At 56.9% G+C, this 112,363-nt stretch carries 119 protein-coding genes and 3 tRNA genes (1 of these 122 cut by a window edge); 34 read left to right on the top strand and 88 right to left on the bottom strand.

Annotation, left to right across the window (positions count from 1 at the left end; genetic code table 11):
* The 29 genes from HEQ61_RS06465 to HEQ61_RS06325 all read right to left on the bottom strand — a co-directional run.
* Window positions 1–231, bottom strand: the 5' end (the start) of a protein-coding gene (locus HEQ61_RS06465; RefSeq protein WP_168021281.1) for a hypothetical protein. Its footprint begins 684 nt before the window's first position; 231 of the gene's 915 nt are visible here — the first part of the coding sequence; it begins with the start codon at window positions 229–231; its stop codon lies beyond the left edge, outside the window.
* 15 nt (window positions 232–246) lie between these two features.
* Window positions 247–738: a phage baseplate assembly protein V gene (locus tag HEQ61_RS06460; RefSeq protein WP_168021280.1), complete on the bottom strand. Its 492-nt coding sequence runs from the start codon at window positions 736–738 to the stop codon at window positions 247–249.
* Window positions 739–750: 12 nt separating this feature from the next.
* Entirely contained in the window at window positions 751–1,833 is a 1,083-nt protein-coding gene (locus tag HEQ61_RS06455; protein WP_168021279.1) for a phage baseplate assembly protein, read from the bottom strand.
* A gap of 4 nt (window positions 1,834–1,837) precedes the next feature.
* Complete coding sequence (locus tag HEQ61_RS06450; protein ID WP_168021278.1) at window positions 1,838–2,995, bottom strand: DNA circularization protein; 1,158 nt, start codon at window positions 2,993–2,995, stop codon at window positions 1,838–1,840.
* A 22-nt stretch (window positions 2,996–3,017) separates the two neighbouring features.
* A complete protein-coding gene (locus HEQ61_RS06445) occupies window positions 3,018–3,422 on the bottom strand; it encodes a thermonuclease family protein (protein ID WP_168021277.1) in 405 nt (134 codons plus the stop codon).
* A gap of 86 nt (window positions 3,423–3,508) precedes the next feature.
* Window positions 3,509–5,257, bottom strand: a complete 1,749-nt coding sequence (locus tag HEQ61_RS06440) for a tape measure protein (RefSeq protein ID WP_168021276.1) — start codon at window positions 5,255–5,257, stop codon at window positions 3,509–3,511.
* Window positions 5,258–5,399: 142 nt separating this feature from the next.
* Window positions 5,400–5,696: a phage tail assembly protein gene (locus HEQ61_RS06435; RefSeq protein ID WP_209315730.1), complete on the bottom strand. Its 297-nt coding sequence runs from the start codon at window positions 5,694–5,696 to the stop codon at window positions 5,400–5,402.
* Window positions 5,693–6,043, bottom strand: coding sequence for a phage tail tube protein (locus HEQ61_RS06430; protein WP_167805341.1), 351 nt, complete (start codon window positions 6,041–6,043; stop codon window positions 5,693–5,695). Before HEQ61_RS06430 ends, HEQ61_RS06435 begins: the two co-directional genes overlap by 4 nt.
* A 32-nt stretch (window positions 6,044–6,075) precedes the next feature.
* Window positions 6,076–7,572, bottom strand: coding sequence for a phage tail sheath subtilisin-like domain-containing protein (locus HEQ61_RS06425; RefSeq protein ID WP_168021275.1), 1,497 nt, complete (start codon window positions 7,570–7,572; stop codon window positions 6,076–6,078).
* Window positions 7,569–8,180 carry a hypothetical protein gene (locus HEQ61_RS06420; protein WP_066133151.1) on the bottom strand — a complete coding sequence of 204 codons (612 nt, stop codon included), beginning with the start codon at window positions 8,178–8,180 and terminating at the stop codon, window positions 7,569–7,571. The genes HEQ61_RS06425 and HEQ61_RS06420 overlap by 4 nt, the downstream gene beginning before the upstream one ends.
* Window positions 8,180–8,635: a hypothetical protein gene (locus HEQ61_RS06415; protein WP_168021274.1), complete on the bottom strand. Its 456-nt coding sequence runs from the start codon at window positions 8,633–8,635 to the stop codon at window positions 8,180–8,182. Before HEQ61_RS06415 ends, HEQ61_RS06420 begins: the two co-directional genes overlap by 1 nt.
* Window positions 8,625–8,981, bottom strand: coding sequence for a phage head closure protein (locus tag HEQ61_RS06410; RefSeq protein ID WP_168021273.1), 357 nt, complete (start codon window positions 8,979–8,981; stop codon window positions 8,625–8,627). Before HEQ61_RS06410 ends, HEQ61_RS06415 begins: the two co-directional genes overlap by 11 nt.
* Entirely contained in the window at window positions 8,978–9,547 is a 570-nt protein-coding gene (locus HEQ61_RS06405; RefSeq protein WP_168021272.1) for a head-tail connector protein, read from the bottom strand. The genes HEQ61_RS06410 and HEQ61_RS06405 overlap by 4 nt, the downstream gene beginning before the upstream one ends.
* Window positions 9,537–9,740, bottom strand: coding sequence for a hypothetical protein (locus HEQ61_RS06400; protein WP_167798502.1), 204 nt, complete (start codon window positions 9,738–9,740; stop codon window positions 9,537–9,539). Before HEQ61_RS06400 ends, HEQ61_RS06405 begins: the two co-directional genes overlap by 11 nt.
* Window positions 9,741–9,786: 46 nt before the next feature.
* Window positions 9,787–11,055, bottom strand: coding sequence for a phage major capsid protein (locus HEQ61_RS06395; RefSeq protein ID WP_209315729.1), 1,269 nt, complete (start codon window positions 11,053–11,055; stop codon window positions 9,787–9,789).
* Window positions 11,052–11,732, bottom strand: coding sequence for an HK97 family phage prohead protease (locus HEQ61_RS06390; protein WP_168021271.1), 681 nt, complete (start codon window positions 11,730–11,732; stop codon window positions 11,052–11,054). The genes HEQ61_RS06395 and HEQ61_RS06390 overlap by 4 nt, the downstream gene beginning before the upstream one ends.
* On the bottom strand, window positions 11,719–12,951 hold the full coding sequence (locus tag HEQ61_RS06385; protein WP_209315728.1) for a phage portal protein: 1,233 nt from the start codon (window positions 12,949–12,951) through the stop codon (window positions 11,719–11,721). The genes HEQ61_RS06390 and HEQ61_RS06385 overlap by 14 nt, the downstream gene beginning before the upstream one ends.
* Window positions 12,952–12,954: 3 nt before the next feature.
* Window positions 12,955–14,694 (bottom strand): terminase large subunit, encoded by a 1,740-nt coding sequence (locus HEQ61_RS06380; RefSeq protein ID WP_209315727.1) that lies wholly within the window; start codon window positions 14,692–14,694, stop codon window positions 12,955–12,957.
* On the bottom strand, window positions 14,621–15,199 hold the full coding sequence (locus tag HEQ61_RS06375; protein WP_168021270.1) for a phage terminase small subunit P27 family: 579 nt from the start codon (window positions 15,197–15,199) through the stop codon (window positions 14,621–14,623). The genes HEQ61_RS06380 and HEQ61_RS06375 overlap by 74 nt, the downstream gene beginning before the upstream one ends.
* Window positions 15,200–15,320: 121 nt before the next feature.
* The gene (locus tag HEQ61_RS06370) at window positions 15,321–16,052 is read right to left on the bottom strand and encodes a Bro-N domain-containing protein (RefSeq protein WP_168021269.1); all 732 of its coding nucleotides are present in this window, start codon (window positions 16,050–16,052) and stop codon (window positions 15,321–15,323) included.
* Window positions 16,053–16,110: 58 nt separating this feature from the next.
* Window positions 16,111–16,476 (bottom strand): Bro-N domain-containing protein, encoded by a 366-nt coding sequence (locus tag HEQ61_RS06365; protein WP_168021268.1) that lies wholly within the window; start codon window positions 16,474–16,476, stop codon window positions 16,111–16,113.
* 15 nt (window positions 16,477–16,491) lie between these two features.
* A complete protein-coding gene (locus HEQ61_RS06360; protein WP_168021267.1) occupies window positions 16,492–16,920 on the bottom strand; it encodes a hypothetical protein in 429 nt (142 codons plus the stop codon).
* Window positions 16,921–17,139: 219 nt separating this feature from the next.
* The gene (locus tag HEQ61_RS06355) at window positions 17,140–17,583 is read right to left on the bottom strand and encodes an HNH endonuclease signature motif containing protein (RefSeq protein WP_066133192.1); all 444 of its coding nucleotides are present in this window, start codon (window positions 17,581–17,583) and stop codon (window positions 17,140–17,142) included.
* A 75-nt stretch (window positions 17,584–17,658) separates the two neighbouring features.
* Window positions 17,659–18,276, bottom strand: a complete 618-nt coding sequence (locus tag HEQ61_RS06350) for a hypothetical protein (RefSeq protein ID WP_168021266.1) — start codon at window positions 18,274–18,276, stop codon at window positions 17,659–17,661.
* Between the two features lie 260 nt (window positions 18,277–18,536).
* Window positions 18,537–20,057 carry a phage/plasmid primase, P4 family gene (locus HEQ61_RS06345; protein WP_168021265.1) on the bottom strand — a complete coding sequence of 507 codons (1,521 nt, stop codon included), beginning with the start codon at window positions 20,055–20,057 and terminating at the stop codon, window positions 18,537–18,539.
* A gap of 3 nt (window positions 20,058–20,060) precedes the next feature.
* A complete protein-coding gene (locus HEQ61_RS06340; RefSeq protein ID WP_168021264.1) occupies window positions 20,061–21,125 on the bottom strand; it encodes a CHC2 zinc finger domain-containing protein in 1,065 nt (354 codons plus the stop codon).
* Window positions 21,125–21,322 carry a hypothetical protein gene (locus tag HEQ61_RS06335; RefSeq protein WP_168021263.1) on the bottom strand — a complete coding sequence of 66 codons (198 nt, stop codon included), beginning with the start codon at window positions 21,320–21,322 and terminating at the stop codon, window positions 21,125–21,127. Before HEQ61_RS06335 ends, HEQ61_RS06340 begins: the two co-directional genes overlap by 1 nt.
* Window positions 21,319–21,762 (bottom strand): hypothetical protein, encoded by a 444-nt coding sequence (locus tag HEQ61_RS06330; protein ID WP_168021262.1) that lies wholly within the window; start codon window positions 21,760–21,762, stop codon window positions 21,319–21,321. Before HEQ61_RS06330 ends, HEQ61_RS06335 begins: the two co-directional genes overlap by 4 nt.
* A gap of 198 nt (window positions 21,763–21,960) precedes the next feature.
* Window positions 21,961–22,176, bottom strand: a complete 216-nt coding sequence (locus tag HEQ61_RS06325; protein WP_066133209.1) for a hypothetical protein — start codon at window positions 22,174–22,176, stop codon at window positions 21,961–21,963.
* Between the two features lie 84 nt (window positions 22,177–22,260).
* On the opposite strand from HEQ61_RS06325, the gene HEQ61_RS06320 reads away from it, so the two are divergent.
* Window positions 22,261–22,659: a helix-turn-helix domain-containing protein gene (locus HEQ61_RS06320; RefSeq protein WP_168021261.1), complete on the top strand. Its 399-nt coding sequence runs from the start codon at window positions 22,261–22,263 to the stop codon at window positions 22,657–22,659.
* 26 nt (window positions 22,660–22,685) lie between these two features.
* Here the strand turns inward: HEQ61_RS06320 and HEQ61_RS06315 are convergent, their stop codons facing one another.
* The 7 genes from HEQ61_RS06315 to HEQ61_RS06285 form a co-directional block, all read right to left on the bottom strand.
* A complete protein-coding gene (locus HEQ61_RS06315) occupies window positions 22,686–23,039 on the bottom strand; it encodes a DUF86 domain-containing protein (RefSeq protein ID WP_168021260.1) in 354 nt (117 codons plus the stop codon).
* Window positions 23,036–23,326, bottom strand: a complete 291-nt coding sequence (locus HEQ61_RS06310) for a nucleotidyltransferase family protein (RefSeq protein ID WP_066133214.1) — start codon at window positions 23,324–23,326, stop codon at window positions 23,036–23,038. The genes HEQ61_RS06315 and HEQ61_RS06310 overlap by 4 nt, the downstream gene beginning before the upstream one ends.
* 31 nt (window positions 23,327–23,357) lie before the next feature.
* The gene (locus tag HEQ61_RS06305) at window positions 23,358–23,963 is read right to left on the bottom strand and encodes a hypothetical protein (RefSeq protein ID WP_209315726.1); all 606 of its coding nucleotides are present in this window, start codon (window positions 23,961–23,963) and stop codon (window positions 23,358–23,360) included.
* Entirely contained in the window at window positions 23,960–24,469 is a 510-nt protein-coding gene (locus HEQ61_RS06300) for a hypothetical protein (protein ID WP_168021258.1), read from the bottom strand. Before HEQ61_RS06300 ends, HEQ61_RS06305 begins: the two co-directional genes overlap by 4 nt.
* Before the next feature lie 101 nt (window positions 24,470–24,570).
* Window positions 24,571–24,867, bottom strand: a complete 297-nt coding sequence (locus HEQ61_RS06295; RefSeq protein ID WP_168021257.1) for a hypothetical protein — start codon at window positions 24,865–24,867, stop codon at window positions 24,571–24,573.
* Between the two features lie 2 nt (window positions 24,868–24,869).
* Window positions 24,870–25,553 (bottom strand): hypothetical protein, encoded by a 684-nt coding sequence (locus HEQ61_RS06290; protein WP_168021256.1) that lies wholly within the window; start codon window positions 25,551–25,553, stop codon window positions 24,870–24,872.
* Window positions 25,550–25,735 (bottom strand): hypothetical protein, encoded by a 186-nt coding sequence (locus HEQ61_RS06285; RefSeq protein ID WP_066133222.1) that lies wholly within the window; start codon window positions 25,733–25,735, stop codon window positions 25,550–25,552. Before HEQ61_RS06285 ends, HEQ61_RS06290 begins: the two co-directional genes overlap by 4 nt.
* 233 nt (window positions 25,736–25,968) lie before the next feature.
* On the opposite strand from HEQ61_RS06285, the gene HEQ61_RS06280 reads away from it, so the two are divergent.
* Together HEQ61_RS06280 and HEQ61_RS06275 are read left to right on the top strand one after the other, a co-directional pair.
* Window positions 25,969–26,205, top strand: a complete 237-nt coding sequence (locus HEQ61_RS06280; RefSeq protein ID WP_168021255.1) for a hypothetical protein — start codon at window positions 25,969–25,971, stop codon at window positions 26,203–26,205.
* A 433-nt stretch (window positions 26,206–26,638) separates the two neighbouring features.
* On the top strand, window positions 26,639–27,517 hold the full coding sequence (locus HEQ61_RS06275; protein WP_168021254.1) for a hypothetical protein: 879 nt from the start codon (window positions 26,639–26,641) through the stop codon (window positions 27,515–27,517).
* Between the two features lie 217 nt (window positions 27,518–27,734).
* Here the strand turns inward: HEQ61_RS06275 and HEQ61_RS06270 are convergent, their stop codons facing one another.
* A complete protein-coding gene (locus HEQ61_RS06270) occupies window positions 27,735–28,289 on the bottom strand; it encodes a hypothetical protein (protein ID WP_168084763.1) in 555 nt (184 codons plus the stop codon).
* 242 nt (window positions 28,290–28,531) lie between these two features.
* Here HEQ61_RS06270 and HEQ61_RS06265 point away from each other — a divergent pair, with 242 nt between their 5' ends.
* Together HEQ61_RS06265 and HEQ61_RS06260 are read left to right on the top strand one after the other, a co-directional pair.
* Window positions 28,532–29,125, top strand: a complete 594-nt coding sequence (locus tag HEQ61_RS06265; protein WP_168020970.1) for a hypothetical protein — start codon at window positions 28,532–28,534, stop codon at window positions 29,123–29,125.
* Complete coding sequence (locus HEQ61_RS06260) at window positions 29,122–29,511, top strand: hypothetical protein (RefSeq protein WP_168020969.1); 390 nt, start codon at window positions 29,122–29,124, stop codon at window positions 29,509–29,511. The genes HEQ61_RS06265 and HEQ61_RS06260 overlap by 4 nt, the downstream gene beginning before the upstream one ends.
* On the opposite strand, the gene HEQ61_RS06255 is transcribed toward HEQ61_RS06260, so the two are convergent.
* Window positions 29,487–29,954, bottom strand: coding sequence for a hypothetical protein (locus HEQ61_RS06255; RefSeq protein ID WP_168020968.1), 468 nt, complete (start codon window positions 29,952–29,954; stop codon window positions 29,487–29,489). The genes HEQ61_RS06260 and HEQ61_RS06255 overlap by 25 nt on opposite strands.
* Window positions 29,955–30,028: 74 nt before the next feature.
* Between HEQ61_RS06255 and HEQ61_RS11590 the strand changes: the two genes are divergently transcribed.
* On the top strand, window positions 30,029–30,241 hold the full coding sequence (locus HEQ61_RS11590; RefSeq protein WP_168020967.1) for a BrnT family toxin: 213 nt from the start codon (window positions 30,029–30,031) through the stop codon (window positions 30,239–30,241).
* The gene (locus HEQ61_RS06245) at window positions 30,204–30,479 is read left to right on the top strand and encodes a BrnA antitoxin family protein (protein WP_322099209.1); all 276 of its coding nucleotides are present in this window, start codon (window positions 30,204–30,206) and stop codon (window positions 30,477–30,479) included. The genes HEQ61_RS11590 and HEQ61_RS06245 overlap by 38 nt, the downstream gene beginning before the upstream one ends.
* Window positions 30,480–30,671: 192 nt before the next feature.
* Here the strand turns inward: HEQ61_RS06245 and HEQ61_RS06240 are convergent, their stop codons facing one another.
* The 4 genes from HEQ61_RS06240 to HEQ61_RS06225 form a co-directional block, all read right to left on the bottom strand.
* The gene (locus HEQ61_RS06240; protein WP_168020965.1) at window positions 30,672–31,406 is read right to left on the bottom strand and encodes a thermonuclease family protein; all 735 of its coding nucleotides are present in this window, start codon (window positions 31,404–31,406) and stop codon (window positions 30,672–30,674) included.
* A gap of 198 nt (window positions 31,407–31,604) precedes the next feature.
* Entirely contained in the window at window positions 31,605–32,897 is a 1,293-nt protein-coding gene (locus HEQ61_RS11500) for a DUF6538 domain-containing protein (protein WP_168020964.1), read from the bottom strand.
* A 217-nt stretch (window positions 32,898–33,114) separates the two neighbouring features.
* A tRNA-Arg gene (locus HEQ61_RS06230) sits at window positions 33,115–33,191 on the bottom strand.
* A 125-nt stretch (window positions 33,192–33,316) separates the two neighbouring features.
* The gene (locus HEQ61_RS06225) at window positions 33,317–33,892 is read right to left on the bottom strand and encodes a YqgE/AlgH family protein (protein WP_066133249.1); all 576 of its coding nucleotides are present in this window, start codon (window positions 33,890–33,892) and stop codon (window positions 33,317–33,319) included.
* A gap of 166 nt (window positions 33,893–34,058) precedes the next feature.
* Here HEQ61_RS06225 and HEQ61_RS06220 point away from each other — a divergent pair, with 166 nt between their 5' ends.
* The 3 genes from HEQ61_RS06220 to HEQ61_RS06210 all read left to right on the top strand — a co-directional run bounded on the left by HEQ61_RS06220 (window position 34,059) and on the right by HEQ61_RS06210 (window position 37,688).
* Complete coding sequence (locus HEQ61_RS06220; protein WP_168020963.1) at window positions 34,059–36,044, top strand: protein-disulfide reductase DsbD family protein; 1,986 nt, start codon at window positions 34,059–34,061, stop codon at window positions 36,042–36,044.
* A 62-nt stretch (window positions 36,045–36,106) separates the two neighbouring features.
* Window positions 36,107–36,859, top strand: a complete 753-nt coding sequence (locus tag HEQ61_RS06215) for a substrate-binding periplasmic protein (RefSeq protein WP_168020962.1) — start codon at window positions 36,107–36,109, stop codon at window positions 36,857–36,859.
* Window positions 36,860–36,935: 76 nt separating this feature from the next.
* Complete coding sequence (locus HEQ61_RS06210) at window positions 36,936–37,688, top strand: substrate-binding periplasmic protein (RefSeq protein ID WP_168020961.1); 753 nt, start codon at window positions 36,936–36,938, stop codon at window positions 37,686–37,688.
* A 73-nt stretch (window positions 37,689–37,761) separates the two neighbouring features.
* Here the strand turns inward: HEQ61_RS06210 and ahcY are convergent, their stop codons facing one another.
* Both ahcY and HEQ61_RS06200 read right to left on the bottom strand, forming a co-directional pair.
* Entirely contained in the window at window positions 37,762–39,054 is a 1,293-nt protein-coding gene (ahcY, locus tag HEQ61_RS06205; RefSeq protein ID WP_168020960.1) for an adenosylhomocysteinase, read from the bottom strand.
* A gap of 150 nt (window positions 39,055–39,204) precedes the next feature.
* Window positions 39,205–41,163: an acetoacetate--CoA ligase gene (locus HEQ61_RS06200; RefSeq protein WP_322099208.1), complete on the bottom strand. Its 1,959-nt coding sequence runs from the start codon at window positions 41,161–41,163 to the stop codon at window positions 39,205–39,207.
* 176 nt (window positions 41,164–41,339) lie between these two features.
* Between HEQ61_RS06200 and HEQ61_RS06195 the strand changes: the two genes are divergently transcribed.
* Window positions 41,340–42,104: an SDR family NAD(P)-dependent oxidoreductase gene (locus tag HEQ61_RS06195; protein WP_168020958.1), complete on the top strand. Its 765-nt coding sequence runs from the start codon at window positions 41,340–41,342 to the stop codon at window positions 42,102–42,104.
* A 77-nt stretch (window positions 42,105–42,181) separates the two neighbouring features.
* A complete protein-coding gene (locus tag HEQ61_RS06190; RefSeq protein WP_168020957.1) occupies window positions 42,182–42,772 on the top strand; it encodes a malonic semialdehyde reductase in 591 nt (196 codons plus the stop codon).
* A gap of 43 nt (window positions 42,773–42,815) precedes the next feature.
* Here HEQ61_RS06190 and HEQ61_RS06185 read toward each other — a convergent pair whose 3' ends face one another.
* From HEQ61_RS06185 to HEQ61_RS06170, 4 genes are all read right to left on the bottom strand, one after another.
* Window positions 42,816–43,679, bottom strand: coding sequence for an alpha/beta fold hydrolase (locus tag HEQ61_RS06185; protein WP_168020956.1), 864 nt, complete (start codon window positions 43,677–43,679; stop codon window positions 42,816–42,818).
* Between the two features lie 157 nt (window positions 43,680–43,836).
* Window positions 43,837–48,687 carry an NAD-glutamate dehydrogenase gene (locus HEQ61_RS06180; protein WP_168020955.1) on the bottom strand — a complete coding sequence of 1,617 codons (4,851 nt, stop codon included), beginning with the start codon at window positions 48,685–48,687 and terminating at the stop codon, window positions 43,837–43,839.
* A gap of 250 nt (window positions 48,688–48,937) precedes the next feature.
* Window positions 48,938–49,372, bottom strand: a complete 435-nt coding sequence (locus HEQ61_RS06175) for an SEL1-like repeat protein (protein ID WP_168020954.1) — start codon at window positions 49,370–49,372, stop codon at window positions 48,938–48,940.
* A 13-nt stretch (window positions 49,373–49,385) separates the two neighbouring features.
* Window positions 49,386–49,550: a hypothetical protein gene (locus HEQ61_RS06170; protein WP_168020953.1), complete on the bottom strand. Its 165-nt coding sequence runs from the start codon at window positions 49,548–49,550 to the stop codon at window positions 49,386–49,388.
* 120 nt (window positions 49,551–49,670) lie between these two features.
* On the opposite strand from HEQ61_RS06170, the gene HEQ61_RS06165 reads away from it, so the two are divergent.
* From HEQ61_RS06165 to ptsP, 5 genes are all read left to right on the top strand, one after another.
* Window positions 49,671–50,105: an HPr kinase/phosphorylase gene (locus HEQ61_RS06165; RefSeq protein WP_168020952.1), complete on the top strand. Its 435-nt coding sequence runs from the start codon at window positions 49,671–49,673 to the stop codon at window positions 50,103–50,105.
* The gene (gene rapZ / locus HEQ61_RS06160; protein WP_168020951.1) at window positions 50,102–51,076 is read left to right on the top strand and encodes an RNase adapter RapZ; all 975 of its coding nucleotides are present in this window, start codon (window positions 50,102–50,104) and stop codon (window positions 51,074–51,076) included. Before HEQ61_RS06165 ends, rapZ begins: the two co-directional genes overlap by 4 nt.
* Window positions 51,073–51,474, top strand: a complete 402-nt coding sequence (locus tag HEQ61_RS06155; RefSeq protein ID WP_168020950.1) for a PTS sugar transporter subunit IIA — start codon at window positions 51,073–51,075, stop codon at window positions 51,472–51,474. The genes rapZ and HEQ61_RS06155 overlap by 4 nt, the downstream gene beginning before the upstream one ends.
* 117 nt (window positions 51,475–51,591) lie before the next feature.
* Window positions 51,592–51,855, top strand: coding sequence for an HPr family phosphocarrier protein (locus HEQ61_RS06150; protein WP_066136423.1), 264 nt, complete (start codon window positions 51,592–51,594; stop codon window positions 51,853–51,855).
* Window positions 51,845–53,608: a phosphoenolpyruvate--protein phosphotransferase gene (gene ptsP, locus HEQ61_RS06145; protein ID WP_168020949.1), complete on the top strand. Its 1,764-nt coding sequence runs from the start codon at window positions 51,845–51,847 to the stop codon at window positions 53,606–53,608. Before HEQ61_RS06150 ends, ptsP begins: the two co-directional genes overlap by 11 nt.
* Window positions 53,609–53,692: 84 nt before the next feature.
* On the opposite strand, the gene ptsN is transcribed toward ptsP, so the two are convergent.
* The 8 genes from ptsN to HEQ61_RS06105 all read right to left on the bottom strand — a co-directional run bounded on the left by ptsN (window position 53,693) and on the right by HEQ61_RS06105 (window position 60,257).
* The gene (ptsN, locus tag HEQ61_RS06140) at window positions 53,693–54,154 is read right to left on the bottom strand and encodes a PTS IIA-like nitrogen regulatory protein PtsN (RefSeq protein ID WP_168020948.1); all 462 of its coding nucleotides are present in this window, start codon (window positions 54,152–54,154) and stop codon (window positions 53,693–53,695) included.
* 287 nt (window positions 54,155–54,441) lie between these two features.
* On the bottom strand, window positions 54,442–55,968 hold the full coding sequence (gene rpoN, locus HEQ61_RS06135; RefSeq protein ID WP_168020947.1) for an RNA polymerase factor sigma-54: 1,527 nt from the start codon (window positions 55,966–55,968) through the stop codon (window positions 54,442–54,444).
* 17 nt (window positions 55,969–55,985) lie between these two features.
* Complete coding sequence (lptB, locus tag HEQ61_RS06130; RefSeq protein ID WP_322099207.1) at window positions 55,986–56,789, bottom strand: LPS export ABC transporter ATP-binding protein; 804 nt, start codon at window positions 56,787–56,789, stop codon at window positions 55,986–55,988.
* 44 nt (window positions 56,790–56,833) lie between these two features.
* On the bottom strand, window positions 56,834–57,718 hold the full coding sequence (locus HEQ61_RS06125) for an LptA/OstA family protein (protein WP_168020946.1): 885 nt from the start codon (window positions 57,716–57,718) through the stop codon (window positions 56,834–56,836).
* Between the two features lie 21 nt (window positions 57,719–57,739).
* The gene (gene lptC / locus HEQ61_RS06120; protein ID WP_168020944.1) at window positions 57,740–58,369 is read right to left on the bottom strand and encodes an LPS export ABC transporter periplasmic protein LptC; all 630 of its coding nucleotides are present in this window, start codon (window positions 58,367–58,369) and stop codon (window positions 57,740–57,742) included.
* The gene (locus HEQ61_RS06115; RefSeq protein WP_415877251.1) at window positions 58,369–59,364 is read right to left on the bottom strand and encodes a KpsF/GutQ family sugar-phosphate isomerase; all 996 of its coding nucleotides are present in this window, start codon (window positions 59,362–59,364) and stop codon (window positions 58,369–58,371) included. Before HEQ61_RS06115 ends, lptC begins: the two co-directional genes overlap by 1 nt.
* 19 nt (window positions 59,365–59,383) lie before the next feature.
* Complete coding sequence (locus HEQ61_RS06110) at window positions 59,384–60,001, bottom strand: ribonuclease D (protein WP_168020943.1); 618 nt, start codon at window positions 59,999–60,001, stop codon at window positions 59,384–59,386.
* 169 nt (window positions 60,002–60,170) lie between these two features.
* Window positions 60,171–60,257: transfer RNA gene (locus HEQ61_RS06105), tRNA-Leu, on the bottom strand.
* Between the two features lie 339 nt (window positions 60,258–60,596).
* Here HEQ61_RS06105 and HEQ61_RS06100 point away from each other — a divergent pair.
* The 3 genes from HEQ61_RS06100 to nth all read left to right on the top strand — a co-directional run bounded on the left by HEQ61_RS06100 (window position 60,597) and on the right by nth (window position 63,229).
* The gene (locus HEQ61_RS06100) at window positions 60,597–61,616 is read left to right on the top strand and encodes a complex I NDUFA9 subunit family protein (protein WP_168020942.1); all 1,020 of its coding nucleotides are present in this window, start codon (window positions 60,597–60,599) and stop codon (window positions 61,614–61,616) included.
* Between the two features lie 81 nt (window positions 61,617–61,697).
* Window positions 61,698–62,513, top strand: coding sequence for a 4-hydroxy-tetrahydrodipicolinate reductase (dapB, locus tag HEQ61_RS06095; protein WP_168020941.1), 816 nt, complete (start codon window positions 61,698–61,700; stop codon window positions 62,511–62,513).
* 38 nt (window positions 62,514–62,551) lie between these two features.
* Complete coding sequence (gene nth, locus HEQ61_RS06090) at window positions 62,552–63,229, top strand: endonuclease III (RefSeq protein ID WP_168020978.1); 678 nt, start codon at window positions 62,552–62,554, stop codon at window positions 63,227–63,229.
* Window positions 63,230–63,253: 24 nt separating this feature from the next.
* Here nth and HEQ61_RS06085 read toward each other — a convergent pair whose 3' ends face one another.
* The 10 genes from HEQ61_RS06085 to HEQ61_RS06040 form a co-directional block, all read right to left on the bottom strand.
* A complete protein-coding gene (locus tag HEQ61_RS06085) occupies window positions 63,254–64,426 on the bottom strand; it encodes a glucosaminidase domain-containing protein (RefSeq protein WP_168020940.1) in 1,173 nt (390 codons plus the stop codon).
* A gap of 506 nt (window positions 64,427–64,932) precedes the next feature.
* Window positions 64,933–65,481, bottom strand: a complete 549-nt coding sequence (locus HEQ61_RS06080) for a NifU family protein (RefSeq protein WP_168020939.1) — start codon at window positions 65,479–65,481, stop codon at window positions 64,933–64,935.
* 136 nt (window positions 65,482–65,617) lie between these two features.
* Window positions 65,618–66,103 carry a universal stress protein gene (locus HEQ61_RS06075; RefSeq protein ID WP_168020938.1) on the bottom strand — a complete coding sequence of 162 codons (486 nt, stop codon included), beginning with the start codon at window positions 66,101–66,103 and terminating at the stop codon, window positions 65,618–65,620.
* Between the two features lie 17 nt (window positions 66,104–66,120).
* Window positions 66,121–66,882, bottom strand: a complete 762-nt coding sequence (locus tag HEQ61_RS06070; protein WP_168020937.1) for a TIGR02186 family protein — start codon at window positions 66,880–66,882, stop codon at window positions 66,121–66,123.
* Complete coding sequence (locus tag HEQ61_RS06065; RefSeq protein WP_168020936.1) at window positions 66,882–67,805, bottom strand: sulfite exporter TauE/SafE family protein; 924 nt, start codon at window positions 67,803–67,805, stop codon at window positions 66,882–66,884. Before HEQ61_RS06065 ends, HEQ61_RS06070 begins: the two co-directional genes overlap by 1 nt.
* A 169-nt stretch (window positions 67,806–67,974) precedes the next feature.
* The gene (trpS, locus tag HEQ61_RS06060; RefSeq protein ID WP_168020934.1) at window positions 67,975–68,976 is read right to left on the bottom strand and encodes a tryptophan--tRNA ligase; all 1,002 of its coding nucleotides are present in this window, start codon (window positions 68,974–68,976) and stop codon (window positions 67,975–67,977) included.
* 85 nt (window positions 68,977–69,061) lie between these two features.
* On the bottom strand, window positions 69,062–70,615 hold the full coding sequence (murJ, locus tag HEQ61_RS06055) for a murein biosynthesis integral membrane protein MurJ (RefSeq protein ID WP_168020932.1): 1,554 nt from the start codon (window positions 70,613–70,615) through the stop codon (window positions 69,062–69,064).
* 185 nt (window positions 70,616–70,800) lie between these two features.
* Window positions 70,801–71,544 carry a Bax inhibitor-1/YccA family protein gene (locus HEQ61_RS06050; protein ID WP_168020930.1) on the bottom strand — a complete coding sequence of 248 codons (744 nt, stop codon included), beginning with the start codon at window positions 71,542–71,544 and terminating at the stop codon, window positions 70,801–70,803.
* A gap of 147 nt (window positions 71,545–71,691) precedes the next feature.
* The gene (locus HEQ61_RS06045) at window positions 71,692–74,250 is read right to left on the bottom strand and encodes an ABC transporter permease (protein WP_168020928.1); all 2,559 of its coding nucleotides are present in this window, start codon (window positions 74,248–74,250) and stop codon (window positions 71,692–71,694) included.
* Window positions 74,243–74,944, bottom strand: a complete 702-nt coding sequence (locus tag HEQ61_RS06040) for an ABC transporter ATP-binding protein (RefSeq protein WP_245183159.1) — start codon at window positions 74,942–74,944, stop codon at window positions 74,243–74,245. Before HEQ61_RS06040 ends, HEQ61_RS06045 begins: the two co-directional genes overlap by 8 nt.
* Here HEQ61_RS06040 and HEQ61_RS06035 point away from each other — a divergent pair.
* From HEQ61_RS06035 to truA, 5 genes are all read left to right on the top strand, one after another.
* Window positions 74,943–75,668, top strand: coding sequence for an arylesterase (locus HEQ61_RS06035; RefSeq protein WP_168020926.1), 726 nt, complete (start codon window positions 74,943–74,945; stop codon window positions 75,666–75,668). The two genes, HEQ61_RS06040 and HEQ61_RS06035, sit on opposite strands and share 2 nt — an antisense overlap.
* A 296-nt stretch (window positions 75,669–75,964) precedes the next feature.
* Window positions 75,965–76,945 (top strand): hypothetical protein, encoded by a 981-nt coding sequence (locus tag HEQ61_RS06030; protein WP_168020924.1) that lies wholly within the window; start codon window positions 75,965–75,967, stop codon window positions 76,943–76,945.
* Between the two features lie 238 nt (window positions 76,946–77,183).
* Window positions 77,184–77,738, top strand: coding sequence for a peptide deformylase (def, locus tag HEQ61_RS06025; protein ID WP_168020922.1), 555 nt, complete (start codon window positions 77,184–77,186; stop codon window positions 77,736–77,738).
* A complete protein-coding gene (fmt, locus tag HEQ61_RS06020; protein ID WP_168020920.1) occupies window positions 77,738–78,664 on the top strand; it encodes a methionyl-tRNA formyltransferase in 927 nt (308 codons plus the stop codon). Before def ends, fmt begins: the two co-directional genes overlap by 1 nt.
* Window positions 78,665–78,694: 30 nt before the next feature.
* Window positions 78,695–79,480, top strand: a complete 786-nt coding sequence (truA, locus tag HEQ61_RS06015) for a tRNA pseudouridine(38-40) synthase TruA (RefSeq protein ID WP_168020919.1) — start codon at window positions 78,695–78,697, stop codon at window positions 79,478–79,480.
* Here the strand turns inward: truA and asnB are convergent.
* The 3 genes from asnB to HEQ61_RS06000 form a co-directional block, all read right to left on the bottom strand.
* Entirely contained in the window at window positions 79,438–81,411 is a 1,974-nt protein-coding gene (gene asnB, locus HEQ61_RS06010; protein ID WP_322099212.1) for an asparagine synthase (glutamine-hydrolyzing), read from the bottom strand. The two genes, truA and asnB, sit on opposite strands and share 43 nt — an antisense overlap.
* Window positions 81,377–82,315, bottom strand: coding sequence for a glycosyltransferase family 2 protein (locus tag HEQ61_RS06005; protein WP_168020917.1), 939 nt, complete (start codon window positions 82,313–82,315; stop codon window positions 81,377–81,379). Before HEQ61_RS06005 ends, asnB begins: the two co-directional genes overlap by 35 nt.
* 104 nt (window positions 82,316–82,419) lie before the next feature.
* On the bottom strand, window positions 82,420–84,090 hold the full coding sequence (locus HEQ61_RS06000; RefSeq protein ID WP_168020915.1) for a SulP family inorganic anion transporter: 1,671 nt from the start codon (window positions 84,088–84,090) through the stop codon (window positions 82,420–82,422).
* Between the two features lie 226 nt (window positions 84,091–84,316).
* Between HEQ61_RS06000 and HEQ61_RS05995 the strand changes: the two genes are divergently transcribed.
* The 5 genes from HEQ61_RS05995 to HEQ61_RS05975 all read left to right on the top strand — a co-directional run bounded on the left by HEQ61_RS05995 (window position 84,317) and on the right by HEQ61_RS05975 (window position 89,252).
* Entirely contained in the window at window positions 84,317–84,991 is a 675-nt protein-coding gene (locus tag HEQ61_RS05995; RefSeq protein WP_245183157.1) for a glutathione S-transferase family protein, read from the top strand.
* Window positions 84,992–85,207: 216 nt separating this feature from the next.
* On the top strand, window positions 85,208–86,065 hold the full coding sequence (locus HEQ61_RS05990; protein WP_168020911.1) for a M10 family metallopeptidase C-terminal domain-containing protein: 858 nt from the start codon (window positions 85,208–85,210) through the stop codon (window positions 86,063–86,065).
* 204 nt (window positions 86,066–86,269) lie between these two features.
* Window positions 86,270–86,869, top strand: a complete 600-nt coding sequence (locus HEQ61_RS05985; protein WP_168020909.1) for a glycoside hydrolase family 108 protein — start codon at window positions 86,270–86,272, stop codon at window positions 86,867–86,869.
* The gene (locus HEQ61_RS05980) at window positions 86,869–87,321 is read left to right on the top strand and encodes a 3TM-type holin (protein ID WP_168020907.1); all 453 of its coding nucleotides are present in this window, start codon (window positions 86,869–86,871) and stop codon (window positions 87,319–87,321) included. The genes HEQ61_RS05985 and HEQ61_RS05980 overlap by 1 nt, the downstream gene beginning before the upstream one ends.
* A gap of 383 nt (window positions 87,322–87,704) precedes the next feature.
* Window positions 87,705–89,252, top strand: a complete 1,548-nt coding sequence (locus HEQ61_RS05975) for a methyltransferase regulatory domain-containing protein (RefSeq protein WP_168020905.1) — start codon at window positions 87,705–87,707, stop codon at window positions 89,250–89,252.
* A 57-nt stretch (window positions 89,253–89,309) separates the two neighbouring features.
* Here the strand turns inward: HEQ61_RS05975 and acs are convergent, their stop codons facing one another.
* The 16 genes from acs to HEQ61_RS05895 all read right to left on the bottom strand — a co-directional run bounded on the left by acs (window position 89,310) and on the right by HEQ61_RS05895 (window position 106,047).
* Complete coding sequence (gene acs / locus HEQ61_RS05970; RefSeq protein ID WP_168020903.1) at window positions 89,310–91,244, bottom strand: acetate--CoA ligase; 1,935 nt, start codon at window positions 91,242–91,244, stop codon at window positions 89,310–89,312.
* Window positions 91,245–91,428: 184 nt separating this feature from the next.
* Entirely contained in the window at window positions 91,429–93,873 is a 2,445-nt protein-coding gene (locus HEQ61_RS05965; RefSeq protein WP_168020901.1) for a DUF3772 domain-containing protein, read from the bottom strand.
* A 116-nt stretch (window positions 93,874–93,989) separates the two neighbouring features.
* Window positions 93,990–94,415, bottom strand: coding sequence for an EVE domain-containing protein (locus HEQ61_RS05960; protein ID WP_168020898.1), 426 nt, complete (start codon window positions 94,413–94,415; stop codon window positions 93,990–93,992).
* A 5-nt stretch (window positions 94,416–94,420) separates the two neighbouring features.
* Window positions 94,421–94,726, bottom strand: coding sequence for a YciI family protein (locus tag HEQ61_RS05955; RefSeq protein ID WP_168020896.1), 306 nt, complete (start codon window positions 94,724–94,726; stop codon window positions 94,421–94,423).
* A gap of 13 nt (window positions 94,727–94,739) precedes the next feature.
* Complete coding sequence (locus HEQ61_RS05950; RefSeq protein ID WP_168020895.1) at window positions 94,740–95,780, bottom strand: NAD(P)H-dependent glycerol-3-phosphate dehydrogenase; 1,041 nt, start codon at window positions 95,778–95,780, stop codon at window positions 94,740–94,742.
* A gap of 40 nt (window positions 95,781–95,820) precedes the next feature.
* The gene (locus HEQ61_RS05945; protein WP_168020894.1) at window positions 95,821–96,627 is read right to left on the bottom strand and encodes an ABC transporter permease; all 807 of its coding nucleotides are present in this window, start codon (window positions 96,625–96,627) and stop codon (window positions 95,821–95,823) included.
* Window positions 96,624–97,400 carry an ABC transporter ATP-binding protein gene (locus tag HEQ61_RS05940; RefSeq protein ID WP_168020893.1) on the bottom strand — a complete coding sequence of 259 codons (777 nt, stop codon included), beginning with the start codon at window positions 97,398–97,400 and terminating at the stop codon, window positions 96,624–96,626. Before HEQ61_RS05940 ends, HEQ61_RS05945 begins: the two co-directional genes overlap by 4 nt.
* Before the next feature lie 14 nt (window positions 97,401–97,414).
* A complete protein-coding gene (locus HEQ61_RS05935) occupies window positions 97,415–98,662 on the bottom strand; it encodes an EAL domain-containing protein (RefSeq protein WP_168020892.1) in 1,248 nt (415 codons plus the stop codon).
* Window positions 98,659–100,041 carry an EAL domain-containing protein gene (locus HEQ61_RS05930; RefSeq protein WP_168020891.1) on the bottom strand — a complete coding sequence of 461 codons (1,383 nt, stop codon included), beginning with the start codon at window positions 100,039–100,041 and terminating at the stop codon, window positions 98,659–98,661. Before HEQ61_RS05930 ends, HEQ61_RS05935 begins: the two co-directional genes overlap by 4 nt.
* A 107-nt stretch (window positions 100,042–100,148) precedes the next feature.
* Window positions 100,149–101,531, bottom strand: a complete 1,383-nt coding sequence (gene ccmI, locus HEQ61_RS05925; RefSeq protein WP_168020890.1) for a c-type cytochrome biogenesis protein CcmI — start codon at window positions 101,529–101,531, stop codon at window positions 100,149–100,151.
* A complete protein-coding gene (locus HEQ61_RS05920; protein WP_168020889.1) occupies window positions 101,528–102,022 on the bottom strand; it encodes a cytochrome c-type biogenesis protein CcmH in 495 nt (164 codons plus the stop codon). Before HEQ61_RS05920 ends, ccmI begins: the two co-directional genes overlap by 4 nt.
* The gene (locus tag HEQ61_RS05915) at window positions 102,019–102,573 is read right to left on the bottom strand and encodes a DsbE family thiol:disulfide interchange protein (RefSeq protein WP_245183156.1); all 555 of its coding nucleotides are present in this window, start codon (window positions 102,571–102,573) and stop codon (window positions 102,019–102,021) included. Before HEQ61_RS05915 ends, HEQ61_RS05920 begins: the two co-directional genes overlap by 4 nt.
* Before the next feature lie 16 nt (window positions 102,574–102,589).
* On the bottom strand, window positions 102,590–104,572 hold the full coding sequence (locus tag HEQ61_RS05910) for a heme lyase CcmF/NrfE family subunit (RefSeq protein ID WP_168020973.1): 1,983 nt from the start codon (window positions 104,570–104,572) through the stop codon (window positions 102,590–102,592).
* 66 nt (window positions 104,573–104,638) lie between these two features.
* Entirely contained in the window at window positions 104,639–105,097 is a 459-nt protein-coding gene (ccmE, locus tag HEQ61_RS05905; protein WP_168020886.1) for a cytochrome c maturation protein CcmE, read from the bottom strand.
* Window positions 105,094–105,312: a heme exporter protein CcmD gene (gene ccmD / locus HEQ61_RS05900; protein WP_209315700.1), complete on the bottom strand. Its 219-nt coding sequence runs from the start codon at window positions 105,310–105,312 to the stop codon at window positions 105,094–105,096. Before ccmD ends, ccmE begins: the two co-directional genes overlap by 4 nt.
* A 15-nt stretch (window positions 105,313–105,327) precedes the next feature.
* Window positions 105,328–106,047 (bottom strand): heme ABC transporter permease, encoded by a 720-nt coding sequence (locus HEQ61_RS05895; RefSeq protein WP_168020971.1) that lies wholly within the window; start codon window positions 106,045–106,047, stop codon window positions 105,328–105,330.
* 198 nt (window positions 106,048–106,245) lie between these two features.
* Between HEQ61_RS05895 and rfaE1 the strand changes: the two genes are divergently transcribed.
* Window positions 106,246–107,718 (top strand): D-glycero-beta-D-manno-heptose-7-phosphate kinase, encoded by a 1,473-nt coding sequence (gene rfaE1 / locus HEQ61_RS05890; RefSeq protein ID WP_168020884.1) that lies wholly within the window; start codon window positions 106,246–106,248, stop codon window positions 107,716–107,718.
* Here the strand turns inward: rfaE1 and HEQ61_RS05885 are convergent.
* Entirely contained in the window at window positions 107,693–108,373 is a 681-nt protein-coding gene (locus tag HEQ61_RS05885) for a TlpA family protein disulfide reductase (protein WP_168020882.1), read from the bottom strand. The two genes, rfaE1 and HEQ61_RS05885, sit on opposite strands and share 26 nt — an antisense overlap.
* Before the next feature lie 177 nt (window positions 108,374–108,550).
* Between HEQ61_RS05885 and HEQ61_RS05880 the strand changes: the two genes are divergently transcribed.
* Together HEQ61_RS05880 and lysA are read left to right on the top strand one after the other, a co-directional pair.
* The gene (locus HEQ61_RS05880) at window positions 108,551–108,700 is read left to right on the top strand and encodes a hypothetical protein (RefSeq protein WP_168020880.1); all 150 of its coding nucleotides are present in this window, start codon (window positions 108,551–108,553) and stop codon (window positions 108,698–108,700) included.
* Window positions 108,701–108,732: 32 nt separating this feature from the next.
* A complete protein-coding gene (gene lysA / locus HEQ61_RS05875) occupies window positions 108,733–110,004 on the top strand; it encodes a diaminopimelate decarboxylase (RefSeq protein ID WP_168020878.1) in 1,272 nt (423 codons plus the stop codon).
* Window positions 110,005–110,032: 28 nt separating this feature from the next.
* Here lysA and HEQ61_RS05870 read toward each other — a convergent pair whose 3' ends face one another.
* Together HEQ61_RS05870 and HEQ61_RS05865 are read right to left on the bottom strand one after the other, a co-directional pair.
* The gene (locus HEQ61_RS05870; protein WP_066133415.1) at window positions 110,033–110,239 is read right to left on the bottom strand and encodes a Trm112 family protein; all 207 of its coding nucleotides are present in this window, start codon (window positions 110,237–110,239) and stop codon (window positions 110,033–110,035) included.
* A 32-nt stretch (window positions 110,240–110,271) separates the two neighbouring features.
* Complete coding sequence (locus HEQ61_RS05865) at window positions 110,272–111,204, bottom strand: thioredoxin family protein (protein WP_168020876.1); 933 nt, start codon at window positions 111,202–111,204, stop codon at window positions 110,272–110,274.
* A gap of 197 nt (window positions 111,205–111,401) precedes the next feature.
* Between HEQ61_RS05865 and HEQ61_RS05860 the strand changes: the two genes are divergently transcribed.
* Window positions 111,402–111,476, top strand: a tRNA-Gly gene (locus HEQ61_RS05860).
* Window positions 111,477–112,363 lie beyond the last annotated feature (887 nt).

Below are 112,363 nucleotides of genomic sequence, written 5' to 3'. Positions count from 1 at the left end.
CACATGGCCACAGGTTGCCTTGCAGCCAGCAAAAGCAACAGGAATGCCATCGACGGTGTACCAAGCCTTTCCCTCGGCAAGAACAGGACCGTTGTGCGGAGATTCGCCGTGTCCCTCAACCGGATCTCCCTGCAGGGCGACCGCATGGTCTTCCACACGGTACCAGCCCGTTTCTGCCCCACGACATACCCCACCCGCGACATCACGTCCGTTAACGGCTATTCCCGACATGGGCTGTTGTTCCTGTCATACTTTACGGGCTGCAGCATAGGTACCTGTAAGAACCTTGTGTTCACGGCTTTCCTCCAGCAGCTGTCCCGATGCCGTGAGCGCAATGTCGCCATCGGCTTCGAGGACAATTCTTTTACCCCGGATACGGATGGTGCCATCCCGTTCAGCACGGATCTGGGCCAGTCCGTCACCGGGGCAGAAGACCGCAGCCTCCCCCGGCTGCAGGTCAGCCGGTCGACAACGACGGTCTGTGACCACGGCGGCTATGGCATGGGTCCGGTCCCCGTCCGGAAACAGGACAAGGGCCTCCGCACCCGATACCGGATGGGAGGTAAATCCTGCAGGTTCGTAGTGCTGCACCCCATCCTTGACCTCACCATCCAGTATACTGACCTGCAACACCTGAAGCCTTCCTCCGCTCACGGCTGTTACAAGCGCACGCGCAAGGATGTTTTCTATCCGCCGCGCCAGTGGGCGCAGGGCTGTTGATATTGTGCGTTCGATCATCCATGCGCTCTTTCAGAAATTCAGCAGGGTTTCTCCCGGCCTGGTCAGGGCGGAAGGTCCATCCCCGCCCTTTTGTGTGGTTTCGGGTTTCAGTTCCCACGCCCCGGTCGGAGCCACGGTCAGATGGCAGAGACAGCCTGTATCCCCCAGAGAGTAGGTGACCTCACCGATCAGCATCTCTCCGTCCAGTCCGATAACAGGATCCTGTACCATGACAACAGCGTTGGGTACCCAGAGGTTGCCGTCCGCTTGTCGCCACCCCTGCACGGTATAGCGCGTTTTCACGCTTTGTCCGGCGCGGGAAGCAGCTTCCCAGCGCGCTTCAAGCCGCGCCGAGTTCCTGTCGGCATCTCCGGATTGCTTCCGGAACAGCACGCGCCGTCGCCTGACAGCCGCGTCATGGGCCTCGGCACGCACAGACAGGGCATCATGCACCGAACTGTCATCGCCTATGCCTTGTCCTTTCACCAGGTAAAGGCTGTAACGATCTTTCCAGTTCAGCGGGGCATCTGCAGACAGAATGTTTTGACCAAGGATCAGCGGCGTGATTGCCCGCATCCGTCCTGTTCCGGTCAGAACCAGACGCCCGTTTGCATCATCCGTGGACAGGAGCGCCCGCATGCCGATCAGGCGGTCCACGCTTTCGAAAACAGTTTCTCCCTGATCAATCTGGTATGTCTCCACGATCGGGCCGGTATTGACTTCGGTACAGACGTGCACGCCATAAGGCGCGGCCAGGTCGGTCACAATGTCCTCGACCCGGCGTGCATTCCACTGTCCCGGCTCGTTGATGGCGGCGCAATCAACAAGGTCTGCCGTTGCCGACCGTCCGCTGACACCAACAGATATCTGACCGGCGTCGTAACGTATGGGGGTCGCGTCAACGTATCCTGTGAGGACAAGATCGCGCCCCAGCAGAATCTGGCAGGAGTCACCCGGGCGGATCATGTCGCGGATAGCGGCACGGTCTGGCCAGCGGAAGGTTATGTCCAGCTCGAAATCACGCGCCTGCCGGTCCAGACCCGCTGTTACAGAGACACGCTTCCATCCTCCGAATTCCCGGCCATTGACTTTCAGGAGTACACTGTCTTCCACTGACCTATCCTGTAACCAGAAGAGAAGACCCGGGAACAAAGCCGGGATGGGCAATGTTGTTCCGGGTGATGATATCGGCCTCCTGCGCAATGTCCTCGTACCGGTCATAGGCCAGAACCAGTGCGGGCACGGGACCCGGCACCGTTATGCGCTCCAGTCTTGGCAGAGGTTTCACACGCTGACCAATATCCTGCGCTGTCGCCAGACGGGCCGCACCAAGCGCGGCGAAGACATTGCCATGCCCGGTGATGTCCTCTTCCGCGCGATAGGCCCTGACCAGGGTATCCCGGGCAGCAAGGGCATCATCGCGGACAGACCACTGTGACAGTGCGGCACTGCGGCTGGCTTGTGCCAATGCGGATCTCCGGATTAGGGAAGCAACAGCAGCACGGTTTTGCCCTTCCTGTTTCCGTAACCGGGTTGTCCCCGGCTCTGCCTGCGGGGCAGGACGAAAGGCTGCAACAGCGGTCAAAGGCTGTACTCTCTTTTTGTCGCTACCAAGCGAACGGAAAATGCCCTGTATGGCTGCCACCAGTTTGCGTGGATCGCCGGTCAGGATTCCAAGCTTTGACTGAAGCAATACGAGTGGCTCCGCATTGCGCATGAAGAGCGCGTCTTCCAGGGTGGAAAGGCCATGCATCAGATCCGCCACAGCCGTGTCACCAATAAAATCGGGAAAGCCGGATATTCCGAATTTCTTCAGAAAATCGAGCCCGGCAATCCGGTCCAGGGCCTCGGCACGCTTCAAGGCCTCGGCCACCGTATCGATGCGCGCGGCAGGAAAGGCGGCCTCACCGGCTTCGACAAAGCATAATCGAACCCTGCATAGCCCACCCTCTTCCCGTGAATGACTGAAAGAGCATGTTCCGTCCACGGCAACAGAAAGGCTCCCGTACTGCGGATGAACCAGCGTACCTGTTGCACCGGACTCAACAGCCTGCAAAAGCGCATCACGGCGCGCCATGTAATCGGGGCCAACAAGAAAGGCCGTAACTGAAATCTTGCGGCTGGCCCGCCCGAGGTCTTCTACAAAGGGCGTATCGCGCTGCGGGTATTCATGAACCTGTATCCGCCGCCCCGCTTCAAGGTCATCACCATCCACAAAAAACGGCACGCCCCTGAAGGATGCCGGTTGCAGTTTCTGTCTCCATCCGGCCACCATCAGCCTTCGCTCCGCTTGTGATTTAATTCTGTCCGTCACACCACCCCTGACGCTTTCCGCCCGCATAGGCCCGCCCGTGTCCGGCCCGGATCAGGGCCACGTGAACGGGTTTCCCATCGACAAGGACAAAGGCCGCCGTGCGCCCGTACTTGTCCCTGGATGGCTTCCGCAACGTAATCGCCCCTTTTGACAGAAGCCTTTCTGTTGCAGCTTTTGCCCGGTGGGCCGCCTGCTTCTCGGCGGCGCACCGGCCCTTGAGTTCAGGCGTATCGATACCTTTGAAACGCACTGTCTTCTCGCCATCGCTGGTCTGCATGACAGCGGTATCCCCGTCAATGACACGCTTCAGTGTGGCCGGAATATCCGCCGCAGACAGCGGGAAAGGGAACAGCAGAAACGACACAAGAAAAACAACATATAGGCGCATGACAGCAATCCTTCCTGAAAGGGTTGCTGTCTTTATAGGTTTATATTTCCGTTAATGCTCTTCTTGCGTGCTTTTTTGCTGCGCTGCTAGACAATGGCTCCCCGCCGGTATCCCACATCCGGGTTGATCAACAGTCCCGACCGGTCTGTTATGCCTTCGGAGACACGCATTCCCGGAGGCGCATTGTCAAAGCTGACCCGGATTTCTCCGTTGATCTGGTTGCGGCTTGCTGCTGCATCAAGCACGGATGTGCCTGCTGACGTGTCATGATGGCTTTGCTGCATGGCCCTGAATTCTGCCGACTCTGTCAGTGCCGCCTCGATTTCGGTTCTTCCCCCGATATCAAGCAAGGATCCCATTTTCTCGAACACCCACTGGAATGGCGCAAAAATGGAGTTCAGGAGACCGGCCAGCCCCCTACCAAGAGCCGCCACACCCTCAAACATCGCAGCAAGATCATTGCTGAACACGCCGGACAGGAAGTCCCGGAATCCCGCGACAACCATTTTCATGCTGTCCCATATTCCGAGGAACCAGGAGCAGACGGCATCCCAGTTGTCGTAGAGCAGCCATGCCGCAGAAACAACGGCAACAATACCGGCCAGAACAACACCGATCGGGTTGGCCCACATCGCAACGTTCAGGGCTCCCATAGCGGTGGCAATGCCGTTGATGGCCACAGCAAAGGCCGAAGCCATTTTTACAAACGCCAGCCTGGCGACAAAGGCGGCCACCCTTGCGATGGCAACAGACAAGACGGCTGTCAACCGGACAACAGCGCCCGCAAGTTGCAACACCGAGACGATAACGTGTGCATTCATAATCAGGGCCAGCCCGATCAATGCATTTCCCCAGCCCCCCACGGCATCGACACAGCGCTGTATGCTGGATCCGAAACGTTGCATGCCCTCCCACACACGTTGCCAGTTCACGGTCATAAGAGTGTTCTTCAGGCCACGAATCGATGATGTCAGGACGTCTGATATCTGTCGCGCCACAGCCTTCAGGGACCCGTCACTCTCCCATTGGCCGAACAAGCCCAGCAGAGCCTTCAGCTCTCCCTTTGCGGCCTCGAAGAAACCGGCATCGCCAATCATTTTCTGGAAGCTGGTGAAGCTGTCCATCAGGTTCGACCACAGGCCGTCCCATGTGCTGGAAAGATTGTCCATCGCCCCCTGGAATTTAGTGTTCCAGATCCCAAGAATGGCCCTCTGTATGCTCTCTGCATTTGCTTCGGCGACCGTTACCATGTCCTCGCCGTTCCGCCTCCAGCGATACACCATCTTATTGCCGGCTTTTTCGCCCTTGATTCCCAGCTTGTCCAGTCGCTCACTTTTTCCCCGTACAGCATCGATCACAGCCTCAACAGCCTGCTCCATGCTCTTTCCCATGGCTGCGGCAGCATCACCGGCACTACGGAGAGTGCCGTCCGCAGGGTTCAGTCCTGCCGCCCGCAGCTGGACAAAGGCTTCGTTGACCTCCGCCAGCTGGTAGGGTGTCTTCCGCGTAAAATCCTCGACCCACTTCATGCTGGCCCCGGCTTTTTCCGCCGACCCCTCCACCGTTTTCAGGACGCTCCGGAATCGTTCGAATTCGGCACTGGTCTTGATGATGGATGCGGTTCCAAAAGCCCCGGCCCCGAACCCGGCCACCCCTGCAAGACCGGACATGGGACCAAGGGCCATGCTCAGGTCTCTTCCCAGATTGCCGCTTGCACGGGATACGGCCTGCATGGTTTTTACCGGCAGCTGAAGTGCCCTGTTGATGGACTTCATGGGGCCGGTCACCCGGTCAACGGCAGAAATAACCGCCTTGAGACTGAAACCCTGGGACATGATCCCTATCCTTTTGTCACGTACTTTTTCTGTTCTTTGGCAATGCGCACGGTCTGGCATTCCCACAGGTCAAGGTGGGACAGGGGTATGGGCCTGATCACACCCCACCCCCATACCCATGCCAGATCGAACAAGCGCTCGATCAATCCGGAGTTATCGGTTCCGCCCCCGTGCCCCCGAAAAAATGCATGATGACCTGGAATGCAGCCATGAAATCAGCGGGAGCAAGGCTGCGAACAGATGAAGGCGGGATGTCGGCCAGACGGGCAATGTATTTGGCAATCGCCCCGGCCTGCGGCGTGGCTCCTCCATCACCGATGCTCAAAGGATAGCCGCAGACAATGATGTCATCCGCCACAGGTTCGCGAAGCGTCAGGACACGGACCTCCTCGCCATGCGCATGAACCGGTTTGGTCAGCGTAATACTTGATGCTGTCACAGCCATTCTCCCCGTGTGCCTTCAAACTTCATCTTGACGGTGCCCTTGCCACCCTCGACGGGTGCCCGATCCGCCAGGTAGGCTCCGGACAGGCTTGCCGTCAGGCCTGACTTCAATTCAACGGTGATGGTTCCGTTGTCCATGCGCAGGATTTTTTGCATGGGGAAACTGCGTGGTACGACAAATTCGCCCTCGATGGAGGGAATGCAGTCGCTCTCGGTATAGTACCCGGCAACAACGCCTTTCTTTTCTGTTGCCTGGATATCGATGGTGACATCGTCCGACGCCAGTTCCAGCTGCACGCCGTCAACCTTGAAATAGCATGTGCCGCCAATAGGCTTGGCCATGGATTGTTCCTTTCTGTGTGTCAGTAAGCGGTTCAGGCCGCATCCGGGTACTGCAGCCGGAACTGGGCCAGGACCGCAAAGATACGGAGCTGGTTGACCAGATCCGGTGGGTACAGCACGTTGACACGGTTTGGATTTGTACTGTCCCGTTCAACAATCAAGGCCGCCTTGAACGCCTCGGCATTCTCGACTTTTCCGTCTAATTCCAGCTCCCGGTACGCCGCGATCAGCTCGGCACGCAGGATACCCGGCGTAACCATGGCTTTTCCGGTCCCGAAGCGGGTTCCGTCATTGGCCAGGGCGTGGCGTGGGTATTTCTGCGTAATGCGCTGTCTCAGGTAACGCAGGACATAGGCCAGAAGAAACAGGGTCTCCGCGTCCAGATAGGATGGATCAGGCTGCCCCCAGGCATTCTTCTGGTACGTCGTGACAGAGCGCTCAATCCTGACGGCCCCGCCTGATACCATGCTGGTTGCAATGCCTGCGTACAACAGCGACTGTTTTTCTGTCAGCGTGAAACGCTTCCCGGCTTGTGGGGGAAGAATCCCGCATAATTCCCCTGTTTGTGTGGGACGCTCGGGTTCATTGTTCAGGAAAACGGAAGAACGGGCAGCCCAGGCCGCAGCATACTCCCACGCGGGCGAGGGGAGATCCGCCTCAAATCCCGCTATGGTGCAATGCTGGTCGTTGCGCGTTCTCCCGAAAGTGGCCAGCGCCTCGGTACTGCCCCGGCGTGCCGCCCAGACATGCCCGTAGATTTGTCGTGACCATGACCAGCGACCCGTCGTGTCTCCCATCTCTGCTGCAAGGGCATCCAGTGTTGCTGCATCACTGTACGGACAGACGACATGGTCATACTCCTCATCACCCATTGCCGCCGTGGCAACCGCTATATCCGGGTTGCCCGCACCACCTGCCATGGGCACAACGGTTACGGAAAGGCCCGGCACATCACTCTCTCCACCCAGAGCGCCCCTGTAGTTGGGAATCAGGGTAATGTCGTTGCCGGTTTCCCCTTTCCACCGGCATGTCAGCGTGATTTTCCCGCCGTCTGCCGCCGCTGTCACCGGAAGGTCGGAAGACCGGGTAATGACACCCGCAAGCATCCGCGCCACAGCAGCAGCTGTATCACCCACTGCGACTGCACCCTGCACACGCTGTCCGGCAATATAAAGTGTGATGATACCTGCGGCAGAAGCTGTTCCGGTGATCCTGACCGTACCTGTTGCCGCGACAGACGCCGCCGCATCGTCCAGCGCAATGCACCAGACCTCGCCAAAGGTATCCCCGGCCCGGTACACCGCGTGCATGCGGGCCAGCATGGATCCGGCCCCGAACAGAACCCTGGCCTGGTCCGTGCGGGATACCTGCTGCGGTACACCGGCCCGTGCGGTCCCGCCGGAAACCATCTGGCCGATCAGCAGGGTGCGGTTCTGGCGCTCGAAGTAACTGGCCTGGCTGTTGTCAACCTCGGCATAAAACAGCGGTACCCGTACATTGACGGGCAATGTATTGAAGCTCACACTCATTTTTGGTTCTCCCGTGCATCCTGCGCGGATGCATCAAAGTGCAGATGTAACCATCTCTCCGGATATCCATCCGGTTTCCCCCACGGTTCTGTTTCCGGATCATTCGCCGTGGCATCCAGGCCAATCCGGACCGTTTCCAGTAATGGCCGGTCCCGATGGGTCACAGCCAGCCACGTTTCATCTTCTGTAATCTGGTAGGCTGCGCTGAACGTGAACTGCCACCACAACCGGGCGCGATCGACCGACAGCAGCTCGCCGCCTTCATAAACAATTGGCCCGTAGCCGGGCGGCTCCCAGCCCAGCAGCGCACGAAACAAATCGTCCCGCACTGATTCAACGGCCACAGCCGCTCCCTGTCCGCGACGATCCGCCGCAGGAAGAACGACAACCACAGCAAAATGCGCCTGAACCGGTTGCCGATATCCCGTGCAGGTTACGGCTGTTGCAGGCTTTTCCTCTCGTGGCAGCACGTAGGCCGCTGGAACCGGAAGACTGGCATCCTCCGCGACTCTGGCGAATTCAGCAGCCCCGGCGATACGTGCGGAACCCGAAGCCCCCGAGAACGTGTGGCATCGCTCCCGCAATGCCAGGATAATGGCGTCCAGCATCAACGAGAGCCTCCCCGACGTGGCACAATCGCTTGCACAAGAACGACAGAGAGACGCTCCTGGACCATGTTCCGGTGCCGTTGCATGACATCCGCCATATAATTGTTACGCGGCAGAAGACGCCCGCCAGGCTTTCGCTCGGCCCCATAAAGAAGGAAGGCCGGATAGTAGGCTTTCTTTCGCATCAGCTCCTCGTTGCGGAACGGGGCCACAGCCACCAGGAAACCCTGACGCCCGACCTTGGAACGGATAGAGCGGAAAAGGGCCCCTGTTTGCCGTCCGGGGTTTGTCCCGGGGGACGATGGCTTTCGTGTCCGGACGAGTTTCCGCGCATCCCTGGCCACCATGGATCCAAGCTTGCGCAGCTCACGGCGGATTGGGTTCCGGTCAAAATCAAGACGCGAAAACCCCGATAACCTGGTATTGATTTCCATGGCGCTTTGTTCACGGGCCATGACCTGCCTCCTGTACAAAAGGTCCTTCTTCCTCGACGTCCAGCACCGAGAACCGTCGCCATCCATTCAGGTCGGTTATCCGGCGGATCCGGAAGCAACGTCCGCGATGACGGATGACATGCTCTGCCGTAATCCCTTCCCGCCAGCGCATGGTGATGCGGTGGGTTATGGTTTGCCCGATCTGCTGGCTTCCCAGATAAACCGCTCCCCCGACCGGCTCCACCCTGGCCCAGATCTCGGCCTCTGTCCGATACAGCGCCAGCAGGCCGGTTTCCTGGTCGGGACAATCTTGCCAGGACAGCAGGGCGATCCTCTGGTTCAGGCCTCCAATGTCCGGGGCTTTCACGGCACCGTCCGTATACGGCAGGGATCCAGAAGGTATCGGACGGTCGGCGGAAGAATATGTCTTGAACCGCTTTCGCTCGCAGTACCACGGTTCTCGAACCAGTTTGCCACCAGCAGCAACATGGCATGCCGCAAGGCAGGATCGACATCACGCCGGTCGCTGTAGCCCGCCGTAAAGTCAACCAGAACAGCATCCGGGCGTCCGGACGCTGTTTGTGGCCAGCAGTGGCCCGGCGCGGGCATGATCATCGATGGACAGCCTTGCCCGACCTGCCAGCATTCCGGGGGAAGAACCCTCTGCCTGCCTCCGGAATCGATACAGCTCAGGGCATCCACACTCTGCAGGGGTGGGCAGGGAAGCTCGATCCGTGGAGGGAAGCTGTCGAGCAGAAGACGCCACTTCCGGGCAGACAAGGCCCGTCCGCAGTATTGTTCGACCTGCCGTCGCGCCACGGACAGCAAGGATGCGATATAATCGTCCTCGGCGGTATGATCCACACGCAGATGTATCTTGGCATCCGACAGGGATACCGGCTCTGTTTCCGGTGCCTGTATCTCAATCAGCATGACGGCTCCCCCTGCGTGTGCGGGGCTTTGCCTCGACGGGATCTGCCCCTGTGTCCACAGGCAGTTCCTCCAGGGCCCCCAGCCGGACAAGATGAAAGGCATCGGCAGCAGACATGGAACGGGACTCTCCTTCGCGGTAGAAGCGGTCACCATCCATGGCCCGCAGAACCCGGTAGTGTTTTGTTGTGCTCATCGGTTCCCCAATGAAAAAGGCCGGGCTTTCAAACCCGGCCTTCTCCTCAGTCAATGCGTCCAAAATCACCGTATATGAAGGCTTCCGGCCTATAGACAGCCAGTGCCAGCCGTTCCTCGCACAGGATGGTGACGCGGTTATGAATGAAGTCATCACCGTGTTCCGTTGCGACCTCGACACGGACGTGCCAGCGATCAAAGACCTGTGCGCCCAGGCGGAACGCCCCGGTCAGGAATTTGTCAACGCCAATTGCCTGCGTTGTAACGACCGGTAACCCCCACAATGTTGGCGTTGCGCTTCCCTGCGGGTTCCCGATGAGATAACGCCCCTGCGAGTCCTTGATGGTTTCGATCCAGGCCCAATCCACCGGGTTGAGCACATGCGCCGTTGCTGGATATTCAGCCAGCGCGGCCTGCAGCATGGCCAGGCGCATTACATCAATGCTGGTTGCTTTTTCCATGGTGATCGGGGCGCTGTAGGCTTTTGCCTGCGGGATAATGCCCAGCAGGTTCTGACCGGTCCCGTCTCCGTTTAAAAGCTGGGCCTCTTCCTTGTACGCCAGTCCGTATCGCAGGCGACCGTCGATGTAGGACGCCAGCTGTGCCGCGTCATCCAGAATTTGGCGTGACGCTTTCATATAGTGCCCGATGACCTTTGCCGTGGTGTTCACAAGGTCAAATTTGATGGAAGACTGGGGCACCGCCTCAGTCTCGGCCACCATGCCTGCCTGGTTTGTGAAACCCGTTTCGCGGACATATTCGAGGGTATTGCCATCCATCTGTCCCGGCGTGATGAGATCCCTGATCGTCATACGCCGTTCCGGTGCAGCAATGATATCAGGCAGGCGGGTGTTGGTTACAAGCCTGCCCGCAGAGCCCGCTGCATCCGTTGTTGCAGACGTTATGGTGCTCTTGAAGACCATATCAACCTTGCCGCGCTTGCTCTGCGAATCAAGGAATTCACGGATCTTGCTGTCCGCGACAAAGGTCTGTCCAAGCGAGGTATTACAGGTATTTCCACCAGGTCCGGACAGGCGGACCATCTTCTGCTCCATGCCTGCCAGTTGCTCCTGCAGGGCATTCATCTTGATCAGGGCCTCGTCAGCCTTTTCCTGGACGGAGCCGGAAAGCTTCCCGTTCGCCTGAACTTCAGACAGGGCCTTCTCTGCGATAGAGCGGGCCTCGTCCAGGGATTTGCTGAATGACGCCTTGACCTCGGCAGCCAGGGCCTCAACACTTTTTCCTGCCGAGGGATGCCCTTCATTTGCCATGTCGCGGCATATGCGGTCAGAACGCTTCCACACGCATGCGCTCATAGTACTAAATCCTTTTCATTGTGCTGTTTCAGAAGAGCCTGAAGAAACGCTGCTTCTGTTTCTGTGCTGTCTCCGGGTTCCCCCCGAAGCAGCGGAGCCGCCTTGCTGGCAATTGCCGTGGCAAGACTTTTCGCAAATCCTGCCTCCCGCAGGTATGCCTCGAATTCCCGGGTTGTCGGTGTTTTCCCTGCCGCAAGAGCGGACTTGACCCCCGTGACACGTGCCTCTGTATTCATGGGCATCGTGACCAGCGAGATTTCGTGAAGATCCACCTCTTTCAGGCGCTGGAAAGATCCCCGTGATCCCTTTTCCGGCTGCCCTCCTCCCCAGGGAATGGTGTACCCGATCGACAGGCCACCAATTGCGCCAGCCTTGAGTAATCCGTACGCCCTTCGGGCCAGGGGATCATGCTCCAGCAGGAGCTGCCCCCTGACGTGCAATCCCTTGCTGTCCTCGGCAATGTCCGTCCAGATTCCGACCGGTTCCTTCTGGTCATGTTGCCACAGCAGGGGAATGACTTTTCCCTCTGCCTTTGCCCTTGCCAGGCTATCCCTGAAGGCTCCGGCCTCGACACAGTCACCCCCTTGGTCGACGTTGCCGAAGACGGATGCATAGCCTTCGAATGTGCCAGCCTCACCCATAGTCTTGGTCATGAAGCGACAGTCACGTACCCGCATGGCGGTTCTCCGATCTTTGTGTCCCCGGGATTGCCATCCCCAGAGGAACGTTCTGCATTTGTGTTCGTGGAACATCTCCGCCGTGAACCGGCGGCAGATTTTCGAGGGCACGGGCTTCATTGACCGTCAGCACACCGGATCCCAGAAGGGCCGTGTAAAACTCGGCCCGTGCCCGGCTGTCACCGCGCAACAGTCCCTCTATGTTGAACTCGACCGTAATGCCGGAAGACCTGTCAGCTGCTGTCAGCAGCTGCTTCATGATGGCCTGCTCAATCCGCTTCAGCCTTCGTCGCAGTGTGAACTTCTGGAACCCGAGTATCTGTTGCTCAAGTCCTGATCCCCACGAGGTGGATTTCTCTGTGTGCCCCACCATGAAGGGGGGGACGCCGAAGAACCGGCAGATTTCTTCGACCGAGAAGGAACGGGACTGGAGCATCTGCGCATCTTCCGGGTTGAGCGTGACCTGATCCCAGCGCACGCCGCCCTCCAGAATCATCGGTCGCCCCGCAGCCATCGCCCCGCTGAACTTTGATGCCAGTCTTGCTTCGGCTGTTGTGTACTGCTCGTCGGTCAGAAACCGGTCAAAGGTCAATGTTCCGGATGGCCGCAGCCCATTGGCAAACGTTGCGCCTGCCGCCCGGTCAATCGCCATGGCCAGACCAAAGACATGCCGGGCTGTGGACAAGGTCGAAACCCCGCCCAGTGGCCCGCCGCCAAAACCACGGATGTGAAACATCCCGGTTTCATCAACAGTAAACGCCTGTCCATTCTCCGACCATTGATAGGCCAATCCCCCGTGCGGCTGCCGGGTTACCGTGACCAGTGCCGGATTGACAGGGGTCAGGCTGACCAGCCGTCCGTTGATGCTGTCCTTCCGGGCAAAGGCATTTCCCCACAGTTCGATGGAGAAGCACATGTACTCCCAGAAATCCACCGCTGTCTGGTCCGCATTCGGGCTGTCGTGCAGGATCCGGTAGAGGGAATGCTCCCGGGCTGCCGTTCTCTGGCCCGCAGGCCCTGTGCGGTATACCGTCAGCGGCAGAGATGCAATGGTACCGGCAAGAAGGTTGGTACAAGCCCAGACGGCGGACAGCATCAGGGAGTTGCTCCCGTTTACGACCTCCCCGGCATGGCTTGCAGGCCCTGTTGACCAGCCTGTGGGCTTTTCCGGCGACAGGCTTCGGCCAAGGAAGCCAAATGCCTTTCTCAATAGTTTCACGGCTCACCTGCCTAGCCTTGCGAAGTAGTCATCAATGCTGCCGCCCCTCTCTTCCTTTGGAAGCGTGGCGCGTCCAAGGGCCATGATCAGGGCGACAATTCCGTCAATCTTTTCAGTGGACTTGTTCTTGGCGGGCTTCATGTTGCCCGCCGGATCTTCAAGAACCACAACGTTGCTGGCCATCCAGCGCAGAACCGGATTGCCCCCGTGCGCGAGCTGCCCGGAGATGACCAGTTTCTCCAGCTCGCGCGTGGGCGTTGCCATGCTGATGAACCCCTGTCCGAACGGCACCATGGTCAGGCCGTCATCCATAAGTTCGGTCACCAGCTGCGACGAGTTGTACCGGTCATAGGCCACCTCACGCAGGTCAAACATATCGGCTGCTGCCGTGATGCCATCACGAACGGCGCGGTAATCAACCACGTTTCCCGGTGTTGCCTGGATGTGGCCCTGATCATGCCAGATGTCATAAGGCACCCGGTCCGACCGGACCCGACGTTCGATGTTTTCGGCGGGAACCCAGAACCGGGTCAGAACCTTCCACCGTTCACCGTCTGTAACCGGGGGAAAGACAAGGACAAAAGCGGTAATGTCTGTTGTGGTCGACAGGTCAAGGCCGCCGTAACATTCCCGACCGGCCAGAACGTCGGGGTCAACGGTCTCACAGGATTCATCCCATGCATCAATGTCCAGCCATGATCCGGCCCCGTCACTCCAGATGTTCAGGTGCAACCGCTTGAAGGCGTTTTGTGCAGCCGGAAGGTGACGGGCCTTTTCCACCTTGCGCTGCAGGTCGTCGATGTTTACCGATACACCCAGCCCGGGATTGGCTTTTGCCCAGACCGACGGATTGGACCAGTCGTCATCCTCGTCAATGGTAAAGATCACGGCAAAGAAGCTGTCGTCCTCGACAATGCCTTCCAGAACCTTGCAGGCGTAATCACGCAGCTCCCGGCAGACGGACAGCTTGTTCCGGCCTGCTGTTGTAATGGCGTAGATCAACGGCTGATGCCGCGCCCCGGTGGCCGTCTCCAGCACGTCCCACAGGTCTCTCGACTTGTGGGCGTGCAGTTCGTCGATGATGGCGCAGTGAATATTCAGCCCGTCCAGTGAATCGCTGTCCGCCCCCAGAGGCTCAAACTTTGATCCAAGGGCCGGAACATTCATGTTGGCGGCGAACACCCGTGTCCGGGCGCGTAGTTCAGGGCTGGCCAGAACCATGCTCCGGGCCTCGCCCCAGACAATCTTGGCCTGGTCTTTCTTGGTTGCAGCGGAATAAACCTCGGCACCGTATTCGCCGTCCGCCGTGGTCATGTAAAGACCGATCCCGGCCAGACGGGTTGATTTCCCGTTTTTGCGCGGCTCCTCGTCGTAGACTGTGCGGAACCTCCGGCTTCCGTCCTTCCGCTTCCAGCCAAAGACAGACCCGACGATGAAGGCTTGCCATTGCTGCAGGACAAAAGGCTTCTTTGCGAATTCGCCCTTGGAATGCCTCAGGTACTTCTCAAAGAACGCGTATATCCGCTCTTCGGCCTCGTAGTCGAACCACAGACCCCGCTGGTGCCCGCACTCCAGATCGCGCAGGTGCCGGGCACAGGCCAGTTTGATCCACCTGCAGGCAGGGACTGTTCCAGCGGTGACGGCGCGGGCATATGATTCGGCATGGCCTTTAGTGGACCGGAGCGGTTCCATAGCCGAAGAAGGTATCGGCTTGGGAGGTTCCTTGTGATGCTGTTTGGTCATCGGACTTTACGCTTGGTGCAATGTCAAAGCCCGGCAGCATCAACTGCACGCCGTTGTTGGCATGCGCGGTCGCTACCCGGGCACGGGACAGGGGAGCCAGGCCAAATTCCTTGGTAATGCGCAGAATGGTCTTCTCGGCTTCGGCGGCAATTTTCACTTCCGGGCGTACACGGTCCATTTCCCCGTGTTTGCTTGCCGTGGTGTAGGTTGCACCTTTCTCTGCCACGACCTGCTGCGCCCGGACATAGGTTGCTGTTGCCTGGCACAGCATCGCCAGATTGATGCTGTCGATCGGGGACAGGATACGCATGCTGACAAGATCAGCAGCCAGCCGTGTCCACTCCGCCCGCGCAAATGCATCAACCAGCCAGCCAGGTGGGGAAGGGACATCCGGTCCCGGACAACGGCTGCTGTCAGTTGTGGATGTATCCGGATGAGGATTCTTCTTCCTGACACGGCTTCCACATAACTTTTTCTCTGCAGGCGTTTTGGCTCTGCGTCCCATAACAGGCCCTCGTGTGCCGAAAAAATAATTCCTGAAATTTCGTCCAGGCGTGATCATGGAGGGGCGCATGGTCTACAGGGGAGGACCGCCCGTAATCGACCGGCCCCCCTCCCTGTCTGTCCTACACGCCGCTGACAGCGATATCGTGATACCAGACGGTTCCCATCCGGACTTTATGCAGGCCACGGGTGACAACCTCGCGCCCGAAAGCGGTCATGGTCACAGCGCTGTGTCCGTTTTTGTCGCACCATGTCTTGTAAAGCCGGTAAAAGGCCGAAGCCTGTATACGACTGCCTACAGCCTCGACCACGGTTTCACGCAAAAAGGCCGCGACCGAAGTCTCGCCCGCTGACGCCTCCACCGCGCGGACAATGTCATCGACCTGTGGCAAGGGCACTTTGTTCCAGATGTACTGCGCCGCCGGGCGACCCCACGTGGACCGACACTCGCTGACCAGGGCAATCCATGTCCGCAGATCCGAACGGTCCATGTTTGCGACCGAAACATCCGGCCTCTCCGGCTCGGCATCAATATGATAAGAGCCGGTCATGCGGATCGAGGGAAGGACTTCGCTGGTTACCCACTTCTTGAACCGCTTTGCCGCAGGCTTGCGGCTTGTCAGGATCAGCGCATACAGGCCGGACTCGTTGATGATGTTCATTTCCTGCGGACCACCGGGGGTGTCGGCAATACCGACGCTCTTCTCATCGTCATCCAGGCGAGAAATGGCATCCCGCGAATTGCTGATTTCCAGCACCAAGCATACATCGGAAGCCACGAACCACGGCACGCCGTTCTCATCAATCAGGGTACGAACATTGCAGTCCTCAAAAACGAAAGGGATCATGGTCATGCCGTTGCTTTCCGGGGTTGCATTGTTGCTATGCTTTGGTTTTGTCCTTCTTCAGATTTTAGAGGGTGACAGGGGAAAACGTATTGATCTTGCTGGCGATCCAGTTCTCGAACCGCTCAGCGCCGGGGAGCCGTGAACGCATGATCAGACGACAAACGTCCTGCTCCGGGATTATCGTGACATTAGGATTTCCCGGACTACCGTCCCGATCCGAGACGGTACTCAGATTGATCAAGGTGGCCGCCTTGCAGTGCTTGGCAATGGCATCCCGCGAATTGCGATATCCCAGAACATCGCAAACATCCTTGGCCACGAACCATGGCTCGCCGTTTTCATCGACGATGGTACGGATACGGCAGTCTTCGAAGACAAAGATGTCCGTTACGGCCCCGTTGTTTTCCGGGGGCGCATTGCTGTGATGCATTGGTTTTGTCCTTATTCAGGAATGAAAGGGTGCCACGGGATGGTGGTCAGCCCGGACTCTGTCAAAGCCGTAATACGTCCCGCCAAGTGCGGCGCTGTGGACCGATGCCGCCTGCTCCAGAACACACAACATCGAGACCACCAGCCGACAGGCCCGGCGGATCAGGGCATCGGGGTCCGCGTCGCCCGCTTCATCTTCAAGGGCGGACAGGATCCCGAATGCGGCGAGGCCCTGTGCCAGTGCGCCGTCAAGGCTGGTTGCCCGGGCGTGGCTGATGCGGTGCTCCAGATGGTCGATCAGGGCTGTTTTGTCCGGATCCAGCGGGGCCTGATGCATGGCGACGCGGGTTACCGTGGCCAGCTGGCGGGCCAGCACAACGACCGGGTCGGACCGAACAGGGAAAAATGCAGGGAGAGAGGGCGCAAACGTAGCCTGTTCGCTCATCGCGAACCTCCTTTTGATCGAGTTGAAAACCCGACCACCGCGCTGCTAAACGTGGTGGCCGGACGCACAGGATTAGCAGTACCGCCAAAAGGTAAACGGCGAACCCGAAGGTTCTCCTGCACGCCCGACCATAGGAAAACCGCGCTGTTACGGGCGCGGTTCGGACGCCTTTTGTTATGCGGGCTGCTAAACCCGGCTGTGGAATTTGCCACAACGCGGTCAGGTTTGCCCACAGCGCCATGGCTTGTCAATGGCTTTTGCCGTCGCCGTGACCGGATTTCCCAGTCCGCCGTCCTGCCGGGCTGTTTTACGGTCGTGACAGACCTTGGCCATGGCCCGCCAGTTTCTGCGGCTCCAGAACAGGCCCTGGTCACCCCGGTGAGGGATGATGTGGTCCACCACCGTTGCCGCAGCCACCCGCATGGCACCGCCGCCGCATGCCTCGCATTCACACAGTGGGTGTTCTTTCAGGAAAGCCAGACGGGCCGCACGCCAGCGGCTGCCATAGCCCCGCTTTGCCGCCGATCCGCGCAACCGGTCGTAAATCCGGCTGCTTGCACGTTGTTCCGCGTCTGCGGCTGTCTGGTGTACGTCGCAGAAGCGGCCAGACGTCAAGCGTCTGCAGCCACGCTGACAGCATGGTTTCTTGGGTGCCCAGGGCATGATGATATCCGGAAAAAGCAAAGTGCCCGAGACGTATTATCCGTCCGGGCACAGTTCAAGCCTCATGAGTTACTGTCAATAACTTTTCGCAACCGGCTTGTCAACAGGGTTTGAAAAAACAACCCCTAAATTTTTCCACGGTGAATCGGGTGCCGCTGGTCCGGAAACCTGATAATCGACAAGCAATCCGCTCATGTCGAGCCATCCCGCCAGCTCGATCAGGGCTTGATGCCAGGCGGTGTACACAGCCCGTGCCCGGCCAATGCCGTCCATGGTCCAGTCATACCAGATCGAGCCGTCACCAAGCTCCACGCCAGCCCGCACGGCGTGCCCTGTCACATGGCGGTTATGGTCGTACAGCTTTCGTGGCCGCCCTTGCCGGTTCAGCTCTGCCGCCACAACAGGCCGCGCCCCGGGGAACCATTCGGGCCGGGTGCCGGAACGGGCGTGACCAATGACCAGACGCTGCATCTCCGCAGAAAGCCCCGAGACAGCCGTGTGAACGGTTTCAGCGTCAGCATGGCATCCCTGACCGCTCCCCGTGCCGGACAGACCTCCCAGCCCGGCGCATTCCAGCCGCAGCACGCTGTCACGCGGCCACCCCGGCCCCTGATTCTGCAGACCGGTACGATCCGCACGCTCGACGGCGTAACTCCAGACCAAAAGATCCTCGATATCGATCAAACAGCTCATATGCCCCTCTTCCCGGACAGTTCGTACAGTCCGGACAGTTGGTTTTTTCCAAACTGTACGGAAAAAAATCGTTCTATATAAATATGTTACTTCTTACCTTTTCTTGATACGGATAGTACGGATAGTTACCCCAATGAAACTCTTAATGCGCGCGCGTGTGAGGGTTATCATTGGGGTGACTGTCCGTACCCTCCAACCCTCCGGCAACCCTTGAAATGAAAGAACTTTTTTTCGTACAGTTTCCGGACAGTCCGGACGGTCTAGCGATCTTCATCGCGGGGGCTGCGCGCAATGCGCTTGCGCTCTGCCTCATCCAGGGCGTCAAGCGCGTCCTGACGGAGCTGGATGCCCCGGTATGTAATAATCCCACAGCGGTCTTTTTGCAAACCACGCTCGCCCAGCATTCTGCCAAACAGGGTGTTGGTCATCGGTTCGATGGCATTGCCCCGACACCACAGGGCATAGGCATCAAATAACCTTTTGCCCTGAACGCGCCCGGACTCATGCGTTTCGGTCCATGCATTGAGAAACAGGCCAAGGGGATCGCTGTCCTCGCGGTATTCACGGGTTGCGGCAACCACCGCCTCGGGTGGGCAGAGTCCGCTGCGCCTCCACATACGCAGGCCGTCCAGCAGCCAGTTGAGAATACCGGAACGTTCCTCCCACAGTTTTTCCTCCAGCCCGGGGTCCCTTTTTTCCTTCGCAATCGACACGGTAAAGGGCACAAGGTTGATCCGCCGCCATACCCCGTGATCCTGCCCCCGGATGACAGGCTTGTGATTGCCGGACAGGAACAGCTTGAAGCTTGGCGTGAACTCGAAGAAGCCCTGATTCAGGTGCCGCACGGTCAGCGGCTCCCCGCCGGTTATGGACTTGATGGTGGACTCACTGAACTTTACGCCCTTTTCAGGCTCCGATGCCCGCACCATTCGCGCACCGGGAAGCCGGGCCAGATCCGGCGAAGCCGATTCACCCCGCTTGCGCTCGTCAAGAACCAGCGAGGAAAACGGAACGCTCATGCAGTACGAGCCAAGGATGCGGGCCATGATATTGACCAGCGTGGACTTTCCATTGGCCCCGGTACCATAGAAAAACCAGAGCACCTGCTCGTCAATCAGGCCGGTCAGTGCGTAACCGAAGGAACGCTGCAAGAAGCTGCGGACCTCGTGGTCCGGAAGAATGTCTTCCATGAAACGCAGAAAGGACGGACTGGTTGCTTCCGGCTCATAATCAACCTCGATCACCTTGGTCATCAGATGGCTGCGTCGCGGGACCGATGTTCCGGAAAGAATGGGGTCATCAAGCTCCAGCGTACCATTGGCAACATTGAGCAGCATCGGACTGGCGTCCAGGTCTGACGGACGACGGACGCGATAATGCTGGCAGATGTTGATCATCGCATTGATGCGTTGCGCGTTCCCGGATGCAGAAGCCCACTTCAGGTGGACTTCCACCTCCTCATCCGGCACTCCTTTCGCACCGATGGCATCCTGAAGGGCCTGCACCTCGTCGTAGATATGCCTGACCGTCTCGTGCGCAAGCCGGTTTGCCATTGTGTGGCCCATCTCCAGCGACCAGCGGCGACCGTCCCACCAGGCCCAGCCGATATCCTGCACATACAGCAAATCGTCTCCGAACCGCGACAAAAGCCGTTCAGCATTGCCCGCATCATTGCGCGGCAGCCAGGCCAGACGATAATTCAGCGGGTCTGTTTGATCAAAAGCCGCAGGCCGCCACGCCACAGCGTGTGTGATGGCGGCTGCCACATCGTGCCGTGCCATAGTTTATGTGCCTTTTCGATAAAAGTCGTTCATGTCCATCCCCACGGGGGGAGACGCCCGCCGGACCTGCACCCCCGAACGATGCAGACGCGCAAGCCCGCGTGTAACCCGCTGCTCCATAGCGGCTGGATTTGTGCCGTCCGCATCTTCAAGCCATGTGAAGGTCTTCAGGCCGGGCCATGGAGACCACCCCCCGTGCCCATCCGTCCGTCCGCTGAAGTTCCCCAGAGAAGCCAGGGCAATCGCGGGCAGGGAAGGAACCGCACACCAACCGGCAAGGCTGGTTTCGATGCCTTCTCCCCCCTGCATGTGCGGCATCCGCTTCGATGACAGGGGAATGATGGAGCCACTGGCCCTGCCCAGCATCTTTTTGCCCCGGACAGGTAGCCCATCCACCTCTTTCAGGCGTGAAGACCCATCCGGGCACAGCCATGTGCGATGCACGCCAACAATCCGTGCCTTTCCGTTCCTGTCAGGAACAACCAAGGGCGCAATCATGACCGGGCCAGCCCAGACCACCCTGAACCGGCCATCCGCACCACACTCCACGCATTCGTCACATGGGCGAAACCGGAGTGCGTCCGGCAGGCCGCCGATACGGTCCAGATCCAGCCCCCGTCCTTCCCGCAGATACCGCTCCACCACCGTTCCACGGGCATTGTCCGATCCAGCCCACAGGATCCGCGCCTGTTCTGCCGTGGCCGCATCCTTTGCCGCGCGATCCTCCTGATTCCGGCGCGTCAGGACCGGACGCAGGGGACGGGACGGACGCTGGCCTGAAACCGCCACTCCGGCCAGATCGGCCAGTTCGGTGACGGCTTCAACGAAAGTGCGGCCACGTGCCATGAGATAGCCAAAAACATCGCCGTTCCAGCCACACCCGAAGCAGTGCGCAAAGCCCTTGTCCTCGCAAACGGTAAAGCTCGGCGTTCTCTCGGCATGAAAGGGGCACAGGCCCTGGAACTCACGTCCGCACCGGATGAGACGGATGTCCCGCCCAACAATTTCGGAAAGCGGGATCCGCTCCCGGATCGCGCGCAGAACAGACGGATCAAAACGGGAACCCATCAGGGGTGGGCTGTACCGGGGTAGGCAATCGCCGGAAGCCCGGACGCCTCCAGAACGTCATTGGCCGTGCACACCAGTTGTCGCGGCGTGACAAGACGCCCGTCAAGGCGATACATCCCGTCAGGCACCGGCACCACACGATCACCCAGTATGCGTCTGGCCCGGTACAGGGGGTTTTCCACCAGCAACCGGTTCATGTGCGGCCCCTCTCCAGGGATGCTGCCAGTTCTTCCGCCGCTGCCGCCGCTTCACGCAGCTCGCGGATTACGCCCGGGCGCTCCTGATGGTCGATGTGCCCGTCGGCCATCGCGTGGCCAAGTGCAGCGATGCCTTCACCAAGCTCGGCCATCACGTGATTGGCGTTTGCCGTCTGCTCCAGGCGATGGACACCACCCAGACCGGCCTGCGCCAGCACGTGTTCCGCAAAAGCAACCGGCAAGACCCGAAAGTAAGAAAACAGTGCCGCAACACTGGGCACCGTTTCCCCGAGATGGTGAGCCTTGATCGTTCGCGTGTCGATCCCTGTCCACCGGGACAGCTCTTCCCTGGACATGCGACCCGGGCGGACAAACATGTTCAGCGCCGTGGGAATGCTCTGCTTTAACGCATCAGTGTTGATCGTCCAGTTTTCTGACATGGATTTGCACTCGCCTTGCAGGTGATGCTTCCCCCTGCGATGAAAAAGGGGGGATGATGGATATCGAGACATTGCTGAAACATGCGCCGCCCCTGGGAACACCGGACCGTGCTGAATGGAACAGGAGCCTGGGGGCGGATATCGACACAATGCTCAGGGCTGTGCGCATTCAGGTGCGCCTGGCCCGGAAAATGGCCCTCAGCGTGCGAGGGCGACCGCAAGGACCTCATCAAGATCGAAGCCAAGCGCCTGATGGATCCTGACCGCCATCCGTGGTGAGACACGCCCGATCTTGAGGGCGCGGGATATACTGCCTTGACCCATGGCAATCTTGCGGCTGAGCGCACTTTGCGACCCAGCCACACCAACAGCCTGTTCCATGAAATGTATGGCCCGGAGCTGTGCTTCTGTCATGCTTTCCTCCATCTATAAATAGATGAACAAGCTATCGATAATTATGTGGACCGTCAAGGACATGAAATGGGGTAGAAGAGAGTCATGACCGAATACGATCTTGATAGCATCGGCGGACGCCTGAAGAAGTTGCTGGCCGACCGGAACATGTCGATCAGCGAGCTTGCGCGCCGTGTCCGGGCCTCGCAGTCGTCCATATCCTTCCTGATTGCGGGCAAAACCCGTACCACGTCAAAGCTGGCCGAGATTGCACGGGTCCTGGACGCGGATATCGCATGGCTGGCCACAGGTCAGCCCAATCAGGACAGGGCAACATCAGGTCTTGATCGTGAACTGATGCGCTATGTGATTGCGCAATCCCTGTCAGGACTGCTGCAGGGAAATCTGACCCCGGCCCAGATAGCCGATGTCCTGATCGGTCTTCACGACAGCTGGCGCGGGAACGGGGCAGAAGCGGTAACGGCGTCGAAGACGGAGAGCTGACAGCCTGCTGAATGTAAAGAGCAAGTTCAGATTGTTGAGCGGCGCAATAGACGGAGCTGCTCGATCAGCTCTGGCAAGCACTCTTGTACGGTGTCCCATACAACGCAAAGATTAATCTCGAAGTATCCATGGGCAATTCGGTTCCGCATGCCGCGCATACTGCGCCAGGGGACTTCGGGATGCTCGGCGACAAAAGCGCCATACCCACTTATAATCTTGGCTGAGGCTTCCCCAACGATAACCATGCTCATTATGACAGCCTGCTGCGTCCTTTTATCAGCCAGGAAGTCATCTTTATCCAGACCATCCACAAAGGTGCACGCATCCTCCGCAGCTTGCTGCATATGCTCCAGATAGTCTTCCAGGCGATTCTCGCTCATAGGGCCTTGGCCTCGGACAGAACCTTGGCCCGGAATTTTTCCGGCAGATCCTCGGGCGTCAGCACCTCAACACGAATGCCCAGGAGAAGCTCAAGCTCCTCCTGGAGGCCACCGAGTTCAAACAACGTCGTGCCGGGCGGTGCGTCAACCAAAAGGTCAAGGTCACTGCCTTCCTGGTCGGTGCCATGCAGGACCGAGCCAAAAATACGGGGGTTTTTCAGGCGCGACCGATCGATGGCAGCACGCACGACCCGCCTTTTCCTCTCAAGCAGGACAGATGTCCGCATAGATCTCCCTCCTGTGCCACACGACCAAGCATTACCAACGAACAGCCCCATTGCAAGCCCCCTTGCTCTCGTCCTCTGACGAGGACCCCCATTGCGCAGCCATGGCTTCGGCGATTCCGGGATAAGTCCGGCTGCGGAGCTTCCAGCGGTCAGGTGTGGGTGGCATGTTGTGGATACGCGCGTGCCGCCCTTCAACAACGTGGGTGGGATGCAACAGCGGCAGGCCTTTCAGCCACAGACACGTAGCCTTCGTCTCCCCATGACCAAATTGCCACGGATGAATGATCTGATCGGGTTTACGCCAGATGCTGGACAGAACCGAGATCGGATTCTCTATGGCTATGCGCGGAATTTCGCTCCGGGCCAGAAGCCGAACGAAGGACACAGCGGCTTGTTGCCGCCCGTCCTGACGCTTCTCACTGAAATGCCGTGCTCCGGATACAGCCAGGTCCGTACACGGCGGATGAAATATCGCCAGATCCCACGGATAGTCCAGCACATCACGCACGTCTCCTTTGTAGTGCGGTCCGGGCGTTTCCGTCTCCAGCAGATCACAAGACATAGCCTCATGACCCGCCGCCCGGAATGCATCCCGCACGGTTCCGGAAAATTCACACCCGATGAGCACGCGCATCATTCGGCTTCCACAATCTGCTTGTTTTCATCAAGCGTGTCCCGGGTCATGGCTTCTTGAACCATACCCTGAACCAGACTTCTGAACAGAAGCAGCAGGTACACCAGATTAAGCCCACACAGCCCGAACAAACCGGCCTCCATCATGCGGGCGAGGTTCAGAACCATTACGCCTGATACCGTGGCGGGCGCCATGTGACGGCATCCTTCGAAGGTCAGCAGAAGAAGGACTGACACAATCGCTACGCCGCCCATTATGTGCAAGTAGTCTCGCAAGACATGCGTATCGCGCCTGCACTCCTCATCGTTGATGTTATTGTGCAGCCGCACCAGCAGGTGCGAAGAGCGGTACATGATGGCGCTGAAAACCGCGTAAAGACCGAGTGTGCTCATGAAGAAAACCATCATGAGCTGCGCCACCGCAGTGGTCACAGACATGCCGAGGGTCAAAGTGGCCCAGCCCGCTGCAAGCATTATGAATGCCGACAGAATCCGGTGTGGTGTACGCATTGGTTAAGTCCTTTCTGTCAGGCTGGTGATTATTTGCCTTCGATGTGCAAGCCTGTTTGAACAAGCGGCCCCGCTTTGACCAAGATGAACGGCCATGCCACTTAACGCGCGGTCCATGTTGGCGCTTTTGGTTTCGTGGGTGTCAGGCCCGCGTCAGGAAGAGCGAATTGCCGGAGGGCGGCATCGATTTCAGCATCCTTTCTGGCAGCATCCCGTTCGGCAAGAAGCCGCGCAGCCAGATGGCGAACGTGGTCCTGATTCAGCAGCCCCGGGTAATCACAGACAATGCGGGCCAGTACACGCAAGGCAGCGGTAATCCGCTCTTCGGTCAGGGGGCCCGGACGGGTGTGCGCCCTGGCCCCCTGCATGGGAATCCTGATGTCCTTTGTCAGCGGCATCGTCAGCTTGCCATTGCCTGGTGCCGTACAGCCCGGCTGTGCAGACTCTCCAGACACTCCAGGAACAGGTCCGGAGCACGGTGTTCGGGTTCAGGCTGGATGCGGAACTCCGCCGCGCCCGGAAATTCCATATCGCTGTTCCGGACCAGAAGCAGATCCCGATACTCTGTCGCAAGCATGATCTCATCGACAAGTTTCAAAACAGCGACCCAGCCTGCAGGCAAAGGAAAAGGCAGCCCGAATGCCTGGTGGATGGTGAGGGTAATCGCCGTGTCAAGCGTTCCAAGCGGAGAGATTCTGGCGATTTTCTCCAGTGCCATGGTGACCAGCGGTGAAAGTGTGCCGATGTAGGCATCCGGCGCATCGTCCAGGAGCGTGGCCAACAACAGCTGTCTGGACATGGCGTCATCATGGCGGGCACGGCGTATAACGGCTTCGGTTGTTTCGCTGCGTTCTGGTCCGGCAATCCGCAGCAGCCGGGACAGGGAACGATCATTGCGGATTGCCCGTCGAAGAACATCCACGCCAAGCCATGCGTGCTGGGCAACGCAATAGAACGTCGAGGTGTGGCCACCAAGGCGGGGCAGACGGGACAGGGCAATGGCAATGTCACGCTGGTTGATGTCGCGCGGGTCGGGATGAAGCAGTGAAAATCGATGGCCCGCGTATGTCTGGATAATGGTCACGGATGAACCTCCTCAACGCTGTGAACAAGCCTGCGGATCAGGGCGTTCGGATCTGATGACTGTTTGAAAAGCTCTGTAAACAGCCTGATTTCTGTCTTTCTTCCGTGGCGGGCGCTCCAGGCAAGTGACCAGGCACGGTGCGCCCGGACAGAAAGAGGGAGTATGGCGAGGCGATCATCCATGGCGTGTCCCCTTGATAATCAATCGATATATAGATGATTAAGCGATAGAATACGGGCGTGTCTATATTTTTATCGATGGATCGGTGGTGTTATTTTTGCTCGCCCCCGGATGCCTGCCTCTTGGCTCGTGCACAACGGATCCGGGTCAGGGCGTATACAATGCATTGAAAAACAATGCTCTTCACCCGCCAGCGATCGCTGGTCTTGGTGTTGTTTATGCAAGAGAAAGTAGTATGAGTAAGAACTACCCAGACCGTTTTCCCGAGGAAATGGGGCGGGCCATACGCGCCCAGGCCGGGCTGATTGCGGATGCCTGTGGCCGGACCGCCTATCAAAGGCGGAAACGCTGGATGCAGGGGGCGCTGCTGGCGACAGCAGTAGCAGCCGGAATGGTTGTCGGCTATGGCGCGGCGCGGCTCCTTGAAAAGCCAGCCTCAACCTGTGACACAGTTCTGGTTGTCCAGCGCTGAGAGAGCGTTTCGTAACGAACTGCGGGCCACGTGCGCCCGCAGTTTTCCACAGCCCGGCTTGTGTGTGTAAAATTTTTAATACGGTCCGCAGCCTTTCCGCAGAAATGACGGTCGCAAAATTTTACACGGTCTTCCACCCCCCTATATAAGGAACGCGCGCGGGCGTTTAAAAACCAAAAAACAAATAATAAAAACAAAAGGCTTGGCAGGGGCGCAGGCCACCACGGATCTGCCACCCGGCAACAGGCGCATGTATGTTTTCGTCCTTCATGATTGTGAAATTGCAGAGGACAAAACTCTGGACTGTCATTTTGCGTGTCGGTATTTGTTGCTACCCACAACTATGGGCCTTGCAACAAAAAGGGGGACTGCCAGTGACGCTTTCATCTATCCAAGACGCGAGGCCCCCTGAAAATCATGGGGGCCGGTCGGCATGAACCACGCTGATTTAACCTTGGTATTCGATGGCGCTGCGGTCGAGAACGGAGAAATCGACGTTCAGAATTTAGGCCCTGCCTTGATCGCCCTCGGCGATTTGATTCAATCTGCCAATGAGGAGCTCAATAAAAAGCGCGCACAAGTTTCTGTGCGTGTAAAGGCAACTGCCGCTGGTTCTTTTGAGGTTGGTATTGGGACTGCCCAATATTTAATGGACAAGGCATTGCCATTGCTGGATTCCATCCCAGTCGATGGCGATCAAGTAGTAATTATTGCTTCTGTATTGGCAATAATTGAGTCACTAATACGGCTATATAAATTTCTTAAGGGGAAATCTCCAGAGAGGGTCGAGCAAAAGGGGGATCGCCATTTACATATTCACCTTGATGGGAATACTCAAGTTATCGATCCAAGAGCGCTACAGCTATTTGAGAGCCTTCCTGTACGTAAAAACACAAAGAGTCTTGTTGATGTTCTGCTGACAGATGGAATCGATAGCTTAAGGTTCAAGAGAGCGGGGCAGAAAGCCGTCGAAATCTTCAAGAGCGAAGTCGGATATTTTGACGTTGAGGGTCCAGAACTGGAAATCAAGGAACTTACCCGCCCAATGCGGCTGCAGATTATCAGCTTGAGCTTCAAGAAAGATAACAAATGGCGCGTTACGGACGGGAGCGAGCCCTTCAATGCCACGATTGAAGACGCAGAATTTCTCAATCGCATTGCTACGAACGTGGAGCTCTTTGCAATGGGCGATCATCTGCAATGCGTTGTGCGTGAACGGCAGTTTCAGTCCAATGCAGGAATACGCAAGGAATATAGCATCATCAAGGTTCAGCAACACCACCCTGCAACGCAGCATCCCCGCTTGCTTTAACTGACCCACCCATCCGTTTTTCGCTTGCATCCACCATGCCGTTTCGATAACGTCCGCGTTGGAGCCAAAAAACTCCATGTACATGCACTAGCGGATAACCGCACCGAATTGAACGCGGTTTTTTTGTGCCCGGATTCTGTCCGTGGCACTCCTCCCTTCGGCGGGAGGGCGGCGAATACAACACCCGCAAGGGAAATAAGCCCGCTCGACTGCCTGACTAGTGCCAGTGCATCTCGGGTTTTTTGCCTCCCGCCACCAGCGGCCATTGCGGCCTCTGGATGGTGCGTCGATACGCCGAAGGGGAGTTTTTCTCGATGATGTTCACGCATCGCATGACCGAAACCGAGCGCCTGCGCTGGGTCAGCAGCCCGCCCACCCATCCGTTTTTCGCTTGCATCCCCCATGCGGTTTCGATAACGTCCGCGTTGGAGCCTAAAGACCTCCATGTACATTCAACAGCGGATGGCCGCACCGAATTGAACGCGGTTTTTTTGTGCCCGGATTCTGTCCGGCGCATTCCTCCCTTCGGCGGGAGGGCGGCGAATACAATACCCGCAAGGGAAATAAGCCCGCTCGACTGCCTGACTGTTGACAGTGCATCTCGGGTCTTTAGCCTCCCGCCACCAGCGGCCATTACGGCCTCTGGATGGTGCGTCGATACGCCGAAGGGGAGTTTTTCTCGATGATGTTCACGCATCGCATGACTGAAACCGAGCGCCTGCGCTGGGTCAGCAGCCCGCCCACCCATCCGTTTTTCGCTTGCATCCCCCATGCGGTTTCGATAACGTCCGCGTTGGAGCCTAAAGACCTCCATGTACATGCAAAGGCGGATGACCGCACCGAATTGAACGCGGTTTTTTTGTGCCCGGATTCTGTCCGGCGCATTCCTCCCTTCGGCGGGAGGGCGGCGAATACAACACCCGCAAGGGAAATAAGCCCGCTCGACTGCCTGACCTTTGCCAGTGCATCTCGGGTCTTTAGCCTCCCGCCACCAGCGGCCATTACGGCCTCTGGATGGTGCGTCGATACGCCGAAGGGGAGTTTTTCTCGATGATGTTCACGCATCGCATGACTGAAACCGAGCGCCTGCGCTGGGTTATTCACGTGGGAGGACGAAAGGACCTGAGCCTGAGTGCCCGCGTTGTCGCTCTTTCACTGGGCGGTGGCCTCGCTCCGTTTATTCAGGCATCCATTATGCGCACAGCACGCGGCTTGGCCGAGGTCAGCGGAATGTGCGTGCGGACCTGCCTGACCGCGCTGCGGAAGCTGCAAGCGGCTGGACTTCTGCCCAGAACCCAGACTGTACGGCAGCCCCTGAAGACGGTGACAGCCGCCCTGAAGGCCGCCATGACCTGCATGGGCATTCTGCGTCGGGACCCGGCAAAGGATGCTGTGGAGCGCCTGGCGACCACCTTGCATGAGTCAGGCTGCCGGGTAGCGGAAACGCTGGTCCGTCAGGCTGACGCAGCCTTTGACGGCCTGATTCTGGAACTGCAGTGCTCGTCCTTTGCCTGTGACTGGCTGACAGGCCGTCAGCAGCATGAACTGCGGCGGGCAGCAGACCAGGCAGGCCTTCAGGTACACGTAGTCAGGGGGAGCGCCGGATGATGGGTCTGCAACAGATGTACACCGCACCATCCTCAGATGTCCTGCCCGACCCGGTTGTGATGCTGGCCCGCCAGCTGGCCACGGTAACCCGTGTCGCCATGCATCAGGCCCCGCTGGATCCGGACAGCACAGCCCTGATCGACCAGCTGGAGCACCGCATCAGCCACGCCCGGGCAACCAGCCTTGACGGCGCGCTGGCACAGGGCCTTGCAGCCTTCGGGATCCTGTCCGCCCTCGAAGATGAAGCGGGCGACGCGGACCCCGATGCCCTGATCCGCCGGGCCTGTCGGCTGGTGGCTTCTATGCTGGGTGTTCTGGAACAGGCCGCATCGGTCCACAGCGCCACACTCGGCGGGACGTATTACGGCGTGCGGGCCCTAACATGAATAAAGAAAATCGTGTTCTCCGCACCCGGGAACAGTGCGACTTCCAGCAGAGTTGGAGCCATTTCCCAACGCAGTACGTGCTTGTTTTGGAAAGTGGGCCTGATATTGGTTGGAAGCCCAAGTTGGGAAAGGCTAGATGCGTGGTACAATGCATTCTTGGGGTGTATCGTGAACCAATCGGCTTTTCCACCAATGAAGACAATCGTGACGGCCCCATTTTTATAGGCGCATTTATCACCGTACTTGATTTTTTCGCATTTCTCAGGACTTCCCAGCGCGTCAGCTACCTCAGCCTTGCTTTGGCCCGCCAAGATTGCGACAGGTATAAAATCAGAGGTTACTGCCTGCTCATGACCGACTGCTTCTGCTACGTCAGGGCTTATCAGAACAGTGGCAGCCAGAAGAAATATAAGCACAGAGGGTAAAATTTTTAGATAGTTCACCACTATTTTTCCTTTTTGAGAAATTCGCCTTCCAATGATTTGCGAAATATAAAATCACTTTATGAGTGTACTCAATGGGATTCTGTTGCAACGGAGCAGCAAGTGCGCCTCAACCCTTGAAAGAAGCGGCTGTATATGGCGAGCAACGCCTTATCACTGTAGGCTATATGGATGGACGCATGGTGGTGATGGTATGGACGCCGCGCCGGAGCGCGTACCGCATTATCAGCTTGAGGAAAGCCAATGCCCGTGAAGAAAAAAGGTTCCAGCCCCGCCTGGGTGGATGAAGACGATGCCCCGGACCTGTCAGCGCCGGAATGGGCACAGGCTTTTGACAAGGCACCTGTGAGACGGTGCCGCCCTCCGCTGAACCGCACCAAGGCATCGACAACCGTTCGTCTTGACCCGGACATTCTGGAGTATCTGAGAGCAGGCGGACCCGGTTGGCAGACCCGACTGAATGCCTTCCTGCGTGAAGCTATCGCTGCCGAACAAAACCAAAGATCCCGGAAGCACACATCTTAAAGAGCAGGTGCCTTGCTCGGCGGCAAAAATGGCTCGATCACTGTCCCCTATGCATCCGACAGCCAAAACAAATACCGCATAAGGGCCTCCAACTCATTGAGCGAAAGACTGGAGTCTGATTTGCGGCATCAAATCAAGGCAGTAAATCGGTTTTGACCCTAGAACGCGAGTGAGCATAGAAATTCTCCTTTTTTAGCGTTTAGGAAGCCTGCCGCCTGCCTGTAGGCAGGCATCAAGTGTATCATAGGGTGTGTAGTGCCGAGTTTTTGAATAATATGTAGTTCCGGGCGCATGGCAGATACCGCTGCGAGACATTTTTACAGAACCGCTAACTACTCCTTGGGCAATAGCACTAGGTTCAGTGGCTGTTGGGTTACCATAATTGGGCAGCTGCGCCGATGCGTTGCCACCTCTCCGATATTCCCATGGGGGTATTGGGTTGGAATCCGACCAAATAGCTAACCGAGTCTGTCTTGCTGTACCTTCGGCAGCAGAATACTTAACTCTATCATCTGGGCTTTGGTCTGATTGATATTGCTTATAATACCATGCGTAACCGCGCTCTATTTGAGCCAAATTAGCATCTATCCCGCCTACGAATATTTTGCATAAATTTTCAGCATACCGATCAGTGCTTGGGCAGTCTGCTACTACTTGTTTGTTGAATACCAGTTCTGAAAGGCTCTGCTTGGATTCCTGTCCGAAAGCTTGGGAGTTTTCCGGTGCATCTATTCCCATCAAGCGGATTTTATGTTGCCGATTATTCTGGTCGAGTAGTGTTACGGCGTCTCCATCAGATACACCAACTATTTTCCCAGATAATTGGTTTGCCGCCGCCGTTTCAGTTGTGGTTAGAATGATAAGTGCGATAATGACGCGTAAGAGGCGCAGTAAATATTTTATCTGTGGTTTTGTAATATTACCCATGCTGCACCTCTACTTCATTGGCTATAAGACCAATCTATATTGATGCTAACATGCATGAATGCTGTATTGAATTGATAATGCGATGAAAGAATTGGCAATTTTATTTAACTAACGGTCTGCGCATTGCATAAATACAATAACAGGCAATCCAATCATTTATCTATCCAAGTAAACAAATAGTATGAAGCCCTCACGCATTCAGCCGACGGCGATTTTTTCCAGCCATTCCTGCTTGTGCTTCAGCGTTGCTCCGGCCCCGTAGCGGGGTCTGTGGAAAGTGTGTCCCATCAGTTCCGCTGCGATACGGTCAGGTGCGTCCACAGCGATCAGCCGGTCCTGGAACGCATGTCGCAGGGAATACAGGCTCTGGGTTTTTGTCTCGAACAGATTGTGCTCGTTCATGTACTTGTTGATCGCCGTGGTAAAGCTGTCTGTCTTGCCGCGATAGCGCTGGATGCCTCCGTTTTGCAGAATCTGTCGTGCTGCCTCCAGAGCGGCCCCGACCAACGGAATATCCCGCCTTGATTGCGATGTCTTGATGGCGCGCACCGCATTCGGCCTGATCTTGATGTGGGGAACAGGCCCTTCCAGCAAGATATCCTCGGGTTCCAGCCCACAGATCTCCCCGGGGCGTGCACCGGTTTCCACCAGAATGGCGACCAGGCAGCGGGCTTCCTCGTTCACGCCGGACAACGCACCCGGCCCAAGAAGCGTTCCCCGGATCCAGTCTGTCGAGACGGTCTCGCCACGGTTTTTGCCCATTCCATCGGTTTCGCGGAACATCAGATCGGCAAAAGGATTCTTGAAGCCAAGCCCCAGCTTTTCATCAACAACCCGGATCATGCCCTTGATATGGATCAGGTCACGGTTCGCCGTGTTGACTGCAAGGTTCTCCGCCCCCAGGCGAACGGCCCACCAGTCACGGAATATCAGGGCATCGGTGCGGGTTACCTCTGTCAGTGGTTTGTCTCCAATCACAGAGATCAGGTTGCGGACGGCCCTTTCACGGGCCAGACGCCAGCCCCGGATCTGCCTTTCATTCTTTCCGCGCAGCAGTTCCGGGGTCAGGCGGGCATATTCGGGGTAAAGATCGGACAGAAGCAGGACAGGCCGCTCAACGCCGCCCATGACAGCGACAATGGTGGGAGGTGTCACGGTATCCTGCAGGGATTCAAGGCGCTCGACAGCGTCTCCGACCGGCCCGGCCACCAGCTCGGAAAGAGGGCGGTACACCCAGCCCAAGCGGCGGGAAAGCGCGACGGCACGCTGATAGCGTTCACGCAGGGCTGCTGTTTCGCCGCCAAGGCGCAGTTCCGCCCAATAGGTCTCGACGGCAGTATTGATGTGACCGACAAGCCGCCGTGCCACATCGAAGCTGTCTGTGCCGAGCGCAATCTTCACAAAACGACCCAGCTGAGGTGCCAGATCGATGGGTGCCCGTCGCCGGAAATAGAGTGTACGCCCTTGTTGTACGATATAGCGACTGGTCACGTTGCGATCCCAATGTATCCAAAAATGTATCCAAAAATGTATCCAAAAATGTATCCAAAAATGTATCCAAAAATGTATCCAAAAATGTATCCAAAAATGTATCCAAAAACGCGCTGTTTAACGTATCCCAAACCCGGAGGGGGCAGAAGGGGTCCCGTTAATGCATTGTTTTTAAAGCAAAAATCCCCGCGACATGTTTCAGTCGCGGGGATTTTTATGGCGCACTCGACAGGATTCGAACCTGTGACCCCTGCCTTCGGAGGGCAGTACTCTATCCAGCTGAGCTACGAGTGCTTTATAATGTCCCACCATGCCGCTTACACAGCGGGGAAGCGGACAATACTGCATGTTCTCCGGTTAAAGCAACGACAATCGACCACAGGAAAGCAGCAAAACACAGCATAAACCCATAAGCCGGATCAGGCATGCCCGGCTGTGTCGCTCAACATGGCCGGCTCAAAACCCAGTTTACGGATGGCCCGCTCCCACTTCTGTTCTGTTTCTTGGCCAAAAAGAAGGGCCTCATCAGCGTCAACAGTCAGCCAGGCATTCTCTTTCAGCTCGCTGTCCAGCTGACCGGGGCTCCAACCTGCGTAACCCAGCACCATCAGGCTGGCACGCGGCCCCTCTCCGGCCGCAATGGCCTGCAAAACATCTGTCGTCGCCGTCAGGGCAATGTCTGAATCAACGGTCAAGGTCGCTGGCTGGCTGTATTCCGCCGTATGCAGGACAAAACCGCGTGCGGATTCAACAGGTCCACCAAAATGAACCCGGATATCCTTGCAATGGGGTGTACTTTCAATACCCAATTGTTCCAGAATGTCGGGAAAGGATACTTGGGCGATAGGACGGTTTATAACCAACCCCATGGCACCTTCCGCAGAATGGGCACAAACGTATATGACGGTACGGGCAAAATTCGGGTCATTGATGGCTGGCATGGCGACCAGACATTTCCCGGCGATATAACCTGATGTGAGCTGTGCTTTTCCCATGACTCTCCATCTATTCGCTAACGGGCGCCAGTGCAAGCCATGTAATGCGCAAAGCGGGGCATTTGGTCGATTGTCTCACGAAGCAGGGCCGATACCTAGACAGGGAAATCGGGAAAGGCTGGTTTATGGCTGGCTGGCTTACTTTCAACAGCGGGTGGCCAAAGTCATGCCCAAGCCACCAGAAGGGGCACTGATGCGTCATTTACTGTTTTTTCTTTTCATAACAGCCTGCTCCACATCTCCGTTGCGGGCACAGGGGGAAAGCACCGCCTTCTTTGTCACAACCCCGGAGGCCCGCATCAGTCTTCTGGCCGGACAGACAGCAACAAAAGGACAAAGCGCCCTTCTGCTCGGGCTTCGCTTTGAGCTGGAAAAAAGCTGGAAAATCTATTGGCGCAATCCTGGTGACGCTGGATTTCCCCCAACCCTGTCATGGGACAATTCGGAGAATCTGGCTGATGCCAGAATCATCTGGCCCGTTCCGTCACGATTCTCCTGGGCCGGTCTTGAAACCATTGGGTACGAAGGTGATATCACCCTGCCCATAGAGGCACAGATCGTGGACCCGGCCAAACCGCTCCACGCCAACCTACGGGTCGACTATCTGGTGTGCTCGGACATTTGCATACCCGGAGCCGTCAGCTTGGCCCTTACGCTGCCGAATGGAGAAGGATCCATATCGGCAGATGCCGAACAGATCAATGCATACAAGAAGCAAGCTCCTGGTTCCCATCACGGTCTTCGTATTCTGTCCGCTGCGTACAAAACCGGAGAGGACGGCCTGCCACGTCTGAGCATAGAAGCCGAATCAGACACGCCTTTCTCGGATGCCATAGACCTCTTCGCTGAATACGACATACGGGACAACCCTGAATTCGTCGGCACACGCAGACCAACGGTTACAACAAGCAGCGACAGGAAACGGATCTATCTGGAGACGCAGCTGGGAACACGTCCCGCTCTTGACCAGCACCTCACACTGACCCTCGTCGATGGAAACAGGGGGACAGAAACCAAACTGATACCTGATCACGCGTCACCGTCACCTACACTCTCCCAGCCGGGATTGGTAGCCATGCTGGGACTGGCTTTCATTGGCGGGCTGATCCTGAACCTGATGCCCTGCGTCTTGCCAATCCTGTCATTAAAAATCCTGCATCTGGCCCATCATGCTGGACGGAACCAACGCGAGATACGTATGGGATTCACCGGATCCGGTATCGGCGTCGTCCTGACCTTTGTGGGAATTGGAATCATACTGGCAGCCCTGAAAGCAGGTGGGGCGGCCCTTGGATGGGGCATTCAGTTCCAGAATCCCCTGTTCCTGGGAATTCTGGTCATTATCCTGACCGTTTTTGCCCTGAATCTCTGGGGCTTGTTTGATATTCGCCTGCCAAACTGGTTGTCGCGGGCAACGGAAAGATCGCTTCCATCCTCATCGCAATGGCTCCCATCCCTCGCCAACGGTGTTTTTGCAACCCTTCTGGCAACTCCGTGCTCGGCACCATTTCTGGGTACCGCTGTTGGATTTGCCCTAGCACAAGGCCCATGGAATATCATGTTGATATTCGCGGTTATGGGATTTGGCATGGCCCTTCCCTGGTTTCTGGTGGCCATTACTCCCCAACTTGGGCAATGCCTGCCCCGGCCCGGACACTGGATGATCCGCTTGCGTCAGATTATGGGGCTTGCACTTTTGGCAACTGCCTTCTGGTTACTCACGGTCATCATTGCCCAATACCGTGGACCCGACAAGCCAGAGGAAGGATGGGTTGCGTTCGACACACAGATGATCGACGCTCACGTTGCCAATGGTCAAACCGTTTTTGTCGATGTTACGGCACGGTGGTGCATAACCTGCCAAGTGAACAAGGCCGTTGTCCTGTCGCAGGAACCCGTTTCCACACTTCTGTCACAACCCGGCATTATGGCCATGCAAGCAGACTGGACCAGCCAGAATCCGTCCATATCGCAGTATATGGCCAGTCACGGGCGATACGGCATTCCCTTTAACGCGGTTTACGGCCCGGGACGACCGGACGGCATCATCCTGCCGGAACTGCTGACCGCCCGGGCCGTACAAGAGGCACTGCAACAAGCCCAATATCCTGACAAACATATCATTACGGAAAACAACAGGACTGTTCCCTGAAGCGAAATCTGCTCCTGTGTTATAATCCGCTGTCCATAAGCAGAAACGGCGGGAGACCCGGAATGACGCTGTTCAGGGCACTGAGGGCCTTGCTGCTTGCGTATGCCATCCTTCCCGCTCCATACGCCATGGCAGAGGGATTACCGGTTGTCACAGGCGACTACCCGCCCTACTCCGGCCAGACACTTCCCGGGGGTGGCATATCAACCCAGCTGGTCATGGCGGCTTTCAAGGCTGCCAATATGGCCGAGCCAGAAATTCTGTGGGAATCCTGGAAGCGGGGCTACGAACGCAGCAAAGGCGGTGAGATTGCGGCAACATTCCCCTATGCCAAGGATGACGAACGTGAACAGCACTTCCTGTTCACAGACCCGCTCCACATAGATCAAGTATCGTTCTTTACCCGCTCTCTGGACATCGATGCCGTCAACGGATCCTGGGCCAGCATGAAGATCTGCATTCCACAGGGATGGATTGTAGAAACTTATAGGGAAATCATGGACACATTCTCCCTGACCCTGCAACAACCCGCCAGTATGGAACACTGCATGAAGATGCTGCAGGGAAAGAGGGTTGACCTGGTGCCATGTGCAACAATTGTCGGCATTTACGAAATCAAACAAGCCTTTGGCAGTACAGAGGGTTTTACAGCCTCACCCCATCACCGCCGGGAAAACAGAACGTATCTGATGATAAGCCGCGCGTGGCCGGATGCCGACAAGCTGGTTGAGTCTTTCAACATGGGGCTGAAATCAATCCGCGAGAGTGGAGAATACGCCCGTATTACCAAGGAATATACACTAAAAAGCCCTTGATCTTCCCAAGCTTGATGGCATTGAGCCGCTGTATCAATCCAGATGCAGCTTACGGCCCTACAGACGGAGAAACAGGATGAAACGCTTCCCTGCCCTGCTCGCTATTCTTCTGTGCTGCATACATGCCGGGCCGTCTGCAGCACAGGATCCGCTGTCGCTGGTCACCGGAGACTATGCCCCCTATTCCGGTGAAAACCTGCCCCAAGGCGGACTGTCCACAATTCTGGTGCGCGCAGTTTTCAAGGCTATGGACATGCCCGAACCAAAAATGCTGTGGATGCCCTGGAAGCGCGGATACGAACAGGCAAAAAGCGGTGAATTCCCGGCAACCTTTCCCTACTTCAAGGATTCCGAGCGCGAGAAAGATTTTCTCTTCTCAGAGCCTCTGCACATTTACAAGCGCGTATTCTTTGCCCGCTCACAGCACATTGAAGCCCTGAAGGGTGAGTGGAACAGCATGCGCCTGTGCGTACCCCTTGGCTGGACTGTTGAGCCCTTTACGGAAATCATCCGCGAGTATTCCATGGAGCTGCAGCGCCCCGCATCGCTGGAAAGCTGCATGCGCATGCTGGAAAGCAGCCGCACCGATCTGATCGTTGATGACGAGATTGTAGTAGCCCACGAGCTGAAAAGAACCTTTGGCACCACCGATGGCTTCTCGCCCTCCACACACAAGCAACAGGAAGATCGCAGTTACTTTCTGGTCAGCCGTGCGATCAAGGATTCACAGAAGCTTCATGAAACTTTTAATGAAGGGCTGGCAAAGATCCGAGCCAGCGGAGAGTACGACAAGATTGTCGAGACGTACCGTCGGGAACATCTGAAATAAAAGACAGGATAAAAGAAAGACCCCTCTATAACAGAGGGGTCTTCTGTATGCCTGAACCCAGTCAGAAGTCCGGTCAGTAACGGTATGCGTCGGACTTGAAGGGCCCCTCGACGCTGACACCAATGTAGTCAGCCTGGGCCTTGGTCAACTTCGTCAGCTTCACGCCCAGCTTTTCCAGATGCAGAGCGGCAACCTTCTCATCCAGAACCTTAGGCAGAACATAGACGTCCTTCTGATAGCTGGCATAGTTCTTCCAGAGTTCAATCTGGGCCAATACCTGGTTGGTAAAGGAAGCAGACATCACAAAGCTGGGATGACCGGTTGCACAACCCAGATTGACCAAGCGCCCTTCAGCCAACAGGATGATGCGCTTCCCGTCGGGGAACTCGATCTCGTCAACCTGCGGCTTGACATTGTGCCACTTGAAATTACGCAGTCCAATCACCTGGATTTCGTTGTCAAAGTGACCAATGTTGCAAACGATGGCCCGGTCGTGCATGGCACGCATGTGGTCAACCGTAATAATGTCCACATTCCCGGTCGTGCTGACAAAAATATCCCCACGCGGAGCAGCTTCTTCCATCGTTGTGACTTCATAGCCTTCCATCGCAGCCTGCAAGGCGCAGATAGGATCAATTTCCGTCACGATGACACGGCATCCTGAAGCCCTGAGTGATTCCGCAGAACCCTTGCCCACGTCACCAAAGCCGGCAACAACAGCTACCTTCCCGGCCAGCATAACGTCTGTCGCACGGCGGATACCATCAACCAAGGATTCACGGCAGCCGTACTTGTTGTCAAACTTTGACTTGGTGACACTGTCGTTGACGTTGATCGCCGGAACACGCAGCTTGCCTTGGCGGGCCATGTCATAGAGACGCAATACACCTGTCGTAGTTTCTTCCGAGATACCGCGAACATCGTCCAGCATTGCAGGATACTTGTCGTGCATCAACTGGGTCAGGTCACCACCATCATCAAGGATCATATTCGGACGCCAGCCATCGGGTCCATGGATCGTCTGTTCAATGCACCACCAGAACTCTTCCTCGCTCATTCCTTTCCAGGCAAAGACGGGAATCTTTGCTGCGGCGATCGCAGCTGCTGCCTGATCCTGTGTGGAGAAAATATTGCAGGATGACCAACGCACCTGGGCGCCCAGCGCAACCAGTGTCTCGATCAGAACGGCTGTCTGGATGGTCATGTGAAGGCAACCGGCAATCCGCGCGCCCTTCAGGGGCTTTTCGGCACCGTATTCCTCACGCAGGGCCATGAGGCCCGGCATTTCGGTTTCAGCGATCACAATTTCCTTGCGACCCCAGTCAGCCAACCCAATATCCTTGACCTTGCAATCGGTAAAACTCATGGCGATGCTCCGCATTCCAGATTGATTCACAGGCCCGGACACACGGCAGCGCCAAAGGCCGGATCTGTCTGTACCAGACACAGAAAAGAGACACAAGAACACATAAGGATATCTTTATGTCGGAAGGGCACCCTCCCGTGCCATCAACAATCAGGTGGACAACTCGGGACGGTTGGAAAAATGAGCCAAGGCTTCCGGGTTGGCCAAGGCTTCCATGTTCTTGACTGGGCGCCCGTGCACAACCTCGCGCACAGCCAACTCGACAATCTTTCCGGACTTGGTTCGCGGAATGTCGGCCACTTCGACAATGCGGGCCGGCACATGACGTGGCGTGCAGTTCTCGCGTATTGTCTTGCGGATACGGTCCTGCAGGGCAGGATCCAATGACACACCGGGGCGCAGGCGAACAAACAGGATAACACGGGTATCATTGTCCCAGTCCTGCCCTACGACCAAAGACTCAACAACTTCTTCCAACTTCTCGACCTGGCGATAGATCTCTGCCGTACCAATCCGCACACCACCAGGATTCAGCGTTGCATCGGATCGCCCATAGACAATAATCCCGCCGCTGCCGGTCAGCTCGACCCAATCACCGTGGGTCCAGATTCCGGGAAAACGTTCAAAATAGGCACTGCGGAACTTTGCACCATCGGCATCACCCCAAAAGCCAACCGGAACAGCCGGAAATGCCTTGGTGCACACCAGTTCACCCTTCTCACCCCGTATTGGCTTGCCGGCCTCATCGAAGACATCAACCGCCAGCCCAAGCCCCCGCCCCATGATCTCACCACGACGGACCGCCCCCAAGGGGTTGCCCAGCATAAAGCAGGACACAATGTCTGTTCCGCCGGAAATGGACGCCAGCAGAACATCAGGCTTGATCGCATCGTATACGTAGTCAAAAGATTCAGGAACCAAAGGAGAACCCGTCGAGGCAATAACACGAACGCTGGACAGATCGTGGGTATCACGCGGGCGCAGGCCATCCTTGCGAATGGCATCGATCCATTTGGCTGACGTTCCGAAGAATGTGAAACGCTCTGCCTGGGCATAATCAAACATTGCGTTTCCCGAAGGCCAAGATGGCGCCCCGTCGTACAGCATCAAGGCAGCCTTGACAGCCAAGGCCGACACCAGCCAGTTCCACATCATCCAGCCGCAGGTGGTGAAGTAGAAGACCCGGTCTCCAGCTTTCTCGTCACAATGGAGGACATGCTCCTTGACCTGCTGGAGCAAGGTACCGCCATGGCTATGCACAATGCACTTCGGGACCCCTGTTGTTCCGGATGAAAACATCACAAACAACGGGTGATCAAACGGCAGGCGGACAAAGTCCAGCTTGCCCGGAACAAAACCACCGAGAAACTGGTCCCAAGATACCGCCTTCGGTACAGACGAAATATCTGGCTTCTCGGTTACGTAGGGCACAACAACAACCGTGCGCAAGGACGGAATGCCTTGGGCAACAGCCCGCACCTTGTCGCGGATATCATGACTTTTGCCGTTGTAATGATAGCCATCCACGGTCAACAGGACGACAGGCTCTATTTGACCGAAACGATCAAGGACACCCTGAACACCAAAATCCGGGGATGCTGAAGACCAAACAGCCCCGATCGATACGGCTGCCAGCATCAGGATCAGGGTCTCGGGCATGTTGGGCATATACGCGGCAATCCGGTCACCACAGACCACACCGGCAGCCTGTAACGCCTGCCTGGCCCGTGATACCTGCTCACACAGCTGCCCATACGTCAGACGGCGCTGCACCTTGTCCTCGCCACGGAAGACAACGGCCAGAGCATCCGCCGGGCGGGGCCGCAACAGGTTCTCGGCATAATTGACACGGCCTTCGGGAAACCAGCGGGCACCGGGCAAACGACCGGGATCATCAACAACAACCGATCCCGGATCACCGATCAGTTCACAGAACGTCCAGACTTCTTGCCAGAAAGCGGGAATATTCTCGACGGACCAGCGATGCAGCGACTCATAGTCAGCAAGCGAGACGCCGTACCGGTCATTGATACGGGTCATGAACGAGAAGAGATTGCTCGCCCGGATACGTTCATCCGAAGGTTGCCACAAGATCGGCGACTCTGACACCCGACTCTCCTGCTCTGAACGGGCATAACAAGAGACTGTGACGCATTCCACAGCCGACGCCAAGACAGCGAATATAAAACTGCACCTCCTGCCCCGTTTTTGCCGTGTGAGCATGTACATCGCGGCGGGCTTTGCATACAGTCAGCCAAAGACCGTATCCAGATGGGGGATCATTGATGGATATAAAGGGACTCGCTGCAATCATAACCGGTGGAGCATCCGGGTTGGGACGGGCAACGGCTGGTGTCCTTGTTCGGGCCGGAGCAAGGGTCAGCATACTGGATACCGATACCAGCCGCCTGGAAGAAGCGGCACAGGAAACCGGGGCAACACCCATAACCTGTGACGTCACAGACCCTGGCTCTGTGCACACAGCCCTGAAGACGGCAAAAGCTACACATGGCCCGGCCCGAATTTGTGTCAACTGCGCCGGGATTGTTCATGGTGGCCGTATTGTTGGTCGCAATGGCCCCATGGATCCGGCAGGTTTCCACAAAACCATCGCCATAAATTTGGTCGGGACATTCCATGTCATGAGCCAGGCGGCATCCGACATGATGGAGACAGACCCCATCGGACTGGACGAAGAACGGGGGATTATCGTTAATACCGCCTCTATTGCCGCGTTTGACGGTCAGATTGGCCAAGCCGCCTATGCTGCCTCGAAAGGAGGTGTTGCCGCGCTCAGCCTGCCGGCAGCGCGGGAATTTGCCCCTCATGGCATCCGGGTCATGTGTATTGCGCCCGGACTGTTCGAAACGCCAATGATTGCCGGACTTCCACGCGACGTACATAGCAGCCTTGTGTCCAGAACCCTGTTCCCTCGACGCTTGGGACAAGCGGAAGAATTTGGTCACATGGTGTTGGCTGTTGTGAACAATCCCATGCTGAATGGAGAAACCATCCGCCTGGACGGGGCTTTGAGGCTTGAGCCAAAATAAAGTCCTGCCCGGATGACCCACAGATCCGGCGATGCTACAATCGCCGGATCCAACCCCGGTGACAAGGAGCCTGATCTGTGTCTTCTTCCCTGGACAAGGCCGCACTGGCCCAACTCTTCATCGATGCCCGTACCCACAATGGCTGGAACAAGAAGCCTGTTCCAGAGGCAACCCTGAAAGCCCTGTGGGACCTGGCCCGGATGGGACCGACAGCTGCCAACTGCTCCCCCATGCGGGTGGTCTTCGTCACCACGCCAGAAGGCAAAGAACGTCTGCGTCCTGCACTGGATGAGGGCAACGTTGAAAAAACCATGAATGCGCCGGCAACAGCCATTGTTGCATACGACACCGCTTTCTATGATCACCTTCCCACCCTGTTCCCACATGCCGATGCCCGCAGCTGGTTTGCCGGTAACGCCGCCCATGCGGCAGAAACAGCCTTCCGTAATGGCTCCCTGCAGGGGGGGTACCTGATTATGGCCGCCCGGTCGCTTGGACTGGACTGCGGGCCCATGAGTGGCTTCAACCCCGATAAACTTAATGCCGCTTTCTTCCCTGATGGTCGCTTCAAGGCCAATTTTTTATGCAATCTGGGCTATGGGGATCCATCGAAGCTATATCCGCGCAGCCCGCGCCTGGCTTTTGAGGAAGCCTGCCGCATCGTGTAATCCATTGCTGACCGGTTGATGCCTTGCACACAGCCTCTGCCGGTCAGCCTCGCCCACCCGCCGGTGGCCAGTGGCGCCAGAGCCATTCCCTCAGGACAGAAGCAGCCTGGTGCCATAGCGTGCCCAGCATCATGGCATGACCCACGCCGTTCAGGACTTGGGACTCCGCGCCGTAATACCGGGCTGTCAGGTGGGCCATCCAGGGCGGTACAAAGCTGTCTTCCGAGGCACCAATCACAAGCATGGGTATGCTCCGCCCATTGGCAGGAACAGGGGGCGGGGCCAGCGTCATATCCGACTGAATGGCAACGGACTCCGGCTGCAGGCGCTCAAGATAAACACGCGTTTCCTCCATCGGTTCCGTCGGGGAAAACATGGCACGGTGAATTGTCTGGGGCGACAGGGCTGACATCCCGAAATTTTGCAGGGCGACAATCTGGAGCAACAGCGATGGATCATGCGTCATCATATGAAGCGACGTTCCCCATAATCCGCCCGGGGGCACCGATGACATCAGGACAGCCCCCTGCACAGGACGCTTCACAGAAAAATCCTGCACGTCAAAAGATTCGATCACCCTCTGGACAACCATGCCGCCCATGGAATGGCCCACAAGAATTGGTGGCGCGGGAAGACGATCCATAACGGAAAGCACGTCAGCCATATATTCAAACACGTGAGTTCCAGACAGATGCTCGTAACCACCACTGGCTCCGTGTCCTCTCAGGGACAAGGCATACACGTCAAACCCCTGGCCAGCCAACCAAGGCAGAAAGTTTTCCTGCCAGACCCAGGCTCCGCAGAAAGCACCATGGACAAACAGCAGCGGGGGAGCGGCAGAAGGCACAGATGGCTTCTGATTGATGACCTCAAGGTCAGGAACAGGCAAGGAGGTCCTGGAAGACATCAGACCATCCACAACAGTTTCTGGCAGAAGTAAAACGCGAACCCCTGCACAGAAAGGACGGAGGGCAGCATCCTACGGCATCAAACGCGTCGATTATACCTCACAAGACAAAGCGCGAAAACGGGGTGGCATGCTCCACCCCGCTTGTGCACAAGGTCTAGACCCCTGCCAGGCTACCGAACTGGCGGCTGGCAACAGTCAACATAGCCAAGTCAACTGCCGGTGCTGAACGCATCTCGACCAGAAGCTGGTCCGTCCGCAGAACCGCTGCCTTATAATTTTCGGCCCAGGAGTCAATGGCCTCGATCGGGGACAGACTGTCAGATGTTTCACCCAGAATACGGGCCGTCACCCCGCGTTGCAGGGCATACAGTTCATCTGTCACAGCAGCAGCAGCTAACTTCTCCCAGTGACTGCCCTGGGTCAGGTTCTCGGATGCCGCACGCAGCCATCCCAGACCAAAGCGCGAACCAACGGCGAAATACTGGGCGGCGGCACGAACCTCGGTCACACCAAGGTCACGGGACAGCCGAACCACATCAGGAACAGAGGCCAACAGAACCAGAGAGGCCGTACGATCAGCCAAGGCCGCCGGAACACCCTTGCCTACCATATCCTGCTTCCTGGACTGGATAACCGCCTGCAGATCCGGAGGACAGGCACTGCTGACAGAAGAGGCCAGAGCTTCGGCTCCCTCCCGCAGGGTTGCCGTCAAGGCTCCCTGATCCGAAGTAACATGGTCACCATGGCGCAGGACCCACAAGGTTCCCCTTTCCACAAGCCGGTTGGCTTCCGTCAACATGGCCAGCTGGGCCTCTGCCGGAGCCTTGTTATCCAAGGCTTCCACCTCGTTCCACAAGGCTCTCAGCCCGAATGCATCCCGGATCACGATATAGGCACGGGCTACATCCGCCGGCTTGGCCCCTGTTTTTTCCATAATCTGGGTGACAAACGTTCCACCCACACGGTTGATCATGCTGTTGGCGGCATGGGTCGCAATAATTTCCCGCTTCAGCTTGTGTTCCAGGATCTGTCGTACCCACGGGCCACGCAGGCGTTCGGGGAAATAACTGACCAGATCTTCTTCCATGGAGGGATCATCAGGGAGATCACTTTCAAGAATCTCGTCAAACAACCACATCTTGGAATAGGCGATCAGAACCGCAAGCTCAGGACGGGCCATGCTGCGCCGGGCCGCAATCCGCTCGGCAACCTCCAGATCATCGGGCAGATACTCGATACCACGATCCAGGCGCCCCGCTTTTTCCAGCATCCGCATCAGACGGCTCTGCTGATCCAGAAGAGCCGCACCACGGTACTGGGAGAGGGAAATTGCCTGGGTCTGTAGATAATTGTCCCGCAGAACCAGCTCGGCCACCTCATCAGTCATCTCAGCCAACAATGTGTTGCGCTGTTTCAGGGTCATATCCCCGTCAGCAACAACCCGGTTGAGGAGAATTTTGATGTTGACCTCATGGTCAGAGCAGTCGACACCGGCGGAGTTATCAATCGCATCGGTGTTCAGGCGAACGCCGGCACCGGCCATTTCAATACGGCCACGCTGGGTCACACCCAGATTAGCTCCCTCTCCGATAACCTTGGCCCTGATATCCTTTCCGTTGACCCGGACAGCGTCGTTGGCACGGTCACCAGCTTCGGCATTGGTTTCAGTCGCAGCCTTGACATACGTCCCGATACCACCGAACCACAGCAGGTCAACATGCGCCTTCAACAGGATCAGAATCAATTCATTGGGCGTAAGACTGTCAGTCTCAATCCCGAAGAGAGACCGCATTTGTGGACTGACCGGAATCTTCTTGGCCGTACGCTCAAAGACACCACCACCCGCCGAGATAAGGGATGAATTGTAGTCGGCCCACGTTGAACGGGGCAGGCGGAACAGCCGCTCCCTCTCGTCATAGCTCGCCTTTGTATCCGGATTGGGATCAATAAAGATGTGCATATGGTTGAAGGCAGCCAGCAAACGCGTGTGGCGTGACAGCAGCATGCCATTCCCGAACACATCCCCCGACATGTCGCCGACGCCAATGCAGGTAAAGTCCTGGGTCTGGATATCCCGCCCCATTTCGCGGAAGTGCCGCTTCACCGCCTCCCATGCGCCGCGGGCCGTAATCCCCATAATCTTGTGGTCGTATCCCTGTGAACCACCGGACGCAAACGCATCATCAAGCCAGAACCCGTATTCGGCTGAAATGCCATTTGCGATATCAGAAAAAGTCGCTGTTCCCTTGTCCGCAGCAACGACCAAGTACGGATCGTCATCATCATGGCGAACGACATCGGAGGGCGGCACAACACTCCCCCCCACCAGATTGTCTGTCAGATCAAGAAGGCCACGCATCAGGGTCCGGTAACACTCAATTCCCTCTGCCATATAGGCTTCACGCCCCCCTTCATGGGGAGGATTCTTGACCACAAAGCCACCTTTTGACCCGACCGGAACAATCACGGCGTTCTTGACCATCTGGGCCTTGATCAGCCCCAGAATTTCGGTACGGAAGTCCTCGCGACGATCTGACCAGCGGATCCCACCACGCGCTACCTTGCCACCACGCAGATGGATTGCTTCGACCCGGGGGCTGTAAACCCACACCTCGACATTGGGGCGGGGAAGGGGAAGATCCTCGACCCGCCGACTGTCAATCTTGAAAGAAATATAGCTCTTCGGCCGACCGTCAGCAGCTTTCTGATAGAAGTTCGTTCTCAGGGTGCAATGAATCAGGTTCAGGTAGCGACGAATAATCCGGTCTTCGTCGGAAGAGCTGACATGCTCCAGGCTTTCCAGAATCTTGCGGGTCAGGATTTCTGTATCACCGGATGCACCAACCGGATCAAAGCGGGCATGGAACAAACGAACAAGCTGACGGGCAATAGCCCCGTTCTTGACCATGGTTGCCTCGATGGCCCCCTGGGAGAACGTAAAGGCAGCCTGCCGCAGGTACTTGGCATAAGCCCGCAGCATAACCACTTCACGCCACAGCAGCCCCGTGGTCACGACTAGGCAGTTGAAACCATCGTCGGCAATATCCCCGGCCCAGACACGCTGGAAAGCATCATGGAACGCGGCGCGAATTTCGTTGACCCGCACCGGCGACCCATCTGCCGAGGACATGGAGAATTCATGGATCCAGACCGAACGCTTCAGATCTTCCATCTTGATCTGGAACGGCATCTCGCCGCTGACCCGGAAACCCATATTTTCCATCATCGGCAAAATATCGGACAACAGGACTGGTTTATCGGCCCGATAGACCTTGAAGCGTACCTCGTTCTCGGCTGCTTCCAGCGGACGGTACAAATTCAGGGCCAAATTCCCGCCCAAGGTCTCTTCGATACGGTCAATATCGTAAACAGCCGCAGCGGCGCTGTAGCGCTCCTTGTAGAAGTTCGGGAACGCGTTGCCGTAACGGCGCACCAGACGACTGCCCCTTTCCTCCCCCTTTGCCTGGAGGATAGCTTCCTGGAACTGGTCGGACCATGCCCGGGCCGCCTCGGCAATCTGCTTTTCAATCGCCTCGACATCAAAGGCCGGCAGGGTTCCCTTCTTGTTCCTGGCTTTCAGCAAAACATGAAGACGGGCCAGCGGCGCATCGGTCACCTGAGTGTAATAGCCCGTTTGTTCCGCATCCAGACTCTCTTCAAGAATACGACGGATCGTCAGACGCAAATCGGTATCGAAACGATCCCGCGGCACAAACACCAGAACCGAGACAAAACGCCCGAATTCATCAACACGAATAAAGACAGCCGTGCGGTGACGATCCTGCAAGTGCAGAATACCAACCGATATCGTCTCCAGCTCCTCATCCTTGGCCTGGAACAGCTCATCACGCGGAAGATTTTCCAGAATACTGAGGAGACGTTTGCCATCATGGCTGCCCGGACGCAGGCCGGTACGCCGCATGATGCGATCGATCTTGGTGCGCAGAACAGGCACAAAACCGGCGCTGTTCGTGTAGACATTGGATGTAAACAACCCGACAAACATTTCGATGCCGGCAATCTTGCCCCCGGCACCAAAGCGCTTGACGCAAATCACATCCATCGGCACGGCCCGGTGAACCCGGGACAAACGGTTTGATTTTGTAATCAGGAGACGATTGGAGTGCGAGGCAAAGGCCACCATTTCAGGGGGCAGATCTGATGGGTTACGAACTTCGTCAAACACCAGATAGTCCGCATTACGCAGGATACCAAGGCCTTCGCCCACTTCAGCCGACACAACGGCATCCGAACCGCCCTTCTGCCTGATGTCATAACGGCGGTAACCCAGAAGCGTAAAGTGGTTGTCGGCCAGCCACGCAAGGAAATCACAAACATCCTGCACATCCTCGCCAGCGGGGGCTTTTGGCCCCTTCTCCCGCTTGACATCGGACGTAACAGCCAGCACACGTTCCTGAACCGGCTTCCAGTCTTCAACAGCCTGCCGAACATCACGCAGAACAGCTTCCAGATCCTGGGTTATGATCGCAATAATTTTTGGGTCGCTCTGCTCGAAAATCTCTATGTGGACGACCGAGTCAGCCTCGCATCCCTTGCCCAAGGGTGCGTCGGGGTCAAGGATATCGACAAGAGTCCCGTCTTCCGAACGGCGAACATGCAATACGGGATGGATAACAACGAGAACGTTCAGCCCCATGCTGGACAGGGACGCCACAACGGAATCAACGATAAAGGGCATGTCATCGCTGACCAACTCGACAACGGTATGATCCGTTGTGTAGCCATCCTCGTCAATTCTGGGATTGAAGACCCGTATCTTGGCCTGTTTTGGCTTGCGATGACGGGCAAAGGACAACAGCGACACCACCATGCCATAGAGCTGACCCGGGTCCATCTCTTCCAGGTCAGCAGGGGGCATGACCCCCGCATACTGCCGCAAGAGAGCTTCGGCAATGACAGCCCGATCGCCCGCAAGACGATCCCGGACAAGTTCAACAACACGATTAACGAGATCTGGTCCGGACGACTTTGAATGAGATGCCATGGTACATGTGTCCCGAACATGTGGCTTGGTGACAAAGGGCGCAAACCCCCATCAGGAAACTCCTGAATGATCCGGAATTCAAGGGTTTCACGATCACAAGTCGTTTTGTGGACACAAAATTTTCACGAGGAACAAAGCCCGCCCCGGCAGTTTTCCGAAGCATGCCGGAAAAAGCCATATATGGACAGAATCTTTCCTGTACCGACAACAGATGCCATACGACCCACTGCCAGAAACAGGCCGCAAAGAATCAATTAAAAGGGTTGAAGACTGTTCGACGCTCCGCAACCGTCATGGACTTGTAAACAGAGCCGGCATTATCCTTTGCGGTTGTTACCCCAAGCCGACTGGCCTTCAGATACAGCTCGAATGCCTGTGCAAGGTCCTTGTGGACACCAACACCCCCCGCATACATCCACGCCAGAAGTTCAACCGCCTCAGCATCATCGCTCCGGGCACGGCGACGCACCGCATCCACAGCAAATGACCCAGGATTACCGGTGGCAACCTCTTTCACAACCTGAGGCCATGGCAGAGGCTCCGTCAAAGGCAGGGACAGAACCCCGGCCCCCGTATCCGCTTCCCGCTCGGCCGGAGTCGGTGGCTTTGGCTCCGGCCACGGTGCCATACCGCGGTTGACGACATACCCCGGCAAAACACCTTCATTCTCGTGACGAAGAGACATACGGTACATCTCGTCAAGGCTCAGCCCGAAGCCATAGCCATGCAAAGGCAGCAAGAATGCTGACAGAAAAGAGATCAACACGAACAATGGCCCAAGCCGGAATATAAAGGGCGGCCTCCACTGCCCGGCCTTGCATTGCCCTGTCCGGAATCCCATCACGCGCGACCCACCTTACCACAGAAACGCACCGCAGCGACGATAGCACAAACAGCAGGACCCTCACAATTGCCACACACCTGCATCATGGACATACGGCAAGGATTGACTTTCCATAACAGGACTCTCACCCTCCGGGTTGATGGAACACATTCACGCCACATGTATTGCTGTCCACGGTCACGGCGTTATCCTGCGGGGCGCATCGGGAAGCGGCAAGTCCGACTTGGCGCTGCGGCTTGTTGATGAGGGTGCACAACTGGTGACGGACGACCTGTGTCGCATCGATGCCGAAAACGGGCAGCTGGTTGCCTTCCCACCCGATCGCTTGGCCGGCTTTCTGGAAGTACGTGGGCTTGGAATTGTTCCGGTTCCTTCCTGTGGCCCGGTACCGGTCTCGCTTCTGTGTGACCTGAGGGCAGGCGGAGAAACCGAACGGCTTCCCGAAACGGATCAGGTTCTGCTTTGCAGCGTTCCCGTACGTCGGGTATGGATTGATCCATTCCGGGTGTCTGCAACAGCCCACGTTCGTCTTGCACTCCGGCTGGCCACAGGAGAAATCGTCCCCGTATCATGATCAATCCCGACACGACGACAGACACTTCAGGACCAAGCCAGAACACGACACACTTGGTGATCGTCACGGGACTGTCCGGGGCAGGGAAATCCACCGCCCTGAATGTACTGGAAGACATTGGCTACGAGGTTGTCGACAATCTCCCCCTTGTGCTGCTGGATGGCCTGTTGGGCCTTGGCCCCGGAACGGAGATGCAGGACACACCAAGACAACCACATTTTCTGGCTCTTGGTATTGATATCCGGACCCGGGATCTGGATGCGACCTGGTTCAGGTGTATTCTTGATGGACTGCAGAAACGCCCGAACGTAGACGTGCACCTGCTCTTTCTTGATGCTGACGATGATGTCCTTATACGCCGTTTTACCAAAACCCGGCGCCGCCACCCGACAAAAAGCGACCTGCCCGTCAGCGATGGCATCGCCCTGGAGCGCCGGATCATGGCTCCACTGAAGGCAGTTGCCAACCTTGTTGTCGATACTTCGCGTCTGGGTCACAATGAGTTCCGTTCCCTGATCGAGGAACGCTACAGGACCGACTGTCGGTCGCGGATGCAGGTTACGGTTATGTCCTTTGGTTTCAAGAATGGCTTGCCCAGGGAAGCAGATATCGTTCTGGACGTGCGTTTCCTGCGTAATCCCTACTATGTTAACCACCTACAAACCAAAACCGGTGAAGATCCCGAGGTCGGGGAGTATGTCGCGGAAGACCCTGTTTTCGCGCCTTTTCTTGAGAATGTGAAAACCTTGTTGCACCCCATCCTGCCGCGTTACCAATCTGAAGGGCGCAGTTACCTGACCATTGCCGTCGGCTGCACCGGCGGACAACACCGGTCTGTCTTTACGGCCAGACAGATCCATGCCTGGCTGACAGGGCAAAACTATCACCCCATCCTCAGGCACAGGGATATCTCTACCCTGCCATCACAGAGCCAGACGTTACAGGGGTCTATGAAGGAAATACAATCATGATCGGTATGGTACTGGTCACTCACGGTCGCCTGGCCGAGGAAATGATCGCCGCCCTGGAACACGTTGTCGGCCATCAGGCAGGAACCGCAGCCGTATGCATTGGCCCTGAAGATGACATGGAACAACGCAGGGCCGACATCCTGGACAAGGTTGCCTCTGTAGAAACCGGGAACGGTGTTGTGGTTCTGACAGACATGTTCGGTGGTACACCATCAAATCTGGCCATATCCATCATGGGACGGGCACAAGTTGAGGTCATTGCCGGTGTCAATTTGCCAATGCTGATCAAGCTGGCCAGTGTCCGCCATGACATGTCTCTGGAAAAGGCAGTTCTTGCCGCGCAGGACGCCGGGCGCAAATATATCAACGTTGCCTCGAAACTCCTGACCGACCACTGACACCGGTTCTGGTCAGTCAACACAGAACAGTCATCAGAAAGGAGACAGCCGTCCATGCACATGGAGCCCCAGCATGAGATAGCATCCTTTACCATTGAAACCCTTGAGGACGGGACCATGGTCCGGCGTGCGGAAATCCGCAACACCAGGGGCCTGCATGCCAGGGCTGCCGCACGTTTCGTCAAACTTGCCGAGACATTCCAGGCTGATGTCCAGGTCTGCAACCGGGGGCAAACGGTATCGGGGCGATCCATCATGGGGTTGATGATGCTGGCCGCATCAACGGGTACCATCATTGAAATGCGCGCCACAGGGCCACAGGCACGAGATGCTCTGGAAGGCCTTGGAAAGCTGGTTGACGAAAAGTTCGATGAAGACTAGGCCCGATCATAGCGAAGCGGCAGGAAGCGCCGTTCTGCACGGACACGGCGTAGGACCCGGCATTGTCATTGGCGTTGCCTGTCTGCACGAACCCGGTGATGTACACGCACCAGAGCACCGAATACCGGCATCCCGGGTGGATGCAGAAAAGAAGCGCTTTACCACAGCTGTGGCCGATGCCAGCACCGAACTGGAAACCCTGCGGGAAAAAGCCGGCGACCTACCTGCCCAAGCGGGAGAGGAATTGGGATTCCTTCTGGATGCCTATGGGCACATGCTGAAAGGATCCCGGTTGATCCGGGGGGTGGAAACCAGAATCGAACACGACCGCATCAATGCCGAAGCCGCCGTTCGTTATGAAATATCAGCCCTGAACGATGCCTTCCAGGCCATGGATGACCCCTATCTGCAACAGCGGGCCGATGATATCCGTGATATCGGGAACAAGCTGATCCGCCATCTGTCTGCAGCACCACAAAAGGCATTCCAGAACCTGCCCCGCAATGCCGTTATTGTCAGCCACGAGCTGACACCTGCCGATACAGCCCTGCTTGATCCAGAGACTGTAGCAGGCTTTGTCACAGCCTGTGGCGGAGCAGAAAGTCACACGGCCATTATGGCCCGCTCGTTGGGGCTCCCGGCCGTACTGGCTGTGCCGGATATCATGAGTTCGGTACAAAGAGGAGATACGATCATCCTGGACGGGGTCACCGGTACGGTGGTGATCAACCCGGATCAGGACACGCTGGCCTCATACCGCATCCGGCGCGCCGACTTCCTGAGAAGCTGCCGCAATCTGGGGCGGCTGCGGGATTTGCCGGCAGTGACCTCTGACGGAACCACAATACGTCTGATGGCAAACATTGAGCTCCCCGGCGAGATCGATACGATCCTCTCATCCGGGGCTGAGGGAATTGGCCTGTTCCGCAGCGAATTCATGTATATGAACCGACCGGACTGGCCCGACGAAGATGAACAATACAGGGCCCTGAAGACGGTTGTACAGCGCATGGAAGGCAAGCCGGTCACCATACGCATTCTGGATGCGGGGGGTGACAAGCTGACAACGGCGCTGGGGGGCAGCATGCCGGCTAATCCTGCCTTGGGATTACGCGCTGTCCGCTTTCTCCTGTCCTCACCCGCAGTCCTTGAAGCCCAGCTTGCCGCCATTCTGCGGGTTGCCGTACACGGCCCTGTACGTATTCTGGTCCCCATGGTTTGCACCGTGTCAGAAATTACGGCTGTACGCGAATGTCTTGGCGCCGTGCACAGCCGCCTGAAGAAAACGCGGATCCCGGTACCGGATACCATCCCTCCCCTGGGTGTTATGATCGAGGTTCCGGGCGCGGCACTGGCCGCCGATGCCTTGGCAACAGCATCAGACTTCTTTGCCATCGGCACCAATGACCTGACCCAGTATACCTTGGCCATAGATCGTACAGACCAGGAAGTAGCCCATCTGTACAATCCGACCCACCCTGCTGTTCTGCGCCTGATTCACTTTACAACCGGGGCTGCCCTCCGGGCCGGCATACCGGTCAGCGTCTGCGGGGAAATTGCCGGCGATCCACGGTTGGCAGCGCTTCTGGTTGGTATTGGCATCCGGGAGCTTTCCATGGCTGCCGGAAGCCTGCCCAGGGTCAAGAACAGAATCCGCCACCTTGCCTACTGGGCAGCAGAAGAACATGCCCGGCAGGTTATGAGCGAGCACGACCCAACGCGGATCGAAACAATGATAGAGGCTTTTGGCTAGGCAGGTAGGCGATCCCCGGAAAGAAAACGGGCTGGCACATAAAGCCAGCCCGTTTTTTATTGTTCCTGAATGCCTAGCCGCAGATCAGGCTGCCTGTGCTTCACTGTTGGCAAGGAGAACATACAGCGCATCGGCCGATGACGTTGCCCTCAACTTCTCGCACATGGCACGGTCACGCAGAAGACGCGATACACGGGCCAGCGCCTTCAGATGATCAGCACCGGCACATTCAGGGGCCAAAAGCAGAAAAATCAGATCAACAGGCTGTTCGTCGATGGACTCGAAGTCAACGGGACGTTCAAGACGGGCAAAAACACCATACAAACGATCCAAAGCGGCCATTTTGCCATGCGGTATGGCAATGCCATTGCCCACACCAGTTGTGCCAAGGCGCTCGCGCTCCAACAGGGTGTCGAAGATGGCCCGCTCATGAAGACCGGTCAACTGGGCGGCGTGACGGGCAAGCTCCTGAAGGGCCTGCTTCTTTGATGTCACTTTCAGGCAAGGCACCACGCTCTCTGGACTGACGAGACTGGTGATATCCATTACAAGCCCTCACTGGCTCTCAAAAGGAAAAACGGCGGCACTGCGAAAACCTCACATAACTACCCTCGCGAGTAAAAACAAAAGGTTAACCATCTCCGCAAAAAGAGGAAAAAGAAGCCAACCAGCACACAAAAACTGGACCGAACAGCCTGCCAATCAAAGTACATGGCCAGAATATCCGATGCCCCTTCCCACCTCCAAACAAGGGGGCGAACCATAAGATCAGTGCGCCGCCCGGTCAAGACAGAACAAACACCCATCGGGAACACCTTGCAAAGACCGGGCTATTATACTGCGACAGGGGGCGATCCCCCCATAAACTTTTCTCGCCGCCTTTGGACCGACGATGGAATTTTCATCGACTCACGGTACTTGGCCACAGTGCGCCGGGCGATATCAATGCCTTCAGCCTGTAGAATCGCCACCAAGGCATCGTCGGACAGAACTTTTCCGGGTTCCTCTCCATCAATAAGGCTTTTAATTCTAAGACGAACAGCCTCCGCCGAAACAGAGTCACGACCATCAGTTGTTGATATCGCCTGGGTGAAAAAGTACTTCAGCTCGTAGACACCTCTTGGCGTAGACAGATACTTGTTGTTGGTTACACGACTGACCGTACTCTCGTGCATATCCACGGCCTCGGCGATATCCCGCAATATCAACGGACGCAAGCCGGATACGCCTTCTTCAAAAAAGCGGTGCTGACGACGCACAATCTCGGTCGAGACCTTCAGGATTGTGTTGGCCCTCTGGTCAAGTGACTTGACCAGCCAGGATGCCGACTGAAAATTCTCGGTTACAAAAGCCTTCTCTTCCTTGGAAAGGGCAGCCTTGCTGACACGTGCATAGTAGCGACTGTTGACCAGAACCTTGGGCAAAGTGTCCGGATTGAGTTCAACAATCCATCCTCCATCCGGAAGAGGCCGCATCAGGACATCGGGGACAACCGGGGGCGCCACAACCGCATCAAAATGCTGTGCCGGCTTGGGATCAAGGGCACGGATTTCCGTGATCATGTCCTGAAGATCTGTTTCGTCAACACCACAAATACGCATCAACGTTGCAAAGTCACGACGTGCCAGAAGATCAAGATTGTCAACAAGGCTCTCCATAGCGGGGTCCAGACGATCACGATCTGCAAGCTGAAGGGCCAGGCACTCTTTCAGGGAGCGGGAAAAAAGACCCGGCGGATCAAAGCGCTGAACAACCCGAAGAACCGCCTCTACGTGCTCCTGTGATGTACCAAGGCCATCCGCAATATCCAGCGTCGGGACCAGAAGCCACCCATTGTCATCCAAGGCATCAAGCAAAGCCACGGCAACCAGGCGATCCACAGGATCAGGGATATCCAGCTCCACCTGCTCCAGAATATGGTCGCGCAAAGACCTGGCAGCAGAAACCTGCCGGTCATGATCCATTTCGTTGTCAGAAAAATCCCCACGGCCCCCATGGCCAACCCTGTCCCATCGCCCCAAAGCTTCATCTGGATCCCATGCCGGACCTTCCCGCGGACTCCCTTCGTCAAAGGTATTATCTACCTCGACATCCAGCGGAGCTTCGCGGGCCCCGTCAATCGGGTCAACGAGAACATCCTGACCGGCATCGCGACGATACTCAACTGGAACGTCGGACTCCGGCAACACGGCCACGGACGGCTCTGCCCGCTCAAGAAGCGGATTACGCTCCAGTTCCTGCTCGATCCAGGCTCCAAGCTCAAGGTTTGACAGCTGCAACAGCTTGATAGCCTGCTGCAGCTGCGGCGTCATGACCAGACCCTGGGTCTGCCGCATATCGAGCCTGGGTTGAAGCACCATTACCGGGGCCCCCCGCCCTACAGTCTGAAATTCTCGCCCAAATACACGCGACGAACCCCTTCGTCAGCCACAATCTCTTCCGGCTTCCCTTCCATCAGGACCGTACCAGCATGAAGAATACAGGCACGGTCAATGATATCCAGTGTTTCCCGTACATTGTGATCCGTGATCAACACGCCCAGACCCCGATCCTTGAGATGGGCCACAAGGTCACGGATCTCAGCCACTGCAATCGGATCAATCCCGGCCAGCGGTTCATCCAGAAGAATATAAGATGGTCTGGATGCCAGTGCACGGGCAATTTCCACACGCCGGCGTTCCCCCCCGGACAAGGACAAGGCCGGGGCCCTACGCAGATGGGATACGGAGAATTCAGCCAGAAGATCCTCAAGCCGTGCTTCGCGCACATCCTGATCCGACTCGCATACCTCCAGAATAGCCATGATATTCTGCTCGACGCTGAGCCCACGGAAAATAGAGGCTTCCTGCGGTAAATACCCTATGCCCAAGCGCGCCCGACGGTACATGGGCAGCGCCGTGATATCACGACCATCCAGCTCGATAGTCCCTGAGTCAGGCATAATAAGGCCCGTCACACAATAAAAGCACGTCGTCTTGCCAGCCCCGTTCGGCCCCAGAAGGCCAACAGCCTCGCCACGCTGCACAGACAAGCTGACATCGTGAAGAACAGGCCTACGTTTGTAGTGCTTGCCTATGCGACGGACACGAAGGCCCGTGCTTGAATCTTTTGCCTGGACCGTTCCAGCCGTTTCGTTATCGGAACCGGAACCCGGTGCAGAATGATCTTTCTCCGTTCTCACAAGCGTCGCTGTCTCCGTATGCTGACACTGAACCCTGTCGGGAATCAGGGCTGACCCTTCGATGCTTCATCGCTACCACTCTTCTGCCCGTCCTGAACAGGTTTTTCCGGAACCAGAACAGCCCTTGCACGTCCTGGCCCGCCCACCAGACGGGACACACCGGTATTCATGTCAAACACCGCCTTATTTCCAGTCAGAATCGTTCCATCACGAACCAGGGTAACCGTACCTGTCAGCGTAGCAATCCCGGTCACGGCATCATAGTGCCCGCGATCACCTGTCCCCTGCTCATGCGGGGTAACGATACGGACATTTCCGGTTGCATCAACGGTTTTCAACGTATTCACGCCGCGTGCCGCACTCATCCGTGCCACCATTGTATCGGCAGACATGATGCGATCCTGCCTGACGACGCGTGCATCCCCCTTTGCTGTTGCCACCAGGGAGCGACTGTCATAATGGACTGTATCACGCGCCGTTATGGTATCCTGCGGCAGGGTTATGACAACACTTTTCCCTTGACCAAACAGGGTCAAGGCACCTGTGACAACATCGTAAACAGCTTTCTCACCCCGCGCACGTCTTCCCGGAGCCGTCATCACGACAGAGCCGTGCGCCTCCAGCAAACGAATGGCACCAAACGAACCCGCACCCTGCGGAACAGCCCTGTTATGGCTGTCATCATCATAGAATGCAAAGAGGGTATCAGCCATCAGCGTCGCATCACCCCGAACTGCGGTCGCATGACCACGCGCCACAAAACGACGCTGTTCCCTTGTCCATTCCAGGCCATTCTCGGCCTCTATCACGACCGGTGCATCATCATCCCCGGCCACCACAAGGCCGGGGTCCTGCGCATGCACAGGCAAAAATACAAGGCCACCCAACAGAGCAACCAAGAGAAACAGGACATGTGCCGCGATACGCATATGATCAGGCTCCTGCCGCTCCTAAGGAGCTTTCTCCGGGTAAAGGACAAGGCGCACCTTTCCCGTAAACAGGACGGAACGACCACGTTCCACCACGTGGATACCTTCTGATGCGATTGTCATGGATGGCCCCTGACCTTCAACAGCCTCCATACCGATGGCTTCCCCCGCCGCCACATCAATCGTGACAGATGGCGTATGCAACTCATACCCCGCATCATGGTACAGGTTCACACCGCCAGACAAATCCAGAATGGACTGATTTTCATAGTACAGCCCCTCAGGCGCATCCATCGCCAACCACGCACCATCATTCGTCGCCATGTCAGCGCGTGGATTGACCAGGTTAAACTCCGATGATCCGGGCACAGTTTCCCACACACGGTCGGCATTCAGGGTGTAAGGCTGGTTGTCCGCATCTGTTGCCCTGTAACGGGGCTGTTCCATCTGTCGGTTCTCCAAGGGAACGTCTTCTGTCACAGCCTGGATCAAGGACGAAGGCGCACTTGTCTCGGCAACAAGGCGCGGCCAGAGAAGAACGCCCACAATCAGAAGCAGGGCAAGGGCAGGCAGCAGAACCTTCATCGCCACGACAAGGCGACTGTAGCCGAACAACAAGGACCAACGTCCGGAAGGATCAGGAACAGGCATCAGACAATACCGGCCCGGAGCAAATCATGCACGTGCAGGAAGCCAACCGGCCGTCCACCCGGATCAACAACAAAAAGTCCGGTAACCTTACGGCTGTTCATACGGTGCAGAGCTTCCCCGGCAAGAAGCGTGGGAGAAACCGTCATCGGATCCGGGGTCATCACGTCCACCGCCCGCCGCCGCATCAACCCATCTTCCATATGGCGACGCAGGTCACCATCTGTAATCATGCCAGCCAGACGCCCGTCAGCCCCCATGACACCGGCACAGCCAAGACTTTTGCCCGTCATTTCAACCAGAACATCGGCCATCAGGGTATCGGGGGTACACAAAGGCAGCTCCTGCGGACCATGCATCAGGTCAGCAACACGCATCAGCCGCTGCCCCAGCTTCCCCCCTGGATGGAAAATACGGAAATCCTCAGCACTGAAGCCCTTACTTTCCAGAAGAGCCACTGCCAACGCATCACCCAAGGCCAGCATCAGCGTGGTCGAAGTGGTCGGAGCCAATCCATGCGGACATGCCTCTTCAAAGGCCGGCATCACCAAGGCAACATCGCTGTCCACGGCCAAAGCACTGTCAGCCCGCCCGGTAATACCGATCAGAGGGATGGCAAAACGACGGGTATAGGCGACAATGTCTGCCAACTCGGCAGTTTCCCCCGAATTGGACAGGGCGACTACCGCATCATCCTGCGTCACCATCCCGAGATCACCGTGACTGGCCTCTGCCGGGTGCACAAAGAATGCCGGCGTACCCGTTGATGCAAGGGTCGCAGCAATCTTGGCACCGATATGGCCGCTCTTGCCCATGCCCGTGACAACAACACGGCCCTTCACAGCCAGAAGCCGCTCCAGGGCAGCCGAAAAAGGACCATCAAGGCTCTCCGCCAAGCAATGCAGAGCACTGGCTTCGGTCAGCAGTACCTTGCGCCCGGCTTCCAGGGCCGAGTTCAGGGATACAGGTCCGGACGAAAGAGACGACGATGCTTTCACAAACACACTCCTTCAGCGTTCAGTGACTGAAGATATCAAGACTATGCCAATCCAGCAGATCCAGCTCCGCCCGCGTCGGAAGAAACTGGAAGCAGGCATCGGCCAGATGGGTACGACGTTCCCGCACAAGAAGAGCATCTAGGCGATCCTTCAGGGCATGCAAATACAATACATCCGAAGCCGCATAGGACAATTGCTCTGCCGTCAGCTCACCATCCGTTCCCCAGTCTGAAGACTGCTGCTGTTTGTCAAGCTCCACACCCGTCAGGGCCTGGACCAAGGACCGCAAACCATGGGCATCGGTATTGGTACGCGTCAGGCGGGATGCAATCTTGGTACAATAAACCGGCGCACAGGCCACACCCAGATACTTGCGAAGTATGGCAATATCAAAGCGGGCATAGTGAAAGATCTTGAGACGCAAAGGATCGGCCAGAACGGCTTTCAGGTTCGGACAATCATACCCCAACGCACCACCGACATGAACAACGTGCGCATTGCCATCTCCTCCGGAGAGTTGCACAACACACAGGCGATCCCGCACGGGCGACAATCCGGTTGTCTCCGTATCAACGGCAATCGCTCCCGAAAAACCAACGTCAGCCGGCAGATCACCACGATGATAGTATATAGTCATTGCCAAAATCCCCGAAAGCTGGCTTTTCTACCGAAGATAGAGAGTGGGCGCTGGCACACTGCAACACGGCGGTATTCATGGACAGAAATACGGCTCATGGCCACAAAAAAATCCGCCTAGCAAATCTCCGCTCCCCTTCCCGGGACCCTGCGAAGCTTTGCCAGGCGGATGGTGCCCAGGAGAAGACTCGAACTTCCACAACCTTTCGGCCACAGGTACCTGAAACCTGCGCGTCTACCAATTTCGCCACCTGGGCTGGTGACACAACACCGCTCTCCTCTTTTCCTGCCAGAAAGATTTGTACTCTTTCACAGCGCACAGGCCAGGAGAAACGTCTTGGTGGGGGCGGTTTATATGGGCATGTTGCCTCTGCGTCAATCATCTTTTTAACACGATGGGTATTTTTCGAAAGAGAACAACCAACTCTGGCAAGCCAATACCAGGACATTGGCCACCAGGTGGTATTCAGGGGCTCTCTGTTGCGTCCAGCCTCGTGTTGTGCCAATTTCCCGGACAGGAAGCTGTCTTTGGCACGGTCCCGCAAGGCTCGCAACGAATGGGGCCCCGGCACTGATATTTCGGGAGTTTCAGTACCATGACTGAACGTCTGGTCACAATCTTTGGCGGATCCGGTTTCGTTGGCCGTCATTTGGTCAACAAGCTGACAAAAGCGGGCTGGCGTATCCGCGTCGCCGTCCGGGATCCCGAAGGTGCCAAATTCCTGAAGCCACTGGGTGACCTTGGCCAAGTTTCGCCGGTTTATGCCAACATCACGCGTGAGGATACGGTCCGCAGTGCCGTACAGGGGGCCAGCGCGGTTATCAATCTGGTCGGTATCCTGTACGAAAAGGGACCGGTTAGCTTTGATGCCATCCACGTTGTCGGGGCTGAAACCATCGCGCGCTTGGCCCGGGAAGCTGGCGTCCAGCACCTTGTCCACATGAGCGCACTGGGTGCCGATCCTTCCAGCCCGGCAAGCTACGCCCGCAGCAAGGCCGAGGGTGAGACCCGGGTCAAAACCGCCTTCCCGGGGGTCAGTATCCTTCGTCCGTCGGTTATTTTTGGCCCCGAGGATGACTTCTACAACCGCTTTGGCGCCATGGCGCGGGCGCTGCCGTTCCTGCTGTATTTCACAACGGATGCCCCGGCCCTGCGCAAGGCTCCCGGCGAGCTGCCCCGCCTTGACCTGGTTGGTTCCGGCGGCCCGAAGCTTCAGCCTGTCTATGTTGGCGATGTTGCCGAGGTCATATGCCGCATCCTTGATGACCGCAGCCAGCAAGGAAAGCTGTGGGAGCTGGGTGGGCCACGTGTCATGACACTGAAGGAGATCATGGAGCAGGTCATGCGGGAAACACGCCGCGGCAAGCCTGTTCTCCCCGCCCCCATGGCCGTAGCACGCATCCAGGCCGCCCTGCTTCAATTCCTGCCGGTTCCACCCCTGACACCGGACATGGTCAAAATGATGGAACGGGACAGCGTTGTTTCGGGTACTTGCCCCGGTTTGGCTGAACTTGGCATCCGCCCTGAAACCACAGAAGCCATTATCCCGTCGTATCTGGAGCGGTTCCGCCCGACACACCGCCAGATCCGGCGCATTGGCCGCCAGACGCTGTAGACCTGCCCCGCTCTTCCCTTTCTCGGCCCCGCAGCCCATGCGGGGCCTTTGTACGATACCCTGCCCCCGAAAGGTTCTTCCATGAAAATTGCCGTAGCTGGATGCGCCGGTCGCATGGGCCGGATGTTGGTCCAGGAGATTCTTGCTGCCGATACCGTTACCCTGGCTGGCGGAACAGAGCCGCAGGGATCTCCCTTCCTGGGGCAGGATATAGGCCGCCTTGTTGGAACAACAGAGCCACTTGGCATAGCGATCACAGATGACCCCTCCAGACTCTTCTCCCATGCCGATGCCGTTATCGATTTCACGACCCCGGATGCCACCACCGTGCACGCCCGCCTGGCAGCCACTCACAGAACAGCACTGATCGTGGGGACAACCGGCTTCTCTCCCACCCAACAAGAGGCCGTATCCATTGCCGCCAAGAGCATCCCGATTGTCATGTCACCAAACATGAGCATCGGCACCAATCTGCTCTTTGCCTTAACGGAAAGAGTAGCCGCCATTCTCGGGCTGGATTACGACATCGAGATCCTTGAGATGCACCACCGCCACAAGGTTGATGCACCATCTGGCACGGCGTTGGGACTGGGGCAGGCAGCCGCCCGTGGGCGGAGAACCGCCTTGGATGATGTCTCGCAGATAACCCGTAATGGCCATACAGGCCCCCGGACGCCGGGTACAATCGGTTTTGCCAGTTTGCGGGGCGGTGATGTAATCGGGGAACATTCCGTGATTTTCGCAGCCGACGGCGAACGGGTGGAGCTGACCCACAAAGCCAGTTCCAGACAGATTTTCGCCCGTGGCGCCATCCGTGCTGCACGCTGGTGCAACGGGCGCAGGCCCGGACTGTACTCCATGCAGGATGTTCTGGGCCTGACCCCCCGTACCCCATGAGCACGCAACACAGCGCCCGGACGAGCACAACCCGTCCCATGACCCGGAAACAGGTCGAGGGGTTCTTCAGCACGCTACAGGCAATCAATCCAGAGCCAAAAGGGGAGCTGGAATATGTCAACCCTTATACGCTGCTGGTAGCCGTTGCGTTGTCAGCCCAGGCAACGGATACCGGCGTCAACAAGGCAACGCGTGCCCTGTTCCAGCGTGTCGATACACCGGAGAAAATGCTGGAACTGGGGGAAGAAGGGCTGCGTCAGCATATCCGGACCATAGGCCTGTTCAACACCAAGGCCAAAAACATTATTGCCCTGTCGCAGATTCTGGTCCGCAATCACAACAGCACCGTTCCCCATAACCGGGATATTCTGGAAACATTGCCTGGCGTTGGCCGCAAGACAGCCAATGTCGTTCTGAACATTGCCTTTGGCGAACCAACCATTGCTGTTGACACCCATCTGTTCCGCGTCGCCAACCGCACAGGCATGGCTGCCGGCAAGACACCGCTGGCTGTCGAGAAGAAGCTGGAAACAGTCATTCCCGCCCGCTTCCGCCAGCATGCGCACCATTGGCTGATCCTGCACGGACGCTACATCTGCAAGGCACGAACCCCGGCCTGTGACCGGTGCCCGGTCAGGGAATGGTGTAACTGGCCCGAGAGAGAGACCAAAGCCATACCCGGAAAGGCCAAGCCACCTTCTCACTCAAAACCATGACAACCTGGCCGCATCACTTTCCGATCAGGGTGCGGGAGAAAGATCAGGAGCGTGGATCAGGTCATCAGGCAAAGCCGCCACTTCTATCGCCCTGTCTGACAAGCGGGCACTGTCAAACGTGCGCAGATCGTTGACCCGTATAATGTTGCGCAACGCTTGGGTATAGGCGGAACCACGCTCTGAATAGCGATGCAGGTAGGGAGCCAAGGCCATGCCTTCAGGCAATGATCCTGCCTTCCGGGCAGAAAAACGGGCCGAACGAAACTCTCCATACGCACTATGCGTATTCAGGTTCACGACATAAGACCGCACAGCATCCAGAAGAGAGGAAAAAGAGGCAATACGCCAACCCGGTGCAATCGGATCCGGATGCTTCAAGCCGCGGGTAGAGGGTGTCCACTGGCCAAACAAGGCATTACCCTGCATGGCAAAGCGCGAGGTTCCCCAGCCGCTCTCCTCAATGGCCTGAGCCAAGGCAATCGAAGGAGGCACAATGTCCATCCGCTTCAGCAACTGCTCCATATTGACAACACGCATGCGATACTCGCGCATCTTGTCTTCCAGCCATAGCGCATCATGCTCGCTGACTGGCATCCCCGCACTGTCTCGTTCGATCAGCCTTTTCAGGCGGGTCCTGTCGCTTTCGATTTCCTCGTTAACGCGCAGGATAACCGGCAGCAACATACGCAGAAACAGGCTCTTGCGGCGTTCAACATCAACGTCGCGCATATCACGGGGAACAGACGGAGAAAAAACGCGCGGCACAGCCGCAACGCCGCTCCTCACGCCATCCAGACCGTAAGACAGTTCCTCATAGAGAGCATCAAGTCGTTCGGCCCGCACATCAGCCGGCGTGGCCAGAGACGTTGGAACCGATGGCTTGCCAACAGGCAACAACAAGGCTGACGGAACGCGCGATGACAAGGAAACCCATGTTCTGGAAACCGATGGCGCCCCCGCAGAAACAGATTCTGATACCGTACGCTCACCACCCGTATGCAGACCCGCCACACCAGAGACCACCGCACTGTACAGGCCACCTACACATGTAAACACAACACCCAACACAGCAATGTTGAAGCGCCGACAGGATCGCTTCTGATACATACACACCTCTTTACCAAGGGCTGCGGCACGTTCAACACGCGAATGAAACGCAAAGATCCTCGGCGCCGCCAAGCCCTGGGCTGTGGGCATCGTACCTTGTAGGGCACAACACCACACAGACCGGTCAACATGTGGTGGGAGATTCTTGCCCTTGATTTAGGGCAGGTGAAACTCCCGTTTTGGTACGCCCTCTGGCCGGGATCTCTGGCCAAACGGGCACCGCACCGGGTTGAACACCGGCTGCACAGGAGCAAAACCGGATCATGACGCCATCACAGAGGCCCACGGCAGCACCGCAGTCCAAGGCATCGGAGGGGAAGCTAATATAAAGTAAAGCACCCCAGGTCAAGCACCTGATCCATGAAAATAGGCAAAAGACAGGCCCATAAAGGGCTATATCCTTGAGAAATATAGGAACACGAAACAGAAATAAATCTCATATACCCCAAGTTAAAAGCCCCTTATTGGCACGATACAAAATTCCAGCAGGGGCCTGATATCAATGATTCGGAGGTGGAAGACACCGGAAAATCAGAACAAGACATCAAAGAGATCATGATAATAAAGTCACATTCAGTCTCTTTACATAACAGAGATTATGAAACAGCTTCGACAGCCCTGACTTCGGGAATAAAATGGCGCAACATGTTCTCGATGCCATGCTTCAGGGTCATTGTTGAACTTGGGCACCCGGAACATGATCCACGCATATGCAGATAAACTGTACCATCACGGAATGCACGGAAAACAATATCACCACCATCGCGGGCCACAACTGGACGCACCCGGGTTTCAATCAGCTCCTTGATCTGTTCAACCAAGGCGGCATCGGCAGGATCAAAACTTTCTTCCTCAACAGAATCATGCGTGACCGGGGCACCCGAGGTAAAGTGTTCCATAATGGCACCCAGCACGAGCGGCTTCAGAACCTGCCAGTCCCTCCCCTCACCACGCGTTACCGTCACAAAATCAGCCCCAAGGAAAATACCGGCAACACCTTCTATTGCGAAGAGGCGGGTCGCCAGCGGAGAGTCCATGGCTTCAGACTCCTGCCGATAATCCGCAGTTCCTGAAGCCATGACAATCCTGCCGGGAATAAATTTCAGGCTATCTGGATTGGGAGTGGATTCTGTCTGTATAAACATGGAAACCTCGGGCTTTTGGCAGTTGGAAGATCACAGGAATCACAAGCATGCTGCCGAAGCTACACCATAATGATCCGGGTTGAAATAGGACTGCTCCAGTCCTGATGTAAGCAGGAGAAAAGGACATAGGTTCGGCTCAGGTCATGCAATCAATTGCATCATCTGTCATGGCACCGGGGACAATCGTGACCGGAATCCGCACAAGATGCGCCAACCGACCTGTCAGGGCGGATACCAGAGGCCCCGGACCATCAGCGCCGGTTCCTGCCGCCAGAACCAGGACACTGATATTCGGCTTATCCTGAAGGAGCTTGAGAAGCTCCTCACTCGACTCGCCCTCGCGGATCAATAAAACAGGCGCGGTACCGGAAATATGCTGAACGTCTGCAGCTAATTCATTCAGATGACTGCTGGCCTGATATCGAAGCTCGTCAGCCATACGCTCCCCGATCAGAGCATAATGCTGGATCTCGCGTGGCTGGATGATACGCAGCAACGCAACCTGCCCGCCTGTACGCCGTGCACGGCGGCAGGCATAGCGCAACGCCGCACGCATTTCCTCGCTTTCATCCACAACGACCAGAAAAGTACGCCGTACACGGCCCTGTGCGCTGTCCCCCATTCGGGTTTCTCCAGCTCTCAGTTACGTCGAAAAACAAGGGTGGCAAACCACCCCGCGCCGGCTGCAGCCAGAATGGCAAGAACGCCATACAGCACGGCATGATCATGAGCAAACAGAAAAATCTCGGCCCCCAATCCGGCCCGACTGATACTGAGTGGCGTAATCTCGGCACTGACAACGCGCCGGTCGCGGACCAAGTAAACTTCCACCATATAGGTTCCGGTTGGCACGTTGGAGGGAAACTGCAGCTCGGACCGGAACAGACGATTGGCCATGTGATCAATCGTGCCAACGGTGGTCAAATAGACCCCGCGCTGAACCTTCAGACGAACCAACGCCTGACGGAAGGGCTCCGTCATATGCGCATCTTCGGTAACGGGTTCGAGAACCTCCAGATTCAAGTAAGATAACCCGATCTGGTGTAATCGTCGCACGCTGTCTGGCAGGATTTCCTCCAGCGGCGCACTGGATGCAACAAGATAGAAGGCAGGCACACTGTCAAACAGGACTGATTCGCCATTGATCCAGATTGGACCGGATTTTGTTTTGCGACGAACGATCTGCTGCTGCGGGGGACCACGCACCACCAGGACAATATCACCAGGACCATCGGTAGCCCCGAACAGAAGCACATCAGTCCCGGAGAATCCGGCATTGATAGCCACCAGATGCTTGGACAAATCAGCCACAACCGGCTGCTGACGGTTCGCATGACACACGCCAGGCAGGGCGAACAGAAGAATGGATAACAGAAGACAACACAGGCGGAGTCTGGACATCAGCCTCCTCCACCCAGAATAAAAAGCTCCTCGGGTTCGACCATCAGATCAAACGCCAGACGAATACAGACAGCCAGCACCAGAAGTGCCAGAAGGATGCGCATCTGCTCGGCCTTGATACGGCTGCCGAAACGGGCCCCGAACTGGGCGCCGGTCACAGCCCCGACAAGCAATGTCAGCGCCAGCATGACATCTACGGTCTGGTTAAGCAGGGCTTGCAGGAAGGCCGTATTGGCACTGACAAAGATCACCTGGAACAGGGATGTGCCGATCACCACCTGGGTTGGCATACGCAGCACGTAAATCATGGCGGGAACGGCAACAAAACCACCACCAACCCCCATGATCGCAGCCAGAACCCCGACAAGAACCCCGACAAGAAACGGTGGAATCACAGAAATATAAAGCCGGGAACGATGAAACGTCATTTTCAGCGGGAGTCGGTCTGCCCAGTGACCGTGCTCTTCCTGTATGGCATCGCGAGGAACATGTCCCGGGCGGCGGGCACGCCAGGTTGCCAACAGGCTTTCGCCCAGCATAAGGGAGCCGATCGTCCCCAGAAACACGACATAGCACAACGCAATCGCCAGATCGATATGACCAACAGACCGAAGCCAACGGAACAGGAAAACCCCTATTCCTGATCCCGCCAGACCACCGACAAGCAGAACCATGCCCATACGGACATCAACATTCCCCCGTCTCCAGTGCGCCATAACCCCGGCAACAGACGAAGCCACAATCTGGTTGGCCCCGGTTCCGACCGCAACAGCAGGCGATACCCCCAGAAACATCAGCAACGGGGTCATCAGAAAACCGCCACCAACACCAAACAAACCTGAAAGCCACCCGATAACGATCCCGATCCCGAGAACGAGAAAAATATTTACCGACATTTCAGCAATCGGGAGATAGACCTGCATTCAGAGTCCCCGGTGTTCGCGAAAGTCTGCTGGAAAACAAGAACAGGGTATTTCTTCTGTTGTACCCTGCACCGAAGACAGTCACAGCAGAAACATCTGTAGTGAATGATAAAAGACCCCACATCTTGGGAAAGACGTGGGATCCGAAGACAAGAATGTTTCCCGTCAGTTAAGGTCGCAGGAACCCGACAGTATCGTAAACCTCATCAAGAATGGGGCGTGCCAGGACAGAGGCTCTCTCTGCACCGTCACGCAGGACAGAGTCGATATAAGCAGGGTCAGCCACCAGTCGCCGCCACTCCGCACTGACCGGGGCCAGCTCGGAAACCAGAAGGTCCGTCAGCATGCCCTTGAACACGGCAAACGACTGCCCCCCGACATCGGCCAAGGCCGCCGCCTTGCTGATTCCTTTCAGGGCGGCAAAAATGGTCACCAGGTTGTCGGCTTCGGGCCGGTTGGCAAGCCCGGCCACAACCTCGGGCAAGGGATCGGGGTCCGTGCGGGCCTTGCGGATCTTCTGCGCAATGGCATCGGCATCATCGGCAAGATTGATACGTGAATAATCCGACGGATCAGACTTGGACATCTTCTTGGTGCCGTCACGCAGGCTCATGACCCGGGTTGCCTCTCCCAGGATCAAGGGCTCGGGAACGGGGAATAAATCCACACCAAAATCGTTGTTGAACTTGATTGCAATATCCCGGGTCAATTCCAGATGCTGTTTCTGGTCTTCCCCGACCGGCACATGCGTTGCCTTGTACAGAAGAATATCTGCCGCCATCAAGGTTGGATAAACATACAACCCGACAGAAGCATTCTCGCGATTCTTGCCGGCCTTGTCCTTGAACTGGGTCATCCGGTTCATCCAGCCGATACGGGCAACGCAGTTGAAAACCCACGCCAACTGGGCATGACCGGGAACGGCAGACTGATTGAAAAGAATGGATTTCCCGGGATCAATACCGGCCGCGATATAGGCTGCTGCCAGTTCCCGGATGGAACGGTGAAGTTCCTTGGGATTCTGCCAAAGGGTAATCGCGTGCTGGTCAACAACACAGAATACACAGTCAGAGAAGTCTTTCTGTAGCGTTACCCAGTTACGGATTGCCCCAAGATAGTTGCCCAGATGCAAGTTTCCGGTAGGCTGTGCGCCGGAAAAAATACGTTTCATCATACGATCCTGTTATCAAGAAGCAAACCCTGCACCCGGCAAGCCCGTCAGCAGGCGGATGGGATACCCTACACAGGGCACACGATCAAGCATGGGGTTGGGAGCGACGCATGGCCCGCAAGTAGGCCAGATCCTCACGCCGGACGGAACCACAAAGGAAAGCAGAAAGAAAGAAAACAACAAGACCCGCCACAATCTGCACCACTAACACACCCCATGATAGAAGCGGGATAAACAAGGGGATGGCATAACCCACGGCATAGACAGCGCCACCCATAAGGCTGGTTGCAAGAAGGGTACGGGGAAGACGCTGTAACAGGCGACGGTCCATGCGATAGTGCCCGCGACGCCAGAGAACAATGCCCAGAAGCATGGCATTGACCGTACTGCCGATAGCCGTTGCCAGCGCCAGCCCGACATGCGCCATGACCTGCATCAGGACAAGGTTCAAGATCACGTTGATGCCAAGCGCCACAGCCGCAATCCGGAATGGCGTGGACGTATCACCACGGGCAAAGAAACCCGGGGTAAAAACCTTGACCAGAACATACGCCGGCAGGCCAAGGCAGAACGCTGTCAATGCTGCTGCCGTAGCCTCTGTGTCTGCAGCGGTGAAGGCCCCTCGCTCGTACACCAAGGCCACAATGGGCTCAGCCAGAAGCACAAGCCCCACCATGGCCGGCAGGGTCAACAGAAGGGACAGCTCCACCCCACGGTTCTGACTGTCCAGTGCCGCAGCCTCGTCTGAAGCGGCCAGCTGACGGGACAGAACCGGCAACAGGGCTGTTCCCATCGCAATACCAACCACGCCAAGCGGCAGCTGGTTCAGGCGGTCGGCAAAGTTGAGCCAGCTGATGGAACCTTCCGGCAAGAGTGAAGCGAGCACAACGTCAATCAGAAGGCTGACCTGATACAACCCTGCCCCGAAGGCAACAGGGACAATCCGGATCAGCAAAAGGCGAACCTTGGGCGACAGGGAAGGACGGACCAAACGGGGCAGGAAGCCGACTCTCCACGCAGAGTGCAACAACCACAGAAACTGGACAACCCCCGCCAAGGCCGTTCCCCACGCCAAGGCATGACCCGGCGTGGGCGTAAAATCCGACAACCAGACCAGTCCAGCCATGCTGACCACATTCAACAGGACCGGCGTTCCTGCTGCGGCAGCAAACCGGCCAAGGGAATTCAGGACCCCGGACAGCAATGAACACAGGGAAACAAAGAACAGATACGAGAAAGTAATACCGGCCAGATCAGAGGCCAACTCATGCTTGCCCGGGATCTCGCTGAAACCAGGCGCAAAAACGTGCATGACCCAAGGCATGGCAATCATCATAAGGGCGCTGAACAGCCCCAGCACCAACGCAAGAAAGGAGAAGACCCGATTGGAAAAGACCCGGGCACCGTCTTCACCCTCCTGCTCCAGCGTTGCCGAGAACAAGGGGACAAACGCAGCCGAGAAAGCCCCCTCGGCAAACAGGCGACGGAACAGGTTTGGCAGCTTCCAGGCAACATTGAAACAGTCCGTTACCATGCCGGCGCCCAGGTAATGGGCAATCAGCGCCTCACGCGCCAAGCCGGTAAACCGCGACAGCAAGGTAAAGAAACCAACAATCGATACCGAACGAAGCAAAGCCATAAAGTAAAAACCTGCATCAGCGCAAAGACGGCGGAAGTCTAGGACAGGCCACCACCAAACACGAGGCTAAATCCACCCACCCATTGATCCCGCTGTTACGGAAATCACGACCAGACAAGAAACAAGGGGGCCCCCGACACTCCGAAAGCCCCCCTGAGATTGAGATATGGTAAACGTGAGAGTTCTTATTCGCGGTTCTGACCAAAGAAGCGGAGCAGCATCAGGAGCAGGTTGATAAAGTCCAGATACAGGGTCAAAGCCCCCATAACCGACTTTTTCAGGGCCATGTCATGGCCGTCAGCTTCCAGATACATTTCCTTGACCTTCTGGGTGTCATAGGCTGTCAGGCCAGCAAAAATGATCACCCCGACAACAGACAGCATCCAGTGCATGGCCGAACTGGCCAGGAAGATGTTGACCACACTGCCAATGATCAGACCAATCAGGCCCATGGCCATAAATGCGCCCATGGCATCAAGGCTGCGCCGCGTGGTGTAGCCATAAAGGCTCAGACCGGCAAAGGAGGCCGCAGTAATGAAAAACACGCGGACAATCGATGTCTCGGTATAGGTGAAGAAGATACTGGCCATCCAGACGCCATTCAGGGCGGCATAAGCCCAGAACAATGCCTGGGCCGTTGACGACTGGAGAGACGCAATCCGGAATGACATGAAAAAGGCCAAGCCAACAGAGACCAGCATCGCCCCCCATACCAGCATCGAGGGCTGCATGCCCTGCGGACCGGCGCTGAAGAAAACACTGCTCAGACCCGTATTGGCCACCAGCCAAGCCACAATCCCGGTCAGGGCTACGCCAGAAGCCATGTAATTGTAGACCCGCAGCATATAGGCGCGCAGGCCGGCATCAATCTCGGCGACGCCAGCGACCGAATCCGCCCGGGTCCAGGTGTTGCGGTTCTCAAGGTTCATGAAACCCTCTCTTGAAAGACAAAAAACAAGCACTGTCCCTATGAATATGGCATGGAATCAGGGCAACGCAACAAGAACCGGACACGCCCGGTACGGTTTTCAGGAGCCACAGGAAAAGCCCTGCTACCAACGGATCAGGTCCATTCCCTACTCATGCCGAAGAACAACTGCGGGTTTACCGCTCAGGGCCAGCAGCCCGCTGGCAAGGCCACCAGCCAGCACCAGGATCAACCCTCCACAAACAATGGCAAAGGTCACACCGGGCATAAAAACCCACTGGGATCTCATCACATCCTGCAGAACAACACGGGCTGCAACAGTCCCCACACCGGCAGACACAAAACCGGTTGCCACACCGGTCACACCATACTCCAGCATCCATACCTTCAGGAGGGTTGCCCGGGTTGCCCCCAGAACCTTGAGGATAACAGCGTCACGCACACGATCCTTGTGACCGGCCGAAATCGCGGCAGACAAAACAAGAAGACCGGCAATAACGGCCAAAGATGCCGCCAGGCGAATAGCATATGAAGCACGATCCAGTATCGATGCGACACTGTCCAGGGCTTCCTTGACACGGATCGCCGAAACGGATGGCAAGGCACGGACAACTGCACGCTCCAAGGCATCCTCGGACCCCGGGGCGGCATAAACCGTGGCAATCCAGGTCCGGGGCACACCTTCAAGGGCACGGGGGTTGAAAACAAACGCAAAGTTCAGGGACAAGGTGGACCAGTTGATCTCCCTCAGGCTGCCGATCCGGACATCCATATTCCGCCCCAGAATGCTGAATGTCAGGGAATCGCCCACCGCAACTCCAAGCCCACGGGCAACATTTGCAGCGACAGACACCAGCGGTTCTCCGCCATAATCCTGTGGCCACCATGCACCGGCAACCAGAACCGACCCTTCCGGAGGATGGGCCGATGTGGTCAGGCCACGATCACCGCGCACCGCCCAGCGCACCTCCGGATCAACAGATGCCTCGTCGACCGGCTGCCCGTTGACAGCAACGATACGACCACGCGCCATATCCGCCGTGCCGGTGATACGAGCTGCGGGAACAGCTTCCACCTCGGCACGGAATGCGTCCAGGTTGGCTGTCTGAAGATCGATAAAGTAGAAGGCGGGAGCGGTATCCGGAATCCGTTCACGGATCTGCTGGTTGAGGTTCACCTCGATCAGCGCCACGGTTGCCAGAACAGACAGCCCAAGCCCCAGAGAGAGGACAACCGGAACCGTTGGCGCCCCCGGGCGACATACATTGGCAAATCCCAGACGCAGGAGCGGTGCACCACGAAGCACCACCCGGGATGCAAGCCATATGACAGCCGCAGCAGCAAGGCGGAACAAGCCAAAAGACACCAGCGCACCGAGGACAAAGCCAATGGCGACATCACGACGTTCGGCTGACAGGATCGTCAACATAGCCAAGGCAAGCGCACACAGGATAATAACCGGAACTACAAGCCCACGGGGGCGGAAGGAAGAGTCCACGTGCACGCCACGAAACAAGGCTGCGGCTGGCACCTCGCGACACCGCGCCAAGGGCCAGAGGCCAAAGACGGCTGCAACCAGCAACCCGGCGGCAGCGGCCTGAAACAGAGGCACAGGCCAGATCCCCAGAGGCAACGCGACAGGAAAAAAGTCGGCCAGCAGGAAACCAACCACCGCAGGAACAGCGGCGGCAGCAAACATGGCGGCACCAACCGCACACAAGGCAAGGATGGAAACCTGTAACATATAGATGCGGAAAACCAGGGCGGACGATGCCCCAAGTGTTCGCAGGGTTGCGATCGTTGCCATGCGCGCCCCAACAAATGTGCGAACAGCATTGGCAACACCAATACCACCGGTCAGCAAGGCTGTCAGACCAACCAGGGACAGGAACAAGGTCACATTCCCCAGAACACGCCGCACATCGGGAGCAGCAGCATCCAACCCCCGCACCCGCCAGCCGGAACCGGGAAAGGCTGCCTCCAGCTCCCGCTCTACATCCGCCGCGTCCAACGGCTGTGGCGTTTTCAGACGCAGGGCTGTGCGGACCAGGCTGCCAGGCATCTCCAGACGCGTGGCCTCCCATCCCTCCGGCGATACGATCAGGCGCGGACCAAACGCCATAACCGAGGCCGCCCGGTCTGGTTCCGCCGTTATCAGGGCACGCAATTGCAAGGCTGTCTCACCAAGCTTGAACGAGTCTCCAACCTTTATGTCCAGCCGATGCGCTAGGGACGAATCAGCTACAGCTCCGAACACACCCGCACGCCTGTCCAGAAGGGAAGCAAGAGGTTCATCCGGCTCCACGCCCATATCACCATACAGGGGATAAAGGCTATCCACAGCCTTCAGCTCAACCATGGCAACCTTGCCTGTCCCGACCGAGCGGGCCATGGCCCTCATTTCACGCACCTCGGAAACAATCCCGTACCGCGCCAGAAACTGGCGCTGCTCAACACCCGGACGCGTAAGGCTCTGTTGCAGCTCCAGATCTCCCCCCAGAAGAGAACGGGCACCGACAGATAATCCGGCCTCTACAGCTGAACGCACGGAACCAGACGCAGCAATGGCAAAAACACCCAGGAACAAGCAGGCAATCATGACCCGTAAACCCTGCAACCCTCCGCGCAGCTCGCGGCGCGCAAACCGAAGGGCCAAAGACCAAGGCCTGATATTATCCCTGTCATGCGGGGAACTATTATCAGGCATGGGACACCAGCCGCCCATCTTCCAGATGCACCGTGCGGTCACACCGTGCCGCCAGGGCGGGGTCATGGGTTACCAACATCAGGGACGTCCCGTTGCGGCGGCGATGGTCAAACAAAAGATCCATGATCATGGCTCCCGTTGCCCCATCCAGGTTACCCGTTGGCTCGTCAGCCAGCACAAGGTCCGGAGAGACGGCAAAGGCACGGGCCAAGGCAACGCGTTGCTGCTCTCCCCCGGACAACTGGGCTGGAACATGATGCAGGCGATGACCAAGCCCCACGGCCTGTAAGCCATCACGGGCACGCTCGAATGCCTCTGTTGAACCCGCCAGCTCCAGGGGAATGGCAACATTCTCCAGAGCACTCATTGTCGGAACAAGATGAAAGGACTGAAAAACAACCCCGACATGATCGCGTCGGAATACAGCCAATGCGTCCTCGTCCAGCGGGCCGATATCCTGCCCACAAATCCGCGCAGATCCCGATGTAATCCGCTCGAGTCCGGCGGCAACCATCATCATGGTCGATTTCCCTGAACCCGAGGGGCCGACCACAGCCACGGCCTCACCCTTGTCAATGCGAATCGAAACACCACGCAGGATATTGACCGGACCGGCAGGACCCTTCAGGCTGACATGGATATCGTCAAGCATGACGGATGCTTCCCTTGACTGAAGGCCCGGACCGGATACCATGGCTCTTTTTCCCCACCTGCCTGCCATAGCCCGCGTTGCCGGGGCTGCTCTTTTCGCATATGCGGCAATACTGTCTCCTGTCAACGGGACAGGGCGTGCTGTCCACGCGGCAGACACAGGACCAAGTTCGTCGCGACCCAGACTGATGGCACTGGGAGACAGCCTGATGGCCGGTTACAACCTGGCGCCGGGGCAATCGGTCCCCGATCAGCTGGCACGTCTTCTGGAAGAAAAGGGGATGCCCGTCACCATGATCAATGCCGGTGTGTCGGGAGATACTTCTGCCGGGGGACTGGCCCGCCTTGACTGGATGCTGAAGGAAAGCCCCGATATTGTCATGGTGGGCCTTGGGGCCAACGATGCCTTGCGAGGGATCAACCCAAAGGACACACGCGTCAATCTGAACACGATTCTTCACCGGCTACACAGGGATAACATCGCGGTTCTCCTGCTTGGCATGCTGGCCCCCCCCAACATGGGCAAAGAGTATGCAACAGAGTTCAACGCAATATTTCCAGAGCTGGCGGTAATGCACAGCGTTCCCTTGGTTCCTTTCTTTCTGGACGGGGTAGCTGGAAACCCCAATCTTCTTCAAGCAGACGGCATGCACCCGACAGAAAAGGGAACAGAGGCAATCGCGCGACATATACTCCCATGGGTTGAATCCCTTGTGACCAACAGAAAGTGGACACCCCGGGAAGGCATGGATAAAAGTCATCACTGAAAAGGCGAATTTTGTCTGGATCGACAACAATAATCAAAGAATGACAGATTATTATAAACACTCTATCCCCCATGAATAACAGTACATCAAACAATTATTCATATGATCAGGTTATAATGAATCATGGCATACGGACTGTTTATTTTAGAAAACTCGACAGCATCTGGAAAAGGCAGATTTTATTCTGTATAGTGTGCCTGTGGGAATTCCAAGAAACGGGCTTCCCTGTCCCGGAGCGTCTCTCGTAAGGGAGATAGAGGTCGGGGCGGAGTTCAGGACAACGGAGGCAGAAGGCCATGACTAGTCCTGTCGAACGTCTGCGCACAGCGGGCGCGCCATTCCCGCAGCCTCCCGTCCGCAGGGAAGATGTTGAGGCTCAGCGGGTTCAGACGACAGAAAACATACAGACGGCCAGTGCTGATCGTTTCAGTGGAAACGGGGCTGACAGCAACGCCGGATCAAACCGCCAGACTCCGGAAGAAGTTGCGCTGCGGGTTCAGAGTCTTCTGGCCCGGGCCGATGATATCCAGCGCGCACGGGTCCAGGTCAGTCTGGCACGCGATGACATTGGGGATGTGGCACGAGATACGCCCAAGACTCTGGCCGAGAACAGCCCCCGTAAAGCAGAGGCTGCGCTTGCGCGTATAGCCGAGGCAGGCAATGCCATACGCAAGGCTGCCGACTTGCTCGCCTCGGCTGCAGCCGGCTCGGGTGTGTCTGTTGACCTTGAAGCCACCGTGCCAGCCGAAGACCCGCGCCTGGTTCCGGTATCAGGTTCTACCGCAGCTACTCCCGTCGTCTCCGAAGCAGACAAGGCAGCGGCGCGGGCAGCAAGCGCCCTGAACGAAGCCTTGGGTAAACAAAGCCGAAGGCTGGAAATTGTTCCGGAGCCAACGCCTGCCGATATCACAACCGGTGCCACCGAGGATTATTTCCCCTATGGCCTGCCCATACAGGACAGCGGGACTCCGGCTCCACAATCACCTCCTCCCAAAACAGAGGCCGAGCTTGGCGCTGTTGTAGCCAAGGTCCTGAAGGATGCCAGCGCTGGTATCAAGCAGGGGCAAGCCGTTCTGGAGTCGCTGAGCAACGCTGTACCGCCGGAGCAGGACACGCGTCGTGTTTATGAAACACGCGTCCGGCAAGCGGACCAAGCCTTGGGAGTTGCTGCCTTTGCCTTGGCACAGGCGGTGGTTCAGATTGGTGGCGGGCAGGTGCAGCCGCAACGCAACACTTCAAGTTCCAGTGGCAAGGCACGCCTTGACCTGAATATCTGAGACCAGGAGCGAGTATACAGCTTTGTGGCTTCAATGGCCCTGAAAAGCCGGCCGGATCAAGTCCGGTCGGCTTTGGCATGCCTTAAAAGCCTGCACGGAAATAGGGCATGCCGGTCGGGATATACCGGACAGAACAAAGATGCCCCGCATCCTTCTGCCGCTGCAACTTGATTTCCCCGTCAAGGCAGCTTATTTCCACATACAATGTTGGTCCCGTACGTTCCGAGGAAACCCACCCATGGCGCTGTTGCCCATCGTTGTCGCCCCTGATCCGCGCCTGAAAGCACGCGCGGTCCCGGTTGAAAAGGTGGACCGGGATATTGTCCGCCTGATGGATGACATGCTTGAAACCATGTACGCTGCCCCGGGCGTTGGTCTGGCTGCACCACAGGTCGGGGTCCTCAAGCGTATTATTGTCATTGATGCCGCCGACAGGGGAGAGCCGCCAGCTCCCCTGCGTATGGCCAATCCGGAAATCATCTGGGCATCTGAGGAAACAGCGCCTTATGAAGAGGGCTGCCTGTCCCTTCCAGATCACTACGAACTGGTTGATCGCCCGGCCCGGGTCCGGGTCCGCTACCTGGATCACCAGAATGAAGTGCGGGAGCTTGAAGCCGATGGCCTTCTGGCTGTTGTTGTCCAGCACGAGATTGATCACCTTGAAGGGACCTTGTTTGTCGATCACATATCGTCCCTGAAGCGCAACATGATCCTGCGCAAGCTGACCAAAAGCAAAAAGAACGGAACCCTGGAGGCCGAGTATGTCCCCGCCACGCGGAAGGACAAGGACTGATGCGGGTCGTTTTCATGGGAACGCCGGACTTTGCCGTGCCGGCACTACGGGCACTGGCAAGCCGCCATACCATTGCCAAAGTCTACTGCCAACCACCGCGCCCCGCCGGACGGGGGCAGGCCCTGCGGCCTTCCTCGGTTCAAAGTGCCGGGGAATCATTGGGCCTTGACGTGCATTGCCCCATGTCCCTGCGTGGGCCAGAAGAAGCAGAAACTCTTGCGGCCCTGAAACCTGATGTTGCCGTTGTTGCAGCCTATGGCCTCATCCTGCCACAAGCCATTCTGGATGTCCCTGCCCTTGGCTGTATCAACATCCATGGTTCGCTGCTGCCGCGCTGGCGTGGTGCTGCGCCTGTGCACCGGGCCATTATGGCGGGAGATACGGAAACCGGGATCACAATCATGCAGATGGAAGCCGGGCTGGATACCGGCCCCATGCTGCTGAGAAAAACCGTACCGATCACCGATACAACCACCACCAGCCTGTTGCACGATACCCTTGCAGAAACAGGGGCAGCGCTGATTCTGGAAGCTCTGGACGGACTGGAACGGGGTACGTTGAAGGCTGTGCCGCAGCCTGAAAACGGCATAACCTACGCCGAGAAAATCAACAAGGCAGAAGCACGGATTGTCTGGGACCACCCCTCTTCCAAGGTTGCGCGCCACATCAACGGACTGTCCCCTTTCCCGGGGGCATGGTTTGAGCATGCGGGAACCCGGATCAAGGTTCTGGCAGCCGAACCCGTTGAAGGACAAGGCCAACCCGGGGCCATTCTGGACAACGGCTTTACGGTTGCCTGTTCCCATGGTGCGGTCCGCCTTTTATCCCTGCAACGGGCAGGCAAAGATCCCATGGATGCCGAAGCCTTCTACAGGGGGTTCCCCATCCCTCCCGGTACTCTCCTCAACGGCCAGCCTGTATCCTGACTGTTCATGCCCTGAAAGCCTTGCCCAGCCATGCCCCGTTACAAGCTGACACTGGAATATGATGGCTCTGCCTTCGTTGGTTGGCAGCGGCAGACCAATGGCCTGTCTGTACAACAGGCCATAGAGGAGGCTGCACAGCGATACTGTGGCGTCCTGCCCGTTGCCCATGCGGCAGGACGGACTGATTCCGGTGTCCACGCACTCGGACAGGTTGCTCATATTGATCTGGAGCGCGCTGATCCTGCTGAAAAAGTGCGCGATGCAATCAATGCCCACCTGCGCCCCCTGCCTGTTGCCGTCAGGCAAGCCGAAAGGGTGGATGATGACTTCCACGCACGCTTTTCGGCGCTGGAACGGTCCTATGTTTACCGGATCCTCTGCCGTCGCGCCCACCCGGTCCTGGAACATGGCAAGGTATGGTGGGTCGCCCGCCCCCTGAATGCAGAAGCCATGCACGAGGCGGGACAGGTTCTGGTCGGGAACCATGACTTCACAAGCTTCCGGGCAACCGAATGTCAGTCCCGCAGCCCGGTGAAAACCCTGGATCTTCTGACTGTGACCCACACTCCCGTCCCCGAAGGATCCCTGATCGAGATTTTCGTGCGGGCCCGTTCCTTCCTGCACCATCAGGTCCGCAACATGGTTGGAACCCTGTCCCTGGTCGGAACCGGGAAATGGACCGACAGGGATGTCCGCAAGGCCCTGGAGGCACGGTCACGCAGCAGCGCAGGGCCAACTGCGCCTGCATGCGGGCTGTACTTCTTTGAAGTCCGCTACCCGAGCGTGGAGGCCCCCTCATCCTGCATCCAGGCTTGAAACATTACCAAATGCCATACCGGCAATACCTGCCGGCTCCGGCCATCGCGAAAAGCCTGCCACAGGCCAGACACAACACCCGCATCCAGAATACCCTGCTGCCGTACCAGATGCGGATCGAGCAAGCCATCCACCCAGTCCCGCAACGGTCCACGCATCCAAGCCCCGACAGGTGGCTCGAAACCCATTTTCGGGCGCTCCACCTGTGCCGACGGCACATGACGATGCAAGACAGAGCGCAGAACCTTCTTCGTCACGCCCCCTTCCATCTTGAAGGACGTGGGCAAACTCCAAGCATGGCGCATAACAGCCAGATCAAGAAACGGCAACCGCACCTCCAGACTGGCTGCCATACTGGCCCGGTCTACCTTGACCAAAAGGTCATCTGGCAAATAGGTCAAAGCTTCCACCACCATGGCGACCAGGGCCGGGTCTTCCAGATCAGGGACAGGCAGGCCGGGAAGAAGGTCATCAGCCGTTACGGCAAAAGGAAGATCATCACGCCACGGACTGTGGTACAGCTCCATCAAACGCGCCGGAGAACGGGCAGCCCAAAGCTCAAGGGTTCGGCGCAGGCGGGCAACCGGACGGCTGTCACGATGGGATCCCAATGCACGCCCAAGCGCACACAATCTTCGATCCAGAAAGCCAACCGGCAAAGCACGGGCAATATGGCCTGCAATGCAAGACAGGGAAGAAGGTAAACGGCGCTCCCACTGACGTGCGACATCAGAGAACCGGGTGTACCCGCCAAACAACTCGTCACCACCATCGCCAGCCAAGGCAACAGTCACGTGCGAGCGGGCTCCTTGGCACAGAAGAAGCGTCGGCAACAGGGAAGGATCGGCAAAAGGCTCACCGGATACTGTCGCCATACGAGGGACCAAGGCCCGGGCATCCGCCTCAGTCATACGCAAGGTATGGTGAGAAACACCAAGTGAACGCGCGACTCCCTCGGCAAAAGGACTCTCGTCATAACGCGGGTCTTCGAACCCTATGGCAAAACTGGACACCCCGGCTACACCGGTTGCCTGCATCATGGCCACAACCGTTGAGCTGTCGATACCACCGGACAGGAAAGCACCGACAGGCACATCGGCATGCAACCTTGCCCCTACAGAGCGCAGCAGCAAACGCTCAAGTTCGTCGGCAGCATCAACAACACCCCCGACGAAAGGACTGGAGGACGCCTTGTCCAACTCGGCCGCAGCAGTCCAGTACGCCTCATCACCACGCACGGTCCCGTCAGCCGCCATCGTAACCATATAACCGGGGCGAACCTTGAAAATACCGGGATGAATAGTCCGTGGTGCGGCAATCCACCCCTGTCGCAGATACCCCGCCAGAGCTACACGATCAACACCACCAACCCAACCCGGCCACCGACGCAGGGCCGGAAGTTCTGAACCGAACAGAACTGCAGAACCAAGCCGGCCCCAGAACAGGGGTTTCTCCCCCATCCTGTCGCGGGCAAGTGTCAGCTCTCTCCGTTGGCGATCCCAGACGGCAACCGCAAACATACCCTCCAGACGCTCAAGGGCGCCCCGTACACCCCACAGAGCTATGGATTGGAGCAGGACTTCAGTATCAGAATGCCCAGCCCATGGACCGCCACCGGCTGCCTCAACAGCCGCACGGGCCTCGTCCAGAAAATAGATCTCACCGTTGAAAGCAAGAACCCATCGACCATCATGGGATGTCATGGGCTGGTGTCCATTGACAGACAGATCCCGGATCGACAAACGGCGGAAAGCTACAGCATACCCGGCATCCACATCCGTAAACACGCCATGATCATCCGGTCCCCTGTGCACTAGGGCCGAGGCCATGGCAGCAGCACGAACATCAAGATCATGCCCACCCGGATGCAGTAAACCAGCAAACCCACACATCAGCTCATTCTCCCGGTCCGGTATCAAAAGCCCGGGCACAATATTCAATAAAATCGGGTCCCTTAAGGCCGGGCATAAAGGCGCACACCAAATTCCAGAACCATGGAGAGAGCAGGATCTTTTGATCCCGGTGGCGCTTCTGGTATTTCCAAGCCCGACCAGCGGCCCGGCGGCACGCCTCCCGAACCAAGGAAACAGGAACATCCGGATTATCACGCAAGAAGAAAGCAACAGCACGGGTTACCCTCTGCAGCTGACGTCCGGGATCACCGGTCCGCCCTGACAGACGGCCGGGCACATCCACAGGTATCCAGGCCACAGGAACATCAAGGTGCAGAAATGGTGCCAGACGGGCCAAACGCAAGGTCAGGGAATATTCCTGTGAATGGACAACGCGCTCATCACAACCACCAGAACGGCGAACAGCATCCGTACGCACCAGGAACTGGGTCGGATTGAAAAGGGAATTACGCAAAGCCAACGGCAACGGGTCATTCACAACAGTCACGCAATCAGGGACCAAAGTCAGCCCCAAGTCCACCGCCTGCCCCGGGTGATAAAGGATCCGTTCTCCCCATACCAAGCAAGCCGACGTATCACGCAAGGCATCCAGCAGGACACGCGTCGCATCGTGTGCCAACAGGTCATCCGCGTCACAGAATTTGATAAAGGGCATACTTGCCAAGGCAATACCGCGATTTGTGGCCGCAGCCGAACCGGTGTTGGCCTGACGGAGCAGCTTCACCGCAGGCCACGAAGCTGTAACAGCTTCCACAATCTCCATGGAGCCATCGGTAGAGCCATCATCGACAAAAATATATTCGCGCGCAAAAGAGCCACGCTGAGCGGCCAAGGCAGCCAGCACGGCTGGCAGCCAGTCCTTCTTGTTATACACGGGCACAATAAAGGAAACACCTTCGCCCCGGGTTTGCCCCACTGTCATAGATCGTCCATTGTTCCCGCTCCAGAGCGGGGCACCATACTACAGGCCGGAGCAAGCCGGAAAGTGAAGTTTACCCGACAATCCAGGCTGGAGCCGACGAGACATTATGGCCCGTCATCTCCGCGTTCAGACCGGGGAAGGATGGCTTCTACTTTCCTGTCTACCCCCAGATCCTTCAGAATACGCAACGGGTAGGAACGAACGCCGGCCAGACGAACCACTATGCCTTTGCGCAGACAGTGGTCGATAAAACCATCCAGGGCATGGGCCGCCGTTGCATCAATAACGGGGACAGCTTCCATATCCAGGATCAAGGTATCCGGAACTTGGCCAATATTCTCCAGGATATCCGCCAGTTTTCCGGCGATCCCAAAGAAGAACGGCCCGTTGATGCGGTATATCACGGTACGGCGTGATCCACCGCTCTCAGGACTGTAGACGCTGCGCACCCGCGCAAAATCATCCGTGTCTTCATCAACCAGGTGCAAGCCCTGCTCTTCCTCCATGACCTGGGTAATACGGTGCACAAAAAGCAAGGCCGCCAGAACAACACCAACCTGTATAGCCAAGGTCAGGTCGACCAGAACGGTCAACACAAATGTCAGCAGCAGGACCAGAATATCGCCCGGAGGGGCCTTCAACAGACGGCGGAAGCGGTCAATCTCGCTCATGCCCCAGGCAACCATGACCAGAACAGCCGCCAGTGACGGCATCGGCAAGTACCGGGCCAGCGGCGCTGCAACCATCATCAGGACAAGCAGAACCGCCGCGTGCACCATACCGGAGACCGGAGACAGACCACCGGCCCGTACATTGGTTGCCGTGCGCGCAATGGCACCTGTTGCCGGCATGCCGCCGAACAAGGCCGACCCGATGTTAGCAATCCCCTGCCCCAGAAGCTCGCAGTTTGAACGGTGCTTCCGCCCGGTCATGCCATCGGCAACGACCGCAGACAAAAGAGACTCGATACCGGCCAGAAGGGCAATCGTGAAGGCAGAGGGAGCCAGTGTCACCAATCGCTGCACACTGATATCGGGCCATGCCGGAACCGGAAGAGTCCGCGGGATATCCCCGAACCGGCTGCCGATTGTTTCAACGTTCATTCCGCCCAGCGCCGTTACCAAAGCCCCGATACTGATGCCGATCAGGAAAACAGGCGCCCGCGGAGCCACATGCCGTACCACCAGGATAACAACAAGGGTCATACCGCCAATAGTCAGCGCTTCCGGTTTGGTATGACGGATCTGCTCCAGGATGGCAGCCCATTTGCCGATAAAGTCAGGGGGTGGGTTCTTCAATCCCAAGCCAAGCAACTCGGGAACCTGGCTGGTCAGGATAATCAAGGCAATGCCTGATGTAAAACCGGTGACCACAGGATAGGGAATATACTTGATATAGGTACCAAAACGCGCCAGGGCAAATGCGATCAGGATAAACCCCGCCATCAGTGTTGAAAGCACCAGCCCGTCATAACCATGATCATGGATCACCTGAAAGACAATGACAACAAAGGCACCTGTCGGCCCGCCGATCTGGAAACGCGAACCAGAGAAGGCCGAAATCAGGAAACCGGCAACAATCGCCGTTGCCAACCCACGATCCGGCGTCGTTCCGGATGCAATGGCCAGTGCCATGGATAATGGCAAGGCAACAATGGCAACGGTCATTCCAGCCATGATATCGGCCCGCAGCATGGAAAGGGTGTATCCATCGCGCAGGACCGTGACCAGTTTCGGCGTCAACAGACCATTTCTGTCGTGATGTGACGTGCCCATGCTTTCATCCTGATACCATAAGCCTGAACGGATCATGACCAGCCAATCACAGAATGGGAACAAACGTATGCCCGGATACATCGCTCATCGCTGTCTGGACAGAAAGACAGCGATGCGTTTTGCGTAAATCAGTACCTGTAGCCATGTGTCCAAAGGTATATGATAAAGGCAAAGGGTCGGCAGGCCCACTCTGACACGGTTGGTAAATATGGTTCCGGGAACACGGTTGGGTACAAGAACCCTTTTTCATCACTGGATCTCTCCCTCAGCACGCAAGGTGCGCCTTGCCCTGCACGAGAAACGTATTGATGCGCAGGAGCAAGTGCAGGCTGACTGGGAACGTGATGAAGCGTTCCTTGCCCTTAACCCAGCTGGAGAGGTTCCGGTCCTGCTGGAACCGAACGGAGTCGTCATATCCGACGGGCAGACCATCTGTGAGTATCTTGAGGAGATCTGTCCCGATACGCCTCTTTTGCCTGGCAACATCTTCCACCGGGCCGAGGCAAGGCGGCTGACGGCATGGTTTGATCATAAATTCCGGCTGGAAGTCACCATCCCCTTGGTATCAGAGAAGCTGATGCGTCGCCTGCTGGGAAGGGGATCTCCGGACTCCCGCAATATCAGGGCTGGTCGCACCAATATTCACATGCATCTGGCTTATATTACCTGGCTGACTGAACGGCGCAAATGGCTGGCAGGGGACAACATGACCTTAGCCGACCTGACCGCAGCGGCACACCTGTCCCTTGTTGACTATACCGGCGACGTTCCATGGGATGAACACCCCTTTGCCCGTAACTGGTATGCACGGATCAAAAGCCGTCCCTGTTTCCGAACGCTCCTTGCTGATGTTGTACCCGGGGTTCCCCCTGCCCGTCACTATGCCGACCTGGATTTTTAGGAATCCGCTTTCCCTCATCAACAATAGCCTAACAAACCGGGGGGATTCCTTCTCGCCTCCGGAAATATCCCGGTTTGTTTCACTGGCGCATTAATTTCGTACACATACAGTATGTCCAGCGGTGGACATTCCACGCATTATAATTGAAACACATACAATAAAGCCTAGTCTTTCCAGCGTTGCGAGGCTCCTGTTCTTTTTGTGGAGATTCTCATTATGCTGGATGAAAATATGCTCTCTGCCATAGGGAAGTTCGGTGTTGCCGACTATTCCCATGAGACGTCTTCCATGACGATCATGCCACTGGATACGGGCAAGCTTGCGGTCAGTGTGGACGGTGTCTTCAAGCAAGGCATCTTCGCTGCAACCGGCGTTATCGTGGGTGGATCAGGAAATGACCTGATATCCTCACCCCGTTGCGGTGTCAGTCTGTTCGGAGGGGAAGGGGACGATGTACTTGAGGCAACAGGCAACAAAAGCCTTCTTTCCGGCGGCCCCGGGCGCGATATCCTGATTGCAGATGCCCAAGGTACAGTTATGGTTGGTGATGCACCCGCTGTAGACTATAGCCCATCCGGTAGGATCAATTTTTATCCTGATGTTTTTGTCGTTGCGGGAACGTATACATCGCCGCCATGGGACCCTGTACTGATTGTCGACTTCGACTCATGGGGCGGGGACAGAATAGATTTATCTGCCATTGACGGAAACGAAGGAGAAGCAGGACATCAGGAACTTGTCTTCAGCCAGACAGGCCCTCAGGCCCATGCTGTCTGGTATGAGGCTTTTGGCTATGGTGCTGCTTCAAGCAAGGGATTCCTGAAGGGGGATACCAATGGCAACGAAGAGGAGGATTTTGTTATCGAGGTCAGGCACAGCGGTGCCGAAATTCTTGGCGATGCCATTTCCAGCGCACGTACACTTGGGCTTGGCCCGATGGCAAACAGCAGCGCCAATGACCAGATGCCAATGTCTGAAGGTGGCATTCCCTATCTTCCGCCCCATGAAGACGCATCCATAAAGCTCCCGGCCTTGGCGGGAACACTGACGGTATACTCTTCAGACATGCTGTAATGAGCATCACTGTTGCCGGTTATTTCTTCTGCACGCATCATCCGGGCCATCGCACTGGTGGTCCGGATGATGCCATCAAGACAGCGTACCATAGAAAATCTCACCATGCTCAGTAACCTCATGGACAACATTTGGATGTCATAACTGCCAATAACAACGTCATCTAGTGATGAGAGATTTAGCCTGCAACAAGAACAAAAAATCATGAGGTTCAGAGCCATGGCAATATCCCTGCGTTCCATTCTCGATACCATACTCAAGGAAGAGGGGGGATTTACCGATAATCCTGCGGATCGTGCACACTACGGTAAGGCAAACCCGGCCCAAGGTCATCGGTGGGATTGCTATTGCACCAATCATGGCATTACACAGGCCACCCTCTCTGATTATTACAACCGACAGGCCACTATCGAAGATGTGAAGAACCTGTCGGAGGATGGAGCCCACGCCATTTACCAGAAACGTTATGTCGAAGATCCAGGCTTTGACGCCATGCCTGCTTTGATTCGGCCCGCGTTGGTGGATGCCGGTATCAATTCAGGACCACATCGTTCCATTACCTGGCTGCAGGACGTTCTGAACCAGAATGGATACGGCCCTCTACCTGCCGACGGGATTCTAGGGCCGGCAACGCGCGCTGCTGCTGAGAAGGCCGCTTCAGAGATGGGAGATCGCCTGGCCTCGGCCCTGATCGAACAGCGCCGGAGATTTCTCGAACATCTGATTGCCACAAATCCAAGCCAAAAACGATTTGAACGTGGCTGGATGGCACGCCTTGATCGCCTAGAGACGGAGACAGCCTGATGGCACAGATCAGTCCTTTATTGACCATATCAGGACTCATCGGACAGTTGGCACGTACAGTCAAGTCAGTCCCCTCATCGCTTCTTCCTCAGAATGTTGCAGACATTCATGACAGAAAATCGAACTGGGACTATTGCATTGACAGCCTGAATCGCCTGCCACGCCCCCTGATAACCTTGGGAACTATTGCCATGATGGTATGGCCTGCGATTAACCCACGCACTTTTGCCGAGGCCATGCAGAGCTATGCCATGATGCCAGATTGGCTGGTGCAGCTTGTGATGGCTATTGTACTGGCCTATTTCGCCACCCGGACCGTAGAAAAAATACGGGAAAAGCCATCAATGCCTGAGACATCTTCCCCGCATACTGCGACCAGCCAAAGAAACGCCGAACAAGCCCCTGTCGTCGATCGCAGTGCAACACGCAAGATTCCTGAATCGCAGGCCTGAGAACGGACACTCAAGGAACCTGACCCAGATGCAGAAGTGGGCCGTAAGAGACCGGAAAATCCGGTATTCTCACGGCCCACTTGCTGTAGCGTAACTGCGTTTTGGCACTTGGAAATGTGACACAGGCACCTGTTTGGCTCAAGGCATACAGCGCAAACAGTCACGAACGAGAAACACGCCACACACGGAATAAAATACTATCAGCATACCGGCTCTTCTCTTGCAGAATGGACGTTCAAGACTAGGGCGCAGCCGATACTGTCCGGAAAGGTTGTACTTTGGGATGATTTACATCGCTATTTCATCGCGTTAATGGCTTAACACTGCCCCTTCTCCCGCTGTATTCTCACGGCTATTCACGTGCAACCCGGAACAAGGTAACTATGGGCTTTCTCTCGGAAAACAGCGCACAGACATCTTATGATGTCGTGCCATATGACAGCTATCCATTCGCGCAAACGCACCCTGCGCATCTGATGACCCTTGGGCGGCTGTTCGGCATGCAGGCTCCCGATATTGCGACGGCTCGAGTCCTGGAACTGGGCTGCGCAAGCGGGTGGAATATCATTCCCATTGCGGCCGACTATCCACACGCCACTGTCGTCGGCGTGGATCTGTCTTCCGTACAGATCGAAGAAGGACGTCGCCACATCCAAGCTCTGGGCCTGGACAATATCCGCCTGAACTGTGCATCGATTACAGACATCGATGAGACATGGGGGACCTTTGACTACATCATCTGCCACGGCGTGCTGTCGTGGGTTCCTGAAGCGGTGCGGGACCATATCTTCAAGGTCATGAAACACAATCTGACCGCCAACGGGATTGCGTACGTCAGCTACAATACCCTCCCCGGCTGGAACCAGGTACGCAGCGTTCGTGACATGATGCGCTATCATGCCGACAACTTCAGCGACCCGGTAGAGAAAGCATCGCAGGCCCTTTCCATCCTCAAGTTTGCGGCGGACAACACCAACCCCGGCCGCAAGGGATACCTGGAGATCCTGAAGGAAGAGATGACCCTTCTGGAGGGACATTCAAAGAGCTATATCCTGCACGAGCACCTGGAGGCCGAGAACCACCAGTACTACTTCCACCAGTTTGCAGGGCAGGCAAAAGACAACGGCCTGGCCTACTTGGGCGATGCCATGCTGCCCAGCATGTACGTCGGCAATCTGGCACCCAACGCGTCCAAGGTACTGGGCGAGATTGAGGACATTGTCCGGCTTGAGCAGTACATGGACTTTGTGACCAATCGTCGTTTCCGCTCCACCCTCCTGTGTCACGACACTATTGCCCTGGATCGCACCATCAATCCTGAAAAGCTTTCAGGGTACTCCTTTGTCAGTCACCTTGCCCCGCAGGAAACAGAAGGGAAAGAGACTGGCTCATCCATGACATTCGTCGGGCCACAGACAGCAACCGCCCACAGCGCGCTTGATATTGCCATATTCCAGGTTCTGTACGCAGAACGGGGGAAACCTGTTTCCCTGCCGGACCTGATACAGAAAGTTGCCGGTCAGCTAAGGTCCACAGACCATGCCGCCATTCGCCGGGCATTTCTGAACAATCTGTGCGCCTTGGTCCTCGGCGGATCTGTTTCCCTGCACACCGAGCCAGGCAAGCAGACCACCACAATCAGTGACAAGCCCATCACGTCGAAGGTATCCCGCTATCGGGCCACGTTCAGCAACCGCGTGATCAATGGCTACCATGGCCTGGTCACCCTGTCAGAGGTTGACCGCATTCTGATACAATATCTTGACGGAACGCAGGATATCGAAAGCATCTGCAAACACATGCTGGAACGTGTGGAAAAGCAGGAAATCAACGTCACGCCAGCCGATGGCCTGACCGTGACACAGACGGTGGAGGGTTACGTCCGGCACCAGCTCTCTGTATTCCGCGATCTTGGGCTTCTGTTTGGCTGAAAAGCAAGAGGAGCCGGGTGATACAACCCGGCCCCTTTTCTTCCTGTACTGCGTCAGTTATCCGTCGCGGTTTTCGATCAGGTCATCAACAACCGATGGATCAGCCAGGGTGGATGTATCACCAAGAGAGCTGAAATCATGTTCGGCAATCTTGCGCAAAATCCGCCGCATGATCTTGCCGGACCGGGTTTTGGGAAGGCCCGGTGCCCACTGGATCACATCCGGGCTGGCAATCGGGCCAATCTCGTCACGAACCCAGGCGATCAGCTCCTTGCGAAGGGCTTCTGTTGGCTCCTCTCCTCCAACCAAGGTGACATAAGCATAAATTCCCTGTCCCTTGATATCGTGTGGATAGCCGACCACAGCCGCCTCCGCCACCTTGGCATGGGCAACCAGGGCTGATTCCACCTCGGCCGTACCCATCCGGTGACCGGATACGTTGATCACGTCATCAACACGACCGGTAATCCAGTAATAACCATCAGCATCACGACGGCATCCGTCACCAGTAAAGTAATAGCCCTTGTAGGTCGTGAAGTAGGTCTGGATAAACCGCTCATGGTCCCCGTAAACAGTGCGCATCTGCCCGGGCCAGGATTCCGCAATACACAGGTTGCCTTCTGTTGCGCCCGCAAGCTCCTTGCCTTCGGCATCAACCAGAACCGGACGAACACCAAAGAAGGGACGCGTGGCTGAACTAGGCTTCAAGGCCGTTGCCCCCGGAAGCGGCGTAATCAGGATGCCCCCGGTTTCTGTCTGCCACCAAGTATCCACGATCGGGCAGCGCCCTTCCCCGACAACCTTATAGTACCACATCCAGGCCTCGGGGTTGATTGGCTCACCGACCGAACCCAGCAAACGCAGACTTTTACGGCTGGTACGCTTGACAGGCTCCTCACCATCACGCATCAGGGCGCGGATGGCTGTTGGGGCCGTATAGAAAATACTGACCTTGTGCTTGTCCACAACATCCCAGAAACGGGATACCGCGGGGTAATTCGGCACGCCCTCAAACATCAGGGTGGTCGCCCCGTTGGCCAAGGGACCATAGACGATATAGGAGTGACCCGTTACCCAGCCAACGTCAGCGGTGCACCAGTAAATATCATTGTCGCGACAGTCAAAGACGTATTCATGGGTCATGGAGGCATAAACCAGATACCCCCCGGATGTGTGCAACACACCCTTGGGCTTACCCGTTGAGCCAGAGGTGTACAGAATAAACAGCGGGTGCTCCGCTTCCACCTCTTCCGGAGGGCAGGTTGTCGAAGCCGACGCAACAAGATCATGGTACCAGACGTCCCGGCCAGTCTTGATGCTCACATCCCCACCCGTACGGCGCACAACGACAACATTGCGGATAGAAGGACAGTGCTCCAGCGCCCGGTCGGCATTGCTTTTCAAGGGAACTTTACGCCCACCCCGAAGCCCTTCATCAGCCGTGATGAGAAGAACGCACTCACTGTCCTGAATCCGGTTGGCAAGACTGTCGGGGGAGAAACCGCCAAAGACGATGGAATGAACGGCGCCTATACGGGCACAGGCCAACATGGCGACGGCTGCTTCCGGAATCATGGGAAGGTAGATACAAACCCGGTCGCCCTTCTTGACCCCCAGGGTTTTCATGGCATTTGCAAAGCGGCACACCCGTTCGTACAAATCACGGTAAGTAATATGCTCGCTCTCGGACGGATTATCGCCTTCCCAGATAATAGCCGTCTTGCTGCCTTTGGTTTCCAGGTGGCGATCAAGGCAATTCGCCGAAACGTTGAGCGTACCGTCATCAAACCAACGGATATGCAGGTTGGAAGGATCCCACGAGACATCCCGCACCCGGCTGTAAGGTCGCATCCAGGTGATGCGCTTGCCATGCTCGCCCCAGAATCCGTCAGGATCCTTCACAGAACGGTCGTACATGGCAAGATAACGGGTGTTGTCAATCAGGGCATTTCTGGCAAAGGACTCCGGGACCGGAAATACGTCATGTTCCATCGTGGACGTCTCCTGGGGGCTGCCTTGCGGAGCAGTGAACCTTCGAGGATACACGCAACCCGGACTGTGCACATCCGAATCGGGCTAATATCCATAGCTTGGACTGTTGTAGGGTATAGTCTAAGCAAAGGTCTCTTTATTGTCATTCATCTCGCTTGTGCAGCGTCATATATTTGTAAAAATTTCACCATTCCGCTGCCTGCATACCACTTTGTTTGTGAATAACATGCACATCGCGCTGCGGGAATGGAATGGAAATACCCTCTTTCCTGAAACGCTTGAGTATGGCCACACGAACTTCGCTCCCGACCGGGTTGATAAGCTCTATATCCTGAAGATAGAACCGCAAGGAGAAATTCAGGGCGCTATCTCCAAAAGCAACCAAAAGGGCAGATGGCTCAGGCCAACGCGAAACGCGGGGGTGGGATCGGGCGCAATCAAGAAGAATGGAGCGCACTTTCTCAGGATCAGAGTCATACCCGACCCCAATTTCAACAATGCACCGCCCAACCCTGTCATTCAGAAACCAGTTGGTAACCGGTGCCGTAATCAGGGCTGAATTCGGGATGATAACCGTTGAACGGTTGAATGTTTCTATTTCCGTTGCACGGACACGAATCCGGCGGACATAGCCCTCTGTATCTCCGGTTACAATCCAGTCCCCGACCTTGATCGGTCGTTCAAACAACAGAATAAGGCCCGAAACAAAGTTGTTCACAATCGTTTGCAAGCCAAAACCGATACCAACCGACAAGGCACCGGCAACAATGGCAAGGTTTGAAAGACCAATACCAAGAGTCGACGCGGCAGCCAGAAGGGCTGTCACAAAGCCGATATAGCCAACAGAGGTCGCGAAGGAATTCTGCAGGCCCGTGTCCAGCCGAGTCATCGGCAGAACGCGCTTTTCCAGAATGGCCTTGATGACCTTGGTTACAAACAGAAGACCCGTGAAGATCAGAATGGCTGTCACAACATTGATTAACGAAATGTGCACAGACCCGATAGCAAAGCCATCAACGAGCAGGCTGAGCCCACTGTCTATGGTGTCACGGCTGACGCCCCATAACAGAAGGAAAGCCAGAAAAGCCGGCACTCCAACCACAAGAGCAGCCACAACACTGAGCCAGAAACGCATCATGGCGCCGCTGTCACTGTTTTCAGCCTGCTTTCTGTCTTCCCGGACAGGTCCCCCCACACGCGACAAGACCAAGGTCAAAAGCTCGCGCAGCACGGCAAACGCGGCAACCGAGACCAGAACAACCACAGAAGACCGCAACAGGGACGTTGCCAGTGAATGGCCAAGCTCTGTATACCCAGCCACGGCCGCAATGGATGCCCCGGCAGCAACCGCGGAAACGGGCCAACGCACCCAGCGGGTTTTTGCAGCTTTCCCGTAGTCCAGCTGCCCGTCAGGGGCCTGATGCCACAGCCTGGCGCCTGTCAGCGCAAAAATAGGCAACATGGTTGCCAGCGTTGTAACAAACATGCGCAGGCTAACGACTTCAACTGTCAGGTTCCAGACTTGCTCTCCGAACGCAAGAAAGTGATCAAAAGAAGAAATAACCAGCAGAACAGTTACAATCTGACAGCTCCGGGCCGCAGCCGCATCATTGATCGGCACGGCACGCCAGTTTGGCTTTCCCGGTGACAAAACAGCACGGACAAGGCTGATAACAGCAACCAATGATACCAATATTGTGGATATCAGCGCTAAGGCATTGGCGCCAATATCGCCCAGAATGCCCGCCCCCTGAATAACAGCATTGGCAATACCGACAAGAACGGCCAAGGGCACCATGCGTATCAGGCCGCGCTTGACCGAAATCCACAGCCGCTCCGAAAAACCAAGTCGGACAGATGGATCCCAGACGGGAAGAAGGCGCCGATTCAACCAGATCCGGAAAGGCCAGACCAGAACAAAGCCCAGCAGAACAGTCCCGATCAACTTCTTCACAACCAGCTGTGTGGCTTCGGAAGACCAATCAACATTACGGACAAAATCAATAACTTCCGCCGTTCTTGACCCCTGACTGGTCAGATCTCTCAGCGCAACACCCCACGTTTCGGGCGCAAAGGGATCCGCATTGCGGCTGAACAGCTGGTCGGCCAAACGATCGCGCTGGATTGCGATAATCCTCTGGGTCAGGACCTGTGCCCGTACCTTCAGGAATTGAACCGTCTTGATATCAGCCTCGGCCAGAACCATTTGTTTCCCAAGAGCTTCCCGCAACTTCCCCACGGGAGCTGTTTCCGTGCTTTTATCTTCCGGTGCGGGACCAAGCGTATTTTGCTCGGCTGTGATGCGGCTCTTTTCAACCTGAAGAGCCTCCGCTATCGGGGCAAGGCCCTGTACTTCGCGCAGAATTTCCTGTCGCAACTCCCGGAGCCGGTCGTTATCGAGGCTTCCTTTGGCTCGAGACTCTGTCAACGCCAACTTGGCCTCGGCAGAATCGAGCAAAGTCGAAAACTGCTTGAGCCTGTCTTGTCCCGGACGCTTGTCTGAGACTGCGGGAATCAGGGTCGCTGCCCCGGATTGCGCAAGATCCCCCGGAAGGACAGAACCCGTCAGGGTGCAGGCAAAAACAAGGATTACGAAAGAAATGCGGCAACAGGACAAAAATGTTGGCACGACAATCCCCGGGATCAATGGCTGGAAACGGTTAATCGATCATGTGTTACAATACTGGTCTACAGGAGAAAAGAGGAATACGGCAAGATCAGGGTAACAGGTTTGACTGTACAGGATTATCGCCAGGACTGTAGATCTGCATCTCCCATTTTGCATATTGCTTCCCAGTGATCCGGATCAACCGGCATGACAGACAAACGCGGCTGCCTCAGGAGCAACATACCGGCAAAGAAGGGATCATCCCGCAATCCCGACAACATGACCGGCACACGCAATGCACAACGGGCAGCAACATCAACACTGACAAAGCGGCCCGTCGGGTCTGTGGGATCCGGATAGGCTGTGCGGACGACCTCAACCAATCCCATAATCATGCGTTGGGAACGGGAGTGATAGAAGAAGGCCATGTCACCAGCCTGCATGGCTCGTAGAAAACCCGCTGCCTGATGATTACGTACGCCGGTCCAGGGTTCTGTCCCGACACAGACCTGATCATCCCAGGACCATGAGTCTGGTTCTGATTTAAGAAGCCAGAACCCCATTACCTTCAAGGGCCATTCGAAGGCGCAGCCGTGCCGAAGACAATCCGGTACGGGCGAATGACAACACTTTCAAACAGGCCGGCCTGGGAATAAGGATCTTCTGCACACCAAGCATAGACTGCATCCAGATCCGGGTGCTCAACGACAAGAAGGGAACCAACCAGCCCCTCTCCATCGCCAGCCAACATCGGGCCAGCCATCACGATACGGTCCCGGTGCGACTCAAGCCATGCCAGATGCCGGCTGCGGTTATCAAGACGGACCGCACCATGACCGGGCTTGTCGAGGCAATGAACAGCAAAAAATGGCATACTATCGGTCTCTCTAATGTTCCTGTTCTGATGGAATAACCTGCCCGGCCCGTGGACGGGAATCGAGCTCGCTCCGGAAGGGGCGGGCCAACAGCCCGTCCACAAGATCCGCAGGACTTCCACCATGGTTCAGAAGGGTATCAACGGCCTCGCAGATGGGCATTTCCACCCTCAACTTGCGCGCCAGTGCCGTAATGGCACCTGCTGTCGCAACGCCTTCCGTGACAGCACGTCGCGCTGCCAAGATAGAAGACAGCGACTGCCCTTGCCCCATGGCAACCCCCAGCGAGAAATTGCGCGAACGCATCGATGTCGCGGTCAGAATAAGATCTCCCATCCCCGACAGGCCCATGAAGGTTTCCGGCCGCCCACCCAGGGCAATACCAAGACGCTTCATTTCTGCCAGTCCGCGTGTCAACAGCGCGGCCCGTGCGTTTTCACCCAGCTCCTGGCCTTCCAGAATGCCGCAGGCAATGGCCAGGACATTCTTGGTTGCACCCCCGACCTCTACCCCCACAAGGTCAGGCGAATAATAGGGGCGAAATGTCCGGCTCCCGATAGCGGACACCAGCGTCATGCCAAGAGCAGGGTCAGAACAGGCCAACGTAACCGCACTGGGCAAGCCACGCGCAACACCATCGGCAAAACCAGGACCAGACAGAACAGCAAGAGGCGTATGCACAGGAAGTTCTGCGCGGGCGACATCGCTTGTCAATGCCCCGGTTCCTGTCTCGATACCCTTTGAGCACAGGACAGCCGGAACGCCGCTTTTCCACAACGGGGCCGCAGAGCGACAAATGGACCGCAAATGCTGGGTGGGAACCACCAGAAGCACGGCGTCCGTATCCATGGCCTCTGCCAAGTCCGTGGTTACCGCAATCTCTGGATCCAGACGCAAGTCGGGCAGATAAACCGGGTTAAAGCCTGTTCTTGTGATGGTCGCAGCCAGCCCGGGGTCACGCATCCACAACCGGACATGCCGCCCGGCACGGCATAGAGCCTGCGCCAGCGCTGTTCCCCATGCCCCCGCGCCAACAACCCCGATTGTCTGCATCCTGATCCTCCACACGGTGCGCCTTACAACAGGGCAAGGCCTATTCACCGGTTCCCAGCAAAAGTCCTTTCTGTCGCGCAACCCTGAAGCTGTAGAGGAATCCAGCGCCCGCGACCAGAAGAAAGACGAGATTCAGTGCACAGGCAGCCTGAAAATGTCCATAGTCAAAAACACCCTCGAACAAAACAGATCGCATACCCTCGAAGACATGGGTCTGTGGCAAACACAGTGCGAACGCCTGCAACCACTCGGGAAGAGAGCTGACGGGGTAATAAATGGCGGAAAAGGGGGCAAAAGCAAACACAACCACCCAGGCCAGGCTTTCTGCCCCCATCCCGAACCGCAGGATCAGGGCAGAAATGACAAACCCCAAGGCCCAGCCGGTCACAAACACATTGGCGAAAAAGGCAATCAGGGGAAAACCCATCTGGAAAATATTGTACTCATAAAAGGGAATGGCCAACAGGCATGCCGGCACAATACCGGTCAGTGTACGCAACAAACTCATCATGACCAAAGCCATCAAGTATTCGGCAGGACGCAGGGGGCTGACAAACAGATGCCCCAGGTTACGGGACCACATCTCCTCCAGGAAGGAAACCGATACCCCCAGATTACTGCGAAACAAGGAATCCCATAACAGCATGGCACCGATAAAGATGCTGGCAGCCTGCGCCAGCAGGGAAGACTGGGTGCGAAAGAAATTCGAGAAGAATCCCCACAAAACCATCTGCATGGTTGGCCAGTAGATCATCTCCAGAACACGCACCGGACTGGACCGCATCACATAGAGATGACGCAGACACACAGCCCCGACCCGCACGGCCGATGCACGCAGGCCCATCATGACACCCTCCCCCCCTCACACACCCGGCTGCGGGCAATATCCAGAAAAACATCCTCCAGCGTGCTGCGGCCATAACGGGACAGAAGATCTTCCGGACGACCCTGATCCTGAATGCGACCGTCGCGCATCATCAACACATTGTCACACAAACGTTCAACCTCGGCCATATTGTGGGATGCCAGAAACAACGTTGCCCCGGTCTGCCTGCGGTAATCTTCCAGAACACTGCGGATACGATCTCCCGTATCTGGATCCAGGCTGGCCGTCGGCTCATCCAGAAGAAGAACATCCGGCGTATTGAGCAAGGCCTTTGCCAAGGCCACACGTGTTTTCTGGCCTGCCGAAAGGCGACCGACCGGGCGCCGCAAGAAAGGTAGAAGATCCAGTTGACGTGCCAAGGCATCAATATGATCCGGAATATCCCTGACCCCGTACAACTTCCCATATACAACAAAGTTCTCGTATGCATTCAACCGCCCCGGCAGATCAACGTACGGGCTTGAGAAATTAACCCGGGGCAGAACAGCATGGCGGTCTGCAATCATATCGCAGCCCAGAAGCCGTATGGTACCAGAAGTCGGAAGAAGAATACCAAGCAGCATGGCAATCGTTGTTGTCTTACCGGCTCCATTCCCTCCCAACAGGCCCGTTGTGCTCCCCGGGCTGACACAAAAGGAAACATCGTCAACAGCGTGCACAACCTTCCCATGAACAGGGTACGATTTTGACAGACCGACAACATCGATCGCCGCCGTGTATCCTGTGTCAGGCATCCAGCTCTCTCACTTCAATACAGGTATGGCTTCATGGTTCGATCCAGAACACGGCCCTGGAACAGGGTGAACCCCATCTTTTGACCGGCTGTTATGGCTGCTTCATCATCACAGCGGTTCAGGATCGCCCTTCCGGCAAGATTCTGTAGAACAAGATCGCGCGCGATCTTTCCCTCAGGACTATCCAGAATCTTTGGCAGATCGCTCTGCCAGCTCATCTTGACCATATCTGCCCCCAGACCGACAATGTCGATATAAGGCAAAACCTTCCAGGTCAAACCATCAATACAAATACGATAACCCCGCTGCCGGACATAATCACGCGCAAAGAAATAGCCCGTCAGGTTGGAGAAAATGTCTTCGGTACGAAGCTCCAGAATCACTGTCCCGTGATTACCGGGCGACAGGCTTTCATCAAAGCGCAGAAAGTCTTCTGACAGAATGGTTCCAACATTCAGGTTGATTGAAAATCCTTGGGACAGCGTGCGGTCATCACGACGGCTGAGCATTGCCAGGACCCGTCGATCCAGGGTCTGCGTCAAGCGCTGGAACAGCCAGGGATTGGACGACAGGGCCACGTGTGGAAGCAAGGCCTCGCGCAGGTCACCAATGGACACATACACCTCGGTAAAGACCGGATCCGGCGCACCCTTTCCAACCACGGCACAAACGGCCTGACGCCGAATATGGCTGGACAGGTCAGCCCCGGTCAATGCCTTCTCGACCCGTTCCAGGGTTTCAGGAGTCAGTGGAGCCCCCGCCCTTGCAGGAGCCTGTCCTGTCGCTCCATGCCGATGATGGCGCTTTGGGACAGGATCTATTGCCGGATGCGATGCAACACGTCGACGGATCATATCCAGCAGGGCATCAAAGCTCTTGTCTAGGTCATACCAAGTGACAAACGGGTCATGCTCCCCCGTCTGAACAGGCTCCTTCAGAAGAGGGTCGGCAGCAAACAGAAAGCGGATCTTGATCAAGGCTGCCCGCACCGTATCCAGGCTGCTGGTATTGAACAGCACAATGAAATCAAAGTCCGACAACCAGTAAAACTTGGCGCCTTCCCGTGTTACCAGAGGCGTGAACGTTGTTTCCGCGCCGTCCAGCGTATGATCAGGCCGGCTCGCAGGCATCAGGCGACCGAGATGCACCTGCATGGCATGCCGGCCTTTTGTATGACTTGCCGACCGCTTCAAATCAGATAAAAGGCGCCTCTCATCTGCAAATCCGGGCAGGTACTGGGGCGTTTTTGGCACTTCGCTCATGAGGACGGCTCTCCACCATCCGTTGGTGATAGCGGGCTTGCCCGCCGTAACCGGATTGAAGGGGCGGAAAAGAACTGGACCGCATCCAGACCAGGAATATTCGGGCAGGTCGTCCGCATTTTCATATCAACAGCAGATCGCCGCGTTGCACATTCCTTCAATGTACACTGCGCTGCTGCCGGACATGAGCGCATGGTCATTGCACCATGCACGGCATCGATAAAACGACCCTGGAAATTTCTGATGCCGTGCTCAATCCCCCATGTTACGGCAACCTGACTGTCACAACGGGACAGAATCACACGGTCACCACCAAGGGCATTGACAATGGAACGGATATCACTGACCGCTGTCGGATGCTCCGGCGCAGCCATTTCCGGACTCCAGATGACTTTCACAAAATCAGGGTCCAGACGCTCCAGATCCATCACCCCCCCCATCGATGGCGTAAGGCCATCCAGGGCCAGAAAGTCTCCTGTCTCGCTCAACATGGGCTTGGCATTGAGCCATCGGTCAAGGTTCGTAAACACGTCGATAACCTGAACCTCGACCACAATATGGCGGTCGGGATCCATGGAACGGCGCAGCACGTCGTATTCCTTGCTGTCCAGACTTTCCAGATTCAGGTTCAGGCTGATTGTCCGCGGCAGGGCAGCAACCTCGCTGCGGACAAGGGCCGCAATCATCCGGGTATCCAGCGTCCGGGAGAATTCCTGGAACAGCCAACGTTCGGAAAGAATATCCCGGTGCGGGGCAATAACACGACCGATGGATGAAACAGAAACGTAGAACTCCTCAAAGAGAATTTCGGCCTGCTTCTCCGTAATATGGATACAGGGCTGGCGATGAATGTTGCGGCGGATGTTCAGACTGTCCAGGCCACTGATCATCCCGCCCAGATCGCCAGGACCAATGGGTTCCGGTTCCGGTGGCAGCATACCCATGGCCTGACGGCGCTTCTCGGCCTCGGCAAGAATGGTGCGGACCACCGGCAGAAGAACCTGAAGATCAACCTCAAAGGCATACCAGGTCACAAAGGGATCGGGGATACCTTCGTCCTCGTCATACCAGGACAAGGGGTCATCGTGAAATAATGCACGTATACGGTTGATAACCCTTTCAACCTCGTCCTCCGGCATATCCTTGCCGACGACCATGATATCACCGCAGGACAGGGAAAAGACCCGCACAACATTCAGGGATTGCAGGGGCATGAACAGGCTGGCCGCCATCCGCAGGTGCGAGGGTGTACGGTTCGAGGGCAGCAGCTGCGACAAATGCAAGTGCACGGCCGTACGCCCGGCCGGGGTACGACCGCCACGTTCTACTGTATCCAGCAGTTCCCGCTCGGAATGTGTTGGATCGCGCAGCTGAACCATTGTCTGATAAACCCGACGCCAAACCCCTCCGGAGAGAGCATTCTACCTGACCCTGAAGAACAGTGCCATCAAACGCCGCGCGACAGAACAGACAAAGCCCGGCGCTTTTAGCCGGGCGGTTGGGCCAAACGGTCAATCCAGACACGCAAGGTCGACTCTGCCGCCGATCCCGGCGGGGTCAAGGCCAGAAGACGTTCCAGGAAAGAGCGGGCTTCTGCCGGTTTCCCCTGTGCCTCCGCAGAAATACCTTGCACAAACAGCCCCCCCGGACTGTCCGGATCATGCCGGGCAAACCATGCTGCAATGGCATGGAATCGCGGTGACAGGTCCCGGCTGTTTGTATGCTCACGCAGCGTCACCAACGCCGTGGCATAATCAAGCTGGGCCACCGGATCATCGGGAAGAAGATCTGCCGCCCTTCCATAGGCCTCGGCCGCGCCGGGTGCATCCCCCATAACCGTCAGTGATCGCCCAAGTTTCTGCCACCCCTGTGCATCATCCGGGGTATCAGCCAGCCTTTGCCTCAACCGGTTGACCATACCGGTCACCATCGTCCTTTCTTCCTCGGTAAAGGATGGCATAGCCGAAGCATCATGAAAGTCTGACGGATGGCGGGGCGTAACAGAGTCCGGATCAAGACCGGCCTTCATGGCGACAGTCTTGACACGTTCGTTCAGCATCTTCATCCACGGGGCATCAGGCCGGGAGTCCCGTGCCAGATCCAGCCAGATGGCAAGCCCACGTTTTGGGTCACCGGATTGTACAGCAGACAACCCCAAAAACCAGCGGGCCCGTGGGTCCTTCCTGTCCAGAGCCAGAACATGCGTGAAAACAGCCTGCGCTCGCTCCCCCACAAAGCCCGCCTCTGCCTGTACCAGACTCTCGCCAAAAGATGCCCAGTCATCCGGGGTCATCGGGGCCAACTGTGACCTTCGGCTCCAGGCAGAGACCGCCTGACCATAAGCCCCAAGCTCCTGGCGGACCTGGGCCATCTCCCGCCAGAGAGCCGGGTCATCCGGGCTGGATGAAAGCAGGGCCTGCAACTGATCCGCCCGTCTGCTCAGACGCTCAATATCTGCGGCACCCAGTCCAAGCCGCTCTGCCAGACGGGCGTCATGGGGCCGATCAGGCAACCCCGGTGATCCGATCTGGCCATAAACCACCAGACTGCTGACAGAAACCATGACAATGACAAGCACAGCCATAACACGTCGCAACCCTGCACCGCCGGGTACAACCGGCTCGGCTGCCTCTGCATAACTGACAGCCGCCAGCATACGGCGCTGCACCTCCAGCCGCACGGCTTCGGCTTGTCCGGGGTCCAGAAGGCCCCGCTCCTGATCCCGCTCAACCTCTGCAAGCTGATCCCGATAAATCACAAGATCAGGACGGGCAGAACCCGCGCTGCCACCCTGCACGCGGCGCAAGAGCGGAAGGGCCACAGCGATTGCCGTTACCACGACCATGGATACAGTCAGCACGTCCATCATTCCCGGCTGTCCTGTTCAGCCACCAGACGCGCAAGGATCTTCTTCTCCTGTGGCGTCAAGGGCAAAGACGCTGCGACATCCGGTCGAACCTGCCGACGCAGAAACCACCATCCCCCCACAAAAGCCAGAATCAGAAGGACAAAAGGCGTTGCCCACAGCACCAGCGTCGTCAGATCAAAGGGCGGGCGCAGAAGGACATAGCGACCATACCGGCTGACGACATACTCCATGACAGCCTCATCACTGTCTCCACGGGTCAGCCTGTCACGAACCAGAATGCGCAAGTCACGGGCAATATCGGCGTTGGACTCATCAATGCTTTCATTCTGGCAGACAACACAGCGCAAGCCTTGCGAGATCGCCCGCGCCCTTTGCTCCAGAGCCGGATCAGAAAGCATTTCATCCGGCTCAACAGCCAAAGCAAAGCCCGGCAATCCCACCGCCAGAAGTACAAGAAAAACAGCGATCCTGTATCCAGCACAACCGATCATGACGCCGGGCCTTCACCGTGGCGCAGATGCTCGATCAGCGGCTTCAGGGTAGATGCCCAGACTTCGGAGGTCAGAACACCGGCATAACGGTAACGAATGACGCCTGAGGCATCGATCACAAATGTTTCCGGTGCCCCTGTCACGCCAAGTGCAATGGCAGCCCGGCTGTCCGGATCCTGTCCGACACGATCATAGGGATCACCATGCTTCTCCAGCCACCGCATGCCGTCTGCCGGGTTCCGCTCCCGCCAGTTGATGCCATGAACCGGAACATCTCCCTGTGCCTTGAGAGACATCAGGAAATCATGCTCCTCACGGCAGGCAACACACCATGAACCAAAAACATTCAACAGGGATACCTGCCCCTGCAGCATGGCGGAGGACAAGGGACGGTCACGCCCGGGAAGGGCATCCAGTGAAAATGATGCAACTGGTGTATCAAGCAGCACCGAGGGCAAGGCCGACGGATCTTTGTTCAGGCGGCTGGCAAACAAACCAACCAAGGCGACAAAAAGCAGTGTCGGAGCAAAAATAATAACCTTGCGCACCATCCGTGTTGTCCTATCCCTAAACCCGCACCACACGGCCTGCATCGGCCACACCCTTGGCCCTGCGTGCCGGGGCCCCGATCCGCAGACGGCGATCCATCAGGGAAATCAGGCCACCAAGCCCCATCAGCAAGGCACCGTACCACAGGCATGGCACCAAAGGCTCGACATAGATGCGGGTGACAAAAACACCGGATTTGCCGGGAACGGGTTCACCCAGAACGGTATAGAGGTCCGTCAGGCCGGTAGTATGAATTCCGGCCTCGGTCGTCGGCATCGGGGGGGACCGGTAATGACGTTTCTCTGGCCTGGTCTGCGCAATCTCGGCATCGCCCTTGCGAATGATAAAGGAACCGGCCAGGGACTCGTAATTCGGTCCGGTGACGGCATCAACCCCGTTCAGGGTAAATGACCAGCCATTCAGGTGGACAGCCTCCCCGATTGCCTGGTTCTGTATGGCCTCGCTGCGGTAAACAGACGATGCAGTAACCCCGGCGGTCAACACGGCCATGCCAAGATGGGCCAGCGTCATCCCCCAGGCCGATCCGGGCAATCCCGCTATTCTGCGGAGGGTTTCAGCCGGAGCAACACGGAACAGGCGTACACGCTCGGCCCACTCTGTCAACGTGCCCAGCCCAAGCCATAGAGCCAGTCCAAACCCCACGGCAGCCAGAAGATCATTCGTTGTTCCCCCTCCCACCAACCAGGTCAACCCGGCAGCGACCAGAGCCAGCACCGCAGCAAAACGAAGACGGGCCAGAACCCCACCCAGATCGGCCCGCTTCCATGACAACAGCGGGCCAACTGCCATGGCCAGAAGAACAGGAACCATCAGGGGCAGGACCGTTGCATTGAAGAACGGCGCCCCCACCGATACCTTTCCCAGATCCAGCGCATCCGCCAGCAGGGGATAAAGGGTACCGACCAACACAGTTCCCATAATCGTGCTCATAAACAGGTTATTCAGCAGCAACCCGGACTCCCGCGAGACGGGGGAAAACAGGCCGCCTCCCTTCAGAGCCGGGGCACGCAGGGTGTAAAGGACCAAAGCACCGCCAACAGCACCACCCAGAAGCAGGAGAACAAAAAGACCGCGCTGTGGGTCGGAGGCAAAGGCGTGCACACTGGTCAGCACACCGGAACGCACCAGGAAAGTCCCCAACAGACTGGACCCGAAGGTCAGAATGGACAGCAGGATCGTCCAGCTTTTAAGGGTATCCCGTTTTTCCACAACCAGAGCAGAGTGAACCAGCGCTGTACCCAGCAACCATGGCATCAGGCTGGCATTCTCCACCGGATCCCAGAACCACCAGCCACCCCAGCCTAGTTCGTAATAAGCCCACCACGACCCCAGACCAATACCCAGAGTCAACGCAACCCATGCCGCCAGCGTCCACGGACGCACCCAACGTGCCCACGCTGCATCCACCCGACCTTCAATCAAGGCGGCCACAGCAAAGGAAAACGCCATTGAGAAACCGACATAGCCTAGGTAGAGCATCGGCGGATGAAATGCCAGTCCGGGATCCTGCAACAGCGGATTCAAGCCCTGCCCGTTCAGGGGAGCTGGATCAAGACGGGCAAATGGGTTGGACGTAAACAGGATAAAGGCCAGAAATCCCGATGAAATCATGGACTGCACGGCCAGAACCCGGGCCCGGAAGAACAGTGGTAATCCCCGCCCCGACACGGCAACCGCCAAACTGAACACCGCCAGGATCAGGATCCACAGCAGCAGCGATCCCTCGTGGTTTCCCCAGGTTCCGGATATGCGGTATAGCAAGGGTTTGTCAGAGTGACTGTTTCGGGCAACCAGAGCCACAGAGAAATCCGACACCACAAAGGCCTGCAACAAGCAGCCGAAGGCCGTAACAACCAAAACAAACAGAAGAACAGCCCCCGGTCGGGCTGCCAACGCCATGACGGGATCCCGACGACTGGCCCCAAGCAATGGCACAACCGACTGAACCAGGGCCACAAAGAAAGCTAGGATCAAGGCCATGTGACCTGCTTCGGCAAAACTGAATGTTTCGGGCACCGCTGTTTCCTCCGCTCCCCGGCATGCCCGTCAAGGACGTCCGGGGTCGCCTCCCGCCTGCTGACCGGTCCAGTGTCCTGACTTCTTCAGGGATTCCACCACCTCGGCCGGCATATAGGTCTCGTCGTGTTTGGCCAGAACTTCACTGGCAACAAAGGTTCCACCGGGATCAAGTCGCCCCTCGGTCACAACGCCCTGTCCCTCACGGAACAGGTCGGGCAGAATGCCCCTGTAGTGTACAGCGACATCGGCAACGCCGTCAGTCACAACAAAACGCACCTGCTGCCCATCACGAACCAGGCTGCCTTCCTTGACCAAACCACCCAGACGAAAACGGGGTATAGCAGACGTATCCCGGGTCTGCAGATCCATGGGACTGTAGAAGAAAACCAGGTTGTCACGCAGGGCTGCAAGGCCCAGCGCCGTTGCAATGCCCAGCATCATCATGCCGGCCACAACCACATACAAACGCTGTTGCTTGCGTGTCATGCCGACCCCGGCTCTGTCAACCCGGCTTCCACATCCTTTCCGCCTTGTTCTTCATCAGGACCGGCATACGCCTGCCGCAAATGCTCCAGCATCCGGCGACGCCGACGCAACCCATACAGGCTTGATACCAGAAGGGACAGCAGCACAAAGGCTGTCAGGGCATACGCAGGCCACACGTAAACCCCGTATCCTCCCATATTGATGAAATGCTCCATGATCTCAGCTTCCGGTCATGCGCGATATATCCCCAGCCGCAGGGTTCTTATTCTGGCCTCGACAAAGGCAGACTTGATCCGGACCAGAAGCACCGTGACATAATATGCCTTGAACGCAAGCGCCATCAGCAAAAGCGGAACCAGCATCGAAGGATCAATGGCCGGCATGCCAAAACGGGTCACACTGGCGGGCTGGTGAAGGGTGTTCCACCAGTCAACACTGAACTTTATAACCGGTACATTGACAAACCCGACAAGGGCCAGGACCGCGGCAGCCCGCGAGGCTCGCTCCGGATTGTCAAAGGCCCCCTGCAAGGCCATATAGCCTGCGTACAGGAACAAAAGCACCAGCATGCTGGTCAGGCGGGCATCCCAGACCCACCATGTTCCCCACATGGGCTTTCCCCACAAGGCCCCGGTCACAAGACACAGGAACGTAAAGCAGGCCCCGACCGGTGCCGAGGCCTGTGCGGTCAGATTGGCCAGCGGATGTTTCCAGATCAGCGCCACAGCACTGGAAACCGCCATGACAGTATAGGCAAACAGCCCCATCCAGGCCGCAGGCACATGCACATACATAATGCGCACACTCTGCCCCTGTTGGTAGTCCGCCGGGGACAGAAACAGGGCCGCTGCAAGCCCGGCAGCAAAGGACAGGATGCAGACCGCCGCCGCCCACGGCTCAATGCGATCGGCAAGGCGCAGGAAACGACTGGGGTTGGCAAACCGGTGCATCGGGTCTCCCACAAGGTTCTCCGGGGTCGTCCGGTATGGTGACCCCGCATGGCACCCGGCTTCTCCTGTGATCCGGGCAGTCCCATACATAACCGCCCGGCGACCATGTTTCCAGTACAACGGATGATCTTTTCCGCATGCACTGTCACCGCATGGGATACTTGGCGAAACCGGTACCATGATATAATGTGCGGCACCATGAGTACCCAAAACGCCCGTCTTGCCGCCCGGGTGGCGGATCTGGCCAATGCGACAGTGCTGTGCATCGGCGACATCATGCTGGATCACTTTATTGCCGGGGCCGTTGACCGCATCTCGCCCGAGGCACCGATTCCTGTCCTGCGCGTGACCGGTGAAACGGTTATGCTGGGCGGAGCGGGTAATGTAGTCCGCAATCTGTCCGGCCTGGGAGCCAGGACCTGTTTTATTTCAGCCCTGGGCGATGACGCACCGGGACGGAACATCACCTCTCAGCTCACAGCCTTGCACGGGGTTGATTCCTCCCTCCATGTCGAAGACGGTCGCACAACCGGAGTCAAGATTCGCTATAGCGCCGTCGGGCAGCAGCTCCTGCGCGTGGATCGCGAAACCGTTCACCCCGTCGGGGAATCCTGTGCCCACACCCTTGTTGACAGATGCCTGGCGGCCTTGCCGAACTGCGGGTCCGTCGTCCTGTCTGATTACGGCAAGGGCGTCCTTATCGAGACTGTCATCAGGCCCATTCTGGAAAAAGCCGCAACCCTTGGCATTCCTGTTGTTGTTGATCCGAAAGGCCGCGATTACACGATCTATCACGGGGCGGCTGTGGTCACACCGAACCGCCGCGAACTGGCCGATGCCACCGGCATGCCGACAAGGACCGACAACGATATTGTCGCAGCCGCCCGTTTCCTCGCCGGACACTGTTCCATTCCCCACGTTCTGGCTACCCGCAGCGAGGATGGCATGACCTTGGTTGATGCCAACGGCTCTGTCCTGCACCTGCCGGCACAGACGCGTGAAGTTTATGATGTCTCCGGAGCCGGGGACACGGTCGTGGCAACAGTTGCCGCAGCCTTGGCCTGTGGCTTGTCGCTTCCTGATGCTGCGGCTCTTGCCAATGTTGCCGCCGGCATTGTTGTCGGGAAATCCGGTACAGCTGCAGTGACGGCAGCGGAGCTTGTTGATGCGCTGCATCACCGTGATATCGGGCATGCCGAAGCGCGGATTCTTGACCTTCCCCGCATTGCGGACCTGGTCCGGGGCTGGAAGCAGGCCGGGCTGAAAGTTGGCTTCACCAATGGCTGCTTTGACCTGCTGCACCCGGGGCACTTGTCTCTTCTGCGCCAAGCCCGAACCCGCTGCGACCGATTGGTCGTCGGGATGAACAGCGATGACTCCGTCAAACGCCTGAAGGGAGAGGGCAGACCCATACAGGCTGAGTCTGCCCGCGCTGCTGTTCTGGCTACCCTGGAACTGGTTGATGCCGTCGTCATTTTCGACGAAGACACGCCCCTGAAAATCATTGAAGCCTTGTTACCCGATGTGCTGGTCAAGGGCGCGGACTACACCATTGAAACTGTTGTCGGGTCAAAGGTTGTTCTGGGTGCAGGCGGCGAGGTTTTCCTGGCCACACTGGAACCCGGACAATCCACAACACGCACCGTCAACCGCCTTCGGGAGAAGGCATAGGGAGATCATCTCCAGCATTTGCCGTATCCTCCCCGACAGCGGGAACTTCGACCAAACGCTTCAAAATTTCTGCCATGGCTGCGGAAGACCAGTCCGCCTCTCCTGCCAACCGGGCTACCATCAGCCCCCGATGGTTAAAGAGGAAGCTGACGGGAAGGCCAGGTGCCCGCAAGGCTTTCGCAGCATGGTTCTTTGGATCAAGCCATAACCCAAGATCCAGCCATCCATTTTTCTCCAGGAATGGCGCGGCAGCGCGTTCACCGTTGATATCCTGGTTCAGGGCAATAACCCGTATGCCGCTCTGGCTTCTGGTCCGCTCCAGCTGCAGAAGGGAGGGCATTTCACGCACACAGGGCGTACACCACGTAGCCCAGAGGTTCAGCAGAACCGGCTGCCCACGGAAATCATCCAACGTATGCTCTCGGCCATCCGATCCATAAAATGTGAACCCCGGGGGTTGGCAGGGCGGTACCATTTCCATCAAGGTACCCGTCACCAGGCCGTCCTTGCGTGACGGAAAAGGTGAACAGCCGGGAACGGCGCCCACATCCTGCACTTCGGCCAGGGCCTGTAATGGAAGCAAGGTCAGCATGAACACAATACCATGCGCAAGGCTACGATACGATTGGGCTTGCCAAAGCCACGATACATTCATCCTGTCTGTCCTCACCCTGCCCGCTTCTGCTAATTGCCGGAATACCGTACAGCCCCAGAAGAGAAACACGCAACAGTCCGCACGCTCTCTCTGGCATAGCGATTGAAACAATAGTATCCAGACGTGTCGACAGAGCCCGCGAACAGGGCCTGTATGTTGCTGCCGGAGGACTGATCGATGATACGCCGTTACGATACCCTTCTGCGCCTGTGCTGGATCGTTGCTGTCCTTGGCCTAGCCGGGGCAAGTCTTTCAGCCTGCGGCAAACGGGGCGCCCCCCTGGATCCGGATGGATCGACCTACAAGCACGGCTATCCGCGCGAGTAATCCCCTGACAACACAAAAATCGGCACAGGGCCATGCACCATTTTCTTTACCGTAACGGCACACTGTATGCCGAAGACGTCCCCGTCAGCCGGATTGTCGAGTCTGTTGGAACACCGTGCTACATCTACGCGACAGAGACCTTGGTCCGACACTACAGCGTCTTTGCAAAAGCCTTCCACGGCCTGGATGCCCGCATCCACTTCGCGGTCAAAGCCAACTCCAGCCTGGCTGTCCTGCGGACACTGGCACAACAAGGCTGTGGTGCCGATGTCGTGTCCGGGGGTGAACTCCAGCTTGCCCTACAGGCCGGAATACTGGCAGAGCGGATCGTGTTCTCAGGGGTTGGCAAAACGGAAGCAGAGCTGGAACTCGCGCTGAAGGCCGGTGTCTATCAGATCAACGTCGAATCCCTGCCAGAGCTTGGGGCTCTTGATGCGGTCGCCCGGCACCTTGGTATACGGGCCCCTGTCGCCATACGGGTCAATCCTGATATCGGAGCTGGCGGTCACGAGAAGATCACAACCGGAAACCGTGAGAATAAATTCGGCATTGAATGGACCATGGCAACACAGGTCTGTCACCATGCGGCCTCTCTCTCCGGTATTGACTTCAAGGGTCTGGCCGTCCATATCGGCAGCCAAATCACAGATCTTGCCCCCTTCCGCGCCGCGTTTTCCCGGATTGTTACACTGACCCGGACCCTTCGTGCCGAAGGACTGGACGTCAGCCGCCTGGATCTTGGGGGAGGACTTGGAATCCCCTACAAGGATGCCGACACAGCACCCCCGCTGCCAGCCGATTATGCTTCCATGGTGCGGGATACCGTCTCGGAAACCGGGTGCACCCTTCTTCTGGAGCCCGGACGGCTGATTGCCGGGAATGCCGGCATTCTGGTATCCAGGGTCGTGTATGTCAAAAACAGCCAGACCCGCACCTTTGTCATCCTGGATGCCGGCATGAATGACCTGATCCGACCAGCCATGTACGACGCAAGCCACACCATCATACCGCTTGCCGAACCGGAAGCAGGGTCAGCAGGACAAACCTGTGATGTGGTTGGCCCCGTGTGTGAAAGCTCGGATATTTTTGCCCGCGACGTCATGCTCCCCCCCCTGCAGACTGGCGACAGGATTGCGTTCCTGTCTGCGGGGGCCTATGGCGCAGTCATGGCAAGCCAGTACAACACCCGCCCCCTGGTGCCGGAGGTTCTGGTCAAGGGAGATCGCTTTGCCATCACCCGGCGGCGACCAAGCTTTCAGGACATGACAGCCCTGGAGTCCATACCGGACTGGCTTTCCTCGTAGACAGGGCTATCCGCAACGATGAGGGCCGTCAGGGACCTTTTCCATCAAGCGACCGGGCCTCGTCAACCAGCATGATGGGGATACCATCCCGTATGGGATAGGCCAGTCCTGCCTTGTCAGATATGAGCTCCTGGGCCTCGGCATCATAGCGCAAGGGCCCCCTGGACAGGGGGCAGACCAGTATCTCCAGAAGCTTTGGGTCAACCGTATGATGGCTCTGGATCTTTTCCGTCATGAAGGAAACTCCGTCCTGCAAGGAACTTGGTATCAGGAAAACAAAAGGGATGAAAACTGCCTACGGGCATGAACAGTCACCGGGTCAGCATGGCCAAATGCCTCGAACAACTTGAGGAGCTGGTGCCGGGCCTGCTCATCATTCCAGGTCCGGTCCATGCGGATGATATCCAGCAGGGCATTTGCCGCGTCCTGTCTCCGGTCCGCAGCAACATAGGCCATAGCCAGATCATAGCGGGCCTGGTGATCACCAGGGCTTGCTGCAACGCGGGACTCCAGGTCATGCACCGCGCCCTCGCCGCGACCGGCCTCCTCGGCCAACTCCAAACGTGTCTGCGCAGCACGCATATCCGAAGATGACCGCATTGAATCCGGAACCTGTTCAAGAAAGGCGCGCGCTTCCACAACATTCCCCAGTGCCAGGCAACCGGTCACAATACCAGCCGCAGCGGCAGCACAGGATGGATCCTGTGTCAAAATTTGCTGATAAAGGGCCAATGAAGACTCAATATCCCCGGCTTCAACCAACACTTTTGCCTCCTCCAGAGCCATCTCCAACGGGTTATCGGCTCCGGAAAGACGCTTGATAAAAGCCTTGATTTGGCTCTCGGGTAAAGCCCCGACAAAACCATCCACAGGACGGCCATCACGAAAAGCATAAACCGCAGGAACAGACTGGATCCGGAACTGCGCAGCCAACGCACGGTTCTGGTCAATATTGACCTTGACCATGCGCACGGCACCCTTTGCCTGATAAACAAGCTTCTCCAGCAACGGCCCCAGCGTCTTGCACGGCTCACACCACGGAGCCCAGAAGTCAACAAGAACCGGGGCATGGAACGAAGCATCAATAACATCGGCGACGAAACGGGCAGCATCGGTATCCTTGACCAAGGAATCCGCTTCCCCGTGTGTGGACGGGCCCGCAGTATGACGCTGGTCCTGTCCGTCAAAAATAATCGCCATGGCTGATAATATCCTGCTGTCAACGTGAACCAATCGTATAGATGGACCGAAGTCATCCGCCTGACAAGGGCACAACCATACCTGTTGCCTGATTCCGGGAAGAAAAAATGATTATCAGCCCAAAAAGTTCTTGCACAAGCAACAGTGAACCCGCTATATAGCGCCTCCACCCGACAGGAAAACATCCTGTCCGCCGAGCGGGCGTAGCTCAGGGGTAGAGCACAACCTTGCCAAGGTTGGGGTCGAGGGTTCGAATCCCTTCGCCCGCTCCATTTCAAAGAAAACACAATATTTGATTAACATCGCCATAGCGTGGGCATTGTCTTCGTGCGTGTGCCGGGAATGCGGTGCAACACGGATAGAGCAGACTCCGGATACAACCAGTTTGCGCTGACCACAAAGACTTTGCGGTCCTGACAAAGCCGTGGGTCACCATGCTATCATGGCATAAACTTGGTATACCCGCAGTACAGGCAAAACCAACACGCCCCAGTCTAAACATGTCCACCTGATCAAGCATTTATAGACGTACGCCAAATCCAATTCGCCTAGAAAAGAAGCAATAAAGACAAAAAAATAACCGTATGTATCAGAAGAGATACCCCCAACAAATCCGTCAAGATATTTGAATTATTGTACCAGTAGTATATTAATAAATAATTGTACCGATCCCTTGTGGTGTCCATAATGCGGAAGATCACATCCCTGCCCGATCCATCATCGATCAAGATCGCTTTGTAGCTGACAACCCTAATTGACAGCCCGGTTTACCACACCAATATGGCGAACCGTTTCATTCAGATGCAGATCACGGCCAAGCCGCCCAGGTGCACCGATCACTTGACCTGACTTTAAATTTCCACAAAAGCTCTAGCTCGCGCAAAATCCACGGCATCGGACCCTATAACAAAGCTGATCGCCAAGACTCTCTAAGAAACCGTTTGAAAATGCTTGGAGCGACGCGGGATGTCGTGATTCAAGCTCGGAATGTGGACCCGAGAAACCCGCGCTCGCGTAGCGCATATCGAGCGAAAGCTGAAACGCTATCCGACCGATCCAACCGACGACGAATGAAATTATATCAGAGAGTTACTGCCGCCGGGGGCGCGACGGGGCCGTCGGCGGAAGGTGGATTTACGCGAAGTGCTTAATGCGATCC

The sequence above is a fragment of the Haematospirillum sp. H4485 genome (genome assembly GCF_012102745.1).
Classification (GTDB): Bacteria; Pseudomonadota; Alphaproteobacteria; order Rhodospirillales; family Rhodospirillaceae; genus Haematospirillum.
Note: the sequence above shows the minus strand (reverse complement) of the source record. Positions and strands in the feature narration are given on the sequence as shown.

What these genes read in the sequence shown, in the direction of transcription:
- HEQ61_RS06330 (WP_168021262.1), bottom strand. Translation starts at nt 21,762, where the DNA reads ATGTCAGAAAACTGGACGATCAACACTGATGCGTTAAAGCAGAGCATT.
- HEQ61_RS06000 (WP_168020915.1), bottom strand. Translation starts at nt 84,090, where the DNA reads ATGGGCACGTCACATCACGACAGAAATGGTCTGTTGACGCCGAAACTG.
- ccmD (WP_209315700.1), bottom strand. Translation starts at nt 105,312, where the DNA reads ATGGAGCATTTCATCAATATGGGAGGATACGGGGTTTACGTGTGGCCT.
- HEQ61_RS11590 (WP_168020967.1), top strand. Translation starts at nt 30,029, where the DNA reads ATGGGATTCTGTTGCAACGGAGCAGCAAGTGCGCCTCAACCCTTGAAA.
- HEQ61_RS06035 (WP_168020926.1), top strand. Translation starts at nt 74,943, where the DNA reads ATGGCTCTTTTTCCCCACCTGCCTGCCATAGCCCGCGTTGCCGGGGCT.
- HEQ61_RS06335 (WP_168021263.1), bottom strand. Translation starts at nt 21,322, where the DNA reads ATGAACCGGTTGCTGGTGGAAAACCCCCTGTACCGGGCCAGACGCATA.
- HEQ61_RS06360 (WP_168021267.1), bottom strand. Translation starts at nt 16,920, where the DNA reads ATGAGCGAACAGGCTACGTTTGCGCCCTCTCTCCCTGCATTTTTCCCT.
- HEQ61_RS05990 (WP_168020911.1), top strand. Translation starts at nt 85,208, where the DNA reads ATGCTGGATGAAAATATGCTCTCTGCCATAGGGAAGTTCGGTGTTGCC.
- HEQ61_RS06150 (WP_066136423.1), top strand. Translation starts at nt 51,592, where the DNA reads ATGGTCCGGCGTGCGGAAATCCGCAACACCAGGGGCCTGCATGCCAGG.
- ahcY (WP_168020960.1), bottom strand. Translation starts at nt 39,054, where the DNA reads ATGAGTTTTACCGATTGCAAGGTCAAGGATATTGGGTTGGCTGACTGG.
- acs (WP_168020903.1), bottom strand. Translation starts at nt 91,244, where the DNA reads ATGGAACATGACGTATTTCCGGTCCCGGAGTCCTTTGCCAGAAATGCC.
- HEQ61_RS06285 (WP_066133222.1), bottom strand. Translation starts at nt 25,735, where the DNA reads ATGGATGATCGCCTCGCCATACTCCCTCTTTCTGTCCGGGCGCACCGT.
- HEQ61_RS06050 (WP_168020930.1), bottom strand. Translation starts at nt 71,544, where the DNA reads ATGAACCTTGAGAACCGCAACACCTGGACCCGGGCGGATTCGGTCGCT.
- HEQ61_RS05980 (WP_168020907.1), top strand. Translation starts at nt 86,869, where the DNA reads ATGGCACAGATCAGTCCTTTATTGACCATATCAGGACTCATCGGACAG.
- ccmI (WP_168020890.1), bottom strand. Translation starts at nt 101,531, where the DNA reads ATGATGGACGTGCTGACTGTATCCATGGTCGTGGTAACGGCAATCGCT.
- HEQ61_RS06300 (WP_168021258.1), bottom strand. Translation starts at nt 24,469, where the DNA reads ATGCGTACACCACACCGGATTCTGTCGGCATTCATAATGCTTGCAGCG.
- HEQ61_RS06340 (WP_168021264.1), bottom strand. Translation starts at nt 21,125, where the DNA reads ATGGGTTCCCGTTTTGATCCGTCTGTTCTGCGCGCGATCCGGGAGCGG.
- HEQ61_RS06450 (WP_168021278.1), bottom strand. Translation starts at nt 2,995, where the DNA reads ATGGTGGCCGGATGGAGACAGAAACTGCAACCGGCATCCTTCAGGGGC.
- HEQ61_RS06420 (WP_066133151.1), bottom strand. Translation starts at nt 8,180, where the DNA reads ATGCTGGACGCCATTATCCTGGCATTGCGGGAGCGATGCCACACGTTC.
- HEQ61_RS06215 (WP_168020962.1), top strand. Translation starts at nt 36,107, where the DNA reads ATGACGCTGTTCAGGGCACTGAGGGCCTTGCTGCTTGCGTATGCCATC.
- nth (WP_168020978.1), top strand. Translation starts at nt 62,552, where the DNA reads ATGACCCGGAAACAGGTCGAGGGGTTCTTCAGCACGCTACAGGCAATC.
- HEQ61_RS06100 (WP_168020942.1), top strand. Translation starts at nt 60,597, where the DNA reads ATGACTGAACGTCTGGTCACAATCTTTGGCGGATCCGGTTTCGTTGGC.
- HEQ61_RS06045 (WP_168020928.1), bottom strand. Translation starts at nt 74,250, where the DNA reads ATGCCTGATAATAGTTCCCCGCATGACAGGGATAATATCAGGCCTTGG.
- HEQ61_RS06400 (WP_167798502.1), bottom strand. Translation starts at nt 9,740, where the DNA reads ATGAGCACAACAAAACACTACCGGGTTCTGCGGGCCATGGATGGTGAC.
- HEQ61_RS06165 (WP_168020952.1), top strand. Translation starts at nt 49,671, where the DNA reads ATGGAACACATTCACGCCACATGTATTGCTGTCCACGGTCACGGCGTT.
- HEQ61_RS06065 (WP_168020936.1), bottom strand. Translation starts at nt 67,805, where the DNA reads ATGCAGGTCTATCTCCCGATTGCTGAAATGTCGGTAAATATTTTTCTC.
- HEQ61_RS06380 (WP_209315727.1), bottom strand. Translation starts at nt 14,694, where the DNA reads ATGACCAAACAGCATCACAAGGAACCTCCCAAGCCGATACCTTCTTCG.
- HEQ61_RS06220 (WP_168020963.1), top strand. Translation starts at nt 34,059, where the DNA reads ATGCCCAAGCCACCAGAAGGGGCACTGATGCGTCATTTACTGTTTTTT.
- lptC (WP_168020944.1), bottom strand. Translation starts at nt 58,369, where the DNA reads ATGCCTGTTCCTGATCCTTCCGGACGTTGGTCCTTGTTGTTCGGCTAC.
- HEQ61_RS06355 (WP_066133192.1), bottom strand. Translation starts at nt 17,583, where the DNA reads ATGCCCTGGGCACCCAAGAAACCATGCTGTCAGCGTGGCTGCAGACGC.
- HEQ61_RS06365 (WP_168021268.1), bottom strand. Translation starts at nt 16,476, where the DNA reads ATGCATCACAGCAATGCGCCCCCGGAAAACAACGGGGCCGTAACGGAC.
- lysA (WP_168020878.1), top strand. Translation starts at nt 108,733, where the DNA reads ATGCACCATTTTCTTTACCGTAACGGCACACTGTATGCCGAAGACGTC.
- def (WP_168020922.1), top strand. Translation starts at nt 77,184, where the DNA reads ATGGCGCTGTTGCCCATCGTTGTCGCCCCTGATCCGCGCCTGAAAGCA.
- rpoN (WP_168020947.1), bottom strand. Translation starts at nt 55,968, where the DNA reads ATGGTGCTTCAACCCAGGCTCGATATGCGGCAGACCCAGGGTCTGGTC.
- trpS (WP_168020934.1), bottom strand. Translation starts at nt 68,976, where the DNA reads ATGAAACGTATTTTTTCCGGCGCACAGCCTACCGGAAACTTGCATCTG.
- ccmE (WP_168020886.1), bottom strand. Translation starts at nt 105,097, where the DNA reads ATGACACGCAAGCAACAGCGTTTGTATGTGGTTGTGGCCGGCATGATG.
- ptsP (WP_168020949.1), top strand. Translation starts at nt 51,845, where the DNA reads ATGAAGACTAGGCCCGATCATAGCGAAGCGGCAGGAAGCGCCGTTCTG.
- HEQ61_RS06325 (WP_066133209.1), bottom strand. Translation starts at nt 22,176, where the DNA reads ATGACAGAAGCACAGCTCCGGGCCATACATTTCATGGAACAGGCTGTT.
- HEQ61_RS05880 (WP_168020880.1), top strand. Translation starts at nt 108,551, where the DNA reads ATGATACGCCGTTACGATACCCTTCTGCGCCTGTGCTGGATCGTTGCT.
- HEQ61_RS05940 (WP_168020893.1), bottom strand. Translation starts at nt 97,400, where the DNA reads ATGCCTGACACAGGATACACGGCGGCGATCGATGTTGTCGGTCTGTCA.
- rfaE1 (WP_168020884.1), top strand. Translation starts at nt 106,246, where the DNA reads ATGAGTACCCAAAACGCCCGTCTTGCCGCCCGGGTGGCGGATCTGGCC.
- HEQ61_RS06240 (WP_168020965.1), bottom strand. Translation starts at nt 31,406, where the DNA reads ATGGGTAATATTACAAAACCACAGATAAAATATTTACTGCGCCTCTTA.
- HEQ61_RS06005 (WP_168020917.1), bottom strand. Translation starts at nt 82,315, where the DNA reads ATGACAGTGGGGCAAACCCGGGGCGAAGGTGTTTCCTTTATTGTGCCC.
- HEQ61_RS05895 (WP_168020971.1), bottom strand. Translation starts at nt 106,047, where the DNA reads ATGCACCGGTTTGCCAACCCCAGTCGTTTCCTGCGCCTTGCCGATCGC.
- HEQ61_RS05915 (WP_245183156.1), bottom strand. Translation starts at nt 102,573, where the DNA reads ATGGTGCGCAAGGTTATTATTTTTGCTCCGACACTGCTTTTTGTCGCC.
- HEQ61_RS06070 (WP_168020937.1), bottom strand. Translation starts at nt 66,882, where the DNA reads ATGTCCAGACTCCGCCTGTGTTGTCTTCTGTTATCCATTCTTCTGTTC.
- HEQ61_RS06030 (WP_168020924.1), top strand. Translation starts at nt 75,965, where the DNA reads ATGACTAGTCCTGTCGAACGTCTGCGCACAGCGGGCGCGCCATTCCCG.
- HEQ61_RS05975 (WP_168020905.1), top strand. Translation starts at nt 87,705, where the DNA reads ATGGGCTTTCTCTCGGAAAACAGCGCACAGACATCTTATGATGTCGTG.
- ptsN (WP_168020948.1), bottom strand. Translation starts at nt 54,154, where the DNA reads ATGGATATCACCAGTCTCGTCAGTCCAGAGAGCGTGGTGCCTTGCCTG.
- HEQ61_RS06425 (WP_168021275.1), bottom strand. Translation starts at nt 7,572, where the DNA reads ATGAGTGTGAGCTTCAATACATTGCCCGTCAATGTACGGGTACCGCTG.
- HEQ61_RS06295 (WP_168021257.1), bottom strand. Translation starts at nt 24,867, where the DNA reads ATGCCGCTGACAAAGGACATCAGGATTCCCATGCAGGGGGCCAGGGCG.
- HEQ61_RS06265 (WP_168020970.1), top strand. Translation starts at nt 28,532, where the DNA reads ATGGTGCGTCGATACGCCGAAGGGGAGTTTTTCTCGATGATGTTCACG.
- murJ (WP_168020932.1), bottom strand. Translation starts at nt 70,615, where the DNA reads ATGGCTTTGCTTCGTTCGGTATCGATTGTTGGTTTCTTTACCTTGCTG.
- HEQ61_RS06225 (WP_066133249.1), bottom strand. Translation starts at nt 33,892, where the DNA reads ATGGGAAAAGCACAGCTCACATCAGGTTATATCGCCGGGAAATGTCTG.
- HEQ61_RS06085 (WP_168020940.1), bottom strand. Translation starts at nt 64,426, where the DNA reads ATGCCCACAGCCCAGGGCTTGGCGGCGCCGAGGATCTTTGCGTTTCAT.
- HEQ61_RS06460 (WP_168021280.1), bottom strand. Translation starts at nt 738, where the DNA reads ATGATCGAACGCACAATATCAACAGCCCTGCGCCCACTGGCGCGGCGG.
- HEQ61_RS05930 (WP_168020891.1), bottom strand. Translation starts at nt 100,041, where the DNA reads ATGGTTCAGCTGCGCGATCCAACACATTCCGAGCGGGAACTGCTGGAT.
- HEQ61_RS06040 (WP_245183159.1), bottom strand. Translation starts at nt 74,944, where the DNA reads ATGGTATCCGGTCCGGGCCTTCAGTCAAGGGAAGCATCCGTCATGCTT.
- HEQ61_RS06260 (WP_168020969.1), top strand. Translation starts at nt 29,122, where the DNA reads ATGATGGGTCTGCAACAGATGTACACCGCACCATCCTCAGATGTCCTG.
- HEQ61_RS06155 (WP_168020950.1), top strand. Translation starts at nt 51,073, where the DNA reads ATGATCGGTATGGTACTGGTCACTCACGGTCGCCTGGCCGAGGAAATG.
- HEQ61_RS05865 (WP_168020876.1), bottom strand. Translation starts at nt 111,204, where the DNA reads ATGGCGATTATTTTTGACGGACAGGACCAGCGTCATACTGCGGGCCCG.
- HEQ61_RS05870 (WP_066133415.1), bottom strand. Translation starts at nt 110,239, where the DNA reads ATGACGGAAAAGATCCAGAGCCATCATACGGTTGACCCAAAGCTTCTG.
- HEQ61_RS06370 (WP_168021269.1), bottom strand. Translation starts at nt 16,052, where the DNA reads ATGACCATGATCCCTTTCGTTTTTGAGGACTGCAATGTTCGTACCCTG.
- HEQ61_RS06375 (WP_168021270.1), bottom strand. Translation starts at nt 15,199, where the DNA reads ATGGGACGCAGAGCCAAAACGCCTGCAGAGAAAAAGTTATGTGGAAGC.
- HEQ61_RS06275 (WP_168021254.1), top strand. Translation starts at nt 26,639, where the DNA reads ATGAACCACGCTGATTTAACCTTGGTATTCGATGGCGCTGCGGTCGAG.
- HEQ61_RS05955 (WP_168020896.1), bottom strand. Translation starts at nt 94,726, where the DNA reads ATGCCATTTTTTGCTGTTCATTGCCTCGACAAGCCCGGTCATGGTGCG.
- HEQ61_RS05885 (WP_168020882.1), bottom strand. Translation starts at nt 108,373, where the DNA reads ATGAATGTATCGTGGCTTTGGCAAGCCCAATCGTATCGTAGCCTTGCG.
- HEQ61_RS06125 (WP_168020946.1), bottom strand. Translation starts at nt 57,718, where the DNA reads ATGCGTATCGCGGCACATGTCCTGTTTCTCTTGGTTGCTCTGTTGGGT.
- HEQ61_RS06210 (WP_168020961.1), top strand. Translation starts at nt 36,936, where the DNA reads ATGAAACGCTTCCCTGCCCTGCTCGCTATTCTTCTGTGCTGCATACAT.
- HEQ61_RS06185 (WP_168020956.1), bottom strand. Translation starts at nt 43,679, where the DNA reads ATGTCTTCCAGGACCTCCTTGCCTGTTCCTGACCTTGAGGTCATCAAT.
- HEQ61_RS06195 (WP_168020958.1), top strand. Translation starts at nt 41,340, where the DNA reads ATGGATATAAAGGGACTCGCTGCAATCATAACCGGTGGAGCATCCGGG.
- rapZ (WP_168020951.1), top strand. Translation starts at nt 50,102, where the DNA reads ATGATCAATCCCGACACGACGACAGACACTTCAGGACCAAGCCAGAAC.
- HEQ61_RS06405 (WP_168021272.1), bottom strand. Translation starts at nt 9,547, where the DNA reads ATGCTGATTGAGATACAGGCACCGGAAACAGAGCCGGTATCCCTGTCG.
- HEQ61_RS05920 (WP_168020889.1), bottom strand. Translation starts at nt 102,022, where the DNA reads ATGATCGGTTGTGCTGGATACAGGATCGCTGTTTTTCTTGTACTTCTG.
- HEQ61_RS06350 (WP_168021266.1), bottom strand. Translation starts at nt 18,276, where the DNA reads ATGAGCTGTTTGATCGATATCGAGGATCTTTTGGTCTGGAGTTACGCC.
- HEQ61_RS06280 (WP_168021255.1), top strand. Translation starts at nt 25,969, where the DNA reads ATGAGTAAGAACTACCCAGACCGTTTTCCCGAGGAAATGGGGCGGGCC.
- HEQ61_RS06415 (WP_168021274.1), bottom strand. Translation starts at nt 8,635, where the DNA reads ATGGCCCGTGAACAAAGCGCCATGGAAATCAATACCAGGTTATCGGGG.
- HEQ61_RS06075 (WP_168020938.1), bottom strand. Translation starts at nt 66,103, where the DNA reads ATGGGGGACAGCGCACAGGGCCGTGTACGGCGTACTTTTCTGGTCGTT.
- HEQ61_RS05950 (WP_168020895.1), bottom strand. Translation starts at nt 95,780, where the DNA reads ATGCAGACAATCGGGGTTGTTGGCGCGGGGGCATGGGGAACAGCGCTG.
- HEQ61_RS05985 (WP_168020909.1), top strand. Translation starts at nt 86,270, where the DNA reads ATGAGGTTCAGAGCCATGGCAATATCCCTGCGTTCCATTCTCGATACC.
- HEQ61_RS05910 (WP_168020973.1), bottom strand. Translation starts at nt 104,572, where the DNA reads ATGGCCTTGATCCTAGCTTTCTTTGTGGCCCTGGTTCAGTCGGTTGTG.
- HEQ61_RS05945 (WP_168020894.1), bottom strand. Translation starts at nt 96,627, where the DNA reads ATGATGGGCCTGCGTGCATCGGCCGTGCGGGTCGGGGCTGTGTGTCTG.
- HEQ61_RS06310 (WP_066133214.1), bottom strand. Translation starts at nt 23,326, where the DNA reads ATGCGGACATCTGTCCTGCTTGAGAGGAAAAGGCGGGTCGTGCGTGCT.
- HEQ61_RS06320 (WP_168021261.1), top strand. Translation starts at nt 22,261, where the DNA reads ATGACCGAATACGATCTTGATAGCATCGGCGGACGCCTGAAGAAGTTG.
- dapB (WP_168020941.1), top strand. Translation starts at nt 61,698, where the DNA reads ATGAAAATTGCCGTAGCTGGATGCGCCGGTCGCATGGGCCGGATGTTG.
- HEQ61_RS06445 (WP_168021277.1), bottom strand. Translation starts at nt 3,422, where the DNA reads ATGCGCCTATATGTTGTTTTTCTTGTGTCGTTTCTGCTGTTCCCTTTC.
- HEQ61_RS06440 (WP_168021276.1), bottom strand. Translation starts at nt 5,257, where the DNA reads ATGTCCCAGGGTTTCAGTCTCAAGGCGGTTATTTCTGCCGTTGACCGG.
- HEQ61_RS06345 (WP_168021265.1), bottom strand. Translation starts at nt 20,057, where the DNA reads ATGGCACGGCACGATGTGGCAGCCGCCATCACACACGCTGTGGCGTGG.
- HEQ61_RS06315 (WP_168021260.1), bottom strand. Translation starts at nt 23,039, where the DNA reads ATGAGCGAGAATCGCCTGGAAGACTATCTGGAGCATATGCAGCAAGCT.
- HEQ61_RS06390 (WP_168021271.1), bottom strand. Translation starts at nt 11,732, where the DNA reads ATGCGGGTACGTGACTGTCGCTTCATGACCAAGACTATGGGTGAGGCT.
- HEQ61_RS06180 (WP_168020955.1), bottom strand. Translation starts at nt 48,687, where the DNA reads ATGGCATCTCATTCAAAGTCGTCCGGACCAGATCTCGTTAATCGTGTT.
- HEQ61_RS06305 (WP_209315726.1), bottom strand. Translation starts at nt 23,963, where the DNA reads ATGATGCGCGTGCTCATCGGGTGTGAATTTTCCGGAACCGTGCGGGAT.
- HEQ61_RS06175 (WP_168020954.1), bottom strand. Translation starts at nt 49,372, where the DNA reads ATGTCTCTTCGTCACGAGAATGAAGGTGTTTTGCCGGGGTATGTCGTC.
- HEQ61_RS06110 (WP_168020943.1), bottom strand. Translation starts at nt 60,001, where the DNA reads ATGACTATATACTATCATCGTGGTGATCTGCCGGCTGACGTTGGTTTT.
- fmt (WP_168020920.1), top strand. Translation starts at nt 77,738, where the DNA reads ATGCGGGTCGTTTTCATGGGAACGCCGGACTTTGCCGTGCCGGCACTA.
- HEQ61_RS06395 (WP_209315729.1), bottom strand. Translation starts at nt 11,055, where the DNA reads ATGAGCGCATGCGTGTGGAAGCGTTCTGACCGCATATGCCGCGACATG.
- HEQ61_RS05960 (WP_168020898.1), bottom strand. Translation starts at nt 94,415, where the DNA reads ATGGGGTTCTGGCTTCTTAAATCAGAACCAGACTCATGGTCCTGGGAT.
- HEQ61_RS06430 (WP_167805341.1), bottom strand. Translation starts at nt 6,043, where the DNA reads ATGGCCAAGCCTATTGGCGGCACATGCTATTTCAAGGTTGACGGCGTG.
- HEQ61_RS06270 (WP_168084763.1), bottom strand. Translation starts at nt 28,289, where the DNA reads ATGGGGGATGCAAGCGAAAAACGGATGGGTGGGCGGGCTGCTGACCCA.
- HEQ61_RS06080 (WP_168020939.1), bottom strand. Translation starts at nt 65,481, where the DNA reads ATGTTTATACAGACAGAATCCACTCCCAATCCAGATAGCCTGAAATTT.
- HEQ61_RS05935 (WP_168020892.1), bottom strand. Translation starts at nt 98,662, where the DNA reads ATGAGCGAAGTGCCAAAAACGCCCCAGTACCTGCCCGGATTTGCAGAT.
- truA (WP_168020919.1), top strand. Translation starts at nt 78,695, where the DNA reads ATGCCCCGTTACAAGCTGACACTGGAATATGATGGCTCTGCCTTCGTT.